Annotated in this window: 109 protein-coding genes, 3 rRNA genes, 3 pseudogenes, 5 riboswitches and 1 other annotated feature (2 of these 121 cut by a window edge); of the genes and pseudogenes, 50 read left to right on the forward strand and 65 right to left on the reverse strand. The window is 45.1% G+C overall.

Annotation, left to right across the window (positions count from 1 at the left end):
- From LC065_RS02865 to LC065_RS02875, 3 genes are all read right to left on the reverse strand, one after another.
- On the reverse strand, nucleotides 1–232 hold the 5' portion of the coding sequence (locus LC065_RS02865) for an iron-sulfur cluster assembly accessory protein (protein WP_226594240.1). Its footprint begins 53 nt before the window's first position; 232 of the gene's 285 nt are visible here — the first part of the coding sequence; the start codon lies at nucleotides 230–232; its stop codon lies off the left edge, out of view.
- 148 nt (nucleotides 233–380) lie between these two features.
- On the reverse strand, nucleotides 381–797 hold the full coding sequence (locus tag LC065_RS02870; RefSeq protein ID WP_220586087.1) for an organic hydroperoxide resistance protein: 417 nt from the start codon (nucleotides 795–797) through the stop codon (nucleotides 381–383).
- Between the two features lie 73 nt (nucleotides 798–870).
- Nucleotides 871–1,152, reverse strand: coding sequence for a YkvA family protein (locus LC065_RS02875; RefSeq protein WP_226594243.1), 282 nt, complete (start codon nucleotides 1,150–1,152; stop codon nucleotides 871–873).
- A 316-nt stretch (nucleotides 1,153–1,468) separates the two neighbouring features.
- Between LC065_RS02875 and LC065_RS02880 the strand changes: the two genes are divergently transcribed.
- Nucleotides 1,469–2,020 (forward strand): NADPH-dependent FMN reductase, encoded by a 552-nt coding sequence (locus LC065_RS02880; protein WP_306163747.1) that lies wholly within the window; start codon nucleotides 1,469–1,471, stop codon nucleotides 2,018–2,020.
- 89 nt (nucleotides 2,021–2,109) lie between these two features.
- Here the strand turns inward: LC065_RS02880 and LC065_RS02885 are convergent, their stop codons facing one another.
- The gene (locus tag LC065_RS02885) at nucleotides 2,110–2,748 is read right to left on the reverse strand and encodes a lytic transglycosylase domain-containing protein (RefSeq protein WP_306163748.1); all 639 of its coding nucleotides are present in this window, start codon (nucleotides 2,746–2,748) and stop codon (nucleotides 2,110–2,112) included.
- A gap of 1,140 nt (nucleotides 2,749–3,888) precedes the next feature.
- Between LC065_RS02885 and LC065_RS02890 the strand changes: the two genes are divergently transcribed.
- A complete protein-coding gene (locus LC065_RS02890; RefSeq protein ID WP_146818359.1) occupies nucleotides 3,889–4,080 on the forward strand; it encodes a hypothetical protein in 192 nt (63 codons plus the stop codon).
- Nucleotides 4,081–4,143: 63 nt separating this feature from the next.
- Here LC065_RS02890 and LC065_RS02895 read toward each other — a convergent pair whose 3' ends face one another.
- From LC065_RS02895 to LC065_RS02925, 8 genes are all read right to left on the reverse strand, one after another.
- Complete coding sequence (locus LC065_RS02895) at nucleotides 4,144–4,587, reverse strand: YueI family protein (RefSeq protein ID WP_226594246.1); 444 nt, start codon at nucleotides 4,585–4,587, stop codon at nucleotides 4,144–4,146.
- A 63-nt stretch (nucleotides 4,588–4,650) separates the two neighbouring features.
- Complete coding sequence (locus tag LC065_RS02900) at nucleotides 4,651–5,532, reverse strand: diacylglycerol/lipid kinase family protein (RefSeq protein WP_226594247.1); 882 nt, start codon at nucleotides 5,530–5,532, stop codon at nucleotides 4,651–4,653.
- A gap of 26 nt (nucleotides 5,533–5,558) precedes the next feature.
- Nucleotides 5,559–6,017, reverse strand: a complete 459-nt coding sequence (locus LC065_RS02905; RefSeq protein ID WP_226594248.1) for a GNAT family N-acetyltransferase — start codon at nucleotides 6,015–6,017, stop codon at nucleotides 5,559–5,561.
- 14 nt (nucleotides 6,018–6,031) lie between these two features.
- The gene (locus LC065_RS02910) at nucleotides 6,032–6,307 is read right to left on the reverse strand and encodes a GNAT family N-acetyltransferase (protein ID WP_226594250.1); all 276 of its coding nucleotides are present in this window, start codon (nucleotides 6,305–6,307) and stop codon (nucleotides 6,032–6,034) included.
- A gap of 251 nt (nucleotides 6,308–6,558) precedes the next feature.
- A complete protein-coding gene (locus LC065_RS02915; protein ID WP_226594251.1) occupies nucleotides 6,559–8,001 on the reverse strand; it encodes a carbon starvation CstA family protein in 1,443 nt (480 codons plus the stop codon).
- A gap of 143 nt (nucleotides 8,002–8,144) precedes the next feature.
- On the reverse strand, nucleotides 8,145–8,873 hold the full coding sequence (locus tag LC065_RS02920; RefSeq protein ID WP_226594252.1) for a LytR/AlgR family response regulator transcription factor: 729 nt from the start codon (nucleotides 8,871–8,873) through the stop codon (nucleotides 8,145–8,147).
- Nucleotides 8,870–9,046, reverse strand: a complete 177-nt coding sequence (locus tag LC065_RS20335) for a sensor histidine kinase (RefSeq protein ID WP_371933389.1) — start codon at nucleotides 9,044–9,046, stop codon at nucleotides 8,870–8,872. Before LC065_RS20335 ends, LC065_RS02920 begins: the two co-directional genes overlap by 4 nt.
- A 19-nt stretch (nucleotides 9,047–9,065) precedes the next feature.
- On the reverse strand, nucleotides 9,066–10,616 hold the full coding sequence (locus LC065_RS02925; RefSeq protein ID WP_371933390.1) for a LytS/YhcK type 5TM receptor domain-containing protein: 1,551 nt from the start codon (nucleotides 10,614–10,616) through the stop codon (nucleotides 9,066–9,068).
- Nucleotides 10,617–11,133: 517 nt separating this feature from the next.
- Here LC065_RS02925 and LC065_RS02930 point away from each other — a divergent pair.
- On the forward strand, nucleotides 11,134–11,916 hold the full coding sequence (locus tag LC065_RS02930) for a carbon-nitrogen family hydrolase (RefSeq protein ID WP_226594256.1): 783 nt from the start codon (nucleotides 11,134–11,136) through the stop codon (nucleotides 11,914–11,916).
- Nucleotides 11,917–11,980: 64 nt separating this feature from the next.
- Here the strand turns inward: LC065_RS02930 and LC065_RS02935 are convergent, their stop codons facing one another.
- Nucleotides 11,981–13,072, reverse strand: a complete 1,092-nt coding sequence (locus LC065_RS02935; protein ID WP_226594258.1) for a nitric oxide synthase oxygenase — start codon at nucleotides 13,070–13,072, stop codon at nucleotides 11,981–11,983.
- Nucleotides 13,073–13,138: 66 nt separating this feature from the next.
- A complete protein-coding gene (locus LC065_RS02940) occupies nucleotides 13,139–14,467 on the reverse strand; it encodes an FAD-dependent oxidoreductase (RefSeq protein ID WP_226594260.1) in 1,329 nt (442 codons plus the stop codon).
- Nucleotides 14,468–14,603: 136 nt separating this feature from the next.
- Between LC065_RS02940 and LC065_RS02945 the strand changes: the two genes are divergently transcribed.
- Complete coding sequence (locus LC065_RS02945; protein WP_226594263.1) at nucleotides 14,604–15,776, forward strand: pyridoxal phosphate-dependent aminotransferase; 1,173 nt, start codon at nucleotides 14,604–14,606, stop codon at nucleotides 15,774–15,776.
- A gap of 232 nt (nucleotides 15,777–16,008) precedes the next feature.
- Entirely contained in the window at nucleotides 16,009–16,212 is a 204-nt protein-coding gene (locus LC065_RS02950) for a hypothetical protein (RefSeq protein ID WP_226594265.1), read from the forward strand.
- A 36-nt stretch (nucleotides 16,213–16,248) separates the two neighbouring features.
- Here LC065_RS02950 and LC065_RS02955 read toward each other — a convergent pair.
- Nucleotides 16,249–17,703: pseudogene (locus tag LC065_RS02955) on the reverse strand (aldehyde dehydrogenase family protein).
- A 67-nt stretch (nucleotides 17,704–17,770) separates the two neighbouring features.
- Entirely contained in the window at nucleotides 17,771–18,214 is a 444-nt protein-coding gene (locus LC065_RS02960; RefSeq protein ID WP_226594269.1) for a GNAT family N-acetyltransferase, read from the reverse strand.
- A 257-nt stretch (nucleotides 18,215–18,471) separates the two neighbouring features.
- On the opposite strand from LC065_RS02960, the gene LC065_RS02965 reads away from it, so the two are divergent.
- Together LC065_RS02965 and LC065_RS02970 are read left to right on the forward strand one after the other, a co-directional pair.
- The gene (locus tag LC065_RS02965; RefSeq protein WP_226594271.1) at nucleotides 18,472–19,845 is read left to right on the forward strand and encodes a DUF2254 domain-containing protein; all 1,374 of its coding nucleotides are present in this window, start codon (nucleotides 18,472–18,474) and stop codon (nucleotides 19,843–19,845) included.
- Between the two features lie 162 nt (nucleotides 19,846–20,007).
- Nucleotides 20,008–20,889, forward strand: a complete 882-nt coding sequence (locus tag LC065_RS02970) for a cation diffusion facilitator family transporter (RefSeq protein ID WP_226594272.1) — start codon at nucleotides 20,008–20,010, stop codon at nucleotides 20,887–20,889.
- Nucleotides 20,890–20,926: 37 nt separating this feature from the next.
- Here the strand turns inward: LC065_RS02970 and LC065_RS02975 are convergent, their stop codons facing one another.
- Complete coding sequence (locus tag LC065_RS02975) at nucleotides 20,927–21,352, reverse strand: pyridoxamine 5'-phosphate oxidase family protein (RefSeq protein ID WP_226594273.1); 426 nt, start codon at nucleotides 21,350–21,352, stop codon at nucleotides 20,927–20,929.
- A 208-nt stretch (nucleotides 21,353–21,560) separates the two neighbouring features.
- On the opposite strand from LC065_RS02975, the gene LC065_RS02980 reads away from it, so the two are divergent.
- Entirely contained in the window at nucleotides 21,561–22,409 is an 849-nt protein-coding gene (locus LC065_RS02980) for an alpha/beta fold hydrolase (RefSeq protein ID WP_226594275.1), read from the forward strand.
- 110 nt (nucleotides 22,410–22,519) lie between these two features.
- Here the strand turns inward: LC065_RS02980 and LC065_RS02985 are convergent, their stop codons facing one another.
- On the reverse strand, nucleotides 22,520–23,140 hold the full coding sequence (locus LC065_RS02985) for a class I SAM-dependent methyltransferase (protein ID WP_226594373.1): 621 nt from the start codon (nucleotides 23,138–23,140) through the stop codon (nucleotides 22,520–22,522).
- Between the two features lie 229 nt (nucleotides 23,141–23,369).
- Nucleotides 23,370–23,543, forward strand: a riboswitch (cobalamin riboswitch).
- Nucleotides 23,544–23,711: 168 nt separating this feature from the next.
- On the opposite strand from LC065_RS02985, the gene LC065_RS02990 reads away from it, so the two are divergent.
- The 5 genes and pseudogenes from LC065_RS02990 (at nucleotide 23,712) to LC065_RS03010 (ending at nucleotide 29,292) form a co-directional block, all read left to right on the forward strand.
- Nucleotides 23,712–25,925 carry a ribonucleoside-diphosphate reductase subunit alpha gene (locus LC065_RS02990; protein WP_226594278.1) on the forward strand — a complete coding sequence of 738 codons (2,214 nt, stop codon included), beginning with the start codon at nucleotides 23,712–23,714 and terminating at the stop codon, nucleotides 25,923–25,925.
- A 17-nt stretch (nucleotides 25,926–25,942) separates the two neighbouring features.
- Nucleotides 25,943–26,983 (forward strand): ribonucleotide-diphosphate reductase subunit beta, encoded by a 1,041-nt coding sequence (locus tag LC065_RS02995; RefSeq protein ID WP_226594280.1) that lies wholly within the window; start codon nucleotides 25,943–25,945, stop codon nucleotides 26,981–26,983.
- A gap of 214 nt (nucleotides 26,984–27,197) precedes the next feature.
- Nucleotides 27,198–27,539: pseudogene (locus LC065_RS03000) on the forward strand (P-II family nitrogen regulator).
- A gap of 29 nt (nucleotides 27,540–27,568) precedes the next feature.
- Entirely contained in the window at nucleotides 27,569–28,978 is a 1,410-nt protein-coding gene (locus LC065_RS03005; RefSeq protein ID WP_226594284.1) for an ammonium transporter, read from the forward strand.
- A gap of 218 nt (nucleotides 28,979–29,196) precedes the next feature.
- On the forward strand, nucleotides 29,197–29,292 hold the full coding sequence (locus LC065_RS03010) for a putative holin-like toxin (RefSeq protein WP_075037849.1): 96 nt from the start codon (nucleotides 29,197–29,199) through the stop codon (nucleotides 29,290–29,292).
- A gap of 197 nt (nucleotides 29,293–29,489) precedes the next feature.
- Here the strand turns inward: LC065_RS03010 and LC065_RS03015 are convergent, their stop codons facing one another.
- On the reverse strand, nucleotides 29,490–30,443 hold the full coding sequence (locus tag LC065_RS03015) for a YndJ family transporter (RefSeq protein ID WP_226594286.1): 954 nt from the start codon (nucleotides 30,441–30,443) through the stop codon (nucleotides 29,490–29,492).
- A gap of 171 nt (nucleotides 30,444–30,614) precedes the next feature.
- Between LC065_RS03015 and LC065_RS03020 the strand changes: the two genes are divergently transcribed.
- Nucleotides 30,615–31,181 (forward strand): sigma-70 family RNA polymerase sigma factor, encoded by a 567-nt coding sequence (locus LC065_RS03020; protein WP_226594288.1) that lies wholly within the window; start codon nucleotides 30,615–30,617, stop codon nucleotides 31,179–31,181.
- The gene (locus LC065_RS03025) at nucleotides 31,174–31,821 is read left to right on the forward strand and encodes a hypothetical protein (RefSeq protein ID WP_226594290.1); all 648 of its coding nucleotides are present in this window, start codon (nucleotides 31,174–31,176) and stop codon (nucleotides 31,819–31,821) included. Before LC065_RS03020 ends, LC065_RS03025 begins: the two co-directional genes overlap by 8 nt.
- 70 nt (nucleotides 31,822–31,891) lie before the next feature.
- Here the strand turns inward: LC065_RS03025 and LC065_RS03030 are convergent, their stop codons facing one another.
- The 5 genes from LC065_RS03030 to LC065_RS03050 all read right to left on the reverse strand — a co-directional run bounded on the left by LC065_RS03030 (nucleotide 31,892) and on the right by LC065_RS03050 (nucleotide 35,836).
- Complete coding sequence (locus tag LC065_RS03030; RefSeq protein ID WP_371933391.1) at nucleotides 31,892–32,158, reverse strand: uracil-DNA glycosylase family protein; 267 nt, start codon at nucleotides 32,156–32,158, stop codon at nucleotides 31,892–31,894.
- 4 nt (nucleotides 32,159–32,162) lie between these two features.
- On the reverse strand, nucleotides 32,163–32,528 hold the full coding sequence (locus LC065_RS03035) for a uracil-DNA glycosylase family protein (RefSeq protein WP_306163749.1): 366 nt from the start codon (nucleotides 32,526–32,528) through the stop codon (nucleotides 32,163–32,165).
- Between the two features lie 88 nt (nucleotides 32,529–32,616).
- Complete coding sequence (locus LC065_RS03040) at nucleotides 32,617–33,603, reverse strand: sodium:calcium antiporter (RefSeq protein ID WP_226594294.1); 987 nt, start codon at nucleotides 33,601–33,603, stop codon at nucleotides 32,617–32,619.
- Nucleotides 33,604–33,754: 151 nt separating this feature from the next.
- Nucleotides 33,755–35,266 (reverse strand): phytoene desaturase family protein, encoded by a 1,512-nt coding sequence (locus tag LC065_RS03045; RefSeq protein ID WP_226594296.1) that lies wholly within the window; start codon nucleotides 35,264–35,266, stop codon nucleotides 33,755–33,757.
- A 12-nt stretch (nucleotides 35,267–35,278) separates the two neighbouring features.
- Complete coding sequence (locus LC065_RS03050; protein ID WP_226594298.1) at nucleotides 35,279–35,836, reverse strand: methyltransferase family protein; 558 nt, start codon at nucleotides 35,834–35,836, stop codon at nucleotides 35,279–35,281.
- 165 nt (nucleotides 35,837–36,001) lie between these two features.
- On the opposite strand from LC065_RS03050, the gene LC065_RS03055 reads away from it, so the two are divergent.
- Nucleotides 36,002–36,160 carry a hypothetical protein gene (locus tag LC065_RS03055; protein WP_226594299.1) on the forward strand — a complete coding sequence of 53 codons (159 nt, stop codon included), beginning with the start codon at nucleotides 36,002–36,004 and terminating at the stop codon, nucleotides 36,158–36,160.
- Here LC065_RS03055 and LC065_RS03060 read toward each other — a convergent pair.
- The 6 genes and pseudogenes from LC065_RS03060 to LC065_RS03085 form a co-directional block, all read right to left on the reverse strand.
- Entirely contained in the window at nucleotides 36,157–36,378 is a 222-nt protein-coding gene (locus LC065_RS03060; protein WP_226594301.1) for a hypothetical protein, read from the reverse strand. The genes LC065_RS03055 and LC065_RS03060 overlap by 4 nt on opposite strands.
- A 626-nt stretch (nucleotides 36,379–37,004) precedes the next feature.
- Nucleotides 37,005–38,242, reverse strand: a pseudogene (locus tag LC065_RS03065) (dicarboxylate/amino acid:cation symporter).
- 532 nt (nucleotides 38,243–38,774) lie between these two features.
- Nucleotides 38,775–40,553 carry a PLP-dependent aspartate aminotransferase family protein gene (locus LC065_RS03070; RefSeq protein WP_306163750.1) on the reverse strand — a complete coding sequence of 593 codons (1,779 nt, stop codon included), beginning with the start codon at nucleotides 40,551–40,553 and terminating at the stop codon, nucleotides 38,775–38,777.
- 137 nt (nucleotides 40,554–40,690) lie between these two features.
- Nucleotides 40,691–40,801: riboswitch (SAM riboswitch) on the reverse strand.
- Nucleotides 40,802–40,874: 73 nt separating this feature from the next.
- Complete coding sequence (locus tag LC065_RS03075) at nucleotides 40,875–42,020, reverse strand: trans-sulfuration enzyme family protein (protein WP_226594308.1); 1,146 nt, start codon at nucleotides 42,018–42,020, stop codon at nucleotides 40,875–40,877.
- Between the two features lie 59 nt (nucleotides 42,021–42,079).
- Nucleotides 42,080–42,682 (reverse strand): NUDIX hydrolase, encoded by a 603-nt coding sequence (locus LC065_RS03080; RefSeq protein ID WP_226594310.1) that lies wholly within the window; start codon nucleotides 42,680–42,682, stop codon nucleotides 42,080–42,082.
- A 292-nt stretch (nucleotides 42,683–42,974) separates the two neighbouring features.
- Nucleotides 42,975–45,119: a bifunctional diguanylate cyclase/phosphodiesterase gene (locus LC065_RS03085; RefSeq protein ID WP_226594311.1), complete on the reverse strand. Its 2,145-nt coding sequence runs from the start codon at nucleotides 45,117–45,119 to the stop codon at nucleotides 42,975–42,977.
- A gap of 113 nt (nucleotides 45,120–45,232) precedes the next feature.
- On the opposite strand from LC065_RS03085, the gene LC065_RS03090 reads away from it, so the two are divergent.
- The gene (locus LC065_RS03090; RefSeq protein WP_226594313.1) at nucleotides 45,233–45,403 is read left to right on the forward strand and encodes a hypothetical protein; all 171 of its coding nucleotides are present in this window, start codon (nucleotides 45,233–45,235) and stop codon (nucleotides 45,401–45,403) included.
- Nucleotides 45,404–46,209: 806 nt separating this feature from the next.
- Nucleotides 46,210–47,652, forward strand: a complete 1,443-nt coding sequence (locus LC065_RS03095; RefSeq protein ID WP_226594315.1) for a hypothetical protein — start codon at nucleotides 46,210–46,212, stop codon at nucleotides 47,650–47,652.
- Nucleotides 47,653–47,685: 33 nt separating this feature from the next.
- On the opposite strand, the gene LC065_RS03100 is transcribed toward LC065_RS03095, so the two are convergent.
- Nucleotides 47,686–48,450, reverse strand: coding sequence for an alpha/beta fold hydrolase (locus tag LC065_RS03100; protein ID WP_306163751.1), 765 nt, complete (start codon nucleotides 48,448–48,450; stop codon nucleotides 47,686–47,688).
- 155 nt (nucleotides 48,451–48,605) lie between these two features.
- On the opposite strand from LC065_RS03100, the gene LC065_RS03105 reads away from it, so the two are divergent.
- Nucleotides 48,606–49,184, forward strand: a complete 579-nt coding sequence (locus tag LC065_RS03105; RefSeq protein WP_226594320.1) for an SCO family protein — start codon at nucleotides 48,606–48,608, stop codon at nucleotides 49,182–49,184.
- A gap of 58 nt (nucleotides 49,185–49,242) precedes the next feature.
- Here the strand turns inward: LC065_RS03105 and LC065_RS03110 are convergent, their stop codons facing one another.
- Nucleotides 49,243–50,145, reverse strand: coding sequence for a DUF1002 domain-containing protein (locus LC065_RS03110; RefSeq protein WP_226594322.1), 903 nt, complete (start codon nucleotides 50,143–50,145; stop codon nucleotides 49,243–49,245).
- A 358-nt stretch (nucleotides 50,146–50,503) separates the two neighbouring features.
- On the opposite strand from LC065_RS03110, the gene LC065_RS03115 reads away from it, so the two are divergent.
- Nucleotides 50,504–50,890: a DoxX family protein gene (locus LC065_RS03115; protein WP_226594324.1), complete on the forward strand. Its 387-nt coding sequence runs from the start codon at nucleotides 50,504–50,506 to the stop codon at nucleotides 50,888–50,890.
- 45 nt (nucleotides 50,891–50,935) lie between these two features.
- A complete protein-coding gene (locus LC065_RS03120; RefSeq protein WP_226594326.1) occupies nucleotides 50,936–51,457 on the forward strand; it encodes a type 1 glutamine amidotransferase domain-containing protein in 522 nt (173 codons plus the stop codon).
- 37 nt (nucleotides 51,458–51,494) lie between these two features.
- Here the strand turns inward: LC065_RS03120 and LC065_RS03125 are convergent, their stop codons facing one another.
- The 3 genes from LC065_RS03125 to LC065_RS03135 form a co-directional block, all read right to left on the reverse strand.
- A complete protein-coding gene (locus LC065_RS03125; RefSeq protein WP_226594329.1) occupies nucleotides 51,495–52,661 on the reverse strand; it encodes an acyl-CoA dehydrogenase family protein in 1,167 nt (388 codons plus the stop codon).
- Nucleotides 52,662–52,934: 273 nt separating this feature from the next.
- Nucleotides 52,935–53,309: a permease gene (locus LC065_RS03130; RefSeq protein WP_226594332.1), complete on the reverse strand. Its 375-nt coding sequence runs from the start codon at nucleotides 53,307–53,309 to the stop codon at nucleotides 52,935–52,937.
- 2 nt (nucleotides 53,310–53,311) lie between these two features.
- Nucleotides 53,312–53,518: a helix-turn-helix transcriptional regulator gene (locus LC065_RS03135; protein ID WP_226594335.1), complete on the reverse strand. Its 207-nt coding sequence runs from the start codon at nucleotides 53,516–53,518 to the stop codon at nucleotides 53,312–53,314.
- A 133-nt stretch (nucleotides 53,519–53,651) separates the two neighbouring features.
- Between LC065_RS03135 and LC065_RS03140 the strand changes: the two genes are divergently transcribed.
- Complete coding sequence (locus tag LC065_RS03140) at nucleotides 53,652–54,503, forward strand: dimethylarginine dimethylaminohydrolase family protein (RefSeq protein WP_226594338.1); 852 nt, start codon at nucleotides 53,652–53,654, stop codon at nucleotides 54,501–54,503.
- Between the two features lie 127 nt (nucleotides 54,504–54,630).
- Here the strand turns inward: LC065_RS03140 and LC065_RS03145 are convergent, their stop codons facing one another.
- On the reverse strand, nucleotides 54,631–55,101 hold the full coding sequence (locus LC065_RS03145; protein ID WP_226594339.1) for an acyl-CoA thioesterase: 471 nt from the start codon (nucleotides 55,099–55,101) through the stop codon (nucleotides 54,631–54,633).
- Nucleotides 55,102–55,239: 138 nt separating this feature from the next.
- Nucleotides 55,240–55,419: riboswitch (cobalamin riboswitch) on the reverse strand.
- Nucleotides 55,420–55,557: 138 nt separating this feature from the next.
- Nucleotides 55,558–55,659: riboswitch (purine riboswitch) on the forward strand.
- 132 nt (nucleotides 55,660–55,791) lie between these two features.
- Between LC065_RS03145 and LC065_RS03150 the strand changes: the two genes are divergently transcribed.
- Both LC065_RS03150 and LC065_RS03155 read left to right on the forward strand, forming a co-directional pair.
- Nucleotides 55,792–56,379, forward strand: coding sequence for a xanthine phosphoribosyltransferase (locus tag LC065_RS03150; protein WP_226594342.1), 588 nt, complete (start codon nucleotides 55,792–55,794; stop codon nucleotides 56,377–56,379).
- Complete coding sequence (locus tag LC065_RS03155; RefSeq protein ID WP_226594344.1) at nucleotides 56,376–57,668, forward strand: nucleobase:cation symporter-2 family protein; 1,293 nt, start codon at nucleotides 56,376–56,378, stop codon at nucleotides 57,666–57,668. The genes LC065_RS03150 and LC065_RS03155 overlap by 4 nt, the downstream gene beginning before the upstream one ends.
- Before the next feature lie 92 nt (nucleotides 57,669–57,760).
- On the opposite strand, the gene LC065_RS03160 is transcribed toward LC065_RS03155, so the two are convergent.
- The 3 genes from LC065_RS03160 to LC065_RS03170 form a co-directional block, all read right to left on the reverse strand.
- Nucleotides 57,761–58,567: a YtvA family blue-light photoreceptor gene (locus LC065_RS03160; RefSeq protein WP_371933392.1), complete on the reverse strand. Its 807-nt coding sequence runs from the start codon at nucleotides 58,565–58,567 to the stop codon at nucleotides 57,761–57,763.
- Between the two features lie 80 nt (nucleotides 58,568–58,647).
- Complete coding sequence (locus LC065_RS03165; protein ID WP_226594346.1) at nucleotides 58,648–59,220, reverse strand: nucleotidyltransferase family protein; 573 nt, start codon at nucleotides 59,218–59,220, stop codon at nucleotides 58,648–58,650.
- Entirely contained in the window at nucleotides 59,217–60,065 is an 849-nt protein-coding gene (locus LC065_RS03170; RefSeq protein WP_226594348.1) for a LysR family transcriptional regulator, read from the reverse strand. Before LC065_RS03170 ends, LC065_RS03165 begins: the two co-directional genes overlap by 4 nt.
- A 104-nt stretch (nucleotides 60,066–60,169) precedes the next feature.
- Between LC065_RS03170 and LC065_RS03175 the strand changes: the two genes are divergently transcribed.
- The gene (locus tag LC065_RS03175) at nucleotides 60,170–61,375 is read left to right on the forward strand and encodes an MFS transporter (protein WP_226594350.1); all 1,206 of its coding nucleotides are present in this window, start codon (nucleotides 60,170–60,172) and stop codon (nucleotides 61,373–61,375) included.
- 278 nt (nucleotides 61,376–61,653) lie between these two features.
- Here LC065_RS03175 and LC065_RS03180 read toward each other — a convergent pair whose 3' ends face one another.
- Nucleotides 61,654–62,127, reverse strand: a complete 474-nt coding sequence (locus tag LC065_RS03180; RefSeq protein WP_226594351.1) for a GNAT family N-acetyltransferase — start codon at nucleotides 62,125–62,127, stop codon at nucleotides 61,654–61,656.
- Nucleotides 62,128–62,181: 54 nt separating this feature from the next.
- Nucleotides 62,182–63,072 (reverse strand): LysR family transcriptional regulator, encoded by an 891-nt coding sequence (locus LC065_RS03185; protein WP_226594353.1) that lies wholly within the window; start codon nucleotides 63,070–63,072, stop codon nucleotides 62,182–62,184.
- Nucleotides 63,073–63,183: 111 nt separating this feature from the next.
- On the opposite strand from LC065_RS03185, the gene LC065_RS03190 reads away from it, so the two are divergent.
- The 3 genes from LC065_RS03190 to LC065_RS03200 all read left to right on the forward strand — a co-directional run bounded on the left by LC065_RS03190 (nucleotide 63,184) and on the right by LC065_RS03200 (nucleotide 65,836).
- A complete protein-coding gene (locus LC065_RS03190; RefSeq protein WP_226594355.1) occupies nucleotides 63,184–64,176 on the forward strand; it encodes a YeiH family protein in 993 nt (330 codons plus the stop codon).
- Between the two features lie 185 nt (nucleotides 64,177–64,361).
- Nucleotides 64,362–65,267 carry a DMT family transporter gene (locus LC065_RS03195; RefSeq protein ID WP_226594358.1) on the forward strand — a complete coding sequence of 302 codons (906 nt, stop codon included), beginning with the start codon at nucleotides 64,362–64,364 and terminating at the stop codon, nucleotides 65,265–65,267.
- Between the two features lie 14 nt (nucleotides 65,268–65,281).
- Nucleotides 65,282–65,836, forward strand: a complete 555-nt coding sequence (locus tag LC065_RS03200) for a cysteine dioxygenase (RefSeq protein ID WP_226594360.1) — start codon at nucleotides 65,282–65,284, stop codon at nucleotides 65,834–65,836.
- 30 nt (nucleotides 65,837–65,866) lie between these two features.
- Here LC065_RS03200 and LC065_RS03205 read toward each other — a convergent pair whose 3' ends face one another.
- The 9 genes from LC065_RS03205 to LC065_RS03245 all read right to left on the reverse strand — a co-directional run bounded on the left by LC065_RS03205 (nucleotide 65,867) and on the right by LC065_RS03245 (nucleotide 76,802).
- On the reverse strand, nucleotides 65,867–67,018 hold the full coding sequence (locus LC065_RS03205; RefSeq protein WP_226594361.1) for an AI-2E family transporter: 1,152 nt from the start codon (nucleotides 67,016–67,018) through the stop codon (nucleotides 65,867–65,869).
- A gap of 60 nt (nucleotides 67,019–67,078) precedes the next feature.
- Entirely contained in the window at nucleotides 67,079–67,990 is a 912-nt protein-coding gene (locus LC065_RS03210) for a DMT family transporter (protein ID WP_226594365.1), read from the reverse strand.
- Between the two features lie 111 nt (nucleotides 67,991–68,101).
- Nucleotides 68,102–68,215 (reverse strand): 5S ribosomal RNA (gene rrf / locus LC065_RS03215).
- A gap of 90 nt (nucleotides 68,216–68,305) precedes the next feature.
- Nucleotides 68,306–71,220, reverse strand: a 23S ribosomal RNA gene (locus tag LC065_RS03220).
- A 170-nt stretch (nucleotides 71,221–71,390) separates the two neighbouring features.
- Nucleotides 71,391–72,956: ribosomal RNA gene (locus LC065_RS03225) — 16S ribosomal RNA — on the reverse strand.
- The 16S, 23S and 5S rRNA genes sit together here, the layout of an rRNA operon.
- Before the next feature lie 545 nt (nucleotides 72,957–73,501).
- Entirely contained in the window at nucleotides 73,502–74,521 is a 1,020-nt protein-coding gene (locus LC065_RS03230; protein ID WP_226594617.1) for a thiazole biosynthesis adenylyltransferase ThiF, read from the reverse strand.
- A 21-nt stretch (nucleotides 74,522–74,542) separates the two neighbouring features.
- Nucleotides 74,543–75,346, reverse strand: a complete 804-nt coding sequence (locus LC065_RS03235) for an SDR family NAD(P)-dependent oxidoreductase (RefSeq protein WP_306163752.1) — start codon at nucleotides 75,344–75,346, stop codon at nucleotides 74,543–74,545.
- Between the two features lie 193 nt (nucleotides 75,347–75,539).
- The gene (locus LC065_RS03240) at nucleotides 75,540–75,695 is read right to left on the reverse strand and encodes a hypothetical protein (protein ID WP_167356080.1); all 156 of its coding nucleotides are present in this window, start codon (nucleotides 75,693–75,695) and stop codon (nucleotides 75,540–75,542) included.
- Between the two features lie 336 nt (nucleotides 75,696–76,031).
- Nucleotides 76,032–76,802, reverse strand: coding sequence for a LysM peptidoglycan-binding and 3D domain-containing protein (locus LC065_RS03245; protein ID WP_226594633.1), 771 nt, complete (start codon nucleotides 76,800–76,802; stop codon nucleotides 76,032–76,034).
- Nucleotides 76,803–77,161: 359 nt separating this feature from the next.
- On the opposite strand from LC065_RS03245, the gene LC065_RS03250 reads away from it, so the two are divergent.
- On the forward strand, nucleotides 77,162–78,220 hold the full coding sequence (locus LC065_RS03250; protein WP_226594613.1) for a class I SAM-dependent methyltransferase: 1,059 nt from the start codon (nucleotides 77,162–77,164) through the stop codon (nucleotides 78,218–78,220).
- Between the two features lie 152 nt (nucleotides 78,221–78,372).
- On the opposite strand, the gene LC065_RS03255 is transcribed toward LC065_RS03250, so the two are convergent.
- On the reverse strand, nucleotides 78,373–79,161 hold the full coding sequence (locus tag LC065_RS03255; protein ID WP_306163753.1) for a MerR family transcriptional regulator: 789 nt from the start codon (nucleotides 79,159–79,161) through the stop codon (nucleotides 78,373–78,375).
- A 226-nt stretch (nucleotides 79,162–79,387) separates the two neighbouring features.
- Here LC065_RS03255 and LC065_RS03260 point away from each other — a divergent pair, with 226 nt between their 5' ends.
- Complete coding sequence (locus tag LC065_RS03260) at nucleotides 79,388–79,858, forward strand: DinB family protein (RefSeq protein ID WP_226594610.1); 471 nt, start codon at nucleotides 79,388–79,390, stop codon at nucleotides 79,856–79,858.
- 119 nt (nucleotides 79,859–79,977) lie between these two features.
- Here the strand turns inward: LC065_RS03260 and LC065_RS03265 are convergent, their stop codons facing one another.
- Nucleotides 79,978–80,670 carry a Type 1 glutamine amidotransferase-like domain-containing protein gene (locus LC065_RS03265; RefSeq protein WP_226594608.1) on the reverse strand — a complete coding sequence of 231 codons (693 nt, stop codon included), beginning with the start codon at nucleotides 80,668–80,670 and terminating at the stop codon, nucleotides 79,978–79,980.
- Nucleotides 80,667–81,575 (reverse strand): formate/nitrite transporter family protein, encoded by a 909-nt coding sequence (locus LC065_RS03270; RefSeq protein ID WP_226594606.1) that lies wholly within the window; start codon nucleotides 81,573–81,575, stop codon nucleotides 80,667–80,669. Before LC065_RS03270 ends, LC065_RS03265 begins: the two co-directional genes overlap by 4 nt.
- A gap of 112 nt (nucleotides 81,576–81,687) precedes the next feature.
- Between LC065_RS03270 and LC065_RS03275 the strand changes: the two genes are divergently transcribed.
- On the forward strand, nucleotides 81,688–81,861 hold the full coding sequence (locus LC065_RS03275; protein WP_226594604.1) for a hypothetical protein: 174 nt from the start codon (nucleotides 81,688–81,690) through the stop codon (nucleotides 81,859–81,861).
- A gap of 131 nt (nucleotides 81,862–81,992) precedes the next feature.
- Here the strand turns inward: LC065_RS03275 and LC065_RS03280 are convergent, their stop codons facing one another.
- From LC065_RS03280 to LC065_RS03290, 3 genes are read right to left on the reverse strand one after another with little or no spacing between them, the layout of a single operon-like run.
- Nucleotides 81,993–82,445 carry a DUF4064 domain-containing protein gene (locus LC065_RS03280; RefSeq protein ID WP_115893298.1) on the reverse strand — a complete coding sequence of 151 codons (453 nt, stop codon included), beginning with the start codon at nucleotides 82,443–82,445 and terminating at the stop codon, nucleotides 81,993–81,995.
- A 17-nt stretch (nucleotides 82,446–82,462) separates the two neighbouring features.
- Nucleotides 82,463–83,419, reverse strand: a complete 957-nt coding sequence (locus tag LC065_RS03285) for an ABC transporter permease (RefSeq protein WP_226594602.1) — start codon at nucleotides 83,417–83,419, stop codon at nucleotides 82,463–82,465.
- Nucleotides 83,412–84,332, reverse strand: coding sequence for an ABC transporter ATP-binding protein (locus LC065_RS03290; RefSeq protein WP_226594592.1), 921 nt, complete (start codon nucleotides 84,330–84,332; stop codon nucleotides 83,412–83,414). Before LC065_RS03290 ends, LC065_RS03285 begins: the two co-directional genes overlap by 8 nt.
- A 775-nt stretch (nucleotides 84,333–85,107) precedes the next feature.
- Between LC065_RS03290 and LC065_RS03295 the strand changes: the two genes are divergently transcribed.
- Both LC065_RS03295 and LC065_RS03300 read left to right on the forward strand, forming a co-directional pair.
- Complete coding sequence (locus LC065_RS03295) at nucleotides 85,108–86,250, forward strand: conserved virulence factor C family protein (protein ID WP_226594590.1); 1,143 nt, start codon at nucleotides 85,108–85,110, stop codon at nucleotides 86,248–86,250.
- Between the two features lie 12 nt (nucleotides 86,251–86,262).
- Nucleotides 86,263–86,691, forward strand: a complete 429-nt coding sequence (locus LC065_RS03300) for a BrxA/BrxB family bacilliredoxin (protein ID WP_264187956.1) — start codon at nucleotides 86,263–86,265, stop codon at nucleotides 86,689–86,691.
- Nucleotides 86,692–86,726: 35 nt separating this feature from the next.
- Here LC065_RS03300 and LC065_RS03305 read toward each other — a convergent pair whose 3' ends face one another.
- The 3 genes from LC065_RS03305 to LC065_RS03315 form a co-directional block, all read right to left on the reverse strand.
- Entirely contained in the window at nucleotides 86,727–87,917 is a 1,191-nt protein-coding gene (locus LC065_RS03305; protein WP_226594629.1) for an MFS transporter, read from the reverse strand.
- A 112-nt stretch (nucleotides 87,918–88,029) separates the two neighbouring features.
- Complete coding sequence (locus LC065_RS03310; protein WP_226594588.1) at nucleotides 88,030–88,482, reverse strand: GNAT family N-acetyltransferase; 453 nt, start codon at nucleotides 88,480–88,482, stop codon at nucleotides 88,030–88,032.
- Nucleotides 88,479–88,709, reverse strand: coding sequence for a hypothetical protein (locus LC065_RS03315; RefSeq protein ID WP_226594587.1), 231 nt, complete (start codon nucleotides 88,707–88,709; stop codon nucleotides 88,479–88,481). Before LC065_RS03315 ends, LC065_RS03310 begins: the two co-directional genes overlap by 4 nt.
- A 109-nt stretch (nucleotides 88,710–88,818) precedes the next feature.
- On the opposite strand from LC065_RS03315, the gene LC065_RS03320 reads away from it, so the two are divergent.
- Both LC065_RS03320 and LC065_RS03325 read left to right on the forward strand, forming a co-directional pair.
- On the forward strand, nucleotides 88,819–89,100 hold the full coding sequence (locus tag LC065_RS03320; protein ID WP_226594585.1) for a lipoprotein: 282 nt from the start codon (nucleotides 88,819–88,821) through the stop codon (nucleotides 89,098–89,100).
- Nucleotides 89,101–89,202: 102 nt separating this feature from the next.
- Nucleotides 89,203–89,349, forward strand: a complete 147-nt coding sequence (locus tag LC065_RS03325) for a hypothetical protein (RefSeq protein WP_226594583.1) — start codon at nucleotides 89,203–89,205, stop codon at nucleotides 89,347–89,349.
- A gap of 44 nt (nucleotides 89,350–89,393) precedes the next feature.
- Here the strand turns inward: LC065_RS03325 and mscL are convergent, their stop codons facing one another.
- Nucleotides 89,394–89,885 carry a large conductance mechanosensitive channel protein MscL gene (gene mscL / locus LC065_RS03330; RefSeq protein ID WP_226594581.1) on the reverse strand — a complete coding sequence of 164 codons (492 nt, stop codon included), beginning with the start codon at nucleotides 89,883–89,885 and terminating at the stop codon, nucleotides 89,394–89,396.
- Nucleotides 89,886–90,073: 188 nt separating this feature from the next.
- Nucleotides 90,074–91,192, reverse strand: a complete 1,119-nt coding sequence (locus LC065_RS03335) for an IscS subfamily cysteine desulfurase (protein ID WP_226594579.1) — start codon at nucleotides 91,190–91,192, stop codon at nucleotides 90,074–90,076.
- Between the two features lie 97 nt (nucleotides 91,193–91,289).
- Here LC065_RS03335 and nadB point away from each other — a divergent pair, with 97 nt between their 5' ends.
- From nadB to LC065_RS03360, 5 genes are all read left to right on the forward strand, one after another.
- Nucleotides 91,290–92,855: an L-aspartate oxidase gene (gene nadB, locus LC065_RS03340; RefSeq protein WP_226594576.1), complete on the forward strand. Its 1,566-nt coding sequence runs from the start codon at nucleotides 91,290–91,292 to the stop codon at nucleotides 92,853–92,855.
- Nucleotides 92,836–93,687 (forward strand): carboxylating nicotinate-nucleotide diphosphorylase, encoded by an 852-nt coding sequence (nadC, locus tag LC065_RS03345; RefSeq protein ID WP_226594573.1) that lies wholly within the window; start codon nucleotides 92,836–92,838, stop codon nucleotides 93,685–93,687. Before nadB ends, nadC begins: the two co-directional genes overlap by 20 nt.
- Complete coding sequence (nadA, locus tag LC065_RS03350; RefSeq protein WP_226594570.1) at nucleotides 93,684–94,784, forward strand: quinolinate synthase NadA; 1,101 nt, start codon at nucleotides 93,684–93,686, stop codon at nucleotides 94,782–94,784. The genes nadC and nadA overlap by 4 nt, the downstream gene beginning before the upstream one ends.
- Before the next feature lie 153 nt (nucleotides 94,785–94,937).
- Entirely contained in the window at nucleotides 94,938–95,120 is a 183-nt protein-coding gene (locus tag LC065_RS03355; RefSeq protein WP_226594567.1) for an H-type small acid-soluble spore protein, read from the forward strand.
- Between the two features lie 115 nt (nucleotides 95,121–95,235).
- Nucleotides 95,236–95,715 carry a hypothetical protein gene (locus LC065_RS03360; protein WP_226594563.1) on the forward strand — a complete coding sequence of 160 codons (480 nt, stop codon included), beginning with the start codon at nucleotides 95,236–95,238 and terminating at the stop codon, nucleotides 95,713–95,715.
- Nucleotides 95,716–95,756: 41 nt separating this feature from the next.
- On the opposite strand, the gene LC065_RS03365 is transcribed toward LC065_RS03360, so the two are convergent.
- A complete protein-coding gene (locus tag LC065_RS03365; protein ID WP_226594559.1) occupies nucleotides 95,757–96,371 on the reverse strand; it encodes a PH domain-containing protein in 615 nt (204 codons plus the stop codon).
- A 111-nt stretch (nucleotides 96,372–96,482) separates the two neighbouring features.
- A complete protein-coding gene (ileS, locus tag LC065_RS03370) occupies nucleotides 96,483–99,572 on the reverse strand; it encodes an isoleucine--tRNA ligase (RefSeq protein WP_226594556.1) in 3,090 nt (1,029 codons plus the stop codon).
- Between the two features lie 100 nt (nucleotides 99,573–99,672).
- Nucleotides 99,673–99,900: a binding site (T-box leader), on the reverse strand.
- A gap of 784 nt (nucleotides 99,901–100,684) precedes the next feature.
- Here ileS and LC065_RS03375 point away from each other — a divergent pair.
- From LC065_RS03375 to metH, 10 genes are all read left to right on the forward strand, one after another.
- Nucleotides 100,685–101,461, forward strand: coding sequence for a class I SAM-dependent methyltransferase (locus LC065_RS03375; protein ID WP_226594554.1), 777 nt, complete (start codon nucleotides 100,685–100,687; stop codon nucleotides 101,459–101,461).
- A gap of 66 nt (nucleotides 101,462–101,527) precedes the next feature.
- Nucleotides 101,528–102,859, forward strand: a complete 1,332-nt coding sequence (locus LC065_RS03380) for a cytochrome ubiquinol oxidase subunit I (protein ID WP_226594551.1) — start codon at nucleotides 101,528–101,530, stop codon at nucleotides 102,857–102,859.
- Nucleotides 102,860–102,891: 32 nt separating this feature from the next.
- A complete protein-coding gene (locus tag LC065_RS03385; RefSeq protein WP_226594549.1) occupies nucleotides 102,892–103,917 on the forward strand; it encodes a cytochrome d ubiquinol oxidase subunit II in 1,026 nt (341 codons plus the stop codon).
- A gap of 230 nt (nucleotides 103,918–104,147) precedes the next feature.
- A complete protein-coding gene (locus LC065_RS03390; RefSeq protein WP_226594546.1) occupies nucleotides 104,148–104,594 on the forward strand; it encodes a DUF4385 domain-containing protein in 447 nt (148 codons plus the stop codon).
- An 83-nt stretch (nucleotides 104,595–104,677) separates the two neighbouring features.
- A complete protein-coding gene (locus LC065_RS03395) occupies nucleotides 104,678–105,010 on the forward strand; it encodes a hypothetical protein (RefSeq protein ID WP_226594543.1) in 333 nt (110 codons plus the stop codon).
- Nucleotides 105,011–105,064: 54 nt separating this feature from the next.
- Nucleotides 105,065–105,454, forward strand: coding sequence for a flavoprotein (locus LC065_RS03400; RefSeq protein ID WP_226594541.1), 390 nt, complete (start codon nucleotides 105,065–105,067; stop codon nucleotides 105,452–105,454).
- A gap of 129 nt (nucleotides 105,455–105,583) precedes the next feature.
- A riboswitch (SAM riboswitch) is annotated at nucleotides 105,584–105,694 on the forward strand.
- Between the two features lie 215 nt (nucleotides 105,695–105,909).
- Nucleotides 105,910–107,028: a methionine biosynthesis PLP-dependent protein gene (locus LC065_RS03405; protein WP_226594539.1), complete on the forward strand. Its 1,119-nt coding sequence runs from the start codon at nucleotides 105,910–105,912 to the stop codon at nucleotides 107,026–107,028.
- Nucleotides 107,025–108,203, forward strand: coding sequence for a cystathionine beta-lyase (gene metC, locus LC065_RS03410; RefSeq protein WP_226594537.1), 1,179 nt, complete (start codon nucleotides 107,025–107,027; stop codon nucleotides 108,201–108,203). Before LC065_RS03405 ends, metC begins: the two co-directional genes overlap by 4 nt.
- A gap of 3 nt (nucleotides 108,204–108,206) precedes the next feature.
- Nucleotides 108,207–110,066 carry a bifunctional homocysteine S-methyltransferase/methylenetetrahydrofolate reductase gene (locus LC065_RS03415; protein WP_226594536.1) on the forward strand — a complete coding sequence of 620 codons (1,860 nt, stop codon included), beginning with the start codon at nucleotides 108,207–108,209 and terminating at the stop codon, nucleotides 110,064–110,066.
- Nucleotides 110,047–113,502: a methionine synthase gene (metH, locus tag LC065_RS03420; RefSeq protein WP_226594534.1), complete on the forward strand. Its 3,456-nt coding sequence runs from the start codon at nucleotides 110,047–110,049 to the stop codon at nucleotides 113,500–113,502. Before LC065_RS03415 ends, metH begins: the two co-directional genes overlap by 20 nt.
- Before the next feature lie 245 nt (nucleotides 113,503–113,747).
- Here the strand turns inward: metH and LC065_RS03425 are convergent, their stop codons facing one another.
- Nucleotides 113,748–114,725, reverse strand: coding sequence for an NAD(P)/FAD-dependent oxidoreductase (locus tag LC065_RS03425; RefSeq protein ID WP_226594531.1), 978 nt, complete (start codon nucleotides 114,723–114,725; stop codon nucleotides 113,748–113,750).
- 18 nt (nucleotides 114,726–114,743) lie between these two features.
- Nucleotides 114,744–115,343, reverse strand: the 3' portion of a protein-coding gene (locus tag LC065_RS03430) for a FecCD family ABC transporter permease (protein WP_306163754.1). 405 nt of this gene lie beyond the right edge of the window; 600 of the gene's 1,005 nt are visible here — the last part of the coding sequence; its start codon lies off the right edge, out of view; its stop codon occupies nucleotides 114,744–114,746.

The raw sequence follows: 115,343 nt of genomic DNA on the forward strand, positions 1-115,343 counted from the left end.
TCTGCTTCCCTTCAATTGTCAAAGTTTCAGTCAGATGTGCAATTCTACTATCTATGGCCACGGGAATAGAATTGATGTGATGAAGTTCATCATCACCTTCCGGTTCACCAATCGTCATACCGATATCTGGCTCCCCACACCCGTACCCAGCAAAAAACAGCCGCAGGCATCCTGCATCTTCATCTTCTAAGATTTGATTCAACAAATCTCTCGCTTGGTCGGTGATTTTCATCGCCTTCACCCCTTCGACTATAAAATACCATAATTACCAGTAGGCCTGGTAGTAATACGAATCGCACCTCATACGCTACAACTATTCTTCCCTTCCTATAAATAAAAATCCCTGGTGGAATTTCCACCAGGGATGAAGAGGTTATCTTTTATACGGCGCTCGCATTGATCTCAACGTCGATGTTTCCACGCGTTGCTTTAGAGTATGGACATACTTTGTGAGCTTCCTCAGCAAGTGATTCCGCTTCTTCTTGAGAAACGCCTTTCACTTTAACATTAAGGACAACGCCTACTTTAAAACCATTGTCCGATTCATCTTTCATAAGGCTTACGTCAGCAGTGATTTCTGATTCAATATCTTTCTTCTGTTTACTTGCAACTAGGTTCAACGCTCCATCATAGCAAGCGGAATAACCAGCAGCAAACAATTGCTCTGGGTTCGATCCTTTTTCATCACCTTCGCCAGGCATGGAAAGGTTCAAATCAATTAAACCATCGTCTGACTTAACGTGGCCATTTCGTCCACCTTGTGCTGTTGCATGTGCGGTAAACATTACATTACTCATTATCCATCACTCCTTGACTAATTATTGAATCCACAACAGTTACATACCTCATCTTGCCGTTGATTAAACATTTCTATTCATCATAGACGCGGTACTCCTTTTGCAAGTCCACAGGAGCCATCTTCACCATCCATTGCATGATATAAGTGAAAACCGCAAGATCATCGACAAGACCGAAAAATACGAGGAAATCCGGGATCACGTCCCATGGGAATAGAAGATAAGCTACTAAGAGTACAACCGAAAACCATTTCTTACCCGCACTCACATCTTTTGATTTAAAAAATCGCACAAGAAACGGCACAGATTTTCTGACATTGAAAAGAAACTTAATTCTTCGCCATAAACGGATCATCGCCTTCCCCCCTCTCCCTATTATACCCTTCTTATTACGACATGAAGCAAGCAGAATCCTCACAATTGCTTAAATAAGACGTATACTTTACCATAAAAAGAAAAGAGACTATTCACATATATTCCGACCGTTACGATGCTCCACATCTACCCACCATGAAGGATGACGGTTGAACTTCGAGCTGCACCCTTTAAAGCAGATTTAATAAGATAATTGGGCGACCCCAACACATACTACCATTAGCTACATAGCCCATTTTATTAAATGCTGCATAGGATAACATAGCTCAAAGAAAATTGAAGGGGAGAAAGTTGCCATGAAGATCCTACTATTGAACGGAACGATCGTCGGGAAAAAGACCCGTACGCTCCTTGATGAAATCGAAAAATATATACAACAACTGCCAACGGACCACACGACAAAAATTGTTGACCTCGAGAACTACGAGCTTCAATTCGTGGATGGCCGCCCAGCTGAAGAGTACAATGATGATATGAAGAAGTTAATCCATGAAATTGAAGAAGCTGATGCTTATGTCATCGCTACTCCCGTTTTTCAAGGATCGATTCATGGTACTTTGAAAAACGTATTTGATGCCGTATCCCCCCTTGCCATGCGATATAAACCCGTGTCTATTGTCGCCAATGGGGGTACCTTGCAACATCACCTCGTCGTAGAAAATCAATTAAAACCAATCTTGAATTACTTCCGGTGTATGGTGACACCAAACTACGTGTACACACACACGAATCACTTCTCCACTCAGGGAGAGCTCATTGACGAAGACGTCCGCAACCGCTTGAAAGAGATGACCGTCGTTTTTGATCAATACATGCAGATGAGCCGGGAACTTGAACCAGATAAATAAGAGACGGGTTTCATTACAGTTCTGATATCTTTTAAACAGTTTTTCTATAACTAAAAAGCGCGGGGTCTACATAAGACACCCGCGCTCCTTTATGCTCTTCCAAGTATTTTTGTTATGTAATTTTGCGTTTCCCGGAATGGTGGTACACCATCATACTTGTCTACGTTCCCAGGACCAGCATTATAAGCAGCAAGCGCTAATTCGGTATTGCCATCATAACGATCGAGCATCTGCCTCAAATATTTTGTCCCGCCCATCAAGTTCTGCTCCGGATCAAATGGATCCTTCACGCCAAGTCCCTTCGCTGTAGCAGGCATAAGCTGCATCAACCCTTGAGCTCCTGCATGACTGACGACACCAGCATCAAAATTCGACTCAGCCTTCACCACAGACCGCACCAAATTTTCATCAACCCCGTGGCGTTCTGAAGCTTTCTTTATGAGATTATCCAAACCCGCGTTTCCACTGGTTACTTCCGCAATATTATTCCCTTCCTGACTTTTCTCTACAGGAACTGGTACCTGCTGTGTCAAAAGGTTGTTCACTGGTTGTGAAAAACGCTTTGGCACGGAAGGTGCACTCTCACGAATCGCTTGCTCCATCACTGCATTCAAAAGGCTTTGAAACGTCATATTCTGCATCCCACTTGATAAAGTGTTCGAATTCCGATTATCTAACATAGACATGGCCTGCATTTGAATCATTTGTTGGATCTTGCTTACATCCATGTTCTCCACTCCATATAGTTGATAGTTCAAGTGTACAAGATTCATGCTTTTTCAACAATCATTCTTCTGAATATATTTTACAAATTACCAATAGTAGTCAAAACTTGAGAAAATTTTTTCTTAAAACCTCTATTCAGTTATCATTTTTGAACGTTTTTTTCCCAAAGCAGCAACCAAGGAAAAGGTGATACAATAAAGAATAGCAAAAGAGATACTGAATCGTGCAGTGCGCTGTTGTGCTGGTTGTCCACGACTTCGCACATGGTTTATTTGTTCAATGGTATTCATTTCTTTCTTGAGTACTCTCTTTTGTCTCTTACGTCGAATCACCCTATTATTTTTCCCCGCCAGGAAAAATAACCTGTAGATTTCATGGTCTGTCTTCCTTCAATGAAAAGACATATACCATCTCCCCCCTTTTGCCCATTCAAAAGGGGGCTTTTTTTATCCTCTTTTATATCTCTAAAGCTCCCTTTACTTGAAGACTCAGTTTCGAGACTTTTGTTGAGTGGGTGGGGCTGCGGGAAACAGTTCGCTTTCCATGGGGCGGGCGGTGAGCCTCCTCAGGCTACGCCTTCCGGGGTCTCACCTGTCCCACACGTCCCATAGGAGTCTCACGGTTTCCCTCCGCCCCTTGACTTTATAAGCGTCTCGAAACCACTACTGGAATAAGAAGCTTTCAAGCTTGATAGCATTGTGGGCGGTAAACTTCTACCCTATGTGTATTTGAATTCTGAAAGCTTGTTAGAGAAGGCTTTATGCTTATTAAAGCGGGAAAGTGGAAGGCAGTCCCTTTGAGCAAAGGGGTTCGTTTACGCATAAATCGAAAGGGGTGGTCGGGAAGCTGCGAGACTCCCGTGGGAATGGATTGGCTGGCGAGACCCCACAGGACGAAGTCCGAGGAGGCTTGCCGTCATCCCCACAGGAAAGCGAGTAACTTCCCGACCACCCCTCACGCTCAACAAAGCAACGAACCCCAAAAAACATCTTGAAATCAAGTCTTCCACAAACCTGCATAATGACATAATATTAGACAAGGTCCGTGTTCTGTGTGGACAAGCCGGCAATTTATTTTTTTAAAAGCTAAATATTCCACGTTTGTACATCATATATTGAAAGTACAAAGGAGGTGGAATAAAGATGGATTTCAACAACCGTGTGTTCTTGTTTCTAGCTGCTCTTCTTTCCGGCTATGCGCTTTACAGCATCGGCGACTCAGCTGGTAACTTCTTCGATCAATTCTTGTTCTACGCCGGCTACATTGCAATGATACTTTTTTCTTTCGCTATTATTATCGTCGGGCTGGCAAGATTCTTGAATCAGTACAAATAGAAAATGGCCTTTCTATATGAGAGGGACGTGTAAAAAAAGGCTGCGGATGATCCGCAGCCTTTTTTATTTTGATGATTTAAAAAGAGATTTGAAGAAGCCTGTCCACCCTTCCTGCTCCGACGACTCTCCGACTCCCTCTTGTTCTTTAATCGTTATGTCTTCTTTTTCAATTGCGTAATCCAAAGTGAGGACAGCCCCGAATTCTGAATGTGTTTCCATATTCGAAACGATGGAGTGGTGGATGTTATGCTCATCGGCTAGATCCATGTAGGGAGATAAAAACCGATAGCTCACATCTCCGTTCAAAAGCAGTTCGGCATCTGGATAGCTTCTCATCAGATCCACCACCGCTTCCTCCCCCTGCTGCCGCATCACCTGCCCCTTCGTCAAAGCAACCAAGACTCGTTCTCTTAACGTACCGAGGTATTGTTTTCTTTCTCCTGGCTTTGTTTGACGACTTCCATAAATCCCTTCCTGTAAGTAATCTTTCATATCTGGTTTCTTCATAAGATGCACCTCATTCACTCCTAGTATGGCACAGAAAAAAGGCTGTACCCTAACAGCCTTTTTCTATTTTACAACGACGGATATGTGAGATGGAAGAACGGACAATTCTACAGGCAGGGAGTCTCCTTCTTCTCCGTCGACGTTCGTGACCAGGTCTTCCTCCGATGTGATACGGATATGATCCGCTTTGAAGTATTCCACATCCTGCTCATCTTTAAGACCACCTCGAAGAATAGCAGAAACAATCGATGCGAGACGAATCATATTTACTTTAGGTACGATATACCCGTGAATCTTCCCGTCATTCACTTTCGCTTCCGGAGATAATTTTTCAAATCCGCCTGCTGAGTTGGTTAAGGCCGCTAGGAAAAGAAAAGATTCCCCTTCCCAGGCTTTATCATCATATTCGATCCGCATTGGATAACTACTATGCTGGGTCAAGGTTTTCATCCCTTCCATCATATACGCAAGTGGACCAAATTTCGTTTTTTGTTCAGGTGTCACTTCATATGTCGCTTCAGCAAGGGATCCCGCTGCTACAATATTCACAAAATATTGGTCATTGAACTTCCCAATATCCACAGATTTGGTCTGATCAGAACGGAGAACATCAATAGCCTCCTCAACCTTGAGTGGAATATCAAGAGCTCTTGCAAAATCGTTGACTGTACCCAGTGGAATGATTCCCAAATGCGGTCGGTGACTTTCGTCTACCATCCCATTGATTGTCTCATGGAGGGTACCATCTCCCCCCATAGAAACGACGAGATCGAATTCGTCTCTGCAGGCGTTCTGGCAATACTTTGTGGCATCCAGCTCTTTTTCTGTTTGAGAAACTTCCACTTCGTATCCTTTTTCCGATAAAATGTGCTCGATTTGTTCAACATGATCGACGGCTTCCTCTTTTCCAGAAGAAGGATTAACGATCAACATAGCCTTTTTCATTCTATTTCTCCTCTCCAAAACATCCTTTATCCTTCCGACTGGTATTCATAAAGGGTGCTGACAGAAGAAAAGCCGATTTTGCGGATGAATTCACTTATCCCATTCTGATGTGGCCTGAGACTTACCTGGATAGCTTTCGCATCCTTCTCATACATCCACTTGATCAGTTCAGCACACAAGTCTGTGCCTATACCTTCTCGTCTGTAAAATTCATCCACAAACACTTCCCGGACATATCCATACACATCTTCTTCCCCATGGGACTCGATGATGCCAAGGACATATCCGATCATTCTTCCATTCATATCAGCAACTAGTAGTTTCTGTGTCGGGTTCTTTGCTAAAAAATGATCGGCCGCCCAGTACTTACGATCCCTCAATTCTTCATTAGTCAGCATCTCAGAACTGGTTACGTGAAGAAAGTCGATGCTGTACCTTGTAAAATGCATCAAGTCTTTTTCCTCAGGTTCCCTTATTTCCACCATCAGAAACTCCTCCTCTAAGCTTTTAACACCACTTGATATTCCGGTGTATTTTCAATAACTTCCCGGGCGAAGGAGCAGACCGGGTCAATTTTCAATTTATGTTTACGTGCATAGTTCACAGCATAATCAATCAATTCCCCGCCCAAACCCTGTTCACGTTCAGAGGGTGCAACGAAAGTGCTTGTGATGACCATAGTATTGTCATTTTCTTCAAATAAAACCTGTGCTTTAGGATCGTGTTCCTCTCCTATAAAAAACGTCCCTTGTTTCTCTTGGATTTCTTGCTCCACAACAATCTCTCCTTTCCCTATAAAGGATACCCTTTCATCGTTAAGAAAAACATGAGCTTGCGGAGGTGAAGGCTGGTGATGGTATGAATGAAGTGCTTGGCAGCGATCATGAGGTAGTCGACAATGTTATTTAGATATTCGACACCATTAATTAAGTATTCGACATACTACCAGAGATGCTCATCCCCATCCCTAGGTGCCCATAGACAAAAAAAGAGCACCTACTTTGAAAAAGTAGGTGCTCTTTAACATTAGGCAGTTTGTTTCAGATCTTCCTCTAATGGAATGTCCTTCTGTAATCCGCGGCGGGCGGCAATGATGAAGGCTGTGACAACCGCAACGGTACCGATGGCTGCAACGACGTAGGAAACATTCAGTGATAATCCGAATCCGATTGGTGCATTCAGAATATAGGTGAATGTCGCCATCGTCATAAAGGTCGCTGGAACGGCAGCGATGAAGTAGTTTTTACGCGACAGGAACAAGTACATCGCTCCTACCCAGAGCGCGATGACGGCTGTTGATTGGTTTGCCCAGGAGAAGTATCTCCATAGCAACGTAAAATCAATGCGGGTCAGCGCAAATGAGATGACGAACAATGGAAGAGCAATCCATACACGACTCATAATCTTCTTTTGTGGAATTTTAATATAGTCAGCAATAATCATACGCGCGCTTCGGAAAGCTGTATCTCCGGATGTGATTGGCAGTACGATGACACCAAGCACAGCAAGTGTACCACCGACAGCACCTAGCATAGCTACGGAAACTTCACTAACCACAGCTGCTGGTCCACCGCTTGCAAGGATTTCATTCAATCCTGCAGAACCATTGAACAAGCTCATGGCTGCAGCTGCCCAAATCATAGCAATAATTCCTTCTGCAATCATCATCCCGTAGAAAATACGACGGCCTTGTTTTTCCTGTTGTGTCGTTCTTGAGATGATAGGGGTTTGTGTTGCGTGAAAGCCTGACAGGGCACCACAAGAAATCGTTAGGAACAACAGTGGGAAAATCGGTGCGTTATCCGGGTGCATATTGGTAAAGGTCAATTCTGGGATTGGTGCACCTGTTACGACAAGTGAGACCCCGACTCCAATCGCACTGATGAGTAGAAGGGCACCAAAAATCGGATAAAACCGTCCGATGATTTTATCAATCGGAAGCATCGTCGCTAACAAATAGTAAGCAAAAATCACAAGTAGAATGACAGGAAGAGCAAGCCAGCTGCTTGTCATGTTGTGCAAAAGATCTGCAGGTGCTGTAACGAATACAGTTCCTACTAGGACAAGCAAAAGAATAGCAAACGCGTTGACGACGTGCTTCATGACTTTCCCTAAAAACTTCCCTGCAAGCTCAGGCAGGTGGGCGCCACGGTTCCTAATGGATATCATTCCTGTCAAATAATCGTGGACAGCTCCGGCAAAAATGGCTCCAAGTACAATCCATAGGAAAGCGACGGGACCATATAAAGCACCAAGGATCGGACCGAAAATAGGACCTACCCCCGCGATATTCAGGAGTTGGATTAAAGCATTCTTTTTTTCTCCCATCGGCAGGTAATCCACACCATCACCATGAGAATAAGCAGGCGTTTCACGTCCTGTGTTGACGCCGAACGTTTTTTCAACATATTTACCGTACGTAAGATAACCGATAATTAAAAGTGCAATACTCACTAAAAAAGTAATCATTCTATATCCTCCCTTTCACGTCTTTTCTGTAATCGCTTACACACAATATATCAAGAGAACGCTTACAAAAGCGCGATTCTTGATTAACATGTCAGGATTGATGTCCAAGATGTCGTGAAAGTGGATTGAAATACAAAGGGAAATTACAACTCGAGCTTCTTTCGTAAGTCCTTCACATAGTTACGACTGACAGAAAGCTTTTCCTCTGTTTGCTGCAGTTCCAACTGATAGGCCCCATTAAACCACGGAGTTAATCGATGCACGTAATCGAGGTTCACAAGATAACTTTTATGAATGCGGAAAAAAGAGAAGCCTTGCAGCCGCTTCTCCACATCTTTGAGCGCATCTTTCGTTTCATAGACCTTTTTTTTGCCGACGATTTTTGTAATCCGATCCTCTCTGTGTACGTACATAATTTCAGAAGGGTCCAGATATTCAATCGTCTCCTCCACTTCAACTGCCAACTTGGTAGGAGAATTGGAGGGCTTTACGTCTATCGGCTTCATTTTCTTCTCTATTCTTTCCACGGTTTCACTTAACTGTTCCTCATCAAAAGGTTTGAGTAGGTAATCGATGGCCTTCTGACGAAATGCTTCGACCGCAAAGTCTGGATACGCGGTCGCAAACACGATCTCAGGAACCTTCTTGAGTTCTTGTACCGCTTTTGCTACCGCCATTCCATCCATCTTCGGCATTTCCACATCAAGAAACAGAACATCCGGCTGAAGCTTCAACGTCTGCATGACTGCTTCATCCCCTGAGCCTGCTTCCCCTACAACTTCTATACTCTCGTAAGGTTTTAATAAAAAATTCAATTCTTCTCGGCTGAATCGCTCATCATCAACGATGATCACCGTGATTTTTTCATTCATGACCCTGTCTCCTTTTCATGAAGAGGGACCGTAAATACAATGGTTGTCCCCTGTCCTTGTTCGCTCTTAATTTGTAGTTTCGCACTCTCTCCGTGCATGTATTCTAAACGTTTGTTAACGTTATATAACCCGTATCCCGTCCCTTCCTCAGAGGCGACCGACTGTACTCCCAATGTGCGCAACCTCATAGGTTCAATGCCTTTCCCCGTTATCTGCCACGCTGATCTTGACGTGATCACCATCTCTACGGACACTAATCGTAATTTCCGCTCCCCCTTCCTGGTCTTTGATTCCATGCTTAATGCTGTTTTCGACCAGGGGCTGTAAGGTTAAAGGAGCGATGCGTACGGATAATGCGGAATCATCCACATCATAATGGACATGAAGGCGATCAACGAAACGCGTCTCTTCGATGAGAAGATAGGACTTTACATGTTTTAACTCTTCTTTCAAAGACGTCCACGTTTTGGTGGTCGCCCCAAGGTTTTGCCTGAAGAACTTGGAAAGCGCTATAAGCAGCGCCCTTGCTCGGTCAGGTTCCGTACGGGTCAACGAAACGATGACATTCAACGAATTGAATAAAAAATGCGGATTGACTTGTGCCTGCAAGGCCTTCACTTCTGCTTCCCGTGCGAGCTCTTGAGCTTTTTCAGCATCAGCAAGCTCAAGCTGCTGACTAAGGAGAGCACTTAACCCCTGAATCAATTCCAAAAGAACATTCGAGATTTCTTTTTGTGATGAAACGTAAAACTTCAGGGTTCCGACCACTTCTTGCCGTTTCTTCAATGGAACGATGACGGCTGCCCCCAAGGGACAGTCTGTCTGTTGGCATTGAATCTCTTCATGACTGACTACGACACGCTCTCCTGTTTCAATGACATCACGAGTGGCGTCGGTTTGAATCGGCTCTCCCGCCTTATGATGGTCATCAGCCTGTCCGACATGCGCAAGTATTCTTTGTTTATCTGTCATGGAGATCGCACTCACCTGGACTTCCCCATAAATAATTCGGCACGCCTTTTCTGCAGAATCCATCGTCAGCCCTTTTCGCAGATATGAAACCGTTGATTCTGCCAATTTTAGCGCTTTTTGCGCCTGCAAAGCTCCAACCTTCTCTTCTTCATGAAGAACATTTCGAATGATTAGTAAGAACAATGCGGAACCGACTCCATTGGCTACAATCATGGGCGCACCGATCTCCTGGACAAGAGCCCATGCACGCGGAAATGGATCAGAGATAAGAAGGATGATGCCCATCTGAACCATCTCCGCAAGGGCTCCCACAAATAAAGCCGTCTTCAGTTTCAAAGGCTCCTCTTTTTTATGGAAGTAACCTGCGATGATTCCTGCTACCACAGCAGATATTCCGCAGGCGGCCCCAGTGAACCCTCCAAGGGAAAAACGATGCAATCCGGCAATGACCCCAGCCCCTATACCAATGCGGTACCCTCCGAAAAGACCGGCCGCCACGATTCCAACGACTCTGGAGTTCGCCAATGCTTCCGATTCGACAAGATTATAAGCCCAGCGTCCATAATCAAAGGAGCTTGTGTCATAAGTGATGCCTGTATATGTACCAATGATTCCGAACAAACCAAAAAAAGCGATCGCCATGTACCGCTGACGTTGGTCCAGCTTTTTTTGATCAATCAACTCCCGAAAAAAACGGAAACGAGTAATAATAAAAGCGACCGTTACAATAATCCCGAGTCTTTCAAGCATCGGAAGAAACAACTCAAACATAATCCCACTTCCTTTTTCATACCTCTAATTATTCTTGCAGATAGGCTTTTTCACCTTTGGGTACCCGGGTTCGTTTCCTTATTGAGCGTCAGGGGTGGTTGGGAAGCTGCGCGACTCCCAACCACCCCATTTGAAATAAGAGAGAAACGAACCCCTTACCGACAAGGATTGTCTCCCACTATCCTTGTCATATAAGTGAAGAGCAGTCTATATCAAGCTTTTACGCTAGGAATAACCGTCAGGGTGATTCCATTTACTCAATGAAAGCTGAGTGTAAATCATATGGTTTCGAGAGACTCACATGGTAAAGGGGCACAAACATCTCGAAATCGATTCTTACCAACCCTGCCCTATAAGTTGAATAGCGGTTTATGTTTATTGTAGCATGGGCGGTTTGTTTCGATACACAGAATGAAGGGTGGAGATGAAATCCCCTCATTCAAGCAAAATCCTAATTGAAAACATTAGGGAAACGTCAGAATTTTTTGATACACTAAGAAGAAAATGAGGTGATAGGATGACAACAAAAATAGCAATCATTCAAATGGATATCGTCTTCGGTAACCCTGAAGAGAACCGGAGATATGCACAGGAGAAAATAAGAGAAGCGGCCGCACAAGGAAGCGAGGTCATCTTGTTACCTGAATTGTGGACGACAGGTTATGATCTCTCCCGTTTTGAAGAAATAGCAGAAACACTTGAGGGGCCGACGCATCAGCTCTTAATTTCTCTAGCCCATGAACTCAAGGTCACCATTGCGGGTTCCATCGCTGAAGAAGAAAACGGCAAGTTCTATAATACCTTCGTTGCCTATGACGCGAAAGGTGAGCGGCTGTTCAACTACAGGAAAGCTCATTTGTTCCGCTTGATGAATGAAGAAAAGTTTTTAGAATCAGGTAATCAAAAAGGAAATTTCCACCTTGAAGATGTACCGGTGGCGGGTGTCATTTGTTATGATATCCGCTTCCCGGAATGGATGAGAACGCATATGCTTGATGGTTCGCGCGGGTTGTTTGTCGTAGCTGAATGGCCTAAACCCCGGGTGGAGCATTGGCGTAATCTCTTGATCAGCCGAGCCATTGAAAATCAATGCTTCGTGATCGCCTGCAACCGTGTAGGTGCTGATCAAAACAATGAGTTCGGAGGTCATTCTATCGTTGTGGACCCGTGGGGCAACGTAGTGGCTGAAGGTGGTTTTGGGGAAGAAATTGTGTATGCTGATATTGACTTCACGGCTGTGGAGGCAATCCGGAAACAGATCCCTATTTTTCAGGATCGACGTCCGGATTTGTATGAATGAGTTCTTAAACCATTGTATACCGATGAATATATCTGAATAAGAAAATGAAAAAAATCCTTCCAAATCAATCGGAAGGATTTTTTTCATAGGCCGGAGTTTGATAGAAATAGTTGGGTGTGTCCATCCGGTTTTCATAGGCCGAATGAAAGATGTGGGTCGTTGCTGGCGAAACGGGCGGGATGAGCCATGTCCAGTCACCCGTGACCTCACGGCCGCACGACTGTTCTTTTTTCTCGAACTGATGGAACTGTTGGGCAGCTGTATGATGATCGACAAGACTTACCCCATCGGATTGATAAGAAAACAGCACAGCCTGATTAAGCTCAATTAAGGCTCGGTCCTTCCACAAGGAAGAATTTCGTTTCGTATCAAGACCCATGGCTTCCGCGACCACTGGTAAAAGGTCATACCGAAAGTCATCAGCTAGGTTACGGGCCCCGATTTCTGTCTCCATATAAAAGCCATTAAATGGGGCGGCCGTATAATCGATTCCACCGATTTCAAGACGCATATCAGAAATCACAGGGACCGCATACCACCGTAAACCTAAGTCTTCAAACCAAGTGAATTCCGGATGACGCAAGCGAACTTGCTTCACCTTTTCAGATGGAATATCATACCACACAGGCTCGCGCCCATCCATTTGGACGACAAGAGGCAATACATCAAACGACGTGCCTTCCCCTCTCCATCCGAGCTTCTGACATTCCTTCGTAAACGCAACAGAAGCCGGGTCTCCTGTCACAGTTCCGTTTTCTTCATAACCAGCATATCGAATCAATTGATGATTCCAAAGCCGTACTTCCCTCTCCGAGGTTTTAGGCTTAAAAATGGTAATCGTCGATCGGATACGCCCATCATTCGTAGCATAATCCAAATGATCGAGGAGTGCATTGCGCATGCCCTCTTCTGTATTGACATGCCTGGCATCAAAGACCTTCAAGCTATTCCAGAAAAGACGTCCGATGCAGCGGTTGCTGTTCCGCCAGGCGACTTTGGCGCCATATTCAAGCTCATCATAGGTGTGCGTATAGCTTCCCGTTTCAACAATTTCCCGTTCGATTTCTTTGAGTCTCTCATCTGTACCAGAAAGCTGTTGCTCCTGATGGTATTGGCGAATGAATGCTTCCGCCTTTTTATATAAATCTGTATTCACAGCATGAATCCTCCTGTATGGTGCTTCATTACTATCGTACCATACATAAAGACCTTCCTACACGATTCAGTCTGCTTTACGGGCTGCCTGCTGTACAGGATCCCACACACTGTTATAAGGAGGTGCGTAGGCGAGATCCAAGTCTTCTAATTCATCGATCGACATTTCATGGAATAAAGCAGTAGCCAAGACATCGATACGTTTATCAACTCCTTGCCCGCCTATGATTTGAGCGCCAAGCAACTGACCGGTTCGTTCATGATAAACGATTTTCAATGTCATCGGATTTTCCTTGGAGTAATAGCCGGCGGCATGGGTGGATTCTATCGTAATTTTTTTACAAGGAATCCTTTCCTTCTTTGCCTCCCGTTCAGAAAGACCGGTGCGCGCAAGGGTTAAATCGAAGAATTTCAATATCGACGTGCCCACGATTCCTCGGAACGACCTTCTTCGATCAATCATATTCAGTCCCGCGACTTGCCCTTGTTTATTGGCATGCGTGCCTAAAGGGATATAATCATCCTTTTTCTTAACCCGGTGAAACTGGGTCGCACAATCCCCGGCAGCATAGATATCCAGTATGCTTGTCTCCATAAAAGCATTCACGGCGATCGCGTCGTTCATCCCTTTGTAAACACCCGTATGTTTCATGAAGGATGTATTAGGTGTCACTCCAACGGCGACAAGAACAAGATCGGATTTATATTCTCCTTGATCCGTGATGACGGAATGGACATGCTGATCCCCTTTGAATCCTTCAACCGATTCCCCAAGATGTAGTTCCACACCGTTCCGTTCGGCCTCTGCATGGACAAGCTCTCCCATATCCTCATCGAAAATTTTCGCCAGTTGAGGTCCGCGGTCGATCAATCGTACGTTCTTTCCAATCGAAACAAAGCTTTCGGCCATTTCGAGCCCTATGTATCCGCCACCGATAATGGTCACATGTTCCTTCTCCCTTGAAGTCGCAGCCATGATCTCCTTTATATCAGGAATTGTTTTTAATGTATAAATACCTTCAAGCTCCCGTCCTTCCCAGGGGGGCATGACAGGTGCTGCACCGGAAGCCACAAGCAGACGATCATAAGACAACTCAAACCCCTGACCCTCGTGATTTTTTCCGTAAACGACTTTGTGATCACAATCCACTTCCGTTACCGTGTGGTAGGTTCGGACATCAATGCCATATTTTTCGCGAAATGTCTCAGGGTCACGCGCGATCAGGTCTTCGGTAGCCTCGACATCCCCGCTCAATACATACGGCAGGCCACATTGCCCATAAGAGGTGATTCCTCCTTTTTCCAACACAGTAATGGAATGCCCCTCACTATTCCTTACTATTTGCATAGCTGCACTCATCCCGGCAGCATCTCCTCCGATAATAACGACATTCATTCCACTCACTCCTTTTACGTACCTTCTATTCTCTTATTCTTTGCCTATATGGTTCCCACTCAAACTTCTCTCATGTTAAACTAACGATATTATCTTTTTGTACGACTTTTCAAAAAAATCATTCGAGGTGAAGGACATGAAGCAATTCCAAACATCCCAAGCCATCCAGCGGCTTCCGGACCAATTTTTCGCAACTATGATTGATAAATTAAACCTATATAAAAAACGTGGATATGACACCTTGAACTTGGGACAGGGAAACCCTGATCAACCCACTCCCTCCCACATCGTCGAGTCACTAAAGGAGGCGGCAGAAAACCCGGATTTCCACAAATATCCTCCCTTCCACGGATATGAGTTCTTAAAAGAAGCGGTGGCTGAATTTTACAAGCGTGAATATGATGTGGACATTGATCCTGAAACAGAAGTCGCCATTATGCCTGGCAGCAAAACAGGTCTCGTTGAGCTCAGCCAGTGCTTCCTTGATCCAGGGGATGTCGCGCTTGTTCCCGACCCCGGCTACCCGGATTACTGGTCCGGCATTGAAATGGTCGGCGCAGAAATGAAGTCCATGCCCCTTCGCGAAGAGAATGGATTTTTGCCTGACTACGGAGAAATTGATGAAGAGAGCTGGGAAAAAGCAAAGCTCATGTTCTTAAACTACCCCAATAATCCGACGGGAGCTATGGCTGACGAGGACTTCTTTGTGGAAACCATCCAAGAAGCAGAAAAGCACGATGTTTGTGTCGTTCACGACTTCGCCTATGGGGCGATCGGGTTTGATGAAAACAAGCCGCTCAGCTTTATGCAATTCGAAGGTGCAAAAAATGTCGGTGTTGAAGTTTATACGATGTCTAAAACATACAATATGGCCGGCTGGCGTGTCGCTTTCGCTGTCGGTAATCCCAGCGTTATTCACGCACTGGAAGTCATTCAGGACCACTATTTCTGCAGTATTTTCGGCGGATTGCAAAAAGCATCAGCTACTGCCTTACTAAGTTCACAACAATGTGTCACAGAACTTGCTGAAACCTATGAAAAAAGACGTGACCTTCTCGTCCATGGGTTAGAAGAAGCGGGATATCATGTGGCTCCCTGCCAGGGTTCTTTCTTTACTTGGCTGCAAGTACCTGAAGGCTATACATCCCAAGGCTTTGCGGATGATTTATTGGAAGAGACAGGTTTATTCGTCGCCCCAGGGATCGGATTCGGTAAGCATGGAGAAGGATATGTGCGCATCGGATTAAACAATTCGGAAGAAACATTGCGCGATGCGGTAGAACGATTTAAATCATTTAAACAGAAGTAAGATCAAGGACAGCACCTTCAACCTCGAAGGTGCTGTTTTTATTTTCTCACTATAACAACCGCATGCATAAATCCAGACCATCAGTATAAACGTGTATCAAACGCCTTCTCCTGTCGAAACAAGTCTGTTTATCGGACAATTTTTATGAAAATAATCATTGAATACATATTCAAAATGTATTTTAATTATCTTATACAAATTTCCTACAACGACTATACAGGAGGGGTTCACAATGTATGCACTGATCAGGAAAGATGATCGCTTATTAGAAGTATTAAAAGACCCTATTGATCGTAGAGACAGGGTTTTCCACCAGAAAAAAGAAGCTGTGAAGTATGCTGAAAAATTGAATGGATATATACAATCCGGCCCAAAATGGGAAGTTCAGGAATATCTCATACATGAACGAAAAAAAAGCAGAAGCTCCATCTGTTAAGCTTCTGCTTCTGCTTTTTCTCATTCTTATTTCAATTTAAAAAGGAAACTCACGATAACCATTCATCACGCCGATCCATTTCACTGTTGTAAATTTATCCAATGCCCATTCGCCGCCGAAACGGCCGAGGCCGGATTCTTTTTCACCACCAAAAGCCACGTGTGGTTCATCATTCACGGACTGATCATTCACATGAATCATACCCGTCTCCACACGTTTGGCAACTTCTACCCCACGATGGACATCACGAGTGAATACAGAACCGCTCAATCCATATGGAGAACTGTTCGCTGCTTGAATCGCTTCTTGTTCTGATGAAACTTTGATCACAGAAGCAACAGGGCCGAAGACTTCATTTTTCGCTATCGGCATATCGCTCGTTACACCCGTCAACACGGTCGGCTGCATGACACTGCCATCCGTCTCTCCACCGGTGAGTATTTCAGCACCTCGACCGACACTTTCTTTCACATCCTCCTGAATCCGTTCAATGGCATCCTTGTTGATGAGAGGCCCAATGACGGTATCCTTCTCAGACGGGTCGCCGGCTTTCAAGCTCTCTACTTTCTCTTTAAATTTCTCGATGAACGTATCATATACACTTTCATCCACGATGATTCTGTTCAACGACATGCAAATCTGCCCCTGGTGCAAGAACTTCCCGAAAGCTGCCGCTTCTACCGCTTGATCGATATCCGCATCTTCAAGGACGATCATAGCATTATTACCGCCAAGCTCTAGAGCTGTCTCCTTAATATATTTTCCGGCGAGTTCACCGATATGGCTGCCCACTTCCGTCGATCCTGTAAAGGAAATCAGCTTCGCCGCAGGATGTTTCACAAAAGCATCTCCGATTTCTGATCCTCGACCTACAACCACATTAATTACACCCTCAGGGAACCCTGCTTCTTCGAACAGATCGGCAATGAACAACCCTGACGTAACCGGTGCATCAGACGCCGGCTTTACGACCACAGTATTCCCTGTCGCCACCGCAGGAGCGATGGATCTCATCGCTAAATGGAAAGGGAAATTCCAAGGCCCGATGACGCCGATGACACCCTTAGGCGAACGGTACACACGGTTTTCCTTTCATGGAGTGTTGGACGGTAAAATCTGCCCGCTCATCCGTGTTGGGAAACTGGCTGATTCCCGGATGATGCCGACGGCCGCCTGCAATTCCACCTCTGCTTTAACAAGGGTGCTGCCCGCTTCTTTCACGAGCCAATCAATAATCTCATCTTTCCTCTCTTGCACGATTTTCAACAATTGATCAAAGTACGCCTGCTTTTTGGCAGGGAGCGTCGTCATCCACGACTCCTGAGCATTTACAGCAGCCTCATAAGCTTCATTAAGATCCTCTTCATTTGCAGATGGAATCGAAGCAATCGTTTGCTGAGTATAAGGATTGACATTATCTACATATTTCTCACTGGAACCGCTTCTCCACTGACCATTGATATATTGTTTAGTAAATGTTTGCGGACTCATTCCAAAACCTCCATTCGGAAACTTTACACAAAGCTATCATTCCCGGTTAAAGAGGAATCGAAACGATTTATACCTCCATCAGCATATCCACGTGCGGAATACCATCCTCAAGGTACACCTCAGAAACTTCCTTGAATCCAAAAGAACCGTAGAAATGGCGCAGATGCTCCTGGCCGTGTAACCAGATGTGATTGACCTTGTAGTCTTTTTTCAGCACTTCAATCGCTCGGTCCATCACTTGACGTGCATATCCGCCCCCTCGATTTTCCTTTTTGACAAGGACGCGGCCGATACTGTGATACTTCTCCCCTTCATCTGGGGGAACAATCCGGCAGTAGGCCACCATCTCTCCTTCTTTCTCCATCCATATATGTAGACTACCTTCATCTCTGCCATCAACTTCAGGATAAGGACACTCCTGTTCAACTACAAAAACTTCCACCCTTGTCTTTAAAATCTCGTACAATTCCTGCTTTGATAATTCGGCAAACGTTTTATGTACCCACTCCATGCTGATTCCCCTTTACTCATGATTATCTTTTAAATATACTTCAACGTTCGAAAACTGACAAAGCCTCGGTTTATGAACCCAAACGATATTACAACCACAATTTATTCATACCTAATCACTTTAAGGAGGGCAACTCCAACCTCACAGGTATATTTATCGTAATGAAAGTTTTTGTAGAAAAATATCATATTTTCGTTTTATTGATTCTGACGAAGGGGAAACTACGATTACCAATCTTACAAGAAAGGAGGAGCATTATGTTCTTAAAGTTATTACCTGTATCGATACAGAAATATGCGAAAATGTCTAAACGGCAGCGAAAACACGAAATGCAGATGACCTTATGGTACATGCCTTTTTTCTATATATTAATGTCCATATTTTTTGTTGTGGTCACTCTGTTGTTGGATCTCGTTTTTCAAATCGAACAGTACACGTTTGAATTTTTCCGAATCAATGCAGAAATCACCCGAATGCTGGTCAGTACACTCATAGGTGGAATCCTGACACTGAGCGCTTTCACATTGAACTCCTTGCTTGTCGTCTTGACGACATTTAGTGGTCAGTTCTCCCCGCGGATGCTCCTCAACTTTGTGTCAGACCGCAGGACGCAGCACGCGCTAGGGATTTTTAATGGGAATTTCGTCTATGTGCTGCTCGTCTTCCTGTTTATCGGAAACACGAGGCACGAATTTTTCGTAGCGGTGCCGATCGTCACGATTTTCCTCGCCTTTACATCCGCTGTTACGTTCATTTATTTTATCAACCACGCAACAACCTGGATGCAAGTACACAACATCACCGATACGATGAAGCATTCGTCCGAGCAAATCATTAACCAAACCCTGAGAAAAGATCTTGAACAGTTCCGGACAGAGGAACCAGGAGACTTGATGGAAGCTGAGCGTTCGAAGGCAAAACCTGTTGGAGCCATTAAATCGGGGTACATCCAGCTTGTGAATTACAGGAAGATGATTGAAGAAGCAAGAAAAGATGAGATCATCATCCAATTCCATGCTCAAGTGGGAGATTATATTTTAAAGAACAACCAATTGATCAGCTACTGGGGACCTGGTGCTGAAAACGTTGATGAAGAAAAATATTGCAAGATGATCATTATTGATTATAAAGAAACAGAACTTCAAGACATCCAAATGGGCATGCACAAACTAGCCGAAATTGCGATCAAATCACTAGGAAACGACGACCCGAAAACCGCAACGAACACCATCCATCAGATGGCCGAGTTGATGCTTACCGTAGAGGATTACATTACCTTTACTCCTTACTTGATGGATAATGATAAACAGGTCCGAGTCGTTCTTCAATCCGAATCGTTTGAATCCTATATCTACCGTGGTTTTGGATATATTCGTCATTACGCTCGTGACAATCATCTCATCATAACCGAGCTCGTAGATTCCATGGGGATGGTGGCCGAATCGATCGACAGGTCCAAGCACCAAATGCTATGGGAATTTGCGTGCAACACCATCGACCATATTGAAACAGAAGTCATTTACCAGCTGGATAAAACCTTCTTGTTGGAAGCACTGGAGAGATTATCAAATGTGACAGGCAACAAACTTGATTATTACGCTATCCATCGCAGGTTCTACCCTGTAGATTAATATCAGTTCATTGAAAAAAGTAGATGATTTTGAATGAGGAAAGATCTTGAGAAGAGTCATAGTCTCCTTTATTCAGGTTAAACCTAAAAGGATTGACAAGACTCTTCATCTTTCATATGTTATATATATGAACATATAATCATATATAAAAGGGGTGAGCGCATGGGACATCATCACCACCATCATATCGATTCAACAACCGGTAAAATTAAAACCGCTTTTTTCCTGAATTTATTTTTTACAATTATTGAATTGATCGGTGGTTTATTAACAAATAGTATGGCCATTCTTTCCGATGCTTTACACGACCTTGGGGATTCTCTTTCTCTCGGGCTCGCCTGGTTTTTACAGAAGTTTTCGCGTAAAGAACAATCGGATCATTTTTCATTCGGATATCGGCGGTTCTCGCTTTTAGCGGCTTTGATCAACAGCGTAGTACTGATTGTTGGGTCTGTCTTTATTTTGACCGAGGCTGTCCCTCGGCTCTTGAACCCCGAGCAGCCGAACGCAGGAGGAATGATCGCTCTTTCCATCTTAGGAATTCTCGTTAACGGTGCAGCTGTTTTCCGGCTCAAAGGTGGAGACTCTATGAACCAGAAAGTCATGACCTGGCACCTTCTTGAGGATGTTCTAGGTTGGGTAGCCGTCCTTGTGGTCAGTATCGTCATGTTGTTTTTTGATGTGCCGATTTTGGATCCAATCGCTTCGATTGGTATTACCTTATTTATTTTATATAATGTGGTGAAAAATCTTATCCAGACGATGCGCCTCTTTCTCGAAGGTGTGCCATCGGGGGTTGACCTTGAGGTGCTTTCACGAAAAATTAACAATTTGACTGATGTTCAATCCACTCATCACACCCACCTCTGGTCAATGGATGGAGAAAATCATGCCTTTTCCACTCACATCGTCGTGCGGGCAGAAGCAACAAAGGAAGAGATATGCAAAGTGAAAGAAGAGGTCAAAGAAATCTTACATCCTATTTCACTTGAGCACATCACTCTGGAAATCGAATATGAAGACGAACCTTGTTCCCTTCAATAAAAAAGTGGCCAGCCTAAAGCTGACCACTTTTTTCCTTTTACAAATCAAGACGTTCAGGTGTGTCTTGCCCTTGATTCATATAGCGTATATTTTCAGGCATGATTTCAAGCACCACATACTCAGGGTCCTCTTTGCCATCGAACCATCGATCCATGTGGTCATTCCATAACTTGTCTTTAATATCCTGGTCTTCACGAATCTTCGCCTGTCCTTCGACTTCTAAATACGAATCCCCATAGCCTTCCCCTTCGTATCCGAGAAGGATATGAACATGTGGGTTTGCGTCAATTTCATCTGCTTTATGTGTTTCTCTGTTCGTTGGTGTGTAGAAAGTGAAATCATCATCGTTCCAAAAAGTCATATACCGCGAATGAGGTTTATTATTTTTCACTGTGGCAAGCGTACCAACTTTATGTTGCTCCATGACTTTGTGGATCTTCTTTTTCAATTCTTCTTGATTCAATGGAAAGCTCCTTTCCGTAATCCAATCTTTTTACAATTTCAGTTTTCCCCGAAAAATGGGAGATAAACCCTTCGATGCCCATTGACAGATCCGGGTATGCTAATGATATCTTCGACACATTGTCATTCTTTTTTCATAAATATACCAAGAAGTGACACGCGTTACCCGTTACACTATTCATAGATCTGTTTTTCAGGAGGAAAACGTTATGCTATGGAAAAAATGGGCGCCGATCTTGATGGGCTCCCTACTGATTGGCCTGCTCTTTTTTATGATCAACTCTAGACCCGGAAGTTCCGAACCTGTGGATCGCGAAGACATTGTACCCACCCTATTCATACATGGCTATAAAGGTGGACCGCGAAGCTTCGAAACGATGATGGACCGGATGCAGAACTTACAATGGGGACAGAAGCATATGACGGTTTATGTCTCCAGCCGTGGAGACCTCACTATCCAAGGTGATTTTGATGAAACGCCCAATCCGTTCATCCAAGTGCTTTTTGAAAACAATCGTGCAAGTATCTATAATCAGACCCATTGGCTTTCAGAAATCATGCGGCGGTTAAAAGCCGATTACAATATCCAACAAGTGAACCTCGTCGGTCATTCGATGGGAGGTCTCGCATCAGTCAATTATTTACTGAGCGATCATCACTATTCTGTTCCTCGAGTAGAGAAACTGTCCGTCATTGCAAGCCCTTTTAAAGGCATTGAAAAAGAAGGCTACTTCGCATCCAATTACGGAGCAGCAACAACTGACCTTCGGCCGAATTCTGAAGCTTTAAAACAGATGTTGCAAAACAAAGATCAGTTCCCGAATGATGTGGATGTATTCGCTATAGCTGGTGTGATCAATAGCAATGACTCTGAATCCAAGCATTGGGACGGTCTTGTCCATGCCTCAAGTGTAAGTGGACTGGAAGAGATCGTCCCCTTTGGGAAGTATGAGGAAAAGCGCCTCTACAACCCACTGGCCACACATTCCGGACTGCACGAACTAGAAGAAGTCGACCAACTACTCAAAGAATTCCTCTGGACTGAGGAAGGCGAATAAATGGAGTGACCAAGTCATACATTTATTTACATTTGTGGATTTTTAAGGTGTACCAGGTCATACATTTATTTCCAAAACAAAAGCACCCACTCTCCGGGTGCTTTTGTTTTTTATTGTTTTTCGAAGATGAAGATCCACATGAAGGTTAAGGCTTGTTTTAATTCTTCATCCAGCTCCGCGGTGTGATGGTCTTCCACCCCGCGTTTGTAGACTCCTTGACCTTCTACATAGGTCCATCCAGTTTCTTCTGCCATTTTTTGAAGCTCCCACGGCATCATCGTATTACAAATAACTTCTTCTCCATATACCCTGCGATAACTATTGATACGTGGCATCGCTGTAGGTCCAAGTAGGCCGACACATAAACGGCCTCCTGGTTTCAAGATCCGCTTCATCTCTTCCAGACCCTTGTACGGGACTTCTGTCCATTCGAGTGAATTGATCGCCATCGCCGCATCAAAAGATTCGCCCTCAAACGGCAGGTCTGTCAAATCCCCTTGAACAAATGAGATCCGCTCATCATTCACTCGCTCATTGGCGCGCATCACCATGTCCTCTGACAAATCGAGCCCCGTGACGTCAAAACCTGCTTTGTAAAGCAGATACGAACCATAACCATCTCCGCACCCTAAATCAGCGACCTTCCCTTTCGATATATGCTTTGTCATAAAAGGAATGATTGTGCACCTGCTTCCATCATCCCACATCTCTCTACTTTTTGAATTCCACATTTCAGCACGATCATTCCATTGCTTCTCCGCTTCTTTATGCCAATTAAACGTTTGTGCCACACCCTCATCCCTTTCAAATAAATTTCCTATCCTCTATTATAGCGGATCATAGCAGGGATGATAGCTCTATTCTTGTCGAACCCGATAAAAAAGAGTTGCATGATCTTCCCTACAGCGTTATGATAGAAACACAATATAAGCTAATTCAAATTAAAATAAACACTATATATAGTATCTACGAATAGAAGATGCCACAAGGCTTAATAGGGAATCCGGTTAAAATCCGGAGCTGCCCCCGCAACTGTCATCACTCGCGAAATGGACATTCCACTGTGCTTTGCACGGGAAGGACCAGAGTAAGATCGAGTGTCAGCCAGGAGACCTGTCTTCGTTCGTCGCAGTTTCAACTTCTTCGGGGATTGAGAAGATGAAGCGATGGAACGAAGACTCTCGTGTCTTCTCTTCGTTTCATGGTTTCATCCGCTCAATTTTCATTGAGCGGATTTTTTTATTTTTCCGAACCCGTGACACTTAACGAACATACACCTTCATTTTCAAGGAGTGAAAAAGAATGGAAACCATAACGAGAAGCAAGTCCTGGCCAGAGAGAATTAAACATTGGGAAGCAGACTTCCCCCATTTGAATGTCCAACGACTTATTGATAAGTCCCCCGACCTTAAGAATGACAAACATGCAGTCATATTAGAATGTTTGGCGGAAATCGATGAAACGAGCCCGGATTGGACGTATGTAGCGAGTCGGATCCATTTGGAGGACATGTATGAAGAGTCCGCGCACAATCGATCCACACCTGGACCTTATGAGGACTTCTACGGACTGATCCAAACGTTGGTCGAAAAGAATATTTACAGCAAGAATCTCCTTACATACTACACCAAAAAGGAGATTGAAGAATTGGAGTCCTGCATCGCACCTGATCGCGATCATCTCTTCACATATATTGGATTGAAGACTTTAAGCGACCGCTACCTTGCCAAAAGCAAAGCTAAAGAAGTTTATGAACTTCCACAAGAACGTTTCATGATCATCGCTATGGTATTAATGGCGGAAGAAAAAGGATCGAAGCGCCTTCCTCTTATCAAAGAAGCGTATTGGGCACTGAGTCATTTGTACATGACTGTCGCTACCCCTACCCTCGCCAATGCTGGAAAAAGATATGGACAGCTTAGTTCCTGTTTCATCGACACCATCGATGATTCCCTACAGTCGATTTATGATACCAATACCGACATCGCCAACCTGAGTAAGCACGGAGGAGGTATCGGGGTGTACCTAGGAAAAATCAGAAGCCGTGGAAGTGACATCCGTGGATTCAAAGGTGTCTCATCAGGAATTCTCCCATGGATGAAACAGCTCAACAACACGGCTGTCAGCGTGGATCAACTGGGGCAGCGTCAGGGAGCGGTCGCTGTATACTTAGATGTATGGCATAAAGATATCTTCCCTTTCCTGGACAGCCGGTTGAATAACGGGGATGAACGCCAGCGAACTCACGACCTTTTCACAGGAGTATCCATCCCCGACCTCTTTATGGAGGCAGTGGAAAACCGTGAGGACTGGTATTTATTCGACCCTCACGAAATCCGCACCGTCATGGGCTACTCACTGGAAGACTACTTTGATGAAAAGAAAGGGGCAGGATCCTTCCGGGAGAAATATGCCGCCTGCGTCGCCCATCCTGACCTTTCTAAGGAGAAAGTGCCTGCGATCGAAATTATGAAGCGCATCATGATTGGTCAGCTTGAAACAGGGACACCGTATATGTTTTACAGGGATGAAGTCAATCGCATGAATCCGAACAGCCACGCGGGTATGGTTTATTGCAGCAACCTTTGTACAGAAATCACCCAGAACCAAAAGCCGACCATCCAGGATGAACAATACGTGGAAGACGGTAAAATCATTTCCGTGAAGACACCAGGGGATTTCGTTGTTTGTAACTTGTCGAGCATCAATCTCGGTCGTGCCGTCACGAATGGCGTCCTGAAGCGCTTGATTTCAATTCAAGTTCGTATGCTGGATAACGTCATCGACCGAAATACCATTCCCGTTTTACAAGCACAACTCACGAACCAATCTTACCGTGGGGTTGGGCTCGGTACCTTCGGGTGGGCCCACCTTCTGGCCAAAAAGAAGATCGACTGGGAATCAGAGGAAGCGCTAGACTATACGAAGGAAGTATATGAAGCCGTAGCCTATCATGCCATTGAAGCAAGTTCAGATTTAGCTGCTGAAAAAGGAAGCTACCCTCTATTCGAAGGGTCAGACTGGCAGACGGGAGGATTTTTCATTAAACGAACGTTTGACCAAGAAGGCACGTGGAACTGGAAAGTCTTGCAGCACAAGGTGTCCAAGAATGGAATGAGAAATGGATACTTGATGGCTGTGGCACCGAACTCAAGTACATCTCTTATCGCAGGTAGCACAGCCAGTATTGATCCGATATTTAAAAAGTTTTATTCCGAAGAGAAAAAAGATTACAAGATTCCTGTCACCGCACCTGAGTTAACTCATGAAACCTATGGGTATTACCCATCCGCCTACGATGTCGACCAGCACGCATCTATCAGGCAGAACAGCATTCGGCAAAAATTCATCGATCAATCCGTCTCGTTTAACCTCTATGTACGGAACAACATCCAGGCGAAAGAGCTCTTGGATTTGCACTTATCCGCATGGAAACACGGATTGAAAACGACCTACTATACACGATCAACATCCAGCCAAGGAGAATTTGATGATTGTGAAGTTTGTTCATCGTAAAAAGGAGGAACTTCAACATGACGTTATCGATACAAAAAAGAAAGCTCGTCGATTATGAAGCACCAAATGCCTCGACAGGCGTGATTAACGGTAAAAGTTCGAACATCTTAAATTGGGATAATACCCGCTACTCATGGGCCTATCCGATGTATAAGACAATGCTCTCTAATTTTTGGATCCCTAATGAAATCAACATGAGCAACGACTTGAAACAGTGGCCCGATCTCTCAGAGCAGGAGCAGACCGCATTCAAGAAAATCATCGGACTGCTCGCTTTCTTGGATTCCATCCAAACCGATTATTCAGGAAAAATCGCGGACTACCTGACCGATTCGAGTCTCTCTGCCTTAATGCAAGTGCTCGCTTTTCAGGAAGTTGTCCATAACCAATCCTACTCTTACGTTCTCTCCACGCTCGTCGATCAAGGAGAACAGGAGAAAATTTTTGAATACTGGAAACATGATGAAGTACTCAAAGAACGCAACACTTTTATTACCGATGGATACCAGGCCTTCGGTAATGATCCTTCCGTGGACAGTTTTCTGAAGTCCATGGTTTATGATGTCGTACTTGAGGGCCTCTTCTTTTATGCCGGCTTTGCCTTTTTCTATAATCTAGCCAGGAATCAGAAAATGGTCTCGACAAGTACGATGATCAACTACATCAATCGAGATGAACAAATCCATGTCAGCTTGTTTGGACATATATTTAACGAAACCTTAAACGAAAACCCAGAGTTGGATCCTGACTACTACCGGACGTTCGTGACCAATACGTTCAAAAAAGCGGCTGATTTAGAAATCAAATGGGCACGCCACCTGATTGGGGATCAATTCCCAGGTATTCCGATCCAAGACCTGGAAGACTATATCTGTTACATCGCCAACAAACGCTGCAGATTGCTGGGGGCAGAAAAGCCGTTCCCTTCCTATACAGAAAACCCATTGAAATGGATCCGTGCCTACCAGGAAGTCGATGAAGGAAAATCAGACTTCTTCGAACAAAAATCACGTCAGTACACCAAAGTATCCGAAACCAACGGCTTCGACGACCTATGATACCACGATATACCAAATAACACCTGACCAGGTCATCCATATTCTGGATGACCTGGTCTTTTCTCATCACCAAAGAAAGCGCTTTTATGTCACCTTTTCTGACATAATATCAAAAAGTGTATTGATTTTTCAGAATATTTATTTTATAGTTAGATTTAATTACTTACTCGTTGTGTAAGGAAACCTAACACAACGATAAAGGAGGACTATAGTCATGAAGAAAGTGGAGGCAATCATCCGTCCTGAAGCATTCCAGGATTTAAGGCAGAGCCTTGATGAACTAGGCGTGAAAGGACTGACGGTTTCTGAAGTTGCCGGATGCGGACAACAAAAAGGCTAGGAAGGAATCTTCAGGGGCAACCGGTTTGAAATTAAGCTCTATCCCAAGGTAAAGGTAGAAATGGTCGTGGAGAACAGCGAATTAGGATCCGTGATTGATGTCATCATCAATACATGTGCCACAGATGAAGTCGGTGACGGGAAGATCTTCGTATCTACCATCGATGAAGTATTCCGCATTCGAACAGGAGAAACTGGCAAGCAAGCACTAATCTAATACATTATTTCGAAAGGAAGAATGAATATATGAGAAAAATCGTTCCTTTGTTCTTATTCGCACTCCTTGGATTCCCGGTTGTTGCAAGCGCTGAAACAGCGATATCTGCAGAAGCTGTTCTGCAGTCCGTCGACATGGTTTGGGTCATGATTGCCGCTTTCTTAGTATTCTTCATGCACGCAGGCTTCGCCATGGTCGAATCTGGATTCACTCGTTCAAAGAATGCCTTGAACATCCTGATGAAGAACTTCATGACGATGTCCATCGCTGCCGTCCTTTATTTTGTCGTTGGTTACGGTATTATGTTTGGTACTTCTGGCGGGGGCATCATTGGAATTGATGGGTTCCTTCTAAGCGGTCAAGAAGACCAAATCGGGTTCTTCGTGTTTCAAGCGGTGTTCGCTGCCACGTGTGCAACGATCATTTCCGGTGCTGTGGCAGAACGGATGAAACTTGGCTCCTATCTTCTACTTACGGTGGTTATGACAGGCTTCATTTATCCTGTTGTAGGTCACTGGGTTTGGGGTGGAGGATGGCTATCCGAGCTCGGTTTTGTTGATTTTGCAGGCTCCACAGTCGTTCACTTAACAGGTGCACTAGGTGCTATCGTCACTGTGATGTTCTTAGGACCACGTCTTGGGAAATACAGTGGCAAGAAAGTAAACGTTATTCCAGGTCATAACATCCCTTTAGGGGCTCTTGGTGTCTTCATCCTTTGGTTCGGCTGGTTCGGATTTAACGGCGGAAGTACACTGGCGGCCGATCCGTCTCTTGTTCCATCCGTTATCGCAACCACTCTGTTGTCTGCTTCAGCAGGAATCATTAGCTCCGCCTTCTATTCTTACGCAAAGTTCAAACGCATTGACGCTTCCCTTACGTTAAATGGGGCTCTCGCGGGCTTAGTAGGAATCACAGCAGGAACAGCCAACGTTTCCTTAATCGGGGCTCTTGCCATAGGTTTGATCGCTGGTATCATCTTAGTAGAATCCGTTCAGTTTCTTGATCGAGTTGTTCGCATTGATGACCCCGTCGGCGCTATCGCTGTTCACGGAATCTGCGGCATCTGGGGTACAATCGCTGTTGGACTTTTCGCTGTTGAAGGTGGTCTCTTCTACGGTGGTGGCGCAGGTCTTCTTGGCATTCAGGCCATCGGCGTCCTTTCTGTCATCGCTTGGACGGCGCTCACAACAGCAGTCGTTGTATTTATCGTTAAAAGTACGGTCGGCATCCGCGTTTCAAGACAAGAAGAAATATCCGGTCTCGACTTCTCCGAACACGGATCTCAGGCCTACGAAACAAGCCGTGGTATTTTCAACGAAAACATCAACCCAAGCACAGACGGCGATTTCGGTGTCGGATTACTCCACAGACTCGACGGTTTGAATTCTGAGTCTCAACCAAAGACAAAAGCACCTACAGAGACAAAGACAGCACAATAATATCTACCGCGGATTCACCTTGGTTCCCCCTACTATTCCAAGGTCAATCATATAAAAAAACTCCGGCTCACCTTAGAGGTGAGCCGGAGTTTTTTAGTTCCTTCTGTCTATTTTACGAACACACGTTCTTATTTTTCGCAAAATATGGTATCCTTGTAGATAGATACCGTTCTCTATTTGAAGATAAAGACTGTGGTAGAAAGGGTGTGAGGCCATCGATGAGCACATATGAATCCCTTATGATCATGTTAGCGTTCGGAACGTTCATCATTACGCTCCTTGCGCTCATCATAAAAATGAATAATAAAAAATAGACCTTCACATGTAGTGAAGGCCCAGTATCCATGATTTGCGAACGGTATCAGGGCGACAGTTGCAGCTGTCGCCGTTTCACTTTTATTATAGCATAAATCCCCGATAACTGAAGAGGAAGCTCTGTTATTCTTCATAACGGTAACTGGCATATATCGACAGAATGATCCAGGTTCCACGTGAAACATTTTCCATCCCATTAATCACTCTCGGGTATGATTCGTTGGGGTTTATGTACACCCCGCCACGCAAAAACGATCAGCCACGAAAAGAGTAAAGCAGAAAAGAACCCATACGGCGGAATGGTCGCAAGCATGCCCACACTACTCAAGCGGCCGATACTCAACCCTTTCCACAACGCACTACCTACGATACTGAATCCCATAAAGCTCGTCAAAATCAACGCTGTTTGTACCCATGGCTTAAACTCAACAGATAACCAAAACCACCACAGGCACATCCAGACAAGCAAAAATGAAAAGATGACGACAGAAAGTATGATGGCTTCCGTTCCATACAAGAGACTGAAGAAACCGATTACTGGACTGACGAGAACCGCGATCACTAAAAAACGGTAAGGAAGGTCGATTTGCTTTTTGTGCTTAACTGCCATCTCTTTTCGATACCGACCAAAGAAACCGGTAATCACTGCCAATAAAAAGACGACCCCATGAAAGAACAAAGCCAATACAATCCATTCCCGCATCGAGAGTGAACCGAAATTTTTTATAGGGAGGCGGGAGAAAAATAGGAAAAGACCAGCGATCGCTAAATAAAGAAAGCCGGCATCAATGCTCAACTCCTCCACCCTTGCCCCTTGACGCAGAAGAAAGCGCCAAACGCCTCCCACTGCCACAGATAATGTATAAATAAACCAAATCAATCCCCAAACCGCCGCTTCCCAACCTGCCTGCATGGATAAAGAAAGCACACCTGATACGGAAAAAGGGAGCAAACATAAGAGACACTGCCACAGCCAATGAGCCGCTCGGTTTTCACGAGAATCTTTGACTGCTTCTTCAAGTAAAAGTGGAACGAGGACAAACAAACTGAACCCTATCGAAAATTCCAGCCACTCAATAGAAAAGGAGAATTTCCATATCAGCCACAAGAAAAATCCCGCAACAGCAAGCCAACGTCCAGGTCTTTGCATTCCAAACCCCTCCGGTAATCGTAGAGAACCGCACACAACCACGATCCTCCCTCTTTTTTTAAAAAAGGAAAACGGTGACGTCTATCGAATACATAGTTTAAGATCTAAGAAAACAAGCAAAGCAAAAACTTATTCTCGGGGAGTGTCGTCTAACAGATGAGGTGGGAAAAATTGATACGCAACCAACGCTCACAATCTACATATGAACCCGAAGAACACGGTGAGGAACAGCTGGAAGAATGGATTCAAGAATACGGCCACGATTTAAAATGGCTCGCTTATTCGTATGTAAAAGATTATGCAATTGCAGAAGATATCACTCAAGAAACGTTTATTAAAGCATACCAGAAATATGCCAGTTTCAAAAAAGAATCTACGATAAAAACATGGTTATACAAAATCACCATTAACTTGTGTAAGGATTATTTAAAAAGCTCATACATGAAAAGAGTCGTCAAAAAAGGCACGGAGCTATTCCGTTCCATCCCTTCAACTAAGGAGACGCCGGAAGAATTCGTGCTACAGCAGGATGAAGATGAGACACTGCTTGCTCATGTACTGAAACTTGAAGACAAATACAGAGAAATCATCATTTTATATTACTTTGAAGAGTTCGACATTAATGAATTGGCGAACGTGCTGAACACAAGTCCGAACACAGTAAAGACTCGTTTAAGACGCGCACGTCAACTACTGCAAGAAAGGTTAACATCGGAAGGGAGTTCCCAGAGTGAGTGATTTGATTGATCGTAAATTAAAAAAAATGGACCAGAACGTGAAATATGATCAGGTCCCATTTGATGAAAGACATATGAAGAAGATGGTCTTGAAGTCTTCCCAGAAAAAGAAACAAAAGCAATCACACGTTGGCATGAAGACTCTCCTCATCCCAACGGCAACCATTCTCCTATTTACAGGTTGGCAACTTTCCCAAAACCAACAGCCGCCTGAAACAGCTGGTTTACTGATGACCAAAGACACCACCCCCGAACTGAAGACAGCAGCTGGAGATCCACCATCTACATTTGTAAAAGCCGATAACTTTCAGAAGCATAAGACGTCGATGATAGTCAGGGAAACGTACGTCATTCATGAGGATGAACAGTTTTTCCAAACAGCAAAGAGAGTCACACCCAAGGAGCTAGGAGAAGTAATCGGAACCATCAACCACAAAAACCCCGGCGAGAAGTCTGACGCTTTAGAAAGTGTGACCGCTTTTCTCCCCGAAACGAAAATATACAGAATTAAGGGCGAAGAAAACGAAAACCGGATCGTTATCCGCAGCTGGAGAAGCACAGGCATAGGATCTGTAACAGCCAGTACACAGGGTTATTTTGTTTTTGAAAAAATCCAGATGAACCACAAAGAAGACAGTTGACCCCACTGACGGAGAGCCACCGTTCACGGTAGTTCTCCTTTTAATTCAGACTCACAATCGCTGAAGAACACTACTCCTCATCATCCTCCAAATAACTTTTCAATCGATCCAGTGACCGATAGATATCTTCCTTGATCTTCGGATTATAAAAAACAGCCGCTGGATGATAGAGGGGAACGACGGTATATTCCTTCTCTGTCTTTTCATACCGACCATCTTCTTCCTTCTGCACAGGTGTGCGGATCGCTTCACCAACGACATCACTGATTTTCCCTTTGTCACCGGTCAACCGTTCGTAGGCCACCCCTCCAAGTGCGATAATGATATCAGGTTTCATTTGTTCAATTTGGTAATCGAGCAGCTTCGCATGAGCATAAATTTCTTTTTGGTTTGGTTTTCGATTGGCTTTTCGTTTGCCCCCCCATCCCCTTTTTGTTCGTCTTCACCCATTTGTAGGGCCGACTTCTCACTACACTTGTGATGTAAACATCTTCTCTTGATAAACCGAGATAGTCGAGCTGTTTATCCAGTTCATCGCCCGCCCTTCCAATAAAGGGCTCCCCCTTAACCGCTTCATTTTCACCAGGCGCTTCGCCGACGATCATGATCCTGCCACGATCGTCACCTTTTCCAAGTACGAAACCTTCTACATCATAAGGCTCTATTCTCTTTTTCGCTTCATTTACTAAACGTTCAGGCCAATCCATTCACTCACCCACCCTCTGTTTCTCATCATCCCATCCATCTCTTGGAATAATGACTCCCTTCATTACTTATATAGGGGGCCAATTCCTATCATTTCATCTGAAACGCTAGATACGTAGTGATAAAATAGCTCACGATAATCAAAAAGGAAGGAATCAAGTAATTCCATGCGCGAGCATTTTTTCGTGTAATGCTGTAGATAATTAGTAGGATGAACACGATGGACGTCACCCCTGTGATCATGTTTGCAGGGGACGATTCCTGTAATAGATTCCCTTTAAAATAGATAAAATCGGTAATGGCAAGAATCATCAGATTGAAGGCATTACTCCCGAGCAACGAACTAATACCAAGATTGAAATTCCTGAGCTTGAGCGCCGTCCCTACACTAACCGCATCAGGTAATGAGGTGCTGATCGCTACCAAAAAGGCACCAATAAATGATGCACCGATTCCCGTAATGACGGATATCCGCTCAGCCGTAATGGTCAGCACACTGCCAATAACCATAATGAGAAAAGCATATAAAATGAAGCGCCAAAGCACCTGCTTATATGAAAAGTCTTTGTATCGTTCATTTTGTTGTTTCACTTTTCTACCTTGGTACTCTGTTCGGTCATTGATGAACTTGGAACCAATGAAATAGAGAACCACAATGACAATTGACGTGTAGCTAATGTGGAAGATATGAGTCGGAAGGGTCAAACTCAAACCAGCTATGACGATGAGTGTCATCAATATCACAAGCCAGCCATATAACTTACTTTCCACAGTTGCATGTGTCAATATCTGATAGCGGCGATATACAATGTCAAAAATCGCGAGGCCCATGATGTTGAAAAGGTTACTTCCGATCAAGTTTCCTACAGCCAAGTCCGGACTGTCGATGACGATAGCCGTAACACTTGAGGTCAATTCAGGCAGCGAGATGGCAATACCAATGATCGCTCCCATGAAAGCAGAAGATGCTCTCGTTTTTTCTTTGACCGCATCACCAAATATCGCAAGCCTTGAGGCTATAAAAAAGGTTAGGATTCCTGATATAAAAAACAGAGCAAAAATGATCCAGTCGCTCATAAAAAAACTCCTTCATCTCAACTTCAGTATGGCATTTTTCAACCATTCCCTTCCCTCACCAACGATAAACAGTAAATGACTGGAGAGCGAGCAGTATTTGCCCCTTTTCATACAGAAAGCTCAGCGCCTCATAAGGCGCTGAGCTTTTGCTTTACTGGTGTACCGGTTCTGTTTCCCTCTCTTTAATTAAGTCCGCAGTTAACTGCCCCGATAAGGTCACCATCGGTACACCCCCGCCCGGGTGAGTCGAGCCGCCAACAAAATAGAGTCCATCATAAATTTGGCTCTTGGATGGTATCTTAAATCCACCGTTGGACTTGCGGTCAGCCGCTATCCCGTAAATGGATCCACCGTTCGGACCATACAAGGCCTCGAGATCTTCAGGAGTGAAACGGTACTCAAATTCAATCGAATCGCGCAACCCTTCCATACCCATACGCTCTAACTTATTCAACACCGTTTCCCGATAGGCATCCCAGTCAATCGGTTTACGCTTTTTGTTTTCAAGCGGCGGAACGTGGGTCAGTACAAAAAGGTTGTCTTTCCCTTCAGGTGCTTGCGTTTCATCAGATCTTGCCGAAATTCCGATATAAATCGTCGGATCATCCGCAGGCTTCCCTTCTTCAAAAATCTGTTTGAATTCTTTTTCCGGATCTTCAGAGAAAAGGAAGTTATGATGCTTTAAGTTTTCAAACTTGCGATCCGTTCCAAGCAATAACACCAGACCTGATACGGTCGGATCGAATTTTTTCTCAAGAGACTTCGTTTCTTTCTTCACCTTGGATGTTTGCGGCGCTAACTTCCGATATGCCGGGATCACCTCAAGGTTAGAGATGACAACATCCGCTTCGTGAATCGTTCCCTCAGCCGTTTCTACACCCACGACACGATCACCATCCACGACAAATCGCTGGACCGGAGTATTCAATTCTACATCGATACGCAGCTCTTCCATAAGACGCCCCATACCTTCAGCAATTTTGTACATGCCACCTTTAACATAATGAATCCCAAGCCCAAGCTGAACATAGACAAGCTGATTCAAAATAGCCGGTGTTGCGTAAGGGTTCGACCCTACGTACATGACGAAATAATTGAACAGCTGTTCCAAATATTTGTTGTCAAAGTGCTTGTGCGTAGCTTTTGCTACCGTATTCATCGGATCCATCTGAAATAATTCACTCAATTTATGGTGTTTCTTCAAATCTTTCAAGTCTTCAATACTATATTTATAAAAACTCTTCATACATAGTTCATACATGTCCTGACTGTAGGACAAGAAATCTGTCAGCTTCCGGTTCGGCCTTTCGGTGACCTTGGCCATTTCTTCAAGCATATTAGGTAGATCGCTGGTTACATCGAGCTGAGTGCCATCTTCAAAAAAAGTACGCCATTGCGGTTCCACACGTTCTACCGTGATGTAGTCCTCAAGGCGGCGGTGCACACTTTCAAAAAGCTGCTCAAGGACCCAAGGCATCGTCAATATGGATGGTCCAGTATCAAACGTGAACCCTTTCCCCTCTCTCCGGTTCAACTTTCCGCCTATGTTGCTGTTCTTTTCAATGATTTTCACATCATAACCGTCTGCGGACAGTCGAATTGCTGCCGACATACCACCTAAACCTGCTCCCACTACAACCGCCGTTTTCTTTTTCAAAGCCATCCACCTCCAAAATTAATAAACAAAAGGAATCAGCCGGTACCTTGAACGACACCATTCCCTGTACATGCTCCCATGCTGCTCCACGAGCATCGCTTCTTCGAGCTTAATTCTATGTAGTAATGCGATCGTCATGAAAATCCCACATATGAGTGCTGCATAAAGGTTGCCGAGTCCTGAACAAAACCCGATAATGATGAATAAAAGCCCTGTATAAAGAGGGTGCCTGAGGAGCCGATAAGGACCACTACTTACAAGTCGGTCTCCTTCTTGAACAGAGACGTTCCGTGTAAATTGATCTTTCAGATGAAGAATTCCCCAATATCTCAGAGCTACTCCAAAGGCGTACAACACTAATCCAATCCACCAAACCCCTCTATGATGAATAATCCCAATGTTCCATTCCTGCATAAAGAGAGAAAACACGAGAGTCACAACCACAGCCGCGAGGATCAATAGAAAAGAGCGGCGTTCATGAGAACCGCTTTCTCCTGATCGATCATTTCTGAAGATAAAAAACTCTGCCAGCCAAAAGGCCGTCACTACTAAAAACAATCCATCAAACAGGGTCATGGAGAACCCGCCCTTTCTGGATACTATCTTTCAGTGTTCCCTTTACAGTCTGCAGATAAACCGCAGCTACCCGCTCATTCAGAAACATCCCGCCCCTTCATCCTCTCGCAAATTTGCAGAGTTTCCATTACAATAACAACAATAATGAAAAAAGGGGGAAAGAGGTTGGATATTTTTTATAGTGTTTTTATCATTTCCGCTGTCATTGCCACTTTTTTTGTGATCTTCAAAAAAATCACAAAATCCACGTATTGGACCATGGCGATTGTAGGCGCCTTATACATAACCATTCTATTATTCAGTTTTTTCTATGATTTCCCTTAAAAATTCTTGTTTTGTTTATTGATGGCTTCTCGGATATGATAGAGTTCAGCGTACATAGCCGTCGCATAAACACTGATGATACTCAAGAACATAGAAAGGACGAAAACAGAACCATCAAGACCGAACCCTAGAACAGACGAAAATCCGATGATCGCACCAATAATGATACCGATTCCCGTTAGAAAGATTATTTTTTGTAATGTCACTGAATAAAACATCGTATCACCTCTTCCAAGTTATCTATCTGTTACTATACCCATCAGAGGCCTCGGATACACGTCACCCCTCTCCTATTCTTCGTTACTAATATTCTCCTTCCTCATACGAAACCCTTTGTGTCCAGACAACAAATTCGTTTGCTTCCCATAAAAAATCCGACTGCTTTAAAAGGCAGCCGGACTCATCATAATTTTATTCCCCACCCTTTCACAAACAATCCCGATTGTTAAAAGAATAAAACGCTCTGTATCAAGCTTTCAGGATTCTAATACCTGAGCATAGGAGTTTTATCCTTATCCCATCAAACTAAATAGCTAATTTTTCGGGAAGTGGTTTCGAGACACTGATATGGAAAAGTGGCGGAGGGGAATGGCGAGACTCCTGCGGGAAAAAAGTGCAGGGTGAGACCCCACAGGACGCAGTCCGAGGAGGCTCACCGCGCTCCCGCGGAAAGCGAGCTATTCCCCGCAGTCCCTATCCACTCAACAACAGTCTCGAAACTGATTCTTCAAGAGTCCTGCCATTTAGTTTAATAACATATATAAGAAAATGGGTTATTTGGAGAGATGGATTTATATAAATAAAAAAGTGCAACCAAAAAGGTTGCACTTTTGTTCATTATGCTTTATGCTTCCATACGTTTGGCATCTTCATCGATGCCGTATTTCCGTTCTGATTCAGCGACTACGACGGCACATGCTGCGTCTCCCGTAATGTTCAAGGATGTACGTAGCATATCAAGCAGACGGTCGATACCGATGATGAGCGCAATCCCTTCGACTGGCAGGGACACTTGGTTAAGAACCATCGCAAGCATGATCAGCCCTACACTAGGAACTCCTGCGGTACCGATACTTGCAAGAACCGCTGTTAGGACAACCATGACCAGTTGCGCAAAAGAAAGGTCAGAACCGTAAACTTGTGCAATGAAAATTGTTGCTACACCCTGCATGATGGCTGTACCATCCATGTTGATGGTTGCACCCAAAGGCTGGACAAAACTACTGACAGGCTTCGGAACATTCAAGTTTTCCTGAGCTGTTTTCATGGAAATCGGTAGTGTTGAACTACTGCTTGATGTACTGAAACCGACCGTCATCGCAGGGAAGAACCCTTTGACGAACTTGATTGGATTCATTTTACCAAGGAAAGCGACAGCAGAGCCATACGTCACGACTCCATGGATGATTAATCCGAGGATAACGACGAACATGTACATAGCCATCCCTTTCATGCCGTCGATTCCCATCGTTCCGATTGCGGAAGCAAGTAGACCGAAGGCACCATATGGAGCAAAGCGCATGATCAAATTCACAAGGAACATCATGATTTCATTCCCTTGTTCGACAAGCTTGTAAATCCCTTCTGTCTTCTTACCAAGCATCGCAAGTGCGAAACCGATGAAGATAGCAAAGGCAATAATTTGAAGCATGTTCCCTTCCGTCATTGCCGGATAGGGTTCGTTGGGATAATGTTTGTAAATGTTTCAACGACGCCAGGTGCTTCCTGAGCTTCATACTCTGCACCAGCAGGATTGATGTCAATATTCCCAGGCTGGAAAACGTACGCAAGGGAAATAGCGATACTGATCGCAATCGTCGTTGTAACAAGGAAAAACGCAATGGTTTTCCCACCGATTCTACCTAATTTCTTAGGGTCACCAAGAGAAGCGGTACCTAGGGTGATAGAGAAGAACACGATTGGTACAACTAGCATTTTAATAAGATTTAAGAATACCGTACCTAAAGGACCAAAAACAAAAGCATCTAACGTACTGAAAAGATCCGGTGCAGCTAAATGCAGACCCAAGCCTACAACAGCACCAAGAAACAAACCTATAAAAATCTTGGTTGTTAGTTTCATGCAGTAACCTCCTACAATATTATGAATGCGCTTACTTATTATTTTGTTTAAAAAGTGAAAAAATTAAAAGACGACATGTTCCCATCCATGTCCAAAAAAGCATTAAAAAAAGACTTACTTACAATATAGGATTCGGTACCTTTGAGCCTTGTTGTGAATGTGTTACAGGCTCAACAAAGATGGTTGCAGCCAACACAGGTGTTCATGTGCTTTATAAATTATATCATAGAGTGATTGAAAATTGAATAGAATTTGCTGGTAGTTTCATATACAACGATGTACCAAATGGTGCTGCATAACTTTCAATAGCCTTTGAAACCGCGTGATCCATAGTTATTGCTAGATTATGAGAATGTTTAGAATTTATTACATATTCATGAATTCCCATATGTCCATGCATATACTATTATCCGGTTGCATAAAAAAACGGCCACCAGTTTGACGGCCGTTTTTTATAAAGAATCAGCTACCTTCCTGCTTCTTCTATTTCCCCGCAAAACTAACTCCCTATAACAATGAGCTCTTTTGCTTATTAAATTTCACACGCATACGTATCGATGGATCCCCGCAACCGCTGGGCCTCTTTGTACGTACACCGGTTATGAACGACTTCAAGCCCTGCTTCACTTGCGATTTGGGCCGCCTTCGGTGCGATGACACCTTCTTGCAGCCAAAAAACGTCCGGCCGGATACCTGCTGCTTCCTTAGCAATCTCAATGGCAGCTTCCGGACTGCGGAACACTTGAACGACATCAATTTTAAATGGAATCGATTTAAGGTCTGGATACGCTTTTTCTCCAAGGACTTCTGTTTCTCTTGGATTTACGGGGACGATTTGGTATCCCATCCTCTGCATTTTTCTTGCTAGACGATGGCTTGGACGTGAAGGCTTTCCACTCAACCCTACAACCGCCAAACGTTTCGGACGCGTTCCCCCACCTTCTTGGGTTTTAGAGGAACTCAAGGCCCACTTGATCACACCTTCATCATTTTCAGTAATCGCTGTTTGTTCCGTTTCTCTTCCTGTTGCTTTCGCAATGGCACGATCAAGGTCGTTGATCAAATCTTTGCTCGACTCAAGTCCTATGGATAAGCGGATCAATTCCTCTGTCACCCCACTGGCAGCAAGATCTTCGACAGATAATTGCTGGTGTGTCGTGGAAGCGGGATGGATGATCAATGATTTCGCATCACCGACGTTTGCTACATGAGACCAGAGCGATACATTATTGATCACTTTTCTCCCGGATTCCCGTCCGCCTTTAATACCAAAGTTAACAATCGAACCATATCCTCCATTAAGGTAACGGTTGGCTAGTTCATGAGCGGGATGTGAGGACAACCCCGGATACGAAACCCATTCCACATCAGGATGACCTTGTAAGTATTCCGCAATTTCATGGGCGTTGTCTCCATGCCGGGCAACACGTAAGTGCAGCGTCTCCAACCCTTGCAATAACAAGAAAGCATTCTGTGGGCTCAAACACGAACCAAAATCACGAAGCAACTGGACACGCAGCTTCGTAATATAAGCAAGCGTCCCGAAGTCTGCGGTGTAAACGATTCCGTTATAACTGCTATCAGGCTCTGTGAAAACCGGATACTTGCCGTTCCCCCAATTGAATTGTCCTCCGTCTACAACAACTCCTCCGATGGCCGTCCCGTGGCCACCAATCCATTTCGTTGCGGAGTGAATGACGATGTCGGCTCCGTGCTCAATGGGCCGGCAAGTATAAGGGGTAGCGAATGTATTGTCGATCAGAAGGGGAAGGTCATGATCATGAGCAACAGCCGCTACTTTTTCAATATCCAGCACGTGAAGGCTTGGGTTTCCGATCGTTTCAGCGAAGACCGCTTTTGTTCGGTCTGTAATGGCTTTGCGGAAGTTTTCAGGATCCTCTGGGTCGACAAAATGAACCTTAATGCCATATCGCGGTAAAGTGTTAGCAAATAAATTGTAAGTTCCACCATAAAGGTTCGCTGCGGCAACCACTTCATCCCCGGACCCTGCAATGTTCAAAATAGATAAAGCAATGGCCGACATCCCGGAAGCCGTCGCAACAGAAGCAACCCCACCTTCCAAGAGGGCCATCCTTTTTTCAAAAACATCCACGGTCGGATTTCCAATTCGCGAATAAATATTTCCAGGCTCATCAAGTGAAAAAAGGCTCTGGGCATGTTCTGTGTCATGAAAGACATAGGAGGTCGTTTGGTAAATCGGCACAGCACGAGAACCTGTTGTCGGATCCGGCGACTGTCCTCCGTGTAAAGAAATCGTATCTACATCATAGCTTTCAAATGAATTCGTCATGATTACTTCCTCCTCAAAAAGTTATCTATTCTTATAGAGATAGTTGGCTTTAATTGTACGAATCGTCCATGGATCTTTTTCTGAACAGCAAAAAACCCTCTTCCAAATAAGAAGAGGGTTTGTCATTTCAATTCCTCCTCTTATCTGTCAGATCGTCATGATCTGTAGGACGTGGCACCTTTTCAAACCGATGTTTGAAGGTTGCCGGGCTTCACAGGGCCTATTCCCTCAGCCTCTCTTGATAAGAGTGGTATGCAGTTGATTGATTATGTTGAGAATTATAACGAACAACAATCAGAAAAGTCAATCATTTTAGAAAATTTAATTCTCCGATTCTGTGATTGCTTTTGTCAGCTGCTCTATAATATCTTCATGGTCTTCAATCCCGATAGACAATCGAATCACATAATCATTGATGCCGATATTCTCACGTTCAGCATTCGATAACGCACGATGAGACGTACGAATAGGATAAGAAACCGTCGTTTCTACTCCCGCGAGCGTAGGAGCAATCTTCACCCATCCGAGCGACCGGAAAAACGCCTCTATGTCAATCGAATCATTAAGCTCGATGGTCACAATAGCTCCATTCCCTCTTTCCGAAACCTTTTCAGGATAATAGACCGTGCGGACCGCATGATGATTTTCAAGGGCTGTTGCTACTTGTTTTGCATTATAAGATTGTTTATTCATCCTAAGACCTAAAGTTTTGGCTCCGCGTTGAGTAAGCCATGCTTCAAACGGACTGAGATTCGCACCAAACGTGACAATCTTCTGGGTAGCCGCCTGAACCAATTCCTCCTTGCCGACCAACACCCCGCACGTTACGTCACTGTGACCTCCAATATACTTCGTCCCACTATGGACGACAAGATCGACACCATGCGTGTAGGGCTGCAATAAGTATGGGGTGGCGAATGTATTATCAACCATCGTCTTCACATTCTTTTTACGGGCAAGAGCGACTAATCCTTCTAAATCTTCCACCCGTAAAAAAGGATTTGAGATCGATTCCGTATAGAGAAGTTTCGTTTCAGGGGTGATCGCCTCTGAAACCTCTTCCAGATTTGAAAAAGAAACCATCGTTACATCAATACCGAACGTGGCCAGCTCTTTAGTGATCAGCTTGTGTGAACCTCCATAAACATCCTCTGCGGCAACGATATGATCCCCAGGCTTTGCCACTGCAAGGATGCCTGCAAGGATGGCTGACATTCCGGATGAAGACGCCACTCCGGCTGGTGCTTCTTCCAATTCCGCAACGGTACCCGCAAGTTCATCTGTATTGGGGTTCCTCTCTCGTGTATATAAATATGGGCTGTTTCCCTCATAATAACTTTCCAAGTGATCTAAATCTTTAAATGTAAAAGCGGACGTCTGGTAAATCGGTGTACTCTTGCTATTCGGGACAAGACGTTGATCCGCCTTATGGTGCACGATTTTCGTATCAAAAGATGTATTCGTCATCGTTCGTCTCCTCTCTCTATCACTTAATCAGAAATTATATAGAACAAGCTGGAATATTGTCAAAGTTTTGCGACATATTCACGGATGGCTTGAAAAATGTACCGCTCGTATCCTTTCTCATGAGGGACAAGATTTTTATGAGTCACTACTTTCTCATCACCACTAAGAATAGAGACCCCCTTCACGATTTGTTGTTTATCCGTCAAACTTTCCATATCAGCCAGTGACACAGAAATGATGTCCTTCACCTCTTCTCCGATTTTAAAGACCATGTCTTTGGTCCAAGGAAGAAGATAAATGCGGCAGATCTCCCTGTCTATGAGAGACGCCCCTTCCTTCAGTTCTTCCTTATAATCACCTTGGTGGATTAAATCGTCAGGCACCACCGTCAAACCGACTTCTTCCTCAATTTCCCTGACACCAGCCCAAAGCACATCCTCTCCCGCTTCTATATGTCCCGCAGCGGTAATATCAAGCAAACTCGGGAAGTCTTTCTTGTGATCCGCTCTTTGTTGAAGCAATACATGGGTCGTTTCAGCTTCCTTGTGGAACATCCAACAATGGAACGTTTCGTGCCAATCCCCGTCCTTATGTACTCGCTCCCTTTCCTTAATTCCAATCGGACGCTCATGTTCATCAAAAATCGTTAACATTTCTGCCATACGTATTCCCTCCTCCAAAAATGACCTCATAGAACAAAAATAGCTCAGAGCGTGTCACTCTGAGCCCGAAACAACCCCTGTTGTGGATATTGCTAATATTAGAATCCTTGATTTATACCATCAAAAAATCCACGGATAACGATGAAGACTCGAGAATGATTGTAGTAGCAATGATTCCAACCCCTAAACTTCTCCAATTTTTCTTCTCCTTGCTTACTCTATGGAAGTAGGTGATTCCACTAAATAATAACAAAAAAGCAGGAAGCGAAAAGAATATACCTCTGCCTCCTTATTAGTTACTCACAAGACTCGCCGGAACAGGTTTACTGAAGTAATAGCCTTGATATTCATAGCAGCCTTTTTGTTTTAGGTATGCAATATGTTCACTTGTTTCCACACCTTCAGCAATGACTTGCAGGCCAAGACTTTTCGCCATACTGATGATGGCATTAACGATTGGCACCTCTTCCCCTCGGTCACCAATTTGATTGATGAATGATCGATCGATTTTTATCGCATCTACAGGCAGACGGTTCAAATAACTGAGGGAAGAAAAACCGACACCAAAGTCATCCAAATGAATTTTGATCCCTTTTTCCCGCAAACCGTTCAATGTGTCTGTGCTACGGTCGAAATCTTGAAGGACCATCGTTTCCGTAATTTCCAGGATCAAGCTGTCAGGAGGAAGCCCTGAATCTTTGAGGGCTTTAAGAACTTTCCTTGGAAGATTCAGATCCTTAAACTGCTGAGCAGACAAGTTCACCGAAATTTTTAAATCCGGTCTATGATCTTCCACCTGCCACCTTTTTGTTTGTTGACAGGCTTCCTTCAACACCCATTCCCCGATTTCTATAATCATCCCAGACTCTTCAGCCAGACTGATGAAATAATGGGGAGATAACAAACCGTAATCTGGATGATTCCAGCGAATGAGTGATTCGTACCCGATCACCTGCGACGTTCGCCCGCATACTTGAGGTTGATAATGAAGCTCAAACTGATTTTTATCAAGAGCATGATGGAGCGATTGCTTCAAATGGAGCTCTTCTCTCATCTGCTCACTCATCTTTTCTTCATAAACCGCATAGCGGTTTTTTCCGCTTCTCTTCGCTTTATGCATCGCTGCATCCGCATGGCGTAAAAGTGTTTCTCCACTGTAATGATCTCGGAGACGCGCCGGGGTGAACGTGACACCAATACTCACCGTATTGTAGAACTCTTTTTCTCCAATAAGAAAAGGGCGCCTCATTGAATGTATGACGTGGTCACTGACTCCCTCTAGCTCTTCAATGCTTTGGACATGTATGAGAAGGACCAGAAATTCATCACTGCTAATCCTGGAAATCACCGCATCATGCTGAGCGAATGTCTGCCTCAAGTAACGGGAGAACTGACGGAGCAGCTCATCCCCTTTGGTATGTCCCCATGAATCATTGATCATTTTAAAATTGTCAATATCAATGAGTAAGAGAGCAATGTTGTTCTCCTTTTCATCCGTGGACTGAATCCTTTCTTCAAGGATTCCCGACAGATAGCTACGCGTGACAAGACCTGTCAAAGGATCGTATTGAGATAACATCTCAAGCTTCTTTTCCGCTTGCATTCGGGAAAGCTCATTCGCTGTCCGATCAGCAAAAATCTGAAAAAGAGCCTTGCTTAATGGACCGCTCGTTTGTGTCCGGTTATCCATGATCGCAAGGATTCCGATCACTTCACCATCTGAGTTAAGCAAAGCTTTCCCGAGGTAACTCTCTACTCCGTACTCCTTGATTGTGATATCTTCAGGAAAAAGTCTCCCTACATCATTAGGATAATAACATTCATGAGTCATCACTACTTGCTCACAAGGCGTGCCTTTTAACGCGTATTGCAGCCCAGAACTTATTTCCCCTTTGTGGGACAAGGAGATAGCAGTCACTTCAACCTTCGCTTCTCCAGTCAATTCTCCGACCAACACAGTGTCTACACCAAGGACAGAGGATAAATACTCAACAAGAAAATCAAAAAATTCTTGTCCATTATAGGAAAGGAAAGCATCACCGATCTCCACGACCGCTTTTTTTATGCGGCCCAACTCTTCAATGTAAGCAGCATCAGGTGCACTCATGCCTGTGTACCCCATGATTTTTCCATCCTCATTAAAAAAAGGCGTGACGATATCCTTCACCCATTCGTACTGTCCATTGTTCAACAAACGATAATTCATATAAAAAAAATGACGATTGTCTTTCGTCATCGCAGGATGGTCCAGATATGCTATATCATCTTTATGTATGAGTTTCATTAAATCATGCCGGTTCAAAACAGATGAATCCAGCTTCCATTGATCTTTCAACCTTTCACTCACATAGATGTTTTCTTTTTCAATATCAAAGAACCATATAGGGATGGAAAGCTGCTTAAGTGTATCCCAAGGATGTTCGATTATCCGAGCCATTCCGTTCACCTACTCTAAAAATTTTATTCTCTCCTTCCTAAATATCGGAAAATTAGAACTAAAGTTTAATCCTTTTTTCACGAGGAAAACTACCTAAAAAGGAGGAAGTTTTTATGAAGCAGAAAAAACAAAGACGAGGTACTGTCGAGCAGACCAATGAAATGGCCCAAGTGTTCAACCGAAAGTTGAGCTACAACCAATCCTTCTCCCATCAAGCCGATGATGAGGAAGTCCACTCTGAAAGCGAAGCTCTCTACCACCACTATTCCGACGATGAAGATTAAGAAAGTGATCTCAAATGCGAGATCACTTTTTTAATGCTTCCCTCCCTTAATGACCGAAAATTCTGTTATCATATGAGTGGTACACCTACAAATCTTTACAATAATCTCCATAACTCGTGACTTTTAATATAGTTTATTAAAGAATATGCCAGGAATGTGTAAGACCCGATTTTCGAGATGTTTATTGAGTACATGGGGCTGCGGGGAATGACTCGCTTTCCGCGGGGCCCCACACGAAGTGGGGTCGTTCGATGTTGACCCAGGACGTGCCGAACTTAATCGAACTTCCTCTATTCTGTTGAGCCTCCTCGGACTTCGTCTTGTGGGGTCTCACCAAGCACTCTTTTCCCGCAGGAGTCTCGCCATTCCCCTCCGCCCCTTTACCATAAAAGGTTCTCGAAATTATTACTGGATAATCAACACCTACACTTATTGAAAGTGGGTAGTAATTGTCTTCATAACCAGCATTCTAAGTCTAAAACCTTGATGGAATGCGCTTTATACAGTGATTGTGGAAAGCAATCCTTCTTGGTAGAGGGGGGCGTTTTTCTCTTACATCGAACGGGGTGGTTGGGAAGCTGGGAGACTCCCGCGGGAATGGATGGGCTGGAGAGACCCCGCAGAGCTTTAGCTCGAGGAGGCTCTCCGTCATCCCCGCAGGAAAGCGAGCGGCTTCCCAACCACCCCTGACACTCAATATGGCAAACGAACCCCGGTTATCTCAAAACCGAATGTTCAAGAAAATCAGGATGGAGATTTAATGAAGGAGTTTAGCACCAAACACCAAAAGAAAGGGTTATTTACATATGAAGAAAGGCACCAACAAGAGCAAGTGGATTTTAATCGTTGTTTCTTTGATGGTTTTAGCTATAGGAGCTTATGTTTACACAGGCAACAGCGAAGAAAAGTTGGCTTTGACTACAGATTCTAAACCCATGAGAAAAGCAAAATCGGTGGACCTCGAGGAATTCCCTCTTCAATGGCGTGAAGTTGATACATTTGAACAGGTCAATGAGTTTTATGAAGAACGCATTCACGGTTTATCAATAGCAAGGGAAAAGGGGTTAACCGTCCGACCTCAGGAATCTACTCCGATTCCTGATAAAGACGGGCGGATGCAGATCAACGAGGTGTGGCACAGCGGACCGACCATCCATGTGTTGTACAGCATCGACCTTTCTGCATTAACGAGAAAAGATGACGATGATGAAGAAGCCAAGTACCTCATTCAGCCACCATCTGTAGAGAGCGTACACATTGAATCCATGAGTGGGAGCGACAAACAATCGTTCCAGCAGCATTCGCAACCCCTTCACCCCCGAGATACGGTTGTGTTTGAAAATCGAGTGTACGGTCTTCTACAAATTCCTCCCATTACGGAGAAATGGGGGTACAATTTTGACCCCCATGATGTTAAGGATTACGATGAAGAATTTTTGACATCACTCAGTCTGAGGATTGGTCATCGTACAGTTGAAACCGAAGCGGTGCCTGTCCGTTATGTCCACGATCGGGATGAACATGTGCTTCAAAGTTATACACCAGACGAAGTTTACTCCGATGACGTAGTCACGGTGGAGCCGACATCCGTCAATATCGGCGTTGCATCAAGCTACGTAAAAATGAAGATAGAGATAGAAGGAAGAGAACTTGGCCAGTCCGTACATGCAACCATAAAAACAGAGGAAGGTTCTGAACACCCTGTCACCCTTTATCTAAATGAGACCGGAGAAGAAAATGTATATGAGGCCTGGTTTCAACCAGTATCCGTACAAATGAAAGGAGCCGTCAGCCTTACACTTGATTCCCTCCAAATCCAGGATGCTACGCCATATTCGTTCACGGTAGATATGTCTCCTTTTAAAGAACACTCAAACGAATCTGTCGTTCTGAATGAAAAGGTGGGAGAAGCTCACAACACCAATATCATCCTTGAGCAGGTTGATTCTTTTTCCGGAACCAATATGAATCTTCAACTCAAGTATGAACCTCAAGAACCGGACCAAAAAGAAAAAGTGGTCGGGGCACAACTCGCACCGATGAACAGCCTCCAGGAAGAGCGGGAGAAATTTGTAAAGGTCGTCACCAATGAAGGCGAAACTATAGATGCTAATCTTTGGGGTCATGATAAGAGAGGAGACATCCATTTCCAGTCTCCAGAACTTAAAAACGCAAGGGAAATCACCGTTACTGTGAATAAGATGGTGTACGCTCACAAATTGGGTCATACCTTCGACTTGAACAAATAGGAAAAAGCAGAGGATAATCATTCCTCTGCTTTTTTATATTTCTTCATGAACAAAACGGATCAATGCGTCATTGAAACGGTCATAATGGGTAGCGGGAGTCTGATGATAGGCATGTTCAATAACTTCCATTTTCACATGAGGACAAACACTATAGTATTTAGAATGTTCATTAATCCAGAACTCTTTATTTCCATACACCAGCAACAAAGGTTGAGTCAGTCTTTCTAACCGCCCGCTGCAATCAAACGAAAGAGCACGGTTGTAATAGGTGTACCAACATTCCGGATCAGACTTCGCCATATGTTCATTCAATTCACGTTTTATTTCAGTATCTTTGAAATGTGAATGGCTGAGTAATTTGGCGAGCGTTTCCGGACTTTTATTTACCCAGTACATCCCTCCTAAAAACTCAAACCGGAGTCCGCCTGTCGCCACCTTTGGAAAACCTCCAGCAAGAATGACCGCTTTCGTCCGTTCAGGAAAGGTAAGTGCGAATTCATGGGCAATCATCCCTCCACATGAATATCCAACGACCACAATTTGTTCGATATTCAAATGATCGATGAGCTGGACGATCTCCCTTGCGTACATGGATACATCAGGCGCATGAGAAATCACTTCAGAATCCCCGTTCCCACTGAGATCTGGAAAGATGACACGAAACTTTCTTGCGAGGGAGTGCTGCATCTTGAATACCATCCTCCCCATTCCAGGAGGATGGATAAAAACGATGGCTTCCCCATTCCCTCGATCATCATAAAATAATTGCGCCCCGGATTTTTCTGAGAAATAAGGCATGGCTCTTCATCCCCTAACCGATCATTCATGGACCTTAGCATTCCCATAGGGACTGAAATTATGTCCATTTACCGAATATATTAAGGTTCGATTGACCTTACTCACGTGCAGGCGTAAACTAGACCTGTATCATTATGTCCGGAAGGGGAAACAAGATGAAACGTTTTCTATTACTTAGCCTATTCGCAGGAACGGTCGTCTTCTTGGCGGCTTGCGGATCGAATGAACTTGAGAATACGCTGGATTGGGAAGTCCAGTCTTTTGAAGGAACGACACAAGAGGGAGAAAGCTTTTCCACCGATGATATGGAAGGAGAAGTGTGGCTAGCGAATTTCATCTTTACTAACTGCAATACGGTCTGTCCGCCCATGACCCGTAATATGGTAAAAATTCAAGAGCAGTTAAAAGAAGAAAGCGTCGATGCTGAAATTGTATCCTTCAGTGTAGATCCAACGGTGGACTCGCCTGAAGTATTAAAAGAGTTTGGCAAGAAATATGGGGTCGATCATGGCAACTGGTCGTTCATTACCGAATATACACAAGAAGAAATTTCAAAGTTCGCTCAAGAGAGTTTCAAAACTTCTGCAGTAAAAACGGAAGGGAATGACCAGGTCATTCATGGGACAGCCTTTTATCTGATTAATGAAGAAGGTATGGTCGTGAAGAAATATAAAGGGAACACAGAAGTCCCGTTTGAACAAATTGTTGAAGACACCAAAACCATCGCTAACTAAAACGAACCTCCCCTCCAGATAAGGAGCGGGAGGTTCTTTTAAAAAATCAGAAAACACACTAATTGAAAAGGGAATTGATGAAGTTACTTAAGGATTTAAAGAAGTCCTGCACGGCATTCCGTAGGTTGTTCCAAAACCCATCGTCATTAATTAAATCCTGAATACTTCCTGTCAGGTCTTCCAACTGGTTCTGAACCTGATCGAAGTTGATATTCAAATTTCGCATCTGATCAAACAAATCAATCAAACGCTGACGGTCTTCTTCACTCAGTTCAATGTTCAAGGATTGCAGTTGATCTTGGACGATCTGTTCCACTTCTTCGCGTGTCGCAGGATCCTGCTCAGCGATCTGCTTCTTGATTTCGGTTAAAAGTTCACTGATTTTATCCCGATCGACACCTTCCTCTTCCGCGATATCTGTTGCAATATCAAGCTCATCACTCGCGACTTTCATTCGTTCTTCATCAAGCTTCACCCCTTTAGCATCGTAAGCTTTATAGATGCCTGTAAGCGCAGAGTGGCCACTGACTTTGACAGAGGAAGCAACAAGCACATCCGCATTCTCCACACCGGCGGTCAGCAATGCGTTTGTGTACATTTCTTTCGTTACCTGTGTTATGTTATCAGGTGTTACGATCTCAATATTCAACCCTTCTGCATTATCCTGGTGAATGATTTTGACAGATGAGTACATATTCGAATTCGGGTTGCCCCCGATATAATTGGCAAGATCCTGGCCATTGACCGTAAACTCATCAACCTGTTCATGCTGGTTGACTTCAAGCAGATCAGACACTTCCGCTTTCTGTGCTTCAGACAAGGCTTCTCCATAAACGACGATAGGCAGACCTAACTTTTCATTAATGCCTTGGTCCCCTGTCGAAGCAGAAATGTTCAAAGGTAATGCAAACGCTGCAAACAAAACGACGATCAACATCCATAGACTGACACGTGTTTTCATGTTCTCGACCCCTTGTAAAATGGTAGATTCCCCCTTACGTTATGCGGAACCTCCCATCTATTATACCCTACGCATAGATACGCGGGTTGTCATAATAGACGTACGAGGGATAGAAAAAGTTTCATACTCACCGCAACATTTCTTTTTAAAGTTATTTAATTATATGGCTGGATACTTGAAGACTTAGTTTCGAGACTTTTATTGAGTGGGCGGGGCTGCGGGGAATAGCTCGCTTTCCTATCACCCCTGACTACGGCAAACGAACCACGGTTATCTCGAAACGGAGTTTTCCACAACCGGGAGCTCTTACGCAACTATTTTATAGGATGGATAAACGAAAGAAAGGATGGACGTTGTTATGAAGATTGCACGCCAAATCGGACTTTATGTATTTGCTATCGCTCTGTTTTACGCAGGAGTCACCCATTTCATGTATGACCACGGCTTTGCCCGGATGCTTCCCTCCTGGGTACCACTTAAATTAATCATTGTATATGTGACAGGAATCACGGAATGGCTCCTTGCCCTTCTGCTTGTTTTTCCTCAAACGCGGAGAGCGGCTGGGTTCGCTACGGCTGCTTTTCTATTCATCGTCTGGCCTGCTAATTTTTATGCGGCTATTTATGGAATTCCAGCTCCTTGGAGCGAAGAAACAAATCAGACTGCTTTATGGATCCGCCTCCTCTTCCAACCTTTGCTTATTTGGTGGGTTCTCGCCGTTTCCAAAGATTCGAAAGAGGTGTAGCCATCTGATAAAATGGGGATAGTGAAAAGGACAAGGAGGTTGTATATGCGTTTAGAAGGAAAGAAAGTCATCCAACTGGTCAGTAAAGACTTTGAGGATCTTGAACTTTGGTATCCGGTTCTCCGTCTCCAGGAAGAAGGAGCAACTGTTCACCTTGTGGGTGAAAAAGCAGGTGAAGAACACCCAGGGAAATATGGAGTCCCTGCTACTGCGGATTATGCATTTGAGGACATCAATCCAGCCGATTACGATGGAATTCTTGTACCAGGGGGATGGTCTCCCGATAAGCTCCGCCGTTTTGATAAAGTCATTGAAATGGTCCAGCACATGAATAATGAACGCAAACCAATCGGACAGATCTGTCATGCGGGCTGGGTGCTTATCTCTGCCAACATCCTGAAAGGTCGGAAAGTGACGAGCACACCGGGAATTAAAGACGACATGATCAATGCTGGTGCAGAATGGTTCGACGAAGCAGTCGTCCAAGACGAACACATTGTTTCTGCCCGTCGTCCGCCTGACCTGCCTCCATATGCCAAAGCTTTCGCCGACTTACTCGCTGATTAATCATAGAAAAAACCAGAGCTGTAAAAGCTCTGGTTTTTTAGTGGTCTTCCGCAATCGCTTGTTTCGCAAGCATCGACACAACCGCATCATCCATGGGTGGGTTATGCAACCCCGCCCGTACATCACGGTAATATTTTTCAAAGGCATAGGCTTTGGATAACCCACGCCCCCCTGCAATTCGCATCGCTAGATCGACGACTTCATTAGCCGTATTCGTCACTGCCAGCTTGACAGCAGCAAGTTCTGACCCCATCTGTTGCCGTTCTTCTGGTTCCTCATCCCATTTTCTTGCAACTGAATATAAGAACGAATGGGCCTGCAGCAATTTCCACTCCATTTCACCAATCTTGTCTTGAATGTGAGACACTTCAGAAATTGGTGTATCCAGACTATTTGGTTGAAAGTCTTTTGCAAAAGCAATCGCATCATTACGAGCGGCTACGGCAATTCCTAAATAACATGCTGGAATGTGCAAGAGCCATCCCTTTGGCGAGGATTTGCTCCCACTTTTCAGTTCTACAAGGTCGGATTCCTGCAGCTCGACATCCTCCATCACAAGGTCATCACTTGCTGTCCCTCTCATCCCAAGGGTGTCCCATGTTTTATCAACAGATAACCCTGGCTGATGGCGGTCAATCAAAAACCACCCAACCGTATCCTTGTCTTCTATATAAGCTGAGACAATGTAATAATCCAAATGCTCAGCCATGGAGGTGAATGATTTTCTTCCATTTAAAATGTACACGTCTCCACGACGAACGGCTTTGGTTTCCGGTATTCCTCCCCTTGTCGGACTTCCGGTTGCTGGTTCTGTCGCAGCCCTGTTTACCACTTTTTGTTCTGAAACAACTTCATGCACAAGGCGATCATAAGACTTCTGATCCCATAATTGTTCCTGAGAAAGTTCCATCATGATTCCCATGTGCCATCCAATTGACAAAGCGACAGCTCCATCACCTTCTGCAATTTTTTCCTGCATCAGCAAGAATTCGTATAACGATAATCCTTCTCCACCTTCAGATTCCGGCAAGGACATCGATGGGTATTTCTCATCTTTAATGACTTTTAACGTCTCATAAGAGAAAGAAGCATCACGATCCGTTTCTGGAATATGTTTGCGCGCCTCCTCCGCGATCCGATCCGCCTTTTCAAACATTTCCTGTTGTCGGTCGTTTTTTATCAAACGGTTCCATACACCTGCCAACCCAACCACTCCCGATTCTTTATTATAATTAAATCATACCTGACAACTCGGGATGAAGCCAATGCCATGCTTGTCTAATTCGTTCCCTTACAACATACCCTATGCACAAAAAATCATTCTGTATCGGCATATGTCTTTTCGTATGTAAATGTTTTCCAGATCTCCCGTTTAACAAATAATACCCCCGACATTTCCCGGGAAATGTCGAAACAAGGTTCACCTATTCTCTTAAACAAAAACAACAAAACTAGAAAATGCCCATCCCCCATTTTCTTAATATCTTTTCGCTAAAATGACCATCGTTAAAAATACCGTCACAATGTTTAACGACAACAGGATGCTGAGTAGGTCAACAGCACTTAATGTGACCACCTGCAACACAATCATAAGATGAAAGACAGCCATTATTCCCATCATGATGAAGAAAGAATAGAATACAGCCTTATGCCTAATCCACTTCATCCGTTCATCCTTCTGTTTGAACTGAGGATATAAGTAACTCATGCTGAAAGATAAAATCCCTAAAGAAACCATGGTCCACATCATAGACGGCCATTCGCCACCCATCGTCCCCACAAAAATTAAAAAACCTGCCAATAGCAAGAAAAATACTCCGATAACTTTAAAAGCGTTGGAAGTGTAATCCATCTTCATTCCCCCTCCCTTGATTCATAGATAAATAAATCTTCAATTCGAACACCAAATACTCTCGCGATCTCAAATGCAAGCGGCAAAGATGGGGAATATCTGTTTTTTTCAATGGATATAATCGTCTGACGGGATACCTGTAATATCTCAGCTAATTTGTCCTGTGATAACCCCTGATTTTTTCTAAACTCCATAAGCCGGTTCTTCATATTACCCCTCCAATTAGTTACAGTTTAAAGTAAAGTTACCTTTACGTAAAGGTAACTTTACACGTGGAATTTTTTTGTTTTATTCTCTACACTCCGGGGAAGAAAGGGGATATGAATAAAAGGAGGATCTAACATGGTCGGAACAGCTTCGGAAAACAGTGTTCAATGTAACACCGAATATTCTCCGTTGAAAAAAGTCGTAGTCGCCAAACCTTCTTACATGAAAATTACTGACATCATCAACGAAACTCAAAAACATTACCAAAACAAGAACATAAACATCAAAACAGCTCTCCAGCAACATGAACATTTCGTACAGGTTTTAGAAGAACACCAGATTGAAGTCATACAACTTGCAAGTCAGCCGGATCTTCATGAACAGGTGTTTACAAGAGATATCGGGTTTACCATTCATCATCGACTGTTTATCAGCTCTATGAGTGAAAAGGTACGGAAAGAGGAAACGGATGTCCTCCAGAGCTGGGCGAGAGAGAATGACATCGAGGTAGAAGAGGACCTCCCTTCATCGATTGAAGGCGGAGATATCGTTGTAGACGGGAACACGGTTTGGGTCGGTGAAACAAAAAGGACGTCCGGTAAATCCATAAGCGAACTTCAATCACGTCTCCTTGACCTTCAGGTTATACCTGTCCCTTTGAGAGGAGACATCCTTCATTTGGACTGCGTATTCAACATAATCGATCAATCCACTGCAATCCTTTATCCTCCTGCTTTTACAAAAAACAGTTTGAAATCCATCTCTGCACGATACAAAGTAATTGAAGTCACCAAAAAGGAGCAATTCACCATGGGTCCGAACGTTCTTTCCATTGGAAGCCGTAAAGTGATCAGCCTCCCTCAAAACGAACAACTAAATACACAGTTAGAGAAATATGGGTTTCATGTGATTCCTGTAGACCTTTCAGAAATCATCAAATCCGGAGGGTCGTTCCGCTGCTGTACATTGCCATTAAAACGAACATAAAGTCAGTCCGCTTCTTTTAGAGCGGGCTCTTTTTGAGTGGAAGAAGTTCACACAAGTATAAATAAGACACCACTAAAATGTGGTGTCTTTGCATTTGTTTATTGGTTTTCAAAACACTATATACCTATCATCGAAGGGCCGGTCTGCTTTTTCGGTGTTCTCTCCTGGATGGAGCCGTTTCAAACAATTGTTTATCTTCCTCTGTCTCAGGTATGATGGGCGGCACCGGTGTCGGTCTCCCTTCGACATCTACAGCGACCATCGTTAAAAATGATTCGGTCGTCATAACCTTTTGGCCTTGAAGTAAATCATCTGCAAAGACTTTCACATACACTTCCATTGATGTACGTCCCGTGCTCGTCACACAAGCTTCTAACGTCAATGCATCCCCTACTTTAGCTGAAGATAAAAAATCTACAGAGTCTATGGAAGCTGTGACAACTACACAGTTTGAATGCTTCATAGCAGTAAGAGCAGCAATTTCATCGATATATGAAAGGACTTTCCCTCCGAAAATAGTATCCAGGTGATTCGTATCTGGTGGCAGCACTAATCTTGTTTGAGTCATTCTAGAATAACGAACAGGTAAAGGTTCCATGAATGGTTTCCTCCTTCTTGAAAGTGAATATCCCTCAAAGGGAGAATTTACAAAGCGCATTCTCCCTTTAGTTCATGGAACCGTAAAAGGCTCTTGATGGATCCAATACACGTAACATCCTCCTATCTCCCGTAGGAATTCATGTTCTTCCTTATGGCAGGTCTCCTGACTCAGGTTCATCAGCACATAGCCCTTCCCATAAAAAAACAGTGGGTCATCTATGCACCTCCCCATTACAGTGGCGGGACCGCGTTGGCTTTTCACCAAACTTCCCTTTTCAGCTTCTAAGACGAAGCCACCATAAGGCGGTAAAATTTTCAATAGAAAAGAGTAACTCTCTTCCCATCCACTATCTCCTAAACAAACACCCATGTCAACACGAACAAAACTATTAATATTGTCATCTAATTTCCTAAATAGGGGTTGATTACGAACAATAAACTGATATACTATCCATATCATTCGAATATAAGTTTTCATATAATCGCGGGGATAGGGCCTGCAAGTTTCTACCGGTTTACCGTAAATAGACCGACTATGAAAAGCAGCACAAGACACCGGGGCTTTCCTGTCCACGGTTTCATTGTCTTTGTCTACGTCTAGCACGAAAAGACTTGCTTTCCATAGAGGAAACAAGCTTTTCGTGCTTTTTTGTTACCTAAATACTTAACCCAGAAAGGTGCGTTGGATATGGATCGTTTGAAAAAGAAAATCGTGGAAGAAGGGAAAGTTCTATCTTCTTCCGTTATTAAAGTTGATGCCTTCTTGAATCATCAAATAGACCCTGTACTCATGAAAGAAATTGGTGAAGAGTTTGCGAGACGTTTCAAAGATTTGGGGATTACGAAGGTACTGACATTAGAGTCCTCAGGAATTGCACCCGCTCAAATGACTGCCCTAAGCCTGGGGGTTCCTGCAATCTTTGCAAGGAAGAAAAAATCGTTGACCATGAAAGATCACCTTTACACATCAAAGGTGCACTCATTTACAAAGCAAGAAACAAATGACATCTCCATATCAAAAAACTTCATGACACATGATGATCACGTTTTGATCCTTGACGACTTTCTCGCGAATGGTCAGGCAGCGAAGGGGCTGATTGACCTTGTGGAACAATCAGGAGCATCGATTTCCGGTGTAGCGATCATCATAGAAAAAGGGTTTCAAGATGGAGGACGTCTCTTACGACGCCAAGGATTAAAAGTAGAATCTCTCGCCACGCTTTCATCCCTTGAGGACAGTAAAGTCACGTTTGGAGAACAGGAGGTATCCTCATGAAAACAACGGCGTTAGCAATTCAACATTTATTGGCGATGTATGCTGGAGCAATCCTCGTTCCATTGATTGTTGGTGGAGCTCTGGGGCTGGATTCTGAACAACTCACTTATCTTGTCGCTATTGATATTTTAATGTGCGGGGTGGCAACCATCTTGCAAGTCGTCCGCAATCGTTATTTCGGTATCGGTCTTCCTGTCGTCCTTGGCTGTACGTTTACAGCCGTCGGTCCAATGATCGCCATCGGAGGTGAATTCGGGGTTTCGGCTATCTACGGCTCCATTCTCGTTTCCGGATTGTTCGTCATCCTGATCAGCCGCTACTTCGGGAAACTTGTTCGATTCTTCCCACCTGTCGTCACAGGGACCGTTGTAACGATTATTGGAATTACATTAATTCCTGTTGCCATCAACAACATGGGCGGAGGCCAAGGGGCTGAAGACTTTGGTTCCCCTGCCAATCTTGCTCTTTCCTTTGGAACGCTTTTATTCATTGTTCTTCTTTATCGTTTCACGAAAGGATTCATGCGCTCCATCGCCATTCTGATTGGTATTTTAGGAGGCACTCTGGTTGCTGCTCTCTTTGGAAGAGTGGATTTCTCAGCCGTCCATGAATCTGGTTTCTTCCATATGATTGAGCCTTTCTACTTTGGGACACCGACCTTTCATTGGTCTGCTATTTTAACCATGATTTTAGTAGCCATGGTATCTCTAGTGGAATCTACTGGCGTTTACTTCGCATTAAGTGAAATGACAGAGAAGAATTTGAATGAAAGAGATCTAGCCAGTGGTTATCGGGCTGAAGGATTAGCGATTCTTCTCGGCGGTGTGTTCAATGCCTTCCCTTATACTGCTTTTTCTCAAAATGTCGGGCTCATGCACATGACAGGCGTGAAATCCCGGAGAGTTATTTTCGTCATGGGAGGCCTGTTAGTTACCCTGGGATTCATTCCGAAGATTGCTGCCTTTACGACCATCATCCCTACCGCTGTGCTAGGTGGTGCGATGATTGCGATGTTCGGAATGGTCATCTCTCAAGGCATTAAAATGCTCAGCCGTGTGTTGTCCGAATCTCATGAAAACTCTATGATTGTCGCTTGTTCTGTAGGCATGGGTTTAGGAGTCACAGTCGTCCCTGAATTGTTTGCCAAACTACCTGAAAGCATACAAATCCTTACTAGTAATGGCATCGTGGCAGGCAGCGTGACGGCTATCACGCTCAACATCGTATTCCATATGCTCCCGACACGGAAAAACAAAGAAGTTCACTTATTACACGAAAAGAGCGCTTAGTCCTTGACCAGGTCATACAGATATTGGAAAATATCTCTCCTCAAACAAAAAAGCAGCGCGTCCATTTAGGGGATGGAACGCGCTGCTTGTCATTATAGTTGTTCTCTTAATACTTTCAAGGCTTGTTTCACTGTGGCATATGTCTGAAGCGATAGCTCACTAAAGTCTGCGTAAGGGGCACTTTGAATGGCAAATGTTGGTTTGATACCTGTGATGACGAGTTTCGTTCCCATCAGGTCTAACAACTGATTCATCTGATAGATGCCCATATGAACCGCTTCGTTATAAGAATGCACAGCAGACATGTCCAAGATCAAGTAATCCTCTTTCGTTTCTTTTACGTGGTGACTGACCGCTTCCAGCATCTGCTGAAGCCTGTCATCATCAATAGTCCCGACAAGCGGGAGTACTGAGATGTTATCCTGTACGGGCACAATCGGCGTCGATAACCTTTTAACCTCTGACAAATAATGCGCAATCAGTTCTTCCTGTTCCCGACGCTTTGTCACATCTTTTTGCACACCAACGAAATACACCTGATCCATCTGCTCGATGTACACCGGAAAAATATGTAATTCATTCCAGAACATCGTACCGTCCTTACGATAATTTTTTATTTCTACTTGCACAGGCGTTTGTTTAGAAAGACCTTCACGTAGGCGTTCTACATGCTTCGGGTTCGTTTCATCCCCCTGCAGGAAGCGACAGTTACGCCCTAGAATTTCCCCACGTTCATAACCAGTCAGATCCAAAAACCCCTGATTGCAATAAATCATCGGGTTATCCTCCTGCTCTGGATCCGTTATAACGACTCCAGCACCAACATGATCGATCGCCGCTTTTATAAATTCATTCTGTTGAATCTCTTCTAATCTAGCAAACATGAGCTCTTCCGACACGTTAGAACATCCCCTTCAAGATTGGAATGAATTACTTTAATAATAAAATGAATTCTACCAATCATGCAAGTACCATCCTTTTACCATGGTAGAATCTTAAGCTCCGGCCAGCGTCTTTTCCATTTTTCAGCCTTATTCCAGTAAACTTCTTCCGGTATCAAACGCTTATTCGGTCGGATAATTCCTTGAAAAAGATCCTCTAAACCGAAAGGAGCGTAAACTTCATATTCCCCATCATTCTTCTTTCGCTTGACCCCGACAGAGGAAGCCGTCGTCGGCCAGGTATCGATGGCATCTTTGACAGATGTGTACGGTTTGATCGACTGATTGAACTTCTCTTCATACCAAAGATGGACAAGGGCTTCGTTCGTTACATCAATAGAAAAAGGCACGTTCCTACAGTTATCATTCCATCGTTTTTCGAGATTCTTTTCTTCTTCAAGCGTGCCCGTAGAATCAAAATAAATCAAATCTGCATCCCCTATACCATAGTCAGCGGGATAACCAAATTGGTAGTTCCACACGCTTTGAGTGATTACACCAGCACCGATCCAACACTCGTTGTCAGACGACTGAGCCAATTCGAACAACGGGCGGACGTAGGGGCTCCACTCATCGATGACCGCGACCAAATGCTTTTCTCTTTGATTCATTCCCTCACCTCGTTTTGGATGTGATCAAGGAACGCTTCAACCTGGGGCAATGCTCTACCTCCCTGTTTCACACATGCCCAAGTTTCCCGGACTATCGCTCGCCCCTCTGCCTCTAGCGGCAAACAACTATAGGCGTCTTTTTCCTCTTTAATGATGCTTTCAGGAAGGACCGTCATTCCTAGACCCCGCTTCATCATTTGTTTGGCTGTTTCAAAATGATCCACCTTGATTGAACGTTTGACCAACATGCCGGTCCCCCGCGCCATCCAATTTTCAATGAGCTTCTGAAAACCTGGATCACTCTTGAATTCAATCAGTGGCCGCTCTCCTTTTCCCATAGGCACGGTATCTAAGAGGAAAAGAGGATCACTCAATAGATGGACGGATTCGTAGTCATCAATTGGTTCCCCTCTAACAATGGCAATATGAAAGGAGGAGGCGGCTTGGCGTATTTCTTCACTTACTCCTGTGACCAGATCGATCGTTACATCTGGGAATGCTTTTGTGAACGATTGCAGGACATCAGGAAGAAAATGCTGGCTGTATAAGGAAGAAGCTCCGAGCGATAGCGTACCGGTCACTTTTCCTTCCACAAATGCCAATTTTTCTCTCAACACATCCTCCTGAGCAAGTACATGCTCTGCATGAGTCAAGACAACTTCTCCAAAAGGCGTTGGAAGCAACCCTTTCGGAGTACGGAGAAAAATCTGTCCGTCCAGGTGTTCTTCTATGTATTTCAAACGCTGTGTGATCGCTGGTTGGGAGATTAATATGGACTTGGCCGTTTTTCGGATGGTTCTAAATTGATTCAAATTAAGCAGAAGCTGATAATCCTCAATCTTCATGAACAGTCCCCCCATAAAAATTTCTTATCACTTATAATTATAATGCAATATTATCCAAATCACTAAAAACCGAGTACGATAAATGTAGATAGAGGAGGGAAAACATGAACAAAGCGAATACAAGAAGATTGATGAGTGGGTATTTTTTATATGAGAGTGGTCGTGCGATGTACTTCGTCCTCATCACGTGGTTTTTATATCAATGGACGGAAGATGCTTTTTACACAGGGTTGTTCGTGAGCTTTGGATTTATTCCCGGGCTTTTTTCAAACATCATTTTCGGGGTTCTGGTCGATCGAAGCAACCGAAAAAAGCTCGCTCTCCTCGCGGGTGTCATAAGCATCATCTGTTTAGTCTTATTAATAGGGACATTTTGGTTTGAGGTTGAACATCCATGGCTTATGATTGCCGCCCATATGTTCATGCAAACAGCAGGATCCTTATTCCGCCCTTCCTTACAAGCTCTTGTGGCTGAAGTATTTCCGAGAGATTCTCTTCCTCGGATCTTTTCATGGTCCGGTTCCTCTACCGTTGCTGGAAGTTTAACGGGAGCGGCTGTGGGCGGAGTGTTGGCCGGACTTGCAGCTATTGAAACCTCGTTAACTGTCGTTGTCCTTTTATATGTGGGGGCTGCAGCCACCATTCAGATGATCCGTTACACGCCGGTCGAAAGAAATCACTCCAATGACTCTCTCACCTTTTGGGATGAGATGAAAGAAGGATTCGTTTATGTACATCAGAACCAGATGCTTTATGGATTGTTCGTCATGCTTATGCTTGGACAGCTTACCTTCCACACGACTTTGGGATTTTTAAGCGTTTATACAAGTTCACATCTAAAGCAGAGTGCGCTCGTCTACGGAATGCTGGACAGCACGTTTTCCATCGGAGGTATCCTTGCTGGACTTATCGGAACATGGTGGTGGGCAAAGTGTCAGAACCGCATCGGCACCTGGTCGCTCCTCTTAACGGCTGCAGGGCTTGCGATCGTTAGTTTCACCAATCTCGTTCCTGTGGCTTTCCTCGGCTTTCTTTTGATCGGTCTTGGTACATCGTTTGTGCGTGCTTTATTGCAGTCTGTGCAGCAAATGGCGACGGATTCCCGTTTTCATGGACGCATGTCCAGCCTGCGCATGCTTTGCAATCAGACATCAGTCGTTGTGACCGGTCCCATTTTCGGTGTTCTTGCTTCTTCCCATGGAGCGCCTGCCGTTTTCCTCTGCCTGCTCATTCCGGTTACAGGTGGTGTCCTCTGGGCGCATATCCAATCCAAACGACCGGCATTTAAACAGATCACAAAACCGGCTTAAAAATGCCCAGCAAAAAGGTATGCTTCTCTATGTAGGAGCATACCTCGAGTGGTGTTATTCAGCTCTGCTTATCTCGTCTCTTCCTTCGGTGCGCGATATACCTTCTCGACCTCAACTCCCAGCGTCTTCAAATAGTCGACAATCTGGTCTAGTCTCTTCATTTTTTCACCTCAGTATATGAAATAAGATTTGGCATAGAAACACATCCATCTTCATTACGAACGGGACTGTACAAACGTTTCAATTTTTTCTATAAAAGACGATACCCGTAGTTCCTACTACTTATGCACCTTTTTAAACATTTGCACATTTTTTATCGATATTCCTCGAATCCATTTCACCTGTTCCTTCTTAATGGCATATCCTCGCTTCTGAAAAAACGGTCTCGCGACGGCACTCGCTTCGGTCGTAAGAACCTCCACTCCTTCTTTCGCAGCCTGTTCCTCTAAAAGATGGAGCAGTTGAGTGGCTATACCTTCCCCCTGCCTATCTGCGGCTACATACAAAAAATCGATGTGAGGTCCCACAAGGCTGGCAAAACCTATAATGCTGTCGTCAGTGTCCTTGGCGACAAGTGAGTAGGCATGAAGAAAACGTTGATGAAGAAGAGGTTGATCTTTGATCCCTTCCGCCCAAGCTGACAATTGATCTTGATTGTAAAACCGGGGGGATATATTCAAGATTGATGTTCTGACCATCCTAACCACATGGCTAAGATCTTCCTTTTGCAGTCGTTCAATGAACCAAACCAAACTTCCCTCTCCCTTCTATCATAACAAAGTCCCCTCCAAATGAATGTAATGGTTTTATGACAATTCATACAATTCCATGACGTGCTGTATGAAGACTTGAGCATCTTCCGTAATTTCCTCTTCATTGGATGGAGTGACAATGGAAAAGGATCGTGTTGTCGAGTGGATATAAGGAAGATTCATGATTAACTCCGCAGCGTCGGTATGTTCCACAACCGTTTTTGAAATAAAAGAAAGCCCCAGACCTTCCTTCACTCCTTGGACAACTCCATGATTGCTTCCAATCGTTATTGTCTTTTTCGGTCGGATGTTCGATGACTCCAACATATAATCCAGCATAGCTCTCGTCCCCGACCCTCCTTCACGTGTAATCCACGTATGGTCCTGTAAATCTTGAAATGTCACCTCTTTACACTTTCTCAAAGGATGAGTTTCAGGAACGATCACGACCATTTCATCTTCCATGAATGGAATGGAACTCAATCCCTGCTCCGTCACTTTGCCCTCCACAAGTCCTAAATCAAGCTCATGCTGCTGCACTTCCCGGTTAACTCGTTTAGAATTGGCAATTCGCACCTGCAATTCAACCGCTGGGTACATGTCATCAAAGGCTTTTATAATCGATGGAATGATATACTCTCCCACCGTGTAACTCGCACCAATATGGATTTGCCCACCTACCTGATCGTGGAATTGCTTCACTTCATTTTTGGCTTTATCCAGCAGCCCAAGGACCTGTCTCGCCCTTCGATAAACCATCTCCCCTGTAGCTGTCACTTCGAAATGTTTCGGTGAACGATCAATTAACGACGTTTGAAAAAAACGCTCCAGATTCTTGATATGCGCACTAACTGTTGGCTGCGACAAATTCAAAAGCGTAGATGCTTTCGTGAAACTTTTTTCATCAATGGCGGTAATGTAGGTTTTCAATGCTTCTAAATCCAAAAGAACCGCTCCAATCATTAGTTTTTTCTATGATTAACATTATAAAGTTTTATTTTACGAATAACCACCCGGGGCGTATGATAGATAAAGGAAACAAAGGAGGTCCCATCGATGAACTACACTTCTTACCAACCTCTCCTAAAAGGAATCGGATTTACAGCCATCGTTGCAGCTGTCGGATTTCTACTCGCCATGCTTCCGCTGTTGAACCAGGTCGGTCCTCTTGCGACAGCCATTCTTTTAGCCGTTTTGTACCGCCATTTTTTCGGTTATCCAGAGAGCATGCGTACGGGAATCCACTTTTCAGCAAAAAAATTATTGCGACTAGCGATTATTTTGTTCGGATTAAAATTAAATATCAACGTCATTCTTCAAGAGGGCTTCCCTCTTTTATTAAAAGGAACGATTGTCATTGTATTTGCAATCGGACTTATGCTCTTTTTTGCCAAGCTATTTGATGCCGACCGATCGATGATGGCACTTCTCGGAATCGGAACAGGTATCTGCGGAGCATCCGCCATTGCTGCCGTCACGCCTATTTTGAAAGCCAAAGAAGAGGACACAGCCATCAGTGCAGGTGTCATCTCCGTAGTCGGTACGTTATTCGCCATTGGATACACTCTCATCCGCCCCCTCCTACCAGTGGATGCAGAAGCTTACGGCATGTGGGCGGGAATCAGTTTGCACGAAGTGGCGAACGTTGCCCTCGCCGGAGAACCTGCTGGAGATGATGGCCTGGGAATGGCCCTTGTCGCCAAGCTTAGTCGTGTCTTTCTGCTTGTACCCTTCAGTCTGCTGTTGATCTGGTTTATGAAAAAGAAAGGAACAGAAGAAAGCCGTTCCTCCATCGCTTATCCGTGGTTCCTTGTTGGTTTCGTCCTGATGAGCTTATTTGGAAGCTTTGTGAATGGAACCATTGTTACTATTCCTGCAGCAGCTATGCAAGCCGTCTCGTTGCTCACTTCCTTCATTTTAACGATGGCCATGGTTGGTCTCGGTCTCAGCGTAAGTTTACATGATGTCAGACACCGGGCATTAAAACCGATGCTCTTATTAATTGTGACATCTATTTTGCTTTCGATTCTCACATACTGGATCATTTGAAAAGCCTAAGGATACCTTAGGCTTTTTTTATTGGTTCGACACTTCCTGTCTAATGATCAGAATATTCGTCGAAAAAGTTTTGATTCACAGTGGTTCTGTTACGATAGAATAGAAGATTGGAGGCTCATGCTTGTCCGTTTCCCGCATATAGTGAAGGGAGACTATATGAGGAAAGGACACGGTCTATGAGTTCTTCATCGCGAATCGGAGCTTCGCTCTATGCATTCCTCTCCATAACCTTCTGGGGTGTGTCTTTCGTTTCCACCAAAGCCGTTTTAGAAAAATTGGATCCCTTTTCCCTGCTTGTCATCCGGTTTGGAATTGGGGCGATCTTTTTATTATTGATGGTACTTCTATTCCAATACCCTTTGAAAATACATATCAAGTATCTTCCACATGTACTCATCTTAGGAGTCCTCGGCGTATTTGTTCACCAAGTGATCCAGGCGACCGCTCTGCTGACCATCCACGCATCCGATGCAGGCTGGTTGATTTCATTCTCCCCGGTGTTTACAGTCTTTCTGTCTTTTATTTTCTTGCAGGAGAAGCTTACCCTGAAGAAAATTGCTGGCATTACGATTGCCGTCACAGGTGTTTTCATGATTACAACCCTCGGGAGCGGCCGCACCTTCAGCTTCTCCTTGAGTCTTGGTTATATTCTTATGATTGTAAGCACATTGAACTGGGCTGTCTATTCCGTTCTTTTAAAAAAATTATCCGTCCCTGTACCTTCTCTTGTCCTGACCTTTTATATGAGCACCATCGGGTTCTTTTTGACCCTTCCCTTCTTCATCAGGAACCATGGGGTGGACCAATTACGTTCACTCTCAACGGAGCACTTGGCCCACTTGCTTTTTCTTGGCATTTTTGTGTCGGCCATCGCCTACTGGTACTGGGCAAAAGCATTAGAGGTGATGCAGGCAACGCAGGTCTCTGTCTTTCTCTATTTCGAACCTTTGGCTACACTCATCGCTGCCATCATCCTGCTGAATGAAAAATTCATTGCCTCTTCCCTTTTCGGAGGTCTTTTGATCATCGCAGGTGTGATGCTCGTACAGGGAAGAATTTCATTTAGAAAACATGTGGAATAAGGAGGATTTCTACTATGAAGATGAGCACACGAGTAAAGAAAGCATTCGAAAATCTTGATGACCATTGCCCCGAAACCCTGAAAAAAACATTGATTGAGCTTGAAATCACTTTAGAAGAATTAGCTCCCTATCTAGAGGACCCTGATGGTAAGCCCTATTACCGCCAAATGATATACGAAGATGATGATGTGGAAATGATTGTCATGAATTGGGCAGATATTGAATGTGCGCCTCACGATCACGGGCAGTCCACAGGCTGGATCCAAGTAATGAATGGAACAACAAAGCAAACGGTTTATCAAGCCCATGGTGAATCTTTGCCTTTTCCTCTCTTCACAGAATTCAAGGAGAATGGAAGCCTCTTTTTCGCTCCTGAAAAAGGGATTCATAAAATGGGCCGAGAAGGTACAACACCACTTGTGACTCTGCACCTCTATTCTCCACCTATCCGTGGCATGCGCGTCTATGACCTTGAAACCTGTGCTGCTTGCGTCGTATCCAGTGACTGCGGAGCATGGTGGCCGGAAGAACAACGGCAGCGTTTGAAAGAAATCAAATTACAAAAATAAAGAAGGAAGTGGCTGATCCCACTTCCTTCTTTATTGGATTTTATATTGATTTTCTTCCTCCACGAACCGGTTATATCGCTTTTGAAACCAGTAATAGAGGTGGGATACAATTACCTTCAGAATCGCGTAGCCAGGAATAGCTAAAATGATCCCGACAATTCCAAATAAATGACCAGCCGTCAACAAAACAAAGATGATGGTGACGGGATGAATGTGCAAACTTTTCCCCATGATTTGCGGAGATATGAACTTCCCTTCCAGCAACTGTACAATCGTCCAAACGACGACCAGTTTCACAACCATAAAAGGGGAAGTCACAATCGATATAATCAACGCAGGTGTAATCGCTATGACCGGCCCTAAATATGGAACCACACTTGTTACACTGGCAATCGCAGCAAGTAACAAAGCATACTCCAGTCCGATAATCAGAAAGCCGATGTACATCATAATGCCGATGCAAAAGCTGACGATGATCTGTCCTTGAATGTAAGCCGACAGTTGATGATCAATACCTTTAAATACACTGGATACTTCTGGACGGACCTTCGGCGGGAACAGTCTTATGATAAATGACGGGAGACGATACCCATCTTTCAGCAAATAAAAGAGAATGAACGGCAACGTTACAAGCGCTACGACTACGTTCGTCACGGTTGAAATAATATTCGTAATCCCTTCTACGGTCTCAGAGGCATAAGAAGAAATATAATCAGGAATCTGATTCAATATTCCATCCACGTCTTCAAATAGATTCGTATAGTAAACAGAAAAAATCGAATTCCTCAACCATTCATCGATTGTATTAATCAAATCTTGTAAGTAACGGGGAAGCTCTTCAGCCAGACTGATCAATTGCTTCTCAAGAAATGGAATGATGAGGACCACAAGCATTGTGATGATCCCAACCAGTGCCAGGAGAGTGATCAAAATTCCCCAGATCCTTTTAATTCTCCATGATTCAAGCAAGTTGATGATTGGCCTCAATAAATAATAGACGACAATAGAAAGTATTAACGGCAAAGCTACCGTTTTAACAAAAATTAAAAAAGGATCGAAGATGAACCCTACACTTGAAAAGACAAGGATGTTCAATCCAATCAGCAGGAGTACTCCTAAAATGAATAAAAGTTTCCGACCTCCGAAAAAGCGGATGACCGGTGTGGAATCCCAGCGGTTCATAAGCATTTCCCCTCAAAAGCATCGTTAATCACATTCTATCACATACATTAAAAACGAACCTTAACTTGCTTTCTTCCCTACAAATGAACGACTTACACGTTTTTTTCTCGTGGACAAATAAACACCTGCAAAAATTACAGCAAGACCAATGATCAACTGACTTGTGACCGGTTCACCAAGAAGCAGGTGTCCCCAGAAAAGGGCGGTCATCGGGACAAGGTATGTAACCATACTTGCAAACTCGGCACCCCCTCGATCAATCATATAATAGAAAAGTAAGTGAGCAATTCCAGAACCAACACAACCTAAACCGATCACGCTGATTGCAAAAGTAACATTCAAATCCGTCCCTATAGAGGTAAATAGAGTCGGTTGTGTCAAAAGAATACCCATAAGACCAACCATAGTTCCCACGAGAAGGGCGATACTGGTCAGAAGAATCACATCAAATCCCCGTAGGTGCTTTCGTGTAAAGTGTGAAACAAAGCCATAGCATGAGGTTGCAAGAAGCATGGTTCCTATACCGATAAAATCATTGGATCGTACACTTCCGAACTCAAATCCAGTCAATATAAGAATGCCTATAAAGCCTATAACAATTCCAGCCCACTGCCACTTATTTAAAAGAACTGAGAAAACTAGAAAACCAATCAAACCTGTCATAATAGGGGTGGTGGCATTGAGGACAGCTGCGGTATTACTGGTCACCACTGTCTGACTTAAGGCAATCAACCCCCATGGAAGCCCAGCATTGAACACACCGACGATCACCAATACACCCCACGGGATCGATTGGGGAAGCTGATGTTTCTTCCACTTATAAAAAACAAACGGAAGAAGAACCACAACTCCAGCAAGACACCTGAAAAAGACAGTACCCCACACCCCGGCTGTCCCGATCAACGTTTCTATAAAAACAAAAGATAATCCCCATATTAAACTTAAGGAGAGTAAAGCACCGTACAGTTTCATCGTGTTGGACCCCTTCCGTTCCTATCAATATTTCTATACTTTACCAAACCCATACGAAACGCACAATACAAAAATAACCCTTCAGGAATATTCCTGAAGGGTTATGAAGTGATGTGGCGGCGTCCTACTCTCACGGGGGTAAACCCGACTACCATCGGCGCTGAAGAGCTTAACTGCTGTGTTCGGCATGGGAACAGGTGTGACCTCTTCGCCTTCACCACCACATCAATATAAAGTTTGAGGTGAACCCTCAAAACTGGATAAGGAAACATCTTGTTTGAAAAGCAATTGTCATTCACGAATGATTGAAATCAGATAGATAAGTCATCGATCCATTAGTATCCGTCAGCTCCACGTGTCACCACGCTTCCACCTCGGACCTATCAACCTCATCGTCTCTGAGGGATCTTATTACCTTATAGGTAAGGGAAATCTCATCTCAAGGGGGGCTTCATGCTTAGATGCTTTCAGCACTTATCCCGACCACACGTAGCTACCCAGCGATGCTCCTGGCGGAACAACTGGTACACCAGCGGTGTGTCCATCCCGGTCCTCTCGTACTAAGGACAGCTCCTTTCAAATTTCCAACGCCCACGACGGATAGGGACCGAACTGTCTCACGACGTTCTGAACCCAGCTCGCGTACCGCTTTAATGGGCGAACAGCCCAACCCTTGGGACCGACTACAGCCCCGGGATGCGATGAGCCGACATCGAGGTGCCAAACCTCCCCGTCGATGTGGACTCTTGGGGGAGATAAGCCTGTTATCCCCGGGGTAGCTTTTATCCGTTGAGCGACGGCCCTTCCATGCGGAACCGCCGGATCACTAAGCCCGACTTTCGTCCCTGCTCGACTTGTAGGTCTCGCAGTCAAGCTCCCTTGTGCCTTTACACTCTGCGAATGATTTCCAACCATTCTGAGGGAACCTTTGGGCGCCTCCGTTACCTTTTGGGAGGCGACCGCCCCAGTCAAACTGCCCACCTGACACTGTCTCCGGACCGGATTACGGTCCCAGGTTAGAATGTCCGTACAGCCAGGGTAGTATCCCACCAGCGCCTCCACCGAAGCTAGCGCTCCGGCTTCTAAGGCTCCTACCTATCCTGTACAAGCTGTACCAACATTCAATATCAGGCTACAGTAAAGCTCCACGGGGTCTTTCCGTCCTGTCGCGGGTAATGTGCATCTTCACACATAGTATAATTTCACCGGGTCTCTCGTTGAGACAGTGCCCAAGTCGTTGCACCTTTCGTGCGGGTCGGAACTTACCCGACAAGGAATTTCGCTACCTTAGGACCGTTATAGTTACGGCCGCCGTTTACTGGGGCTTCGGTTCAACGCTTCGCATAAGCTAACGCATCCCCTTAACCTTCCAGCACCGGGCAGGTGTCAGCCCCTATACTTCGCCTTACGGCTTCGCAGAGACCTGTGTTTTTGGTAAACAGTCGCTTGGGCCTTTTCACTGCGGCTCCTCGGCAGAGGAGCACCCCTTCTCCCGAAGTTACGGGGTCATTTTGCCGAGTTCCTTAACGAGAGTTCTCCCGCTCACCTTAGGATCCTCTCCTCGCCTACCTGTGTCGGTTTGCGGTACGGGCACCTCTTTCCTCACTAGAGGATTTTCTTGGCAGTGTGAACTCAGGAGCTTCGGTACTATATTTCCTCCCCATCACAGCTTGACGTTGCCGGACGGATTTGCCTATCCGACCGTCTCACTGCTTGGACGCGCACATCCAGTGGCGCGCTCTCCTTATCCTCCTGCGTCCCCCCGTCGTTCAAACGGAAAGGAGGTGGTACAGGAATATCAACCTGTTGTCCATCGCCTACGCCTTTCGGCCTCGGCTTAGGTCCCGACTAACCCTGAGAGGACGAGCCTTCCTCAGGAAACCTTAGGCATTCGGTGAAAGAGATTCTCACTCTTTTTTCGCTACTCATACCGGCATTCTCACTTCTAAGCGCTCCACCAGTCCTTACGGTCTGACTTCACGGCCCTTAGAACGCTCTCCTACCACTGATCATAAGATCAATCCGCAGCTTCGGTGGTGTGTTTAGCCCCGGTACATTTTCGGCGCAGAGTCACTCGACCAGTGAGCTATTACGCACTCTTTGAATGATGGCTGCTTCTAAGCCAACATCCCAGTTGTCTAAGCAACTCCACATCCTTTTCCACTTAACACACACTTTGGGACCTTAGCTGGCGGTCTGGGCTGTTTCCCTCTCGACCATGAACCTTATCACCCACGGTCTGACTCCCAGAACAAAGTCTATGGCATTCGGAGTTTGACTGAATTCGGTAACCCGATAGGGGCCCCTCGTCCAATCAGTGCTCTACCTCCATGACTTTCTATTCTGAGGCTAGCCCTAAAGCTATTTCGGAGAGAACCAGCTATCTCCGTGTTCGATTGGCATTTCACCCCTACCCACACCTCATCCCCGTAATTTTCAACTTACGTGGGTTCGGGCCTCCAGTCAGTGTTACCTGACCTTCACCCTGGACATGGGTAGATCACACGGTTTCGGGTCTACGACCGCATACTCACTCGCCCTATTCAGACTCGCTTTCGCTGCGGCTCCGCTTCTGCTGCTTAACCTCGCATACGGTCGTAACTCGCCGGTTCATTCTACAAAAGGCACGCCGTCACCCATTAACGGGCTCCGACTACTTGTAGGCACACGGTTTCAGGTTCTCTTTCACTCCCCTTCCGGGGTGCTTTTCACCTTTCCCTCACGGTACTGGTTCACTATCGGTCACTAGGGAGTATTTAGCCTTGGGAGATGGTCCTCCCGGATTCCGACGGAATTCCTCGTGTTCCGCCGTACTCAGGATCCACTCCGGAGAGAGAAAGATTTCGACTACAGGGCTGTTACCTGCTCTGGCTGACCTTTCCAGATCGATTCGCCTATCTTCCTCTTTGGTAACTCCAATGGAGTGTCCTACAACCCCAGAAAGCAAGCTTTCTGGTTTGGGCTGATTCCGTTTCGCTCGCCGCTACTTGGGAAATCGCGTTTGCTTTCTCTTCCTCCGGGTACTTAGATGTTTCAGTTCCCCGGGTGTGCCTGCCTATACCTATGTATTCAGTATAGGATACTGTTCCATTACGAACAGTGGGTTTCCCCATTCGGAAATCTCCGGGTCAAAGCCTACTTACGGCTCGCCGGAGCATATCGGTGTTAGTCCCGTCCTTCATCGGCTCCTAGTACCAAGGCATCCACCGTGCGCCCTTATTCACTTAACTATCTTCGTGAAAAGACGTTTACAATTTCAATTAGATGTCTTGTCATCAATTGTCTCATCGTTAGATGAAACAATGATTCCTTATCCAGTTTTCAAGGTTCACAAGTTGAAAGATCGTTTGATCTCTCAAAACTGAACAACCAACACAGTACGTTTCCGTTATATCCTTAGAAAGGAGGTGATCCAGCCGCACCTTCCGATACGGCTACCTTGTTACGACTTCACCCCAATCATTGGCCCCACCTTCGGCGGCTGGCTCCAAAAAGGTTACCTCACCGACTTCGGGTGTTGCCAACTCTCGTGGTGTGACGGGCGGTGTGTACAAGGCCCGGGAACGTATTCACCGCGGCATGCTGATCCGCGATTACTAGCGATTCCGGCTTCATGCAGGCGAGTTGCAGCCTGCAATCCGAACTGAGAATGGTTTTATGGGATTTGCTACACCTCGCGGCTTCGCTGCCCTTTGTACCATCCATTGTAGCACGTGTGTAGCCCAGATCATAAGGGGCATGATGATTTGACGTCATCCCCGCCTTCCTCCGGTTTGTCACCGGCAGTCACCTTAGAGTGCCCAACTAAATGCTGGCAACTAAGATTAGGGGTTGCGCTCGTTGCGGGACTTAACCCAACATCTCACGACACGAGCTGACGACAACCATGCACCACCTGTCACTTGGTCCCCGAAGGGAAAGCCCTATCTCTAGGGTTGTCCAAGGATGTCAAGACCTGGTAAGGTTCTTCGCGTTGCTTCGAATTAAACCACATGCTCCACCGCTTGTGCGGGCCCCCGTCAATTCCTTTGAGTTTCAGCCTTGCGGCCGTACTCCCCCAGGCGGAGTGCTTAATGCGTTAACTTCAGCACTAAGGGGTGGAAGCCCCCTAACACCTAGCACTCATCGTTTACGGCGTGGACTACCAGGGTATCTAATCCTGTTTGCTACCCACGCTTTCGCACCTCAGCGTCAGAAACAGACCAGAGAGTCGCCTTCGCCACTGGTGTTCCTCCACATATCTACGCATTTCACCGCTACACGTGGAATTCCACTCTCCTCTTCTGTCCTCAAGTTCCCCAGTTTCCAATGACCCTCCACGGTTGAGCCGTGGGCTTTCACATCAGACTTAAGGAACCGCCTGCGCGCGCTTTACGCCCAATAATTCCGGACAACGCTTGCCCCCTACGTATTACCGCGGCTGCTGGCACGTAGTTAGCCGGGGCTTCCTCGTTAGGTACCGTCAAGGTACCGCTCTATTCGCACGGTACTTGTTCTTCCCTAACAACAGAACTTTACGATCCGAAGACCTTCATCGTTCACGCGGCGTTGCTCCGTCAGACTTTCGTCCATTGCGGAAGATTCCCTACTGCTGCCTCCCGTAGGAGTCTGGGCCGTGTCTCAGTCCCAGTGTGGCCGATCACCCTCTCAGGTCGGCTACGCATCGTCGCCTTGGTGAGCCGTTACCTCACCAACTAGCTAATGCGCCGCGGGCCCATCTGTAAGTGATAGCAAGAAGCCATCTTTCAACTTTCCTTCATGCGAAAGAAAGTATTACCCGGCATTAGCCCCGGTTTCCCGGGGTTATTCCGATCTTACAGGCAGGTTGCCCACGTGTTACTCACCCGTCCGCCGCTCGTTCCACGAGCTTCACCCCGAAGGGATCCACTCGCTTCCCGCGCTCGACTTGCATGTATTAGGCACGCCGCCAGCGTTCGTCCTGAGCCAGGATCAAACTCTCCATAAAAGTTAAGTTTGACTTGCTCATTTGCACACCGAATGTGCTTTGTTTCAAATCTCTTCTATAAAGAAGAAATGTTTTGACGTACTGGTTGGTTCGTTCAGTTTTCAAAGATCAAATGTTTTGTTTGCCGCTTCAAAACAGCGACTTAATTAATATATCATGTGTAGTTGTTTTCGTCAACAACTTTTTATGATTTATTTTGTTAAGCCGTTCGCGGCTTGCCGCTCTCTTAACGCGACAAGTAATAATATATCATGGCATTTTTAATCACGCAATAGGTTTTTCAATACTTTTTTTGTTTTTTAGATTAATAGAATGAGATTCATCTTTTTCTTCCTTATTATATATAGAAAAAAATAAAAGCGAGCAAATCACTGCTCACTTTTAGTAACGCCCTTTTCGTTTTCTCATGAATTTTCTAATAATCGGATATACCACCGGTCCATATTTGAACACTCGTTTTAATAGTCGTGCCATGGTGCACTCTCCTTATTAGTTGTTGCTTTACTTATTCCCTTTTCTCTCCCTATACAAACCACATCAACCGATCAACCACCAACAATTTTATGATACAACGTTTTTGCTTCCTTGATATCTTTTGTACCGTGAATCAACACGCGACCATCTCGAAAGAAAACCATACGGTGCTTCGACCTTTTATAGGATAATAAAAAAGGATTCTCCTGAATCTCTCCATCCGGCAGTCGATTTTTCAACTCGTTCAAATCTCTCTGACCCTTTTCAGCTGGGCGTATCTGAACGGTGTCTCTCCCACATAGAACTGCAACCTTTGTCATTTGGTTACCGAATAAAAAAGGATAGGTCGGTTCGTCCCCGCAAGATGGACAGTCCTCCCTTTGGATACGTCCGGTTTTAATCGTCGTATAGTCGTTCGTCCAAAGATCGAAAGTGACAAGACCTTGGCGGACGGAGTGGACATCTCCTACTAGAACTTTCAATGCTTCCGTCACCTGATGGGCAGCGACCATTTGAACCGCCGGGCTGATCACACCAACCGTATCACAAGTAGCCCCACCTAGAGGGATGCTTTTCATCAAACATGAGAGACAAGGGGTCGCGCCAGGTATAATGGTATAACTCATCCCATGACTCCCTACGCACCCCCCATAAATCCAGGGAATTTGGTGTTTTTGGGTGAAATCGTTGATGAGCATACGTGTTTCGAAGTTATCTGTTCCATCTATAATTAAATCGATGTCTTCTGAGTATTTTTCAAGCTCTTCTGCTTGAACATCATCTACTACAGCGTGAATGTGAACCTCACTATTTACTTTTTCCAGCCGTTCTTTGGCAGCCACCGCTTTAGGCATACGGTTTTCCGCATCTTTTTCTGTGAAGAGCTGCTGTCTCTGCAAGTTACTGAATTCTACGTAATCCCGGTCAATGACCGTTATTTTTCCAATTCCTGCTCTTACCAGCTGCTCCGAACTGCTTGTTCCTAGGGCACCAACCCCTATCATGAGCACGTGCGATTCTTTCAGACGGCGCTGCCCTTTCTCTCCTATTGGGTGAAAAAGCTGTTGTCTTGAGTATCGTTCTCCTGACAAAGGGCTCACCTCCTTTTCTCATTATCGCATGACGCTGCCTCCAGATATTTTCAAAGATTCTCCAACAATATTGGTCGATGCCTCTGATAATAGGTAGACAATGGATCTCGCCACTTCATCTGGGGTACTCAGCTTTCCTGAAGGAATCCCTTGTTCAGCTGCTTTCCTTTGTTCTTCATAACTTCTTCCTTCTCTTTCCCCTTTTGCACGAATAGCTTCTTGCCCCATCGCTGTATCTACGTAGCCGGGGCAGACGGCGTTGACACGAACACCATGTTCAATGGCTTCATGAGCGAAAGACTGTGTGAAGCCTGTAATCGCAAATTTCGAAGCGCTGTAAGCTGTACCGGAATGTGTACCTCTTAATCCAGAGAGGGAAGATAAATTGACGATGCTCCCTCTCCCATTGACTTTCATATCTTTATAGACTTCCTGGGTGAAAAGGACGGATGAAAAATAGTTGAGCTCCATCACTTTACGTAAGTCTTCCTCTTTTAGATCTTCCAGCGGACCTCCACCTATGACACCAGCCGAATTGACAAGTCCTGTCACAGGACCTATCGCCTGCCTGGCGTCTCGCACTACGTTTACACGATCCGTTTCATCGTTTAAATCAGCAGTGCTTATAAAAACTTTCATTTCTCCATTTATCGTCGTAGCACATTCCTCTTTTAATGAGGCCAGTTTCTCCTCGTTCCTGCCTGTAATAGTCACTTGACCTCCAGCACGGACGATTTCCTTAGCAGTTTCATATCCAATCCCACCTGTCGCCCCTGTCACGAGAATGTGTTCGCCTTTTAATGCTTCGCCAGAAAATATGTTCATTTTTTCGCCTCCTTAGCGAATACGATAACCGAACCCTCATATATGTAAACCTTCCTCCGGAATATAAAAAATCAGCGCTTCATGACTGACCTTGTCAATGAAACGCTGATCCACGGGACAACTTGTTTTAAATAGTCGACCATGTTAATTCTTTTTTTGTTACTTCTCATAGCTACCTCCACGACTTCTAATGCTATTTCCGCTTGTTAGTCTGCTTACGGAAAGAGAATAGAACCTTTCCACTCCGTGTACGCTTCACGCCTTTACCTTTTGATTGAACTTGTGCTTCCGGGCTGTTTTTATAATCCTGATCGAACAGCTCACGGGCTTTTGAGTATAGCAGAGTCATCGTGGTGTCCTCCCTTCTTTTCTTAGTATATAATACGATTCCCCTTGATATTATTAGTAAAACTTCGTAAACGCAAGAAAAATTTATGTTTTATACGTTTTTTTCTAACTAGATAGCTTATTTAAGGAATCATCATTGCTGAACAATTTCCGCGCGGGTTGATTTTTAAACCTATTTATGTGGAAAAATGTCATTTTTAATATTTTACAATGTTAGGCAGCCAACAGGAAAGAGGAAATTTTTAATAGATATTCATTTTTAAAGAGGGGGTTTTAAAACGCATACCAGCGGAAAAACAAAAAGAGACGACCCTTAAAAGGATCGTCTCCATCTATATTATTCATATACTTTTACTTCTACACTCTTACGTCCGAAGTCAAGAGCATCAGAACGATCTGCCATGAATACATCGATACGGTTGCCTTGGATTGCACCGCCGATATCACCGGCGATCGCTTTACCATAGCCTTCTACATAAACTTCAGAACCTAATGGAATCACGTTCGGGTCTACGGCAATAACTTTTTGATCTGGATTTGCTCTCAGGTCAATTCCTGTTGAAGTTATACCAGAGCAACCTTCACAAAATGCAGTATAAGCGGTAGCTTCCATGTTCAACGTTTTAACCACGCCATCTTCAGCTGGCTGGCTGGATGTCTGCTCTGCTTCTGCTGTTTCATTGCTTGAGCTCTTTTCAGATGTGGACTGTTCTGCAACTGCTGCTCCATCAAGAGTTAGCTTCTCTCCAGGATAGATCAGATTGGAGTTAAGGTTGTTCCAAGCTTTCAGTTCCTGAACGCTTACGTTATTTGCTTGTCCAATGCTATAAAGCGTGTCACCGGATTGAACCGTGTGGACGCTGCTGGAAGTTTGGGATTGAGCATTTCCGTTTTGTCCTTCATTGATAGAAAGGACTTGATTAGGGAAAATCAGATTAGAGTTCAAACCGTTCTCTTCTTTTATATCATTCACAGATACTCCATTGTTTTGAGCAATGCCCCAAAGAGTATCTCCCTTTTCTACTTTAATTTCATCTGCACTTACTGCTGTTGCTGTTACTGCCGAAACCGATGCGACCGCCGCCAAAGAAACAATTGTTTTTTTCATCATGTTAATTTCCCTCCTTGGTAAACAGCTCTCGCTCAGCCCTCGGCTAAGCGCTGTCTCAAAATCACAATTCCTACTGTAACACGCACAGCTCATATTCCAATAACAGGAACACAACAATAACTTTTCAAACATTACATCATCTTTACTACAGTGTAATAATGCGGTTGTAGTGGATAAATGTACCTGTATTATACATCCAGACTTCACATGTGATTGGGAATATATGTATGACCTGGTACACCAGTTTCTGTAAGACCCGCACATCTAAACAGTGACCCATCTAATTAGGCAATTATTGTAAACGCTTACAATAGCAGTTATAGTTGTACTAAATGATATGGAGAGGTGATTGGTCTATGGTAGGGGAAGCTGCTATCAAGGATTCGAGGATACCCAAGCCTTATAGTGAAAAGCATATGGACAAAACGTTTGCCCATCCACAATATCGCGTCGACCTTAGACGGTATTCAGAGAAAGAGTATAACAAGTTTGTTCGTGTAAACACGGTATCTGATTGGTCCCTTTTGTCATGGAAAGATGTGGGTAAACCTTTTGAAGTCAAGAATTACTCCAAAGAACGGACAGAATGGGAGCAAGAGAATGATCAAATGATGGACCCGCACACTTCATGGACTTATTTCAATAAATCCTTTCATGAGTGGTTCATTAAAGATATCCCGCAGGAAAAGAGCATTGGTAAAGAACAGTTCATCCGAAGTCTCTCTTCATTTAAGCCTGGGCAAGTTAAACAAGCGATAGGTAACCTTGTTCAATTGCAGTTATGGAATTATGTTCATAGAATCCAGGATGGAATCTGGGATCCCCGCGGGAAAAGGGCACTTTTCGAAGGGTTACATGTAGATCGCCCACGCATTCTCTTTCTAGGAGCTGCGGAAGGTTATGAAGCGATGCAGCTTGGAGCCATGTATCCAGGAACAGAAATTATCATGGTGGATTACGATGAGTTTTGCAAGACGACACGGTTTGGCGAATTTCCTGAACATTATCCTTTCTTAGGTGAAAATCCTAAAACAGGACAATGGAAAGTCACCTATAAAGACGAATTAAATATTGAATATGTGGTTGACGATATACGCAATCTTGAATTCGGAAGAGAATTCGATATCGTCCTTTCCGTCGGTCTGTTGGAACATTTTCCTGATGAGTACAAGCCGGAAGTGGCTGACTGGCACCGGCGCTTTTTGAAGGAAGGCGGCTATGCAATTCTGACCACCCCACGGAACCAACTTCGATCCCGTCTTTATTATCATGTCATGGCCGATGTGATGAATCATACTTACCGGGAACTCATGACTGTAGAACAGATGGGACTCTATATGTATGAAGCAGGATTCGACATCCTGAGACACGGCTACATCAAAGTGCATAACGGGCTTATTTGCCGCCCGCGATAAATTGGTAGAAACTGTATGACCTGGTACGGTAGAAAATGGAACAGTCTGATTTATGAAATCCATTCATAAAAACCCAGCCATCACAATCAAAGACGGTGAAGGCTGGGTATTTGGATTTCTGGTAATAATTGTATGGCCTGGTCATACAATTATTACCTCCCCCGCAAGGGGATTAACTTTTTTTCCTGTTGGTCGCAGTACATGTGCATGGCTTTTTTGAGGAAATCGGCGTATCCTTTTTTCCATTTGTCGATGTTTTTAGTGAAACGAGGGTCGTTGACGTACATGTCCGCTAGTCCTCTGAAAATACCCAGGTCGCACTCATAAAAGTGATCCGTGATGTGCTGACGTTTTTTATCAATTAACTGCTGAACGTCTGGATCAGAAGGGTCACGATCCATTAGTTTTACAAGCTGCCGATCAATTTCGTCTCCTTCTTGTTGAATCTTCTTCCAATCTTCCTTTGTATATTGAGATGTTTTCTGTTTGGACTGTCTGTAAGCGTCCGTATCTCCCCAACGTTTTTCCACCTCTTTCTCGTACTTTTTCTGATGAGCTTCAATTTCACTTTTGTCAAACGGACGAAAACGGTCTTCATTATCCATACGATCTTCTCCTTCCAACGATTCGAGCGTCTGATCTACCGACTGGATCAATCGCTCCAAACGTTTTTTCTTTTCTCTTAAAATCTCACGGTGGCGCTCCAATGCTACAGCTTCATCAAACTCTGGGGCATCCAGAATCTCCTTGATCTTTTTCAAAGAGAAATCCATTTCTTTAAAGAAAAGAATCTGCTGCAGACGCGCCAACTCTTTTTCACTATATAAACGGTAGCCTTTTTTACTTACATAGCTCGGTGACAACAAATCGATGTGATCATAATGGTGTAGTGTGCGCACACTGACCCCTGTCATCTCCGCCATTTCTTTTACTTTATACATCGGTGATCACCTCATATATAACGATAAGCTATGACGTAACGTCAGAGTCAACACCTTCTCTAAAAATTCACTACGCGCTTTTGGATGTAGGTCTTTCTATGTAGGAATCAAATGAAACCTTAGGGCGATTTTCGTCGTTTCATGTAGTTTTTCGCTTTGGAAAGGGATTTAGTCGAACGTCGGAGAATAGAAGGAGGAATAACAATTTTAATAAGGTTGTGTTCCTATGAATATGTACTGTCAGAGCGCTTTTCATCAATTAGAAGTCGTTATAGCATCCATTTCCGAAATGGTCGGTCAGTTATCAGAAGAAGATTTGACCCTAAGACCGACGGAGGGAAAGTACTCCATTGGGGAATTGCTTGAACACATTGCAGCAATCCCTGCGGCTGATGGGCACATCACAGAAGGGGCTTCAAAAGCAGAAATGGAGCACTTCTATGAAACGGTATCAATGAAAACAAAAGATGAAATCTTAGAACGTCTATTTGAAAACTTTGCGCAATTAAAAACACAATTTGAAAACTACACCGAAGAGCACCTGTACACAGAAACCACGTCCTGGTGGGGTGTGACCAACACACGCTTTGAATGGCTCGTCCAGACGGTCGCCCATATGTACCACCACCGCGGGCAATTGCACGCCATGTTAGTCCACACTTATAAAAAAGACCCAGAAATCCTGTTGTTCGAGTAGCTACTTAAAATTACCACACCAGGTCACCCTAATATGGATGACCTGGTGCACCTTTTTCTACTATAGACGCCACTGACTAAAAAATCCCCTCGACTTGATATCAAGTCGAGGGGGTTTCGTCAGCCTAAGTATGTCATTTCCAGTTCATTTTCTTCAACTTCCTCAGCTTCCACCCTTACATAGTAGCCCTTTGCTCCTTTGCGTGAGCTCACATTCTTCACTGGGTCCGTGTTTATGAAATGAACAGCCGCTCCGTCATCGAGCGCATAGCCTGGACGAATCGATCCAGCTTTAATAAAAGAAGTGTACGTCGGTTTCCGCTGTTCCTCTCCATCATAATGAGGGCAGCAGCTTCCTGGTAGAAATCCGAGGCATTCCAGCGGTTCCAGCTGGTCGCCGTAGGAATCCGTCACCCCTTCATCAAACCAGCAAATGGCTCCTGCACTGATCCCCGCAAGGACAACTCCTTGTTCCCATGCTTCTTTCATGATTTCATCCAGGCCCCACTCCCGCCAAAGGACGAGCAGGTTTTTCGTCGATCCTCCGCCTACGTAAATGATGTCCTGTTCGAGCACAAATTTCCGTAGATCTCTCGTTGGAGGCTTGAATAAGGACAAATGGGTCGCTTCCGCTTTTTCCTTGAACGCTTCATAGAATCGTTCGATGTAACTGTCCGAATCCCCGCTAGCCGTGGGGACGAAGCAGATTTTCGGTCTTTCTTTATTTACTTGATTTAACACGTAATCGTCCAACAGCGGGTTTTCGGGCTCCATTGAGAAGCCACCTCCACCCATAGCTATGATTTGCTTCATTGTTTAGCCCCCTTCTTATTCTTATTTCTTCCCAAGGAGGTTTGAATGTCCTCTTTGTATGCATAAGAGAACAATAAGGAAACCAATATCGCCCCTCCAATAAGGTTTCCGATACTGGCAGGTACAAGGTTAAAAAAGATATATTCATACCAAGTGTATTTATCAGAAGCTAAAAATCCCATACTGAAGTATCCCATATTAGCAGCACTGTGCTGGAAATTCCCTGCTACAAAAAGAACGACAGGTAAGGTGGTTCCGAGGATTTTACCAGTTAAATCCCTGGCAGAGGTTGTCAGAAAGGCCGCCATTCCGATGAGCCAGTTGGCAAGTACACCGGATATCAGAACCTGAAACCACCCTTTGACCCCATGGTCCATGAATTTCATTTTATGATCTAAATACATTTCAAGTTCAGGATAAAATGTACTGGCGAATGAGCCGGACCACTGGATCAGTACAGCTACCAGAAAGGCTCCAATAATATTTCCGATGTAGGAGGACAACCAGAATTTATAGATGTTCGTTTTCATCAACCCTGCCTTATTAAACAAATACGAGGGTAAAAGAACATTGATTTCCGTAAAAAGGACGGCCCCTGATATGAAGACCATCGAGTACCCTGCCGCGAACCCAAGCCCGGATAAAAGGTGATAGACACCTTTCGTCTCAACTCCAACGGCAAGAAGTATGGAAAAGACGGCTCCGAATGTCATAAAAGATCCCGCCGTCAGTGCGAGTAAAAATTGAGCGCGAAAAGGCTTATTTAAGTGATCCCTTCCCTTTTCACCAAATTCATCTACAATTTGGGACGGAATATAAAATTGACGTCCCGGACGATCTATTTTCTGATTTGAATCATTGTTTTCATTTACATCTGCTTCCTGCTGGTTTTCCTGATTTGCCACGGTCATCCCTCCAATGATTCTCACATTCCCGTTTCTCTAAAAATGTAATCTCCCCTGTATAACCTGATGGGTTTGAGAAATGGTAAGAGAAACAAGGAAAAGAGGAATGAGGATGGCTAGAGATGAATTCTGCCTCGCTTGCGATGGAGAAGGTCTGTTAATGGATGATGAAGAGTGGCGCTATACATGTAAGGTCTGTGGCGGCAGTGGTCTCCGCCCGCAGGAAGGAAGCGTCTATGACCGTCAGAGTGCAGATGTGGATGTAATGAATAGGTATTTAGATTAATCACCATAGTTTTTCATTCCGCTAAAAAGCGCTCAGCTTCAGCCGAGCGCTTTTTTCGTCGTTTAAGCAGCTAAACTTTTGGTCGATGATAAACCAAAAGACGCGGCTTTAGAGCCACGCCTTTTTCCTACCTAATAGCTGATCGCTTCGTCGGTTGCGGTCTTCTTCGGTTTACGGACGAGTGCAACAATTCCGGCAATCAAATACGCTACGCCGCCGAACAATCCCATAAAGACAGTCGCAAACGTAAAGATAATCGCGGAAATAATTAAAATGATGCCCGCTGCTTTTGGCTTCTTATTCCCTTTAAGGAACACAGCTGCCAGAATACCTAACCCGATCGCAATTAAAGAGGCGATCAAGACGAACATCGCGAATGATCCCATCATTTCGAACATCTGGGTCATATCTGTGGAACTCATTTCCCCTTCCATCTGCACTTCCGGGGAATTCATGAAGTTTTCAATTTCTTGTTGTATTTGCGGATTGTCTGCAGAGTTTAACAATACACCACTCAACAGAACAGGAAGTCCAAAAAGAACAATTCCGATGATGGTAAGAACGATTTCTACCGTACGTTTCATTTCCTTCTCCTCCTTTTTTATGCTCCTGCTACGTCACGTTTTGTAAAAAAGCCCCATGCTAAAGCCATGAATAGTACATAATATACCGCTAAAACTGCAATGGAAAACCCAAGAGAAGTTCCTGATACGAATGGTGTCCCGGACATGTACTGGCTCAAGTCCGTATTTGCAAACAAGATATATTTCGCCCACTCTTTTTCCATGAAGAAAACGATAATGGAGCTTCCAGCCATCATGAGGAAGATCGACACCCCGATAGCAAGAGATGTATTCCTGAATACAGCGGCGATCATGAACGCGAACGTAGCCATCATAATTAATTCTACAAAACTCAATAAGTATTGTGAAACAGTAAATGAAAAGATACCGGCATCTTTGACTTCACCAGCCTGAGTATATACATACGTCTGTGAAAAGCTGTCCATTCCAAACAATAAAGATCCCACTAAAAAGGACAAGATGTATAAGGCAAGAAGCATAGTGAACGCATACAAGACAACGGAGACATATTTCGCAAGCAAGAACTTCGACCTCGATATTGGACGGATCAATAAGAGCTTGATTGTACCCCAGCGAAATTCATTGGCTGTAATGCCTGCTGCAACTATAATTGTAAATAAACTCACCAGCGCGACAAATGTCCGGTTGTCACGGACAAAATCCCAACCATTATAGGCCGTTGGCTTCAGGTCATTCTCAATGCGGTATTGATTCATTTCAACATTCGTATATGCCGGGTACTCAATCTCTGGCGGCTGTTCTCCCGCGGACATCAATTGCTCATTCTGCTGCTGAAGTTCCTGTTTCCAATTGTCACCGGTCGGAGCTTCTCCACCCGTAATGCCCGCATCGACTTTAAGCAAAGCCCCTATTCCGATAATGGAAACCACTAACAGAATAGCCATGATCCACGTCGCCTTTTGATTATAAAGCTTCATATGTTCATTTTTGATCAGTTGAAAAAAGTTACTCAATGGCTCCCTCTCCAATCAAATTCAAGAATTTATCTTCAAGCGTTGAGCGGTTGACGTTGACACTGTAGATTTGAATCCCTTTTTGTACTAAGTCTGCAACAACGGTCGGAATTTTTTCTTTTTCCACTGTGAAAGTCAGGAGCTCTTCCTTAAGGCTCACATCCTTGCCAGTCATTTCTTTAAGAGCAACCATCGTTTGATCCACAGGCGTCGCTTCAATCGATACTTCCTTTTCCTCCGTTTGCTGCAGGGCATCCTGAACGGTCTGTATGGAAATCAATTCTCCATTTTTTATGATACCGATCCGATCACACATCATCTCCATTTCAGAAAGAATGTGACTCGACACAATCACAGCTACTCCTTCTTCCTTTGCCAGCCTCCGGATGTACGCACGTATTTCCCTGATTCCGGACGGATCCAACCCGTTTGTTGGTTCATCAAGAATGAGGATGGATGGTTTATGTAATAAAGCCTGAGCAATTCCAAGGCGCTGACGCATCCCAAGCGAGTATTTCCCTACTTTTTCCTTCATCCTTTTTTCTAATCCTACAAGCTTGACGACTTCCTTTATGCGTTCCTCCGTCACTCCGGGCATCATACGGGCGTAATGAACGAGATTTTTCCACCCGCTCATGAAAGGATACATTTCAGGATTTTCCACGATTCCGCCTACGTGACGGATAGCTCCTTTAAAGTTGTTCTGTACACTCTCCCCTTGGATGATCACATCCCCATCCGTCATTTTCATCAACCCGACCATCATCCGGATTGTTGTTGTTTTCCCTGCACCGTTAGGCCCAAGAAAACCAAACACTTCCCCTCCGTATATATCAAAATTTAAACCTTTAATAATCGTTTTTTTGCCAATTGTCTTCCTGACATTCTTCAACTGCATAACTGGCTCCGCCATTCTTCCCCCTCCTTTTTATCAACACACCTACTCTACGACGCAAAATCAATCTGGTTTCACAATTTATGAAAAATTTTACAATGTTCAAGTATACGGCAGGATTGTGGAAGACTCAGTTTCGAGATGTTTCCGGGGTTCGTTGCTTTGTTGGGCGTCAGGGTGGTCGGGAAGCTACTCGCTTTCCTGCGGGGATGACGGCAAGCCTCCTCGTGCTTCGCACTGTGGGGTCTTGCCAGTCCATCCATTCCCGCGGGAGTCTCGCAGCTTCCCAACCACCCCTTTCGATGTTAGTGAGAAACGAACCCCTGCACCAAGTTGAAAGGTCTCCCACTATCATGGTGTGTTTAGTATAAAGCGATCTATCACAAGCTTTCAGCATGCTGAATGGCGTCCTTAGAAGTCCATTCCGTTCGAAAGACAACGTGCAAAAGCAGCTTATTCCAGAAGTGGTTTCGAGATACTTATATGACAAAGGGGCGGAGGGGAACGGTGAGACTCCTGCGGGAAAAAAGTGCAGGGTGAGACCCCACAGGACGTAGTCCGAGGAGGCTCACCGCGCTCCCGCAGAAAGCGATCTGTTCCCCGCAGCCCCATCCACTCAACAAAAGTCTCGAAACTGAGTCTTCCACAATAGGTAGCTTTAGTGGAACAATGGAGGGCGGGGACGGATGCGTGGATGAGCTTGGGAATTTTTGATAAGATGGAAGCATGGAATGAGGGCAGATCCCTCGGAACCGGATGGAAAGATGATCAGATTGTTAGGGGGTTATACTCAGTGAAAATCGTATCCATTGAACCGACACCAAGTCCGAATTCAATGAAGATTAATTTAAACGAAACCTTGCCGGACGGCGAGACTCACAATTATAAAAAAGACGATGAACGCAAAGGTGCGCCTGACTTTGTCCAGCATCTTTTTGAAATTGAAGGTGTTAAAGGCCTTTACCACGTGACTGACTTCATCGCACTAGAAAGAAATGCACGTGTTTCATGGGAAGCGATTCTCCCAGAAGTAAGGAAGGTTTTCGGATCGGAACAAGCCGAAGATGCATCTTTACAAAAACAGGAAGAACCGGATGAACATTTCGGGGAAGTCCGTGTGTTCGTGCAGATGTTCCGCGGCCTGCCGATGCAAGTAAAACTTGAGGAAGGCGAAGAGGAAACGCGTGTAGGACTTCCTGAACGTTTCATGGAAGCAGCTATGAAAGCAGCTCCCGCTTCTCCGAACATGATCATGGAGCGTAAGTGGGTGGAGCAGAACCCGCGCTATGGTGACGTGGCTGAAATTGGGGAACAGGTAAAAGAAGAACTTTCGGCAAGTTATGACGACGAACGACTGGAATCTCTTGTTAAACAAGCGTTTGACCAAGAATTGGTTGATGTCGAACCAAAGGAAGAAAAGACGAAAGTCAGCTTAGAAACGCTGGATCATGACGATTGGAAAGTTCGCTATGCGGCTTTAGACCGAATGGATCCGACAGCAGAGGACTATCGCCTGCTTGATAAAGCCCTGGATGATGAGAAGGCATCAATCAGACGTCTCGCGACCGCCTACCTTGGTATGATTGAAGAACTTGAAACACTCCCGTATCTCTACAAGGCGCTCAATGATAAATCAGTCACTGTACGACGAACAGCGGGCGATTGCATTTCGGACCTCGGCTTTAAAGAGGCTATGCCAAAAATGATGGAGTCACTTTCTGATTCCAACAAACTCGTTCGTTGGCGTGCAGCAATGTACTTGTATGAACTTGGCGATGAGACCGCCCTCCCTGCCTTGAAAGAAGCTGCTGATGATCCGGAATTTGAAGTTCGTCTGCAGATCAATATGGCCATCGAAAGAATTGAAGGCGGCGAAGAAGCTAAAGGATCCGTCTGGCACCAAATGACTCAAGCGACTAAGAAAAAACAACAATAGGAGGCTATCATTATGAATCCATATGAAGCGTATATGAAAGAAATCTCCCAGCCGATGCGTGATGAATTGACGAACGCAGGCTTCACAGAATTGACAACCCCTGAAGAAGTGGACACATTTATCAGCGAAACGAAAGGAACATCCCTTGTGGTCATCAACTCCGTCTGTGGATGTGCAGCTGGACTGGCCCGCCCTTCAGCCCGTGAATCGCTCAACAATGAAAAACATCCTGAAAATCTCGTAACTGTATTCGCCGGCCAGGATCGTGAAGCAACATCACGCATGCGTGACTATTTGGAAGGCTATGAGCCATCCTCGCCTTCCATGGCTCTTTTGAAAGATGGACAGGTTCTCCACTTCATCCCTCGTGAAGAAATTGAGGATTATGAAGTCGAAGAAATTGTAGCCAACCTCACGAACGCTTATAACCAATATTGTTAACCAAAAGCGCCTTCCATCATAGTGGAAGGCGCTTTTTATGCGGTCCTGGTTTGATCCCCGCTTTTTTCGGGCTTAATGAATACGAGAACAATCAATAGAAGAAGACCACCTAAGGCCCCGCTGGCGATATAACTGATATTCAAATATTCTTTCATTAGCAGCGACATCAACGGAGGACCTGCGGCTACTCCCATGAATCTTGATGAACTGTAAAAAGACGTAATCGTACCACGCTCTTCTTTTTCAATCCCTTCTGTGATGAGGGCATCAAGGGTCGGGAGCATTCCACCGATCGCCGTTCCTAATATACTTGTTACAACTAGAAGCAGAAACAACTTCTCATTGACGAAACCGACAAAAATAACGCTTGCTGATACCATAATCAGTGCAATGACAAGCACCCATTTCATGACGGTTGTGTCACCTTTGATTTTCTTTCCAGTCACAAAGGCTGATACACATAAGGTGAACAGTGGGATGGCAAGGACGAATCCTTTCTTCACACCTTCAATGTTATGTGTTTTCTCAAGGATATCTGACATAAAGAACAACACCGCAAACAAAACGAGCATGGCGTAAGCCCCTAATAGAAAAACCGGATACAACCATTTTCCTTCCTGTTTGAAAATTTCTTTTGTCTTTTTCAAAAATTGCTTGAACGGCTGCGGTTTCTCCTTTTTCCCTTTAGGAACTTTTATAAAAAAGAAAACGAGAACAATGGAGATTAAACTGAAAAAGGAAATCGAGAAGAACGGCAAAAACCATAAAAACACAGCAAAAAGAGAACCCAGGATCGGACTCAGAACTTTCCCGAACGTATTTGATGTTTCAATGATACCAAGGCAGGAGCTCGCTTTTTCGTCATCGTCTTTATATAAATCTCCAACGAGAGGCAGAATAATCGGGGTCGCCCCGGCTGCGCCAATCCCTTGAAGAATTCGTCCAACCGTAATCCAGAGAAAGGGATCATCCAATTTCCATGAAGAAAATCCCGCGATCAACCCTCCAATGAAAGCAAGGACTAGACTCGGAAGGATGATTAACTTTCTGCCGAAACGATCGGATAAGTAGCCGGCAACAGGAATAAGGATAATGGCCGCTACGGAATAGCTGGTGATGATTGTGCTTGATTGAAAAGATGTGATGCCTACCTTTTTCTCGAAAATCGGCAATACCGGAATCAGCATGGAATTTCCGAGCGTCATCACAAGGGGAATCGAAGCCATACTAACAAGACACCAACGGCTTACTTTGTTTTCCAATGCAATTCCTCCTACGTATTCATAAATGTAGGATGCCCTATTTCATTGGATTCACGATGAGAAAATCTGGATATACTTACGTGGCTTTTATGTAAACTTTTATAGATCCACCAGATATGCCAAAGGCTTCCCCTTCCTGTTCCCAACCATATTTCTCATAATATCCTTCCAGGTCAGTAGCCAAATAAATAAAATCGTAACCCAACCTATCCGCTTCCTGACTGGCATGACTTAGCAGCTGTTTCCCGACCTTTCGTCCTCGATGATCCGGATGAACATAAAGGCACGCAAGCCATGGACAAAGGTCCTGGCGGCTGTTCATATCATTTCTGAGTAGAGCATACGTGCCAATGATTTCGTTCTTGTCCATGAGGATATAAAACTGCGGCAAATCATCCCCATTTTTTAATGATTGACGAATGCAGTCTTCATACAGCATGAAGTTATCTTCACTTCCCCACTGATCCCAAAAAATGTCGATGGCAGGGTCGACCAAATCCACTTTCTCTTGCAAATGAATCATTTTCATTCCTTTAACCCCTTCGCTTTACCAAAGATATTGGTTATTAGAATAGCCATCAGTATAGGCAGAACCAACATGAGCGCTGGCATGATTTTCACAATCGACGGGTCTTCTCCGCCATTGATCATCCATGGATCAGGCTCATGAAGAAGGGTCAGAACCAGACCAGTCCCCCAGGAAACAAGCCCATAGCTTAAAATCAACGTGAAAATGAACACGATGGTTTTCTTCATAAAATCACCTCTACCTTTTATACGAAGACCCTAGTCTCAAGTTTCAAACTTTCGTTTCGTAGATGTCATCACCGGGGATAAGGGTAACAAACAGGAAGGAGTGGGAAGTATGAAAAAATGGTTGATCATTCTCGGTATGGCAACTGTATTCACTCTAGCCGGCTGTGGTGGAGAGGACGACGGGGACATGGAAGAAGATCAGAACGAAAACCAGGAAGAAATGGAAGACACAGAAGAGAATTCGAATGATACAGAGAGCGATATGGGTGAAGATGATACAGAATCCGAGGATAACATGGATGAAGAAAATGGAGGTATGGAAGGAGATGATTCAAGCGATACCGAAGACAATGGTCAAGATGATGATGCCATGGATGATGAAGAACAATAACTAGCTGATTTCATTACCATAAAATTACACTATATTCACTTCCCCTTAACAATGGACGGGTATCTTTTATACGTAACTCACTTTGGAAAGGGGATTTTTTACATGTTGAAGAAATGGATGTTGGCGTTAGGTATGGTATCTGTTTTGACCCTTGCTGCTTGTGGTGGAGAAGAAGACGGTGAAATGGATGAAGATCAAACAGAAGAGCAGGAACAAAGTGACACAGAGAGCGAAGACAGCGAAGAATAATACATGAAAACCAAAAGGCGGATCCTCTTTAGGATTCGCCTTTTTTATTTGATCCGCCATTTCGTCTTCACTTGCTTGCGCGGAGAAGGATTGGCTTCAAGTGAAGATGAACAATTCGGGCAGATAATGGCTTGAGTGGGAATTGGCATACAGCAATAAGGGCACTCTTTTTTTGTCATCCCATGCAAAGGGTGCTGGTGAGGTTTTTTCCAGCGGTTGATTTGCCGGACGACGAGAAAAACCGCAAAAAGAATGATGATAAAACGGACAGAAGCCGTAACAAACAGACCATAATTGATGGTGGCCGCTCCCGCTTCTTTAGCAGCCGTAAGGGAAGGATAAACCGATCCATCCAGACTGAGAAACATATTCTCAAAATTCATTTTTGTATACAAAACACCAACAGGCGGAAGTAAAATATCCGTCACAAGTGAATCAATAAATCCACTGAAAGCGGCACCCAATACCATCCCAACTCCCATATCAACGGCACTTCCACGGACGGTGAACTGTTTGAATTCATGCAACAATCCCAAACCAGGCTCCTCCTCTCACCCATCATCCTATGAACAAAAAGGACAAACTATGATTCAGAAGGAAAACCTTCATACCTGTCACCGTTTTTCCTGACTACGGGTTTCCTCCCTGATCGTAACCGGTACGGGTAAGAGAGGCATCTATTCAACAGCTCCACCCTATGTACAGGTGCAGTCTTGAAGAAAATTCACCGAGACACGGTCGGCTTACATAACCCTTTTAGGAAAAGAGCAAGTTCCTTTATCTGCTCATTCTTCTGGTGATGACTTAAAGAAAGACGGATGAAAGACTTGGCCTCTTCCACATCATAGCCCATCGCAATCAATGTACCTGGCGGCTCCTGGCTGCCTGCATGGCAGGCGCTCCCCGTGGAAAAATGAAAATCACGGCGATTCCCTTCAAGCATCGCAAATTGCCCTTCCATCTCCGGTAGAATCAGACCGATGATCGGCACTGCATGATCCGCTGTGTCTCCTACGACCTTCCACTCTCCTGTTCTAAGAAACGTTTCTTTCAGTTCCAAAATCTTCGACTCAATCCTATGTCTTTCTCTCACCATTTTTTCAGCGGCGACCGTAAATCCGGCAATGCCCGGTGTGTTGACAGTTCCCGCTCTGACTCCCCCTTCATGCGTGCCCCCCGGGATTTTCGGAGCAAACGAAAGTGTCGGCCGAATATAAACCGCTCCTACCCCTTTCGGTCCGTAGAGTTTGTGTGCACTCACCGAGAGACTATCGACATAGGGTGCCACTTCCTCCATCGTCACTTTTCCAAAGGACTGAACACAATCACTGTGAAAAAGAATGCCATACGAGCGGCAAACATCTGATAGCTCGCGAATCGGCTGCACCGTTCCAATATCGGAATTCACATGTTGGATCGCCATGAGAACAGTATCCTCTTGGACTGCCCTTTCCACATCTTTAAGATTGACGCTTCCCGCTTCATTCAGTGGAACTCTCGTTACCTTATAACCCTCTCCTTCGTATTTCTGGATAAAGTTCCGTACAGAAGAATGCTCAGCATCCGTGGTAATGATGTGCTTTCCTCTTCCCGCTTTCAGCAGAGCGTGGATCGCAATTTCATTACTTTCCGTGCCTCCACTCGTGAAATAGACCCCTTCCTGTTCCACCCCCATTAGCCCTGCTATTGTATTTCGGCATTGTTCCAACAATGCATGAGCTTTTGTTCCGGAATCATGTAAGCTTTTCGTATTGGCAGAATAATTACGAGTCGCGTGAATGTATGCCTCGAGCGCATCCTCATCCACCGGGCATGTCGCCGCATAATCAAAGTACCTCTCCACATTTCTCTCTCCTTTTTGATCCAAATCTCTTGTCAATAGTTTAACAGTGTGTAAATATAAGTGTAAATACACATGTATATTTATGGAGGTTAAATTCATGGTTCGGACCGCAGATATCATCATCATCGGTAGTGGCGTAGCGGCCTTACAACTCGCCCGGCAACTTGCTGCGGACAAAAATGTGATTATTATCACAAAGTCCTCGCTCGGTCATGGAAATTCTCGTTTAGCTCAAGGTGGAATTGCTGCAGCTATAGGTGACCGTGATCACCCCTTTTATCACTTCATAGATTCAGTCATTGCTGGAAGATCAATGAATAATCATCAAGCGACACTCATGATGACGGAAGAAGCCCCGCAAATCATCAGAGAACTGGAAACGGATGGTTGTACTTTTGATTATAAAGAAAAGGGTATCCTTGCTCTTGGCAAAGAAGGCGCCCATACACAGAACCGAATCATCCATGGAGGTGGGGATCAAACAGGAAAAGTTCTTATGGATTACTTGATACAATCCCTCCCCCCTCACATCGTAATTCTTGAAAACCATTTTGTTTTTGAGTTGATGACAAACGAAGACGGAAGTTGCTTTGGGGTGAAAAGTACGGATGCCTATGGTATTCACGAATTCCATGCACCCCACACCGTCCTTGCGACAGGGGGATGTGGACAATTGTATTCATCCACATCCAATGCCTCTTCTGTGACGGGTGATGGGATGGCGCTCGCCTATCAAGCAGGTGCAGAACTTACCGACATGGAATTTATTCAGTTCCACCCTACCCTTCTGTACATACAAGAAAAGCCGGTGGGGTTGATTTCGGAAGCGGTACGCGGAGAAGGGGCCGTGCTCGTTGATGAAATGGGGAATCCGATCATGGAAAACGTTCACCCTCTTAGAGACCTCGCACCTAGGCATGTGGTTTCGCAAACGATTTATCAAAAAAAGAAAACCGGTGAAAACGTCTATTTGGATATAAGGGGCATAGACAGGTTTCAAACAAGGTTTCCCCATATCACAAATTTATGCCTGCAGTACGGTGTGGACCTGAATAAAGGGCAGATTCCAGTAGCTCCCGGCTGCCATTTTTCTATGGGTGGAGTGAAAACGGATAGGGTCGGAAGGTCAACAGTGGAAGGTTTGTATGCCATTGGGGAAGTCGCTTGTACAGGTGTACATGGAGCCAACCGACTGGCAAGCAACTCACTTCTTGAAGGACTCGTTTATGGAAAAAGACTGGCCAAACATTTGCAATATAGCTCGGATTATTTTTCTCGACCTAAGGAAGCCAACAGAAAAAGAAAGCCCTTCCCTTTCCAACTCCCCTCCAAAACCGAGATCCAGCAGCGGATGATGGAAAACGTCGGCATCATGAGGGATGGACAAAGGTTAGTCGACCATCTGCAGTGGTTAGAATCGTTCGTCCGACCATCCGAATGGAGGGCCTATGACTTAAGTATGCTCACATTCGAGCAAATGACGAGAATGTTTATGCTTCAAACATGCTGGCTGATCACCCGCTCCGCCCTCGAGCGTGAGGAAAGCCGAGGCGGCCATTATCGCAGCGATTTTCCTGAAGAGCAGTTGGAATGGCAAAACAAACAAATCATCAGACAAAGAACATTAGAAATGAGGGAAGCTCATGAATCCATGGAAACGTAAACAACAGTTAGAAGCCTTCTTTACGGAGGATATTGGGGAGCATGATTACAGTACCGACTTTTTATTTCCAAAAGATCACCATGGCAGACTGACCTTTACATCTAAATCAGAAGGCGTTTTTTGCGGGGGAGACATCATCACAGATGGCTATCGGCTGCTAGACGCTGGCATTTCGGTTGAACTCTATATTCATGACGGAGATTGGGTACGCACGGGCCAAACGATCGCCACTATCGAAGGTCCTGTGGGCGAGCTTTTAAAAGGGGAAAGAGTCATCCTCAACCTCATTCAACGGATGAGTGGAATCGCTACGCTGACAAGCAAGGCCGTTGACGCCTTAAATGATGAAAACATCAAGATTTGTGACACACGTAAAACCACCCCTGGATTACGCTCTTTTGAAAAGTATGCTGTCCGGACTGGCGGAGGCTACAACCACCGTTTCGGCCTTTACGATGCCGTCATGCTGAAAGATAACCATATTGCGTTTTTTGGTTCGGTTCGTGAAGCCATCGCCCGTGCGAAAGCATCTGTCGGGCATACTGTCAAAATTGAAGTAGAAACAGAAACGGAAAACCAGGTCGTGGAAGCTGTAGAAGCAGGTGCCGATATCATTATGTTCGATAACCGGACGCCCGCAGAAATCAAACACCTCTCCACCCTGGTCCCTGCTTCGATCACGACGGAGGCCTCGGGAGGAATCACGCTCGAGACCTTACCTGATTACCGTGGTCTTGAGATTGACTATATTTCCCTCGGATTACTGACCCATTCCGCCAAAGCCCTTGATATCAGCGCCCGTGTAGCCACACCAAAGGAGGAAATACGATGAACCTTTTTGAAACGATTGAACAGAACACATTGCCTGAGCGGTACAAGACAATGGAAACAAAGGACCTTGAAGAGAGAGTCCTTCAAATAAAAAGAGAAATGGGAGAGAAACTTTTCTTACCTGGCCACCATTACCAAAAAGATGAAGTGATTCAATTTGCTGATGCACGTGGTGATTCTTTAAAACTCGCGCAGTTATCCGCGACCCAACATAAAGCAGAAGCTATCGTTTTTTGCGGCGTTCATTTCATGGCCGAGACAGCTGACATCTTGACGCGGGAAGACCAGCACGTCTACCTTCCTGATATGCGCGCGGGATGTTCGATGGCAGATATGGCGAACATCCAACAGACAGAAAAATCATGGGATCGTTTAATGGACCTTTTTGATGATACCATCCTGCCCCTAACCTATGTAAATTCAACAGCAGCCATTAAAGCTTTTGTAGGAAAGAATGGCGGAGCCACCGTCACTTCTTCGAATGCCGCAGATATGCTGAAGTGGGCTTTTTCCGAGAAAGAACGAATCCTCTTCCTGCCTGACCAGCATTTGGGAAGAAATACGGCCTACGACCTCGGCATCCCGCTCGATCAAATGGCAGTCTGGGATCCGATTGTGGAAGAACTGATCTATGACGGCCCTTTGGAAGCTGTCAAAGTGATTCTATGGAAAGGACACTGCTCCGTTCATGAGAACTTCAGGGTCGCCAATGTTGAACAAGTTCGTGCCGACCACCCAAATATGAAAATCATCGTCCACCCCGAATGCAGCCGTGAAGTCGTAGAGCTTTCTGATTTATCAGGGTCCACCAACGCCATCATCCAGGCGATTGAAAATGCTCCACCCGGAAGTGAATGGGCCATCGGAACGGAAATGAACCTCGTCAACCGCATCATCCAGGAACATCCGGAGCAGCACATCATTTCATTGAACCCGAGAATGTGTCCGTGTCTGACGATGAACCGGATCGACCTCCCCCATCTGGCCTGGTCACTTGAATCGATAGCAGAAGGTCGGCCACAGAACTTGATACGAGTCCAGTCTACTGTTGCTTCTGATGCGCGAAAAGCATTGGACCGGATGTTGGTAAGGGCGTGAATGATTGATGAAAGTGCCCTATTGGACGGAAAAAGTGACTTAACAGTGAGTGAAAGTGCCCTAACGTTTTTTGAAAGTGACTTAACGTTATTTTGAGAAGAATACCACAGCCCATTCTTGAGAATATTACGTTTAAAAGGAGGGGTTGTTGAGATGAACAAAGAACGCGCAAAAGAAATCTTCAAATCTGAAGACATGATTTCGGTCATGCACGAAGACCGTGAAATTTACATCGAAGAGGTTATTGAACGTAATGAAATGGCGCGCATTCACCCGACAGATCAGCCGAATATCGTTCAAAAGGTTCCATTATACGAATTGAAAGAACAAGAATAGGTCAGAAGCCGCACTCACTACTGAGGCGGCTTTTCTTTTTAAGGTGTGTACATCCTTCGCCTCTTACGCAATAATGGAAATATAAGGAATTTGTATTACATAGTAGGAGGATTATATGAGGAAGTTATTGTGGATAGCATGCCTGTTCTTTACAGCCGCTTGTTCGGAAGGTGAAACAGAAGAACCCTACACGGTTGAAGATGCGAAAGAAGATGGACATGTGATTGTTGAACATCAATCCGAACAATTTGATCAATTAAAAGACGGGGCATTAGAAGTTGAAAACATTAAAAAATTGTCCACTTTTATTAACAACGTTGAGCAAGGGGTGGAAGACAATGTTGACGTATCCATCTTCAGTCCTGACGGCTCCCATTATCAAAACTCCTTCTCCTACGATGGAGAGGCCATCCGTTTCATCAACAATTATAGTGCCTATCCGTCGTCTCCTGCCGGCACATTCGATTGTGAATACGTGACTCGCCGCGGGCCAATGGTGTATGTGAGCAACTGCCAATCAGAAGAAGGGAAAGATCTCTCCACTTTGCTAAGCTTTGTTGGTACTGAAAAAGCGTTCAGAGAAGCTGCAAATTAAAGAAAACCCGGACCATGCGAAAAACATGATCCGGGTTTTCTTTAATTCTGAATATATTTTTCAAACACATCGTCAAAGTCTTTGCGAGTATTCTCTTTGTATTTTTGTGTAAACCAATCATACGCAAAAGTAGCCGCATCACTGAATTCTTTCGAAATATCATTTTCATGGAACCGGTTGTCATGGATAAGATCCTGGGCCATTCCAATGCTGTCTTTCGCAAAAGCCGCCTGGCGCTGATTTTCCTCCTGGATTTGAGAGATGGATACAAGGGATTTATACAAATCCGCAATCGCTTCTCCTTCATCCTTGGCGATGTCGATGCTCATGTACTGATCACCGATGTAAAACTTGATTTCTAAATCCAGATCGATCGTCCCCGCCGTCTCCACAGATACATGGCGAATCGGATGCTGGTAATAGTCATAGCGTTTGATGTTCCGTTTACTGCTTGTCGCTTTGTCACCATCGAGGTGGATAAGCGCACGGTTCGTAAAGCAGTATTCATCACTTTTTGACTTGATTAAAAAATGGATTTTCTCCCCGTCTTCCGTCAATACAAAATCATCGGACTGTGCTTTATCAAAGTCTTCTTTTCTGATGATCTTTCCAATGTCACTCAAACCCAGTGCATCACTGGCCATTTTCTTGAACATGGTTATACCTCCTGAATGTTCGTATTCGTTGTTTACTTCGATACTACAGACCCAAATCCTCTTGTTGAAAATAAAAAAACTGGAGCATCGGATGCTCCAGTTTTTCAACTCTTACTTTTGAAGCGCTAGTTTCAGCTGGTGATCACCGACTGTGTACTCTTTCATCGCTTCTTTTTCACCGACCGTCAAATCATTCACTAGAACATTTTCACGGATCAGCTGTTCATTTTGCTGAATGGCTTCTTTTACGTCTGCATCTCCATCAAGGGCGATGTCGACACGAAGGTCGATCGGAAGGTCCTGTTGTTTACGCTCATCCTGGATGACACGGATGACTTCACGCGCAAGGCCTTCAAGACGAAGCTCTTCTGTGATGTTCGTATCAAGCACAACGTGGAAGTCCTGGTTGGATCCCATAGAAAGTCCAGCATCCGCGACACGTTCTACGTTCAACAGATCCATCGTTACTTCGACTTCCCCATCCCCCGTCGGTACAACAACTTTTTCGTCCTGGACGATTTTCGCTGCTTCTTCGTCCGAAAGCTTCTCGAGGTATCCTTTCACGAGACCCACGTTCTTTCCTAAGACAGGTCCTGCCGCACGGAAGTTCAGCTTCACTTCATAACGGACAAGATCATCAGAAGATTGCTTCACAACAACTTCCTTAACGTTGATCTCATCACGGATGATGCTGCTGTATTCTTCGAGCGCTTTTCCTTGATCCTGGTTGACCGGGATGACGACAAGCTCAGATAGCGGCTGCTTCGTCTTGATGGATTCCGTATTACGGACTCCACGAGCAAGCTCAACCACTTGCAGTACAGCATCCATATCTTTTTCAAGCTGTGTATTTACCACCGCATCGTCCACTTTCGGGAAGTACGCCAAGTGCACACTTTCACCCGTCAAGTTTTGATAGATGTCATCAGCAAGGAACGGCGTGTACGGAGCCATCAGCTGACTGAGCTGTGCCAATACTTCATGAAGCGTATGGTAAGCCGCTTTCTTGGACTCTGTCATGCCTTCTTCCCAGAAACGGTCACGGGAACGACGGATGTACCAGTTACTCACTTCATCGACATACTTCTCAAGAGCTTTCGCAGCTTTCGTGAAGTCGTAGTCGTTCAAGGCTTCTTCTACGACACCTGTCACACTGTTCAGGCGGGAAAGCACCCAGCGGTCAAGCAGTGTCTTTTCGCCTTCTTCATTCTTATCGAACGTGTAACCATCGATATTCGCATACAACGTGTAGAAACCGTGCGTGTTTACAAGTGTGTCGATGACTTTTGATTTCGCTTCGATGACAACACGTTCGGAGAAACGCTTGTTGTTCCATGGTGCACTGTCAGCAAGCAAGGCCCAACGGAAGGCGTCGGCACCGAATTTCGTTACAAGATCTGTCGGGTTCAGAGCGTTCCCTTTACTCTTGGACATTTTGCGTCCTTCTTCATCAAGGATGTGACCTGTGGAAAGGACACGCTTGTATGGTGCTTTACCCGTGAACAATGTGGAGACAGCTAGCAAGCTGTAGAACCATCCACGCGTCTGGTCGATTCCTTCACAGATGACGTCCGCAGGGAACTGTTTCTCGAACTGATCTTTGTTTTCAAACGGGTAGTGCTGCTGGGCGAACGGCATAGAACCAGAGTCGAACCATACGTCGATCACTTCTGGTACGCGGTTCATCGTGCCATTACATTTTTCACACGTTACCTGTACGCGGTCGACGTATGGCTTGTGAAGTTCAACATCACCAATATCGCCAATCGCTTTTTCTTGAAGATCTGCTTTACTGTGCGGTGCGTACTGATGATCACAAGAATCACACATCCAGATTGGAAGTGGTGTTCCCCAGAAGCGGTTACGACCGATGTTCCAGTCGACCATGTTTTCAAGGAAATTACCAAAACGTCCATCTTTAATGTGGTTCGGGTGCCAAGTCACTTCCTGGTTGTTCTTGATGAACTGATCTTTCAGTTCTGTCGTCTTAATGAACCAGCTCTCGATTGCGTAGTAAAGCAAAGGAGAATCACATCGCCAGCAATGTGGGTAGCTGTGCTCGTATTTTTCTTTATGGAAAAGGAGTCCTTCATTCGCAAGGTATTTCACGATGTCGACGTCACAGTCTTTGACGAATCGGCCTTCAAATGGAGGGATATCTTCTGTGTAACGACCTTGACCATCTACGACATTGAAGAAGGACAAGTTGTTTTCCTTCACCAAGTTGTAGTCATCCTCACCATAAGCTGGTGCGATGTGAACGACACCTGTACCGCTTTCGGCGTTGACGAAGTCTGCTTCGACAACGAAGTGACCACGTTCAGGCTTCACGAACGGGAAAGGTGGGTGATATTCGACATCTTTGAATTCGCTCCCCTTATGCTTGGAAACGACTTCGTACTCTTCCCCAAGGTTCTTCTCGGCAAGAGCTTCAGCTACGATGTACACTTCGCCATCTTTCTTCGCCTTGATATAATCAAGATCCGAGTGAACGGCAAGCGTAACGTTGGCAGGCAGCGTCCAAGGCGTTGTCGTCCAGCCAAGGAAAAATTCATTTTCAGAACCTTTCACTTTGAACTTCGCCGTTGCGGAAAGGTCTTTGACATCTTCATATCCCTGCGCCACTTCGTGAGAGCTTAGTGTCGTCTGACAGCTCGGGCAGTATGGTGTAACACGGTGGCCTTTAGAAAGCAGGTTACGCTTGTGAAGGTCACTCAGGATATACCAGACACTTTCGATATAACGATCTTGAAGAGTCACATACGGATCATCCATATCCAGCCAGTAGCCGATCGATTCTGTAAATTCGCGCCATTCTTTTTCATAGTTGAAGACACTTTCTTTACATTTCTCGATGAACTTCTCTACCCCGTACTCTTCGATCTGTTGTTTTCCGGAGATGCCGAGCTGCTTCTCGACTTCAAGCTCTACCGGCAGACCGTGCGTATCCCAGCCGCCTTTACGGAGCACTTGATAACCTTGCATCGTTTTGTAACGTCCGACAAAGTCCTTGATCACACGGCCAAGGACGTGACCCGCGTGAGGAAGCCCGTTTGCTGTCGGCGGTCCTTCATAAAAAACAAATGTTTCTGCACCTTCGCGCTCGTTCATGGAGCGACGGAAGACATTCTCTTTATTCCAGTAATCTTTGACACGATTTTCGCGGTCTAAAGCCGCTTCTTTCGTATTGACACTGCGCATTTCTTCCACCTCTTACCCTTTGATTTTTTTGTATAGAAAAAAATGATTAAAAACTTCCAATGACGGCAGGAACAAAATAAAAATCCGCCCCTGCTGTAAAAACAGGGACGGATTTGATTCCGCGGTACCACCCATATTCCGCGCATCTTATGCACGGCTCTCGGTTCACATAACGGATAACGGCCGCCCACCGGTTCCACTTACTCTGTATCATTTCAGCAGAACTTCTCAGAGATGATCTTCAGCTATTACCCGTCATCGCTTCACACCTGCCAGCGACTCTCTTGAGATCGGAATAAAAGCCTACTCTTCTCGTCAACGAAACTATACGTATCTTCTCCATATCCTACAATGTAATCTTTTGTATGTCAAAGCTTTCTTACCCTCATCCTCGCCCATTTTTCAAAACCTTATACGTATTCACTTTATCTTATCGCTTTCTATAAAAATTCCATATTATCGCAAATCACCCGTTTTGCTTACAATAAAAATAAGCCCTGTTAAATATTGAAGATAAGCTCCCTTTACTTGAAGACTCATTTTCGAGATGTTTTCGGGATTCGTTGCCCTGGTTGAGCGTTAGGGGGGCTGGGAAGCTACTCGCTTTCCTGTGGGGGAGCGCCGAGCTTCCTCGGACTTCGTCCTGCGGGATCTCGCCTATCTCCTTCTCCCACGGGAGTCTCGCAGCTTCCCAACCACCCCATGCAATATCGGTGAGAAACGAACCCCTAGACCAAGCTAGGGTGTCTTCCATTATCTCTGTGTTATAAGAAAAAACGCTCTGTATCAAGCTTTTATGCTGGGATAGCCCGATGTGAAGGCTAATCCCTTCCTGCTTTTCTAAGCAGAAGTACTGTAAATCACGGAAATGATTTCGAGAACCTCATATGGCAAAGGGAGCGGAGGGGAATGGCGAGACTCCTGCGGGAAAAAATGCAGGGTGAGACCCCACAGGACGCAGTCCGAGGAGGCTCACCGCGCTCCCGCGGAAAGCGAGCTATTCCCCGCAGCCCCCATCCACTCAACAAACGTCTCGAAACTGAGCCTTCAAGAAACCTGCCATATTCTTGAATAACTATTGGTCAACAACAATTTGAAAGAAGGGATTTCATATGTCAGATGAAATGAAACGTTACGTTCAGGAAGTATTTTCGAAGAACAAACAGGCGTATGTCGACAGTACGACCCATAAAAAGCAAGCGGATCTTGATGCCATTGTAGAGTGGCTGAAGCCCGACCCATCCCATAAAGCATTGGATATCGCTACAGGAGGAGGACATGTCGCAAAAGCGTTGAGCAGCCATTGCCGAACGGTTTTCGCCACAGACCTCACAAAAGATATGCTGCAAAACACCGCCCGTCACTTAACGTCCCAACAGAATATCGAATACGTGGTCGCAGATGCTGAACAACTGCCTTTTCTTGATAACATTTTCGACCTCGTCACCTGCCGCATAGCCCCCCACCACTTCCCTTCCCCACATCAATTCATTGAGGAAGTGGGACGCGTTTTAAAAGACAACGGACGGTTTTTAATGATCGATAACGTAGCGCCTGAAAAAAATGAATTGGATGAGTTTTATAATCAATTTGAGAAAAAGCGTGATTACAGCCACGTCCGCGCCCTTAAAGTCAGTGAATGGGAAAAACTTTTCCACACCCACCAGTTGACCGTCAAAAAGCACCTCACTCGGAAGAAGGTCATGCCTTTTTCAGACTGGATATGCCGTACATTAGACAACGAAGCAGACCAAAAAGCCGTTGAAGAATTTTTCAAACAAGCGCCCACTGAAGCAAAGAGCCACTTTTGCATTCAAGAAGAAAACAACCGCATCCAATCATTTGCCATCGATGAGTATATGGTAGTCGTAGAAAAACATTCCTCCTGACGAATAATCCACCATCACATTGGAAAAATAAGCGAGGTATTGAATTCGCATGTGAGGTGGAGATCAATGGATATCGTCGTAATGGCCCGGGCCTTGTTCGGAACGTCGCTTGGGTTTCATATTATTTATGCAACGATCGGTGTTGGACTTCCGGTAATGATCATCATCGCGGAAGTCCTTCACTTTATTAAGAAGGATCCGGATTATGCACTGATGGCGAAACGATGGACGAAAGGTTTCGCTATTTTACTCGCCGTTTCGATTGCTTCAGGAACCATTGTCGGTGTCATGATCTCCCTCTTGTTTCCAGACTTTATGGAGATCGTCGGACAAGTCATCGCACTCCCATTCCAAATGGAGATCTTCGCTTTTCTTATTGAAGCGGTTTTCATGTCGATTTATTTATATGCGGCCGACCGTCTGCCTCCGACATTGAGACTTGTCAGCATTATTTCTGTCGCACTTGGCGCGACAGCCTCGGCAATCTTAATTACCGATGTCCATGCGTGGATGAATACACCTGCCGGCTTCAACATCACACCAAATGGGGAGGTCACAGATGTAAATACCTGGGCCGCCTTTTTCAATCCAAGTTTCGGTGTCACCGCCATTCACGTGACTTTGTCTGCTTATATGACCGTCTCTTTTCTCATCGCCTCGATTGCCGCTCTCCGGCTAATGAGAAGCAAAATTTCTAGAGCCGAACGTGCCTATCATAAAAAAGCACTGACCATCGCTCTTTACTTCGGGGCTCTCATGTCTCTTGCAACAGCGGTCAACGGTCATGAAACCGCTCAGATGCTACATGAATACAACCCACGGAAATTAGCAGCCGCGGAAGGACTTTTCGAAACTCAGCGCTACGCTCCATTATCCGTAGGTGGTTATACTTCTCTTGAGGATCAACGGGTGAAATATGCAGTGGAAATCCCCTATGGGCTCAGTTTTCTTGCTGGAGACCGATTAGATACGGAAGTGATGGGACTCAATGAATGGCCCGAAGAATTATGGCCGCCACTCTACGTCCACATCCTCTTCAATGTCATGGTCGGGATAGGAACGGTACTCATTATGATTGCCTTCCTTGCTTTGTTCTGGAAACACATACTGAAAAAAGAGTTTCCAAGCTGGCTTCTGGCTATACTCGTTGTCAGTGGTCCGCTCGCGATGCTCGCCATTGAAACAGGCTGGTGCTTCAGTTGTATCGGACGTCAACCGTGGACCATCAATGAAGTGCTGCGGACAGATGAGGCAGCAACCAAATCCAACAGTGTCGGTTTTCTTTTCTACCTGTTCATGACTCTTTACATCACGCTGCTCTTTGTAACCGGCTTTGTCATGCGGTACTACTTCAAGCGGAACCCGGTCCGTAAAGATTTGGATGCGCGGGAAGGGTAAGAAAACATCATCCCAGAAAGGACGTACAACCTATGGAAGCATCAACATTAGCGATTACGATTTTGTGGAGCTTGCTTTTCGTCTATTCCATCCTAGGGTCTCTTGACTTCGGTGCTGGATTCTGGGGGATGATTTACGGAAAGAACGAAGAGAAAAGCGCCTCCCAAATCGCCAACCGTTTTCTTTCTCCCACATGGGAAGTGACCAACGTCTTTCTCGTTATTTTCGTCGTATCAGTGGTCACCTTTTTTCCGTTCGCAACGACCCTGCTCAGTAATGTATTGCTCGTCCCTGTAGGGCTCGGGGTGCTGCTTTTGACGATCCGGACGACGTTCATGGTTTTCCAGCATCATGCTGATCGATATAAGGACTTGCTCCGGCTGACCTCCGGCTTTACCGGATTGATCATTCCGGCCCTTCTTGTCAGTATTCTACCGATTACCTTGGGAGGTTTCGTCAGTTTTGAAAGTGGCTATCCTCGCCTGGAGTACGGAGAATTGCTCACCCATCCGACCTTGTACATGCACATCTTGTTCGGATTATCCACCGAGCTTTTCATCTCCGCCATTTTCCTGATGGACTATGCTAAGGAAGCGGAAGACTGGAACGCATATGACACCTTCCGTAAACATTCCTTATGGCTTGGACCTGTCAGTATCGCCATTGCCATGCTGACGATCGGCACATTCCCTGAAGAGGCTTCTTGGATCGTCGATAACATCCAGGAGCACTGGGTCGCGTTCGGTTTGTCCCTTCTGTTCTTTATCATTGGTTATGCCTTTCTCTTCATCAGAAAAAAAGACGGCCGACGCGGACTGGCACGTCCTGCTGTCATCATGGTTGGCTTACAATATGCCGTCGCGATTTATGCCTACGGGGCCGCACACCTGCCTTACTTGATTTATCCGGATATCACCATCGAGGACGGGTTTACCAACCCTGATACGTTCTATCAGATGTTAATCGTCTATGCTGTCGGGTTCGGCATTCTCATCCCAGCCTTCTACCTTTTCTGGCGCCTCTTCCTCAAAGACCGCCGCTACTTGAAACAGGAATAACAGACAACGGCACCCTCCTCATGGGGTGCCGTTTTTATGCTTCATTGGAGCACACCTATGGTTTATCTCGTTTTCAAATAAGGGTACACACTACAAGACGATCGGAGTCGTTGGCCCAGCCATTGATGAAAAAGGGAACAGCACAGCGGGGGGCGCTTTGATTAAATAGCTCTCTCAGGACCTTGAACTCAATATGCTTGGTGTAGAGCATACAGAAAGGAAGTATGAAGATGGCGTTTGATTATAATCTTGATTTTGATAACATCGATTTTCGCAAGAATCCCGAGAAGTACCGTGTCGGACGCGGAGAACAAGGCGTATTACTCGTTGAACCATACAAAAGTGAAATCCTTGCCCACTGGCGCTTCAAGACACCTGAGATCGCCAGAGAATCATCGGACAAAATCTATCAGATGTTCCTCGATTATAAAGAAGCGGATGACTTTGTGGGTATGGATATGGCGCGAAAGTTCCTGCAGATGGGCTACACCCGCTCGCGGAGATACGCTAATTATAAAGGCGGGAAAAAGTATGACAAAAACGGGGAAATAAATGATCGAGACATCGACGACGAGAAAGCAGAATCCGCAAAGATTTTCGAGGAAAAATGGGTGCTGGCCCGAGAGGATGAAGATTATTTAAAGAAAAAGAAAGCCCATCAGAAAGAATACGGATAAAACGTTGACAATTTTTAGTATTGAACGTAGGATATCATTAAACCAAGTAAACAAATCGGATTAATGATGCGAGGAGTGTACGCGTGAAGACATACCCACTTCTGATTAACCTGCTGTTCATGATCATCTCCTGGTCCATCGGGGTTTACTTCCTATCTGTCATTTATACTCCGACGATTATCATCCCCCTCTTCAATGACTTCATCTGGATTCGCGACTACAAGGGACTTCTCGGCTTGACGGCTATTTTCACCGTCCTGACAATTCCCTTGGTGACCTTCCTGTATAAAAAACGGGGACAAATGAAGAAAAAGACGACCTGGTACGGGATGAATGCAGTCACCCACCTCCTTTGGCTCGGAACGCTTGCTTTGCAAGTCAAAATAGTTCTCTACAATTTAGGTATCTGTCATTAATTGACAGGATTTCCATCCTCTCTGTCGAACCATTGAGATAGAGGAGGCAGAGATATGGATTTTCAAACCTTTTATGAAGAGTACAAACGTAGGGCCAGCCAACATGATTTGGACTACTTAAAAGAAGTTACATCCCGGGACCTCGCTGCAAGAGAAATCCGTCATGGTGAACGGGTGGATTACTCTTTTGAAGAGTCTATCGAAGGATGGCACCAAGCATTCGAACATTTCAAAGATCAAGATATGGACTGGATCTACACCGACCATTCCGTTACCCAGCTTAATGAAAGCACACAGCTTGCCGCTTTCTGGGTTTCGATCCGTTTAAACGGAGAACTCCTTGAAACATCCAACCTCTTTTTTGATACCTTCGAAAAACTGAATGGAGAATGGCGGCTCGTCCGCTCCTATATTGAAGCTGGAGTACATAACCCATCCCTTTAAGTCTGCTTATCAAAAGGAGGCTTTTTTTCGCATTCCTGAAAAAGTTTTCAAAAAAATCTAGTTAGCATATTGTCAAAACATTCTGAGTAGTGTAGAGTAATCAGCAATTAGAAAAAATTACAATTGAATCTCTTATCAAGAGAGGCAGAGGGACTGGCCCGGCGAAGCCTCAGCAACCACTGGTTTGACCAGTAAGGTGCTAACTCCAGCAAGTTGTTTTACCAACTTGGAAGATAAGAAGAAGAACCGTACCCACAAAAGTCTTCTTCTTTAAGAAGGCTTTTTTTATTTTTATTGGATATTCGTTATTAAAGAATATGTGTGCAAGACTCGATTTCAAGATGTTCCGGGGTTCGTTGCTTAGTTTAGAGTCAGGGATGGCCGGGAAGCTACTCGCTTTCCGGTGGGGGGAAAGGATTTAATTTGAACCAATAACTTATAAAGGATGTGTTGTCATGTGTCCACATAGGGAAACGAAATTTGTCCAGACAGGGAACCAGCGTCATGAACCTACGGGGGCGATCAATTCTCCCGTTTATTTTTCCACCCCGTACCGCCACCCTGGTTTAGGAGAATCGACTGGTTTTGATTATACGCGAACCGGTAATCCTACCCGTCAACTTCTAGAGTCTTCGATTGCTGATATCGAAGGTGGTGATGCAGGATTCGCGTTCAGTTCCGGGATGGCGGCTATCCAAACCGCCCTGTCTCTTTTTAAAAAAGGGGATGAAATCATCGTTTCCGAAGATTTGTACGGTGGTACGTTCCGCTTATTTGAACACATGGAAGAGCGTTACGACCTCCGCTTTCATTACTGTGACAGCAATAACCTTGAAGGGATCTGTGACTACATCAATGAGCGGACCAAAGCCATATACGTGGAAACCCCGACGAACCCACTGATGCATACGGCTGACATCAAGCAAATTTCTACAGTTGCGAAGTCCCACAATCTGCTGTTGCTTGTCGATAATACGCTATATACACCGGTATTGCAGGAGCCTATTCGAGAAGGCGCCGATGTGGTCATTCACAGTGCTACAAAATATTTAGCCGGCCATAATGATGTCCTTGCCGGGATCCTTGTGAGTAAAGGAAAAGCTGTAAGTGAAAAGCTTGCTTTTCATCAGAATACATCTGGAGCTGTCCTCTCTCCTTTCGATTCATGGCTTGTCATGCGCGGGATGAAGACCCTTCCTCTTCGGATGCGTCAGCATGAAGCCAACGCCAAAGCCGTGGTCGCCTTTTTGGAAGACCACCCGCATGTATCGGATATATTCTATCCGGGCAAGGGCGGAATGGTTTCATTCAGACTTCAATCGGAAGAATGGATTGATCCATTTTTGCGAAACTTGGACCTGATCAGTTTTGCCGAGAGTCTTGGAGGTGTGGAGAGTTTTATCACCTACCCTGCGACTCAGACTCATGCGGATATCCCTGAAGAGAAACGGACCAGCTATGGCGTGTGTAATCGACTGCTTCGTTTTTCTGTCGGTGTCGAGCATATTGATGATTTAATTCAAGACCTTGACTATACCCTCGCCCAACTACCAAAGGAGGAATCTGTACGATGACTGATCATTCTTTACAAACCCGATTGCTGCACAGTGATTATAAGTTCGACCCGCACACCGGCGCGGTCAGTGTCCCGATCCAGCAGGCATCCACGTTCCATCAACAGGATTTCGACAATCCAGGGGTCTATGATTACAGCCGTTCAGGTAACCCGACCCGAAAAGCGCTGGAAGATACCATCGCAGGACTTGAGAGTGGAAGTCACGGCTTTGCGTTCGCCTCTGGAATGGCTGCCATTTCAACAGCTTTCATGCTTTTATCAAAAGGGGACCATGTCGTCATCACCCAGGATGTTTATGGGGGTACTTTCCGTATGATCCACGATGTTCTCATTAGGTTTGGAATCGATCACACATTTGTTGATATGACGGACCTCCATGCGGTAGCGACGGCTATACAGCCGAATACAAAACTTTTATATATTGAAACACCTTCCAATCCGACGCTTGAAATTACAGATATTCGCGCCGTCGCAAAGTTAGCGAAAGCGAACGATTGTTGGACATTCGTCGATAACACGTTCATGACACCAGCCCTGCAGCGTCCGCTTGAACTTGGTGCGGATCTTGTCCTGCACAGTGCGACGAAGTTCATCGCCGGTCACAGTGATGTGGTCGCAGGTCTTGCCGCTACCAAAGATGAAAAAATTGCAGATCAGCTCGGTTTTTTACAAAATTCATTCGGATCCATTCTCGGCGCACACGATTGTTGGCTCGTGCTTCGCGGCTTGAAAACTTTACATTGCCGAATGACGCAATCGTCAGCATCTGCTGTCAAGATCGCAGAAAAACTAAGCGTTCATCCACTCGTGGAGCAGGTCTATTATCCTGGCTTCCGTTTTCATCCGGGAAGCTCGACTCAAATCTATCAGGCACAGGGATCCGGAGCTGTATTATCCTTCCGTTTAAGGGATGAAGAAGCCGTCCGTCAGTTTACGAAACATGTGGAACTCCCTGTCTATGCGGTGAGCCTCGGGGCGGTCGAATCAATCCTCTCCTATCCCGCACGTATGTCGCATGCTTCTATGCCGAAAGGTGAACGTGAAAAGCGTGGCATCACGGATGGTCTCCTTCGTTTATCCGTCGGACTTGAGAACCCGGACGATCTGATCAACGATTTCTATCAAGCCTTAGAAAAACTTGAATCTCAAACATTTTTTCAAACAGGAGGTTAAATGATGGATTTAGGCCAAGCATTCAAACACCACACATTGATCGGTGACGGAGCAATGGGAACCCTCCTCTACTCCTATGGCATCGATCGATGTTTTGAAGAATTGAACCTCTCTCATTCGGAGGAGGTCTTAAACGTCCACCGTGCTTATGTGAACGCCGGCGCAGACGTCATCCAAACCAATACGTATGGGGCGAACTATATTAAGCTTGAGCGCTACGGCCTTCAGGATCAGGTGAAAGAAATAAATACTGCCGCCGTTAAACTTGCCAAACAAGCGGCCAGCGCGGGTCAATATGTGGTCGGAACAATCGGAGGTGTCCGCGGGGCCCGTAAACAAGCGATCTCAATAGAAGAAATCAAACGTAGCTTCAGGGAGCAGCTGTACTGTCTTCTTTTTGAAAAAGTCGACGGCCTCCTGCTTGAAACCTTTTATGATTTAGAAGAGTTGACGACCGTTTTGAAGATTGCCAGAAAGGAAACAGAGCTCCCGATCATCGCTCAAGTATCGATGCATGAAGCAGGCGTATTGCAAGATGGTACCCCTCTTCCTGACGCGCTGAAACAGCTGGAAGAGTTAGGAGCGGATGTTGTCGGCGTCAATTGCCGGCTCGGACCTTATCACACAATACAATCATTAGAGGATGTTCCGCTTCCGGAAAAAGCGGTGCTGTCTGCCTATCCGAATGCCAGTTTACCAGCCTACCAGGACGGGAGACTCATCTACCCGACAGACCCGACATATTTCCAAAAAAGCGCCCAGTCGCTTTATGAACAAGGGGCACGCCTGATCGGTGGCTGCTGCGGCACCACCCCTGAGCACATCGAAGCGATTGCCGCAAGAGTGAAAGGCAATCCACCGATTCAAGATAAGGTTGTCCCGATCAAAGAAAAAAACGAAGTGCGTCTTTCCAGGACGAAAAATGACCGCCCTCACCTTCACGAAAAAGCTAAAAAGGGACGTTCCATCATCGTTGAACTTGATCCGCCGAAAAAGCTGAAGACGGAGCGCTTTTTAGAAGGTGCCAAAGCCTTGCACGAGGCAGGGGTGGATTCAGTCACCCTTGCAGATAATTCCCTCGCTTCTCCGAGAATAAGCAACACGGCGATGGCCTCCCTCATCAAACAAAAATATGATGTCGACCCTCTTGTCCACATCGCTTGCCGGGATCGTAACTTACTAGGGTTGCAATCCCATTTAATGGGTCTTCACACCCTTGGCATCCGTCAGCTGCTTGCTGTGACAGGCGATCCGACGAAGCTCGGTGACTTCCCTGGTGCAACATCCGTTTATGATTTGAACTCTTTTGATTTAATCCATTACATCAAGCAAATGAACAAAGGAATTTCTTTTTCCGGAAAGAATTTAGGGGAAAGTACTTCCTTCTCTGTAGCCGCTGCGTTCAACCCGAATGTGCGCAACTTGAACCGTGCGGTTGGACGAATGGAGAAGAAAATCAAATACGGAGCTGATTACTTCATCAGTCAGCCTGTTTTTAATGAAAAACAGATCCTAGAAGTTTATCAAGCAACCAAACATATCGATGCACCAATTTATATTGGAATCATGCCACTGACAAGCGCTCGGAACGCGGAATTTTTACACAACGAAGTACCTGGAATCACGCTTGCTCCTGAGATACTGGAAAAAATGGAGCTTGCCGGTTCAGACAGGGAACAAGCACAGGCGGAAGGTCTAAGCATTTCGAAATCCCTCATCGATACAGCCCTCGACCTATTCAATGGCATCTATTTAATTACACCATTTTTGCGGTATGAAATGACCGTTGAATTGACGCACTATATTCAAAAGCAAACGGCAGAACAAGAAAGGAAGATTTCCAATGGCATCCACATCGTTTAACGAACAACTCAAAGAACGCATTCTCATTCTCGATGGTGCTATGGGGACGATGCTGCAGGTAGCCAACCTCTCCCCTGATGATTTCGGCGGAGAAGAATACGATGGGTGTAACGAATACTTAAACCTGACTTATCCTGACCTGATCGATACGATTCACTCCCGCTATCTTGAAGCAGGAGCGGATATCATTGAAACCAATACATTCGGGGCGACTGACCTCGTCCTGGACGAATACAACCTTGGTCATTTGGCAGTAGAGATCAATATCGAAGCTGCTAAGATTGCAAAAAATGCCGCTGCCCGCTTCTATACACCGGGCCGTCCGCGTTTCGTCGCTGGTGCCATGGGACCGACAACGAAAACTCTTTCTGTAACCGGCGGAACGACTTTTGAAGCATTGGCCAAAGCCTATGAAGAACAAGCGCGGGGGCTCATCACAGGTGGCGTCGATCTTCTTTTATTAGAGACGTCCCAAGATATGCTCAACGTTAAAGCCGCTTTCCTCGGCATTACTCGTGCCAAAGAAGAACTGGGAAAAGATCTGCCCCTGATTGTTTCCGGTACGATCGAACCGATGGGGACGACACTCGCCGGGCAGAGTATCGAAGCCTTCTATCTTTCGCTTGAACATATGACCCCAAGCGTAGTCGGACTGAACTGTGCGACTGGGCCTGAGTTTATGCGAGATCACCTGCGATCATTATCAGGTCTCGCAACGTCCGCCGTCAGCTGTTATCCGAACGCTGGCCTTCCAGATGAAGAGGGCAATTATCACGAAACACCAGAATCACTCGCTGCTAAGGTCGCTGGTTTTGCTGAAAAAGGCTGGCTGAATGTTGTCGGTGGCTGCTGCGGGACGACTCCGGATCATATCCGTGCCATTGCGGAAGCGGTCAAAGGTTTCAAGCCGCGGGTAGCACCTTCCGGCCATGCCCATGCTGTTTCCGGCATCGAACCATTGATTTACGATGACCCCGGTGATCGCCCGATCCTTGTCGGTGAGCGGACAAATGTCATCGGTTCCCGGAAATTCAAGCGCTTGATTGCTGAAGGGAAATTTGAAGAAGCGTCCGAAATCGCTCGTGCCCAAGTAAAAAAAGGCGCGCAGGTCATCGACATCTGCCTCGCCGACCCGGATCGGGATGAGATTGAAGACATGGAAGCTTTTATAAAACAGGTCGTCAACAAAGTCAAAGTACCACTCGTCATCGACTCGACCGACGTTGACGTCATTGAAAAAGCGCTCACGTATTCTCAAGGAAAAGTCATCATCAACTCCATCAATTTAGAAGACGGGGAAGAACGCTTTAAAGAAGTGCTTCCGCTCGTCAAACAATACGGAGCGGCCCTCGTCGTCGGAACAATCGATGAAGAAGGGATGGCCGTAACGGCAGAAAGAAAGCTTGAAATTGCTAAACGGTCCCACGATATTCTTGTAGAAGAGTACAACATCAACCCACAGGATATTATTTTCGATCCGCTCGTCTTTCCTGTCGGCACAGGAGATGAGCAGTATATCGGTTCAGCGGAAGCGACGATCGAAGGCATTCGGATGATCAAAGAGCACCTGCCGCTCTGTCAGACGGTCCTTGGAGTCAGTAATGTCTCCTTCGGTCTCCCTCCGGTCGGCCGGGAAGTTTTAAACGCCGTTTATTTGTACCACTGTACGAAAGCAGGACTCGACTATGCCATCGTCAACACTGAAAAGCTTGAGCGCTATGCCTCCATCGATCAGAAAGAAATTGATTTGGCGGTTGAGCTGCTTTTCAAAACAGATGATGAAACGCTCGCTTCTTTCACTGCTTTTTACAGGGGAAAGAAAAAAGAAACCAAAGTGCCGACATCGACGATGACTCTTGCTGAGCGCCTCGCTCATTACGTTGTAGAAGGTACAAAGGAAGGATTGCTGCCGGACTTGGAGAAGGCCCTGTCGGAATACGATGCGCCACTCGCCATCATTAACGGGCCCTTGATGGACGGCATGGCTGAGGTTGGCCGTTTATTCAACGACAACCAGCTGATCGTAGCAGAGGTTTTACAGAGCGCGGAGGTCATGAAAACATCGGTCGCTTACTTGGAACCTCACATGGAAGCAGATGATACGTCAAATAAAAAAGGAAAAGTCCTCCTTGCCACGGTAAAAGGCGATGTGCATGACATTGGCAAAAACCTGGTGGAAATCATTTTGAGCAACAACGGCTTTGAAGTCGTCGACTTGGGGATTAAAGTGACGTCTGCCGAACTGATTCAGCAGATCAAAAAGGAACAGCCGACCATTGTTGGACTATCCGGATTGCTCGTAAAATCCGCCCAGCAGATGGTGCTGACCGCTCAGGACTTGAAACAGCAGGGCATCTCTCTTCCAATTCTCGTTGGCGGAGCTGCGTTATCACGGAAGTTTACGCACACGAAAATTTCGCCCGAATATGACGGCCCTGTTCTGTATGCGAAAGATGCGATGGATGGCCTTTCGATTTCCAATCAGCTTAGCAACGATGAGCAGCGGGAACAATTTTTACAAGAACAAGGAGAAAAACGAACGGCTGCTCTTACCCGTGCGGCGAGTACCGCTCCGACAGACCGTGGCGGAACCGCTGTGGCTGTGAAAACAAAATCGACGGTGTCCACAACAGTGCCCGTGTTCAAACCGCATGATCTCGATAAACACATGATCCGGGACCACCCGGTCGCCCATATTGAACCATACATCAACATGCAAATGCTCATAGGACACCATCTAGGTCTAAAAGGGAAATTCGATAAACTGCTCGCGGAAGGAAACGAGAAAGCTGTTCACCTGAAAAGTGTCGTCGATGGGTTGCTCACACGCGCGAAAGTGGAAGGATGGATCCAGCCCTCCGCCATGTATCGCTTCTTCCCCGCCCAGTCCGACGGCGAGGACGTTCTCATTTATGATCCACGAGATCACCAGACGGTCATTGAGCGGTTCACCTTCCCTCGACAAAACAAAGAACCGTTTCTCTGTTTAGCAGACTACTTGCGTTCTGTCGAAAGCGGCGAAATGGACTATGTCGGATTCTTTGCGGTTACGGCTGGAAAAGGCATCCGCAAACGTTCGGTGGAACTGAAAGACCAGGGACACTACTTAGAAAGCCATGCCCTCCAGGCGCTTGCCCTCGAAACTGCAGAAGGTCTCGCCGAGCAGATCCATCAGAAAATCCGCGACAAATGGGGGTTCCCTGACCCCACGGACTTCACGATGCAGGAACGCTTTTCGGCTAAGTATCAAGGTCAGCGTTACTCTTTCGGTTACCCGGCCTGCCCTGAGCTTGAGGATCAGAAAAAATTGTTCGAGCTCATCCGGCCAGATGAAATCGGCATCGAGCTTACCGAGGAATGCATGATGGAGCCGGAAGCGTCGGTCACGGCAATGGTTTTCGCCCATCCGGAAGCGCGTTACTTCAATGTGATGTGATGGTTTAGCGGTGGAAGTTTATCAGTGACTTCGGAGCATTTAACGGTAGGTTTTGGCCATTTATCAGTAGGTTTCAAGCTTTTATCGGTGGCTTTTAGTGATTGATCAGTGAGTTGGTCGCTTTTATCAATATCCTCTGGAAAACTTATTAGCGGCTTTCTCATTTTTATTAGCATCTGGCCATTCAGCCGCCCCCTATTATAAAAAACGCCGAACGACAGCACCTGCTGCGTTCGGCGTTTTTCTTATTTATGCTTATAGATCACTGTACTATAAACTTGCGACTTTGCTTTTGGATCCAAATGCTTGGCGGCACTGTTCACCGCTGCCATCGCTTCATTGAATCCAGAAGCAATGAGCATCGTTTTCGCTGGGTAAACAGCCGCGTCTCCTGCGACGAATACCCCTTCCATATTGGCACACATATCTGTTGAAACGGGGATTCTCCCTTTATCCGTTTCCAATCCCCATTCGTCATATAAGCTCTTATCAATTTGTAAGCCTTCGTACACGAGGATATGATCGACCTCGAGCACCGAACCGTCTTGAAGAACCGCTTCTTTCAAATCATCTTCGCCTCGCAGCTCTTCAATCTTCTTATTTTTATGAATGTGAACAGAGGACGCCTCGACCTTCTCCACATCCTGTTCATAAACCGCTTTGAACTCATCGCCGCGATTCAGAAGGTGGACTTCGTCTGCAACCCCTTCGAGCGCGAGCGACCAATCGATACCGACGCGGTTTTGCGAGACGACCGCAACTTTCCGGCCTCTATACTGTTCGAGGTTTTGAATGGTGTAGTGAATCTGCTTTCCGTCGTAATACTCACTGCCTTTCACTTCTAGCGGCTGCATATCAAACGTTCCAAGACCTGAAGCAACAATCACTGTTTTCGTATAATGCGATTGGCCGTCATCTGTTTCCAACAATAAGGTTCCGTCTTCCTTTTTCTCAAAAGATGTCACTTTCACACCCGTCACTAAAGCAGGATCGATCATCTCCGCCTGTTCTTTAACATTCGCGACTAGTTCTTCACCAGTAATGCCCGGGAATCCGCCCACGTCATAGATTTCTTTCTCCGGATAGAAAAAGGAAACTTTGCCTCCGACCTGAGGCTGGTACTCGATGACTTTTGTCTTTAAATCTCTCATTCCACTATAAAAAGCAGCGTATAAACCTGTGGTTCCTCCACCAATTACGGTTACATCGTATAACTCTTCCATGGACGTGAACTCCTTTTTCTATTGGGTTTTCATTAATAAATAGACAAAATACGGGGTGCTGACAATCGAAACGACGATCCCCACAGGAATCTCTGCAGGGGCGATGATATTCTTTCCAATCGTATCAGCCACGACTAAAAATATCGCTCCGATCAATGCAGCAGCGGGAATCATCCGTTGATGCCCGGGGCCTACAATTCTGCGGGCAATATGCGGAGCAACAAGCCCAAGGAAGGCGATTCCACCCCCTGCCGCCACAGATAAACCAGCCAGACCGACAGCAAGCAGCAAGAACGTACGACGTGCTTTTTCCACTTGAATACCGAGTCCCATCGACATCGAATCTCCTAAATTCATAACGTTCAGCGTACGGGATTTATAGATTGTCCAACCGATCATCAAAATGATAGGCGGTACAATGACCAGCACGAGATTCCAATTTCCCATCCACAAATCCCCCGCTAACCAGACGAGCGCCTGATTGAAATCCTGTGGGTTCATTTTTACTTGAAAAATGATGAGGACAGCACTGAAACCTGCGTTCACACCGATTCCGACAAGGATAAGACGGATCGGGTTGACCCCTTTTTTCCAAGCGAGCGCATACACAAGGAAAGC

The organism is Halobacillus litoralis, from assembly GCF_020524085.2.
GTDB classification, from domain to species: Bacteria; Bacillota; Bacilli; order Bacillales; family Halobacillaceae; genus Halobacillus; species Halobacillus litoralis_E.

Excerpts from the sequence above, each read along its gene's own strand:
- LC065_RS02870 (WP_220586087.1), bottom strand. The coding sequence starts at position 797 with ATGAGTAATGTAATGTTTACCGCACATGCAACAGCACAAGGTGGACGA.
- LC065_RS02875 (WP_226594243.1), bottom strand. The coding sequence starts at position 1,152 with ATGATCCGTTTATGGCGAAGAATTAAGTTTCTTTTCAATGTCAGAAAA.
- LC065_RS02880 (WP_306163747.1), top strand. The coding sequence starts at position 1,469 with ATGAAGATCCTACTATTGAACGGAACGATCGTCGGGAAAAAGACCCGT.
- LC065_RS02885 (WP_306163748.1), bottom strand. The coding sequence starts at position 2,748 with ATGGATGTAAGCAAGATCCAACAAATGATTCAAATGCAGGCCATGTCT.
- LC065_RS02890 (WP_146818359.1), top strand. The coding sequence starts at position 3,889 with ATGGATTTCAACAACCGTGTGTTCTTGTTTCTAGCTGCTCTTCTTTCC.
- LC065_RS02895 (WP_226594246.1), bottom strand. The coding sequence starts at position 4,587 with ATGAAGAAACCAGATATGAAAGATTACTTACAGGAAGGGATTTATGGA.
- LC065_RS02900 (WP_226594247.1), bottom strand. The coding sequence starts at position 5,532 with ATGAAAAAGGCTATGTTGATCGTTAATCCTTCTTCTGGAAAAGAGGAA.
- LC065_RS02905 (WP_226594248.1), bottom strand. The coding sequence starts at position 6,017 with ATGGTGGAAATAAGGGAACCTGAGGAAAAAGACTTGATGCATTTTACA.
- LC065_RS02915 (WP_226594251.1), bottom strand. The coding sequence starts at position 8,001 with ATGATTACTTTTTTAGTGAGTATTGCACTTTTAATTATCGGTTATCTT.
- LC065_RS02920 (WP_226594252.1), bottom strand. The coding sequence starts at position 8,873 with ATGAATGAAAAAATCACGGTGATCATCGTTGATGATGAGCGATTCAGC.
- LC065_RS02925 (WP_371933390.1), bottom strand. The coding sequence starts at position 10,616 with ATGTTTGAGTTGTTTCTTCCGATGCTTGAAAGACTCGGGATTATTGTA.
- LC065_RS02930 (WP_226594256.1), top strand. The coding sequence starts at position 11,134 with ATGACAACAAAAATAGCAATCATTCAAATGGATATCGTCTTCGGTAAC.
- LC065_RS02940 (WP_226594260.1), bottom strand. The coding sequence starts at position 14,467 with ATGAATGTCGTTATTATCGGAGGAGATGCTGCCGGGATGAGTGCAGCT.
- LC065_RS02945 (WP_226594263.1), top strand. The coding sequence starts at position 14,604 with ATGAAGCAATTCCAAACATCCCAAGCCATCCAGCGGCTTCCGGACCAA.
- LC065_RS02950 (WP_226594265.1), top strand. The coding sequence starts at position 16,009 with ATGTATGCACTGATCAGGAAAGATGATCGCTTATTAGAAGTATTAAAA.
- LC065_RS02960 (WP_226594269.1), bottom strand. The coding sequence starts at position 18,214 with ATGGAGTGGGTACATAAAACGTTTGCCGAATTATCAAAGCAGGAATTG.
- LC065_RS02965 (WP_226594271.1), top strand. The coding sequence starts at position 18,472 with ATGTTCTTAAAGTTATTACCTGTATCGATACAGAAATATGCGAAAATG.
- LC065_RS02970 (WP_226594272.1), top strand. The coding sequence starts at position 20,008 with ATGGGACATCATCACCACCATCATATCGATTCAACAACCGGTAAAATT.
- LC065_RS02980 (WP_226594275.1), top strand. The coding sequence starts at position 21,561 with ATGCTATGGAAAAAATGGGCGCCGATCTTGATGGGCTCCCTACTGATT.
- LC065_RS02985 (WP_226594373.1), bottom strand. The coding sequence starts at position 23,140 with ATGTGGAATTCAAAAAGTAGAGAGATGTGGGATGATGGAAGCAGGTGC.
- LC065_RS02990 (WP_226594278.1), top strand. The coding sequence starts at position 23,712 with ATGGAAACCATAACGAGAAGCAAGTCCTGGCCAGAGAGAATTAAACAT.
- LC065_RS02995 (WP_226594280.1), top strand. The coding sequence starts at position 25,943 with ATGACGTTATCGATACAAAAAAGAAAGCTCGTCGATTATGAAGCACCA.
- LC065_RS03005 (WP_226594284.1), top strand. The coding sequence starts at position 27,569 with ATGAGAAAAATCGTTCCTTTGTTCTTATTCGCACTCCTTGGATTCCCG.
- LC065_RS03010 (WP_075037849.1), top strand. The coding sequence starts at position 29,197 with ATGAGCACATATGAATCCCTTATGATCATGTTAGCGTTCGGAACGTTC.
- LC065_RS03015 (WP_226594286.1), bottom strand. The coding sequence starts at position 30,443 with ATGCAAAGACCTGGACGTTGGCTTGCTGTTGCGGGATTTTTCTTGTGG.
- LC065_RS03030 (WP_371933391.1), bottom strand. The coding sequence starts at position 32,158 with ATGAAACCTGATATCATTATCGCACTTGGAGGGGTGGCCTACGAACGG.
- LC065_RS03035 (WP_306163749.1), bottom strand. The coding sequence starts at position 32,528 with ATGGATTGGCCTGAACGTTTAGTAAATGAAGCGAAAAAGAGAATAGAG.
- LC065_RS03040 (WP_226594294.1), bottom strand. The coding sequence starts at position 33,603 with ATGAGCGACTGGATCATTTTTGCTCTGTTTTTTATATCAGGAATCCTA.
- LC065_RS03045 (WP_226594296.1), bottom strand. The coding sequence starts at position 35,266 with ATGGCTTTGAAAAAGAAAACGGCGGTTGTAGTGGGAGCAGGTTTAGGT.
- LC065_RS03050 (WP_226594298.1), bottom strand. The coding sequence starts at position 35,836 with ATGACCCTGTTTGATGGATTGTTTTTAGTAGTGACGGCCTTTTGGCTG.
- LC065_RS03060 (WP_226594301.1), bottom strand. The coding sequence starts at position 36,378 with ATGTTTTATTCAGTGACATTACAAAAAATAATCTTTCTAACGGGAATC.
- LC065_RS03070 (WP_306163750.1), bottom strand. The coding sequence starts at position 40,553 with ATGACGAATTCATTTGAAAGCTATGATGTAGATACGATTTCTTTACAC.
- LC065_RS03075 (WP_226594308.1), bottom strand. The coding sequence starts at position 42,020 with ATGACGAATACATCTTTTGATACGAAAATCGTGCACCATAAGGCGGAT.
- LC065_RS03080 (WP_226594310.1), bottom strand. The coding sequence starts at position 42,682 with ATGGCAGAAATGTTAACGATTTTTGATGAACATGAGCGTCCGATTGGA.
- LC065_RS03085 (WP_226594311.1), bottom strand. The coding sequence starts at position 45,119 with ATGGCTCGGATAATCGAACATCCTTGGGATACACTTAAGCAGCTTTCC.
- LC065_RS03090 (WP_226594313.1), top strand. The coding sequence starts at position 45,233 with ATGAAGCAGAAAAAACAAAGACGAGGTACTGTCGAGCAGACCAATGAA.
- LC065_RS03095 (WP_226594315.1), top strand. The coding sequence starts at position 46,210 with ATGAAGAAAGGCACCAACAAGAGCAAGTGGATTTTAATCGTTGTTTCT.
- LC065_RS03100 (WP_306163751.1), bottom strand. The coding sequence starts at position 48,450 with ATGCCTTATTTCTCAGAAAAATCCGGGGCGCAATTATTTTATGATGAT.
- LC065_RS03105 (WP_226594320.1), top strand. The coding sequence starts at position 48,606 with ATGAAACGTTTTCTATTACTTAGCCTATTCGCAGGAACGGTCGTCTTC.
- LC065_RS03110 (WP_226594322.1), bottom strand. The coding sequence starts at position 50,145 with ATGAAAACACGTGTCAGTCTATGGATGTTGATCGTCGTTTTGTTTGCA.
- LC065_RS03115 (WP_226594324.1), top strand. The coding sequence starts at position 50,504 with ATGAAGATTGCACGCCAAATCGGACTTTATGTATTTGCTATCGCTCTG.
- LC065_RS03120 (WP_226594326.1), top strand. The coding sequence starts at position 50,936 with ATGCGTTTAGAAGGAAAGAAAGTCATCCAACTGGTCAGTAAAGACTTT.
- LC065_RS03130 (WP_226594332.1), bottom strand. The coding sequence starts at position 53,309 with ATGGATTACACTTCCAACGCTTTTAAAGTTATCGGAGTATTTTTCTTG.
- LC065_RS03135 (WP_226594335.1), bottom strand. The coding sequence starts at position 53,518 with ATGAAGAACCGGCTTATGGAGTTTAGAAAAAATCAGGGGTTATCACAG.
- LC065_RS03140 (WP_226594338.1), top strand. The coding sequence starts at position 53,652 with ATGGTCGGAACAGCTTCGGAAAACAGTGTTCAATGTAACACCGAATAT.
- LC065_RS03145 (WP_226594339.1), bottom strand. The coding sequence starts at position 55,101 with ATGGAACCTTTACCTGTTCGTTATTCTAGAATGACTCAAACAAGATTA.
- LC065_RS03150 (WP_226594342.1), top strand. The coding sequence starts at position 55,792 with ATGGATCGTTTGAAAAAGAAAATCGTGGAAGAAGGGAAAGTTCTATCT.
- LC065_RS03155 (WP_226594344.1), top strand. The coding sequence starts at position 56,376 with ATGAAAACAACGGCGTTAGCAATTCAACATTTATTGGCGATGTATGCT.
- LC065_RS03165 (WP_226594346.1), bottom strand. The coding sequence starts at position 59,220 with ATGAATCAAAGAGAAAAGCATTTGGTCGCGGTCATCGATGAGTGGAGC.
- LC065_RS03170 (WP_226594348.1), bottom strand. The coding sequence starts at position 60,065 with ATGAAGATTGAGGATTATCAGCTTCTGCTTAATTTGAATCAATTTAGA.
- LC065_RS03175 (WP_226594350.1), top strand. The coding sequence starts at position 60,170 with ATGAACAAAGCGAATACAAGAAGATTGATGAGTGGGTATTTTTTATAT.
- LC065_RS03190 (WP_226594355.1), top strand. The coding sequence starts at position 63,184 with ATGAACTACACTTCTTACCAACCTCTCCTAAAAGGAATCGGATTTACA.
- LC065_RS03195 (WP_226594358.1), top strand. The coding sequence starts at position 64,362 with ATGAGTTCTTCATCGCGAATCGGAGCTTCGCTCTATGCATTCCTCTCC.
- LC065_RS03200 (WP_226594360.1), top strand. The coding sequence starts at position 65,282 with ATGAAGATGAGCACACGAGTAAAGAAAGCATTCGAAAATCTTGATGAC.
- LC065_RS03205 (WP_226594361.1), bottom strand. The coding sequence starts at position 67,018 with ATGAACCGCTGGGATTCCACACCGGTCATCCGCTTTTTCGGAGGTCGG.
- LC065_RS03210 (WP_226594365.1), bottom strand. The coding sequence starts at position 67,990 with ATGAAACTGTACGGTGCTTTACTCTCCTTAAGTTTAATATGGGGATTA.
- LC065_RS03235 (WP_306163752.1), bottom strand. The coding sequence starts at position 75,346 with ATGAACATATTTTCTGGCGAAGCATTAAAAGGCGAACACATTCTCGTG.
- LC065_RS03240 (WP_167356080.1), bottom strand. The coding sequence starts at position 75,695 with ATGACTCTGCTATACTCAAAAGCCCGTGAGCTGTTCGATCAGGATTAT.
- LC065_RS03245 (WP_226594633.1), bottom strand. The coding sequence starts at position 76,802 with ATGAAAAAAACAATTGTTTCTTTGGCGGCGGTCGCATCGGTTTCGGCA.
- LC065_RS03250 (WP_226594613.1), top strand. The coding sequence starts at position 77,162 with ATGGTAGGGGAAGCTGCTATCAAGGATTCGAGGATACCCAAGCCTTAT.
- LC065_RS03255 (WP_306163753.1), bottom strand. The coding sequence starts at position 79,161 with ATGTATAAAGTAAAAGAAATGGCGGAGATGACAGGGGTCAGTGTGCGC.
- LC065_RS03260 (WP_226594610.1), top strand. The coding sequence starts at position 79,388 with ATGAATATGTACTGTCAGAGCGCTTTTCATCAATTAGAAGTCGTTATA.
- LC065_RS03265 (WP_226594608.1), bottom strand. The coding sequence starts at position 80,670 with ATGAAGCAAATCATAGCTATGGGTGGAGGTGGCTTCTCAATGGAGCCC.
- LC065_RS03275 (WP_226594604.1), top strand. The coding sequence starts at position 81,688 with ATGGCTAGAGATGAATTCTGCCTCGCTTGCGATGGAGAAGGTCTGTTA.
- LC065_RS03280 (WP_115893298.1), bottom strand. The coding sequence starts at position 82,445 with ATGAAACGTACGGTAGAAATCGTTCTTACCATCATCGGAATTGTTCTT.
- LC065_RS03290 (WP_226594592.1), bottom strand. The coding sequence starts at position 84,332 with ATGGCGGAGCCAGTTATGCAGTTGAAGAATGTCAGGAAGACAATTGGC.
- LC065_RS03300 (WP_264187956.1), top strand. The coding sequence starts at position 86,263 with ATGAATCCATATGAAGCGTATATGAAAGAAATCTCCCAGCCGATGCGT.
- LC065_RS03305 (WP_226594629.1), bottom strand. The coding sequence starts at position 87,917 with ATGGCTTCGATTCCCCTTGTGATGACGCTCGGAAATTCCATGCTGATT.
- LC065_RS03310 (WP_226594588.1), bottom strand. The coding sequence starts at position 88,482 with ATGAAAATGATTCATTTGCAAGAGAAAGTGGATTTGGTCGACCCTGCC.
- LC065_RS03315 (WP_226594587.1), bottom strand. The coding sequence starts at position 88,709 with ATGAAGAAAACCATCGTGTTCATTTTCACGTTGATTTTAAGCTATGGG.
- LC065_RS03320 (WP_226594585.1), top strand. The coding sequence starts at position 88,819 with ATGAAAAAATGGTTGATCATTCTCGGTATGGCAACTGTATTCACTCTA.
- LC065_RS03325 (WP_226594583.1), top strand. The coding sequence starts at position 89,203 with ATGTTGAAGAAATGGATGTTGGCGTTAGGTATGGTATCTGTTTTGACC.
- nadB (WP_226594576.1), top strand. The coding sequence starts at position 91,290 with ATGGTTCGGACCGCAGATATCATCATCATCGGTAGTGGCGTAGCGGCC.
- nadC (WP_226594573.1), top strand. The coding sequence starts at position 92,836 with ATGAATCCATGGAAACGTAAACAACAGTTAGAAGCCTTCTTTACGGAG.
- nadA (WP_226594570.1), top strand. The coding sequence starts at position 93,684 with ATGAACCTTTTTGAAACGATTGAACAGAACACATTGCCTGAGCGGTAC.
- LC065_RS03355 (WP_226594567.1), top strand. The coding sequence starts at position 94,938 with ATGAACAAAGAACGCGCAAAAGAAATCTTCAAATCTGAAGACATGATT.
- LC065_RS03360 (WP_226594563.1), top strand. The coding sequence starts at position 95,236 with ATGAGGAAGTTATTGTGGATAGCATGCCTGTTCTTTACAGCCGCTTGT.
- LC065_RS03365 (WP_226594559.1), bottom strand. The coding sequence starts at position 96,371 with ATGTTCAAGAAAATGGCCAGTGATGCACTGGGTTTGAGTGACATTGGA.
- ileS (WP_226594556.1), bottom strand. The coding sequence starts at position 99,572 with ATGCGCAGTGTCAATACGAAAGAAGCGGCTTTAGACCGCGAAAATCGT.
- LC065_RS03375 (WP_226594554.1), top strand. The coding sequence starts at position 100,685 with ATGTCAGATGAAATGAAACGTTACGTTCAGGAAGTATTTTCGAAGAAC.
- LC065_RS03380 (WP_226594551.1), top strand. The coding sequence starts at position 101,528 with ATGGATATCGTCGTAATGGCCCGGGCCTTGTTCGGAACGTCGCTTGGG.
- LC065_RS03385 (WP_226594549.1), top strand. The coding sequence starts at position 102,892 with ATGGAAGCATCAACATTAGCGATTACGATTTTGTGGAGCTTGCTTTTC.
- LC065_RS03390 (WP_226594546.1), top strand. The coding sequence starts at position 104,148 with ATGGCGTTTGATTATAATCTTGATTTTGATAACATCGATTTTCGCAAG.
- LC065_RS03400 (WP_226594541.1), top strand. The coding sequence starts at position 105,065 with ATGGATTTTCAAACCTTTTATGAAGAGTACAAACGTAGGGCCAGCCAA.
- LC065_RS03405 (WP_226594539.1), top strand. The coding sequence starts at position 105,910 with ATGTGTCCACATAGGGAAACGAAATTTGTCCAGACAGGGAACCAGCGT.
- metC (WP_226594537.1), top strand. The coding sequence starts at position 107,025 with ATGACTGATCATTCTTTACAAACCCGATTGCTGCACAGTGATTATAAG.
- LC065_RS03415 (WP_226594536.1), top strand. The coding sequence starts at position 108,207 with ATGGATTTAGGCCAAGCATTCAAACACCACACATTGATCGGTGACGGA.
- metH (WP_226594534.1), top strand. The coding sequence starts at position 110,047 with ATGGCATCCACATCGTTTAACGAACAACTCAAAGAACGCATTCTCATT.
- LC065_RS03425 (WP_226594531.1), bottom strand. The coding sequence starts at position 114,725 with ATGGAAGAGTTATACGATGTAACCGTAATTGGTGGAGGAACCACAGGT.